The organism is Micromonospora sp. C95, assembly GCF_018070465.1.
Classification (GTDB): Bacteria; Actinomycetota; Actinomycetes; order Mycobacteriales; family Micromonosporaceae; genus Micromonospora.
This window is the reverse complement of the sequence record NZ_JAGPXT010000013.1, coordinates 1-115343: the sequence shown is the minus strand read 5'-3', so window position 1 is coordinate 115343 and position 115343 is coordinate 1. Positions and strand designations below refer to the sequence as shown.

The following is a 115343-nucleotide window of genomic DNA, read 5'->3' as shown; positions in this document are numbered from 1 at the left end:
GCAATGCATGTCGACCACGATGTAGTCCGTTCCAAGTTGGGCAGAGAGCACCGCACGAACCGACTCGGGCAGCCTCATCGCCGTGGCGACGACGGTCACGTCGTCGCGGCCGGTCGGCGGCTGTTCGGAGTCCTCTGGAGGCCGGTGGGGAACGACGATGGTCCCGCCGATCGCGCCGCAGACGGATGCAATCGGCACGCCAGCTCGCGTGATGATCAATTCCTCGCCCGGCCGGAGCGTGTCGACGAGTGCCGCGACATCACTGGGAAGGCGTGCCACATCGATCTGCCTGGTCGTACCGCTCATGATGCGAGCATACGTACGTGACCCGGCACGTCGACGCTCATTGATGAGCGGTACCGGACCCGGCAGATCGGAGCGGTTGTTCTCGTGGGCGAACTCGTCGATGCCCTCCTCCTCGACGAAGAGGAAGACGCCGTCGCGATCCCGGGTCAGGGCGTCCAGCGCCTTGGTCGTGATGATGGCCAGGCTTGCCGGCGGGTGGTAGACGTCGCCCTTCGTGCCCTTGCTGGCCGCCGACGGATCTTCCGCAGGTTTGTCCGGTTACGCGCCGTGGTCACTAGCCTAAGCGCATCATGACGGAACGTCGATCTCCGATCTCTTGACACCCCCCTTGGACGCATGTAGCATTCATTCACGACAAATTCTTATCTAATATTCAAATTAAGCATTTTGCATTCTTGCCATGAATAGCCTCTACTTTCCGAGTAAGCAGCTCGTGGCATTCGTTGTTGACGGGGGCAACTTCCTTGAGGTCGAAATTTCTTGACGTCCTGAGCTCGCGGGCCATGACCCGCTCGGCTTGAGCCGAGCATTGGCGACGTGGCAATCCCAATGTGGATGAGCGGTCAAGAACCAGATGCCGTCAAACGACGCCTGGGCGAAGTCGTGCGTGCCCTGGCCGACGCCAGCCGGGCTTCGCGTGACGCGCTCAACCTGGTGCCCAGTGAGAACCGGCTGTCGCCGATGGCGTCCAGCGTACTGGGAACGGATTTCTATCACCGCTATTTCTTCAACGATGGCCTGGATCCGGGCTTCTGGCAGTTCCGGGGCGGGCAGTCGGTGGGCTTCCTCGAAACTGAGCTGACCAAGTCGAGTCTCGGCCGCCTGGCCGGCGCCGAACTGGTGAACGTGCGGCCGATCTCCGGCATGAGTGCGATGGTCCTCGCCCTGAGCGGCCTCGGCGGGCCGCCCGGCGGACACGTCCTGTGCATCCATCCGGACCACGGCGGCCACTACGCCACCGGTTCGGTGGCGCGGCGGCTCGGCTTCGGCGTCTCCCTGTTGCCGGTGCGTATGGGCGCGGTGGACGACACCGAACTGCGAACGGCGTTGCGCACGCACCGGCCCAAGCTGGTCTACCTCGATCTGCAGAACAGCCGTCAGATCCTGGACGTGACGGCGGTCGTCGAGGCGGTGCGGGCCGAGTCGCCGTCCACCCTCGTCCACGTCGACTGCAGTCACTCGCTCGGCCTGATACTCGGCGGCGCGCACCCGAACCCGCTGGACGACGGTGCGGACACCATCGGCGGATCCACTCACAAGACGTTCCCGGGACCGCACAAGGGCGTCCTCATGACCCGCCGATCCGAGCTTGCTCGGGCCATCACCGAGGCACAGTTCACCCTCCTGTCATCGCACCATTTCGCCGAGACGCTGGCGCTCGGTGTGGCGGCCACTGAATTCACCGTCTTCGGGGGCGCCTACGCCGCCCAGACCGTCGCGAACGCTCGCCGCTTCGAGACGGGCCTCGCCGAGGCCGGGTTCGACGTCGTCCTGGAAGGCGGTCGGGCGACGAAGAACCATCAGGTGTGGGTACGGATCGGGGACGCGGCGGCGACGGACGCAATCGCCGGCGCCCTCTACGAAGGTCAGATTCGGGTCAATGTTCAGGTGGATCTGCCCGGTGTACCCGGACCGGCTCTGCGTCTCGGCGTCAATGAGTTGACGTTCACCGGTGCCCGCGAGGAGTCGATGGAGTTGCTCGTACAGGCCTTCATGGTCGCGCGGGACGGCGACGCCGGGAAGGTCGCCCGGCTGGCGCAGGACATCCGGGAAGCCGCGGGCCGGCCGTTCTGGTTCGAGCCCGATGACGGTAACGGGCTCGATCTCGCCGTCGCGGCGCTCGCGAACGACCATCCGTGGGAGGGCGGCCCAACCGTCGCCGGCGACTGAGTCCGGCTTGCTCACGGCATGACGATACCGACGGCCGGGGACGACTCGACTCCCCGGCGGCGCGGAGGGGGTAGCGTGCGGACCGGCGGATGGGCGCGGTATGTAGCGGAGCTCTCCGCTTTGCGAGAAGCCACGGGCTCCGCGGGTACAACGACGGCGGCCGGTGCCGCACCGTTCGACCCCCCGGAGTCCGGCCTGCCGGCGCGAATCCTCCGAGCCGCGGCGCAGGTGAAGTCGACACCCCGCATCCTTTGGGATGTCCCGGGCTTGACGGCCCACGTCCGATCTCTCGGGCAGTTGATGGCACGACACAACCTGGGCCTACACGTCGCGCTGAAGGCCTGTGCGAGCGCGCCGATCGTGACGCTTCTCCGCGAGACCGCCCGGGCCGCGGACGTGGCGACCATCGAGGAGTACCGGCTCGCCCGGACGCTCGGGTTCGACCGGATCTCCGCCACCGGTCCCGCGTTCGGGCCGGTGCACATCCGTGAACTGCTGGCCGATGGAGTACTCTTCGACGCCCAGTCGCCCGTGCAGCTCACGCAGCTGCTGAACCAGCAGGCACACGCGGGAGCCGGCGGCGCGGCCGGATGGGGGCTGCGGGTCCGGGTGCCCTTGCCGGACTCCTTGCGCTCCTCCACCAGCCGGGGCCAGGAGAGCCGTTTCGGGCTGGTTCTGAACGAGGAACTGACCGGACGCATCCGCTCGGCGCCGCAGTCGGTGCAGCGGATACGTGTCCACACCGGAGAGGTGACGCCGGATCTGCTGGCCTTCCGTGCCAGGTACGCCTTGCTCGTCGCCCGCCTGCTCGGCACGGTCACCCAGATCAACCTCGGCGGGGGCCTGCTACGCCTGTCGCGGCGCCCGGACGTGCTGGAGGCGGTGCTGCAGACGGTGGCGGCCGAGCTGCGAGCGCATGAAGGCCCGGAGCTGAACGTCTGGATGGAGCCCGGGGCCGCGCTCACCCTCGACCATGCCTACCTGGTGACCGAGGTACTCGACGCCGATTGCGCGTCCGTTCATGGGCAGGGAGTGGTGGTTGACGCGTCGGCGTGGAACCTTGCACCCTGGGCCTATCCGTCCTTTCATCCGGTCGACGACCCGTCACAGGTCTTCACCGGCGACGTGTTCGGTCCGTCGCTGTACGAGAAGGACCACTTCCGGCGTACCGCGAGGACTCCGTCGGCGACCCGCCTCGCCGCCGGTGACCGTCTCCTGGCCACCTCGTTCGGTGCTTACACGCTCGTGCACGCACGACACTTCGGGCAACTACCCGCCCCTGATCAGTATCTGGTCGACGACCAAGGGATGGAGCGCGTCGATGAGTAACCGCAACGTAATGCCGGAACCAGAGTGGATCGCCCGAGGAGCGACCGGTGCGCCCCTCGTCGGGCGGTTCACGCTCGGCATCGATGCCGAACGGCTACGCACCGAGATCCGCGACCTGCTGGAGAAGCACCCGCTCATCTTCGAGTCCACCCGGCAGCTGGCCGTCCAGATCCGTCCGGGCTCGACCAACCCCTGGTACGAGTCCTGCTACCAGGAGGAGGACATCGCCCCGGAACAGGAGTACGACACGCTGAACCCGGAGCTCGAGGGCACGTACCTCGCCGAGGTGCTGGCCCGCTTCCCGTTCCCCGTCTTCCGGTCGCGTCTACTTGGCCTCGATCCGAGGCGCTGCTACTCGGTGCACCGTGACGCCACGCCACGGGTGCACGTCGCCATCGAGACCACCGAGCACGCGGCCTTCGTCTTCGTCGACGAGAACCAGGTGTTCCGGATTCCGGCCGACGGCGACGCGTACTTCGTCGACACCCGGCAAACCCACACCGCCCTCAACGGCGCTCGCGACCTGCGTCTGCATCTCGTCGTCGGTGCGGCTGCGTGATACCGGCTCTCGGAACCGGACCGGACCTGCTTCCACCGGTCACCGGGTCCTACCCGCCCCTCGCCGAACCGGACGGCACCGGTTCACCGGCGTTGCCGGACGTGGAGTGCGTGACGTACTACCGCCGGATCCGCTCCCGCACCACCGCAGCCGCCCGCCAGCTGGGATACGGGATCAACCGCCGGATGCCGGCCACCGGGGTACGGCAATGGCTGAGCCGGATGTACGACGACATGTTCGACGGGCGGATCGCCGACTACACCGGATCTGGCGACCTGGCCGACCGGCACCTGATCGCCGAGCTCGCCGGCCGGTATCTGGGTACCCGGCTCCGACCGGAGCACGTGGTGCTGTTCAACGGAAGTACCGAGGCGATCAGCGTCCTGCTGGGCTTCGCGGCGGCCCAGGGCATGCCGGTGGCCGTCCCGTTGCCCCTGTACTGCAGCTTCGAGCAGTCCGCGGCCCGGCACCGGGTGCGCGTGTGTGCCTACTACACCGCGGATGGGCGGATGCTGCGGGTGTCGGACGAGCAGGGCCCGGGGCCGCTGTTCGTTGACGTCGCGCCGAACGGTGTGACCGGAGCGTGGGCACGGACGGAGCCGGTACGGCAAGCGCTCATGCCGTCGTTCGACCTCGTGGACCACGTCTTCGCTCTGCCGACGTTCCAGCCGGCCGAGAAGTTCCTCGGCCGGCTGCGGGCCCGGGTCACCTCGCTCGACCGCACCGCGGTACTGATGAGCCCGTCGAAGGATCTCTCGGTGCCTGGGCTCCGATGCGGGGTCATGCTGACCCGTAATCCTGAGCTGCTTGCGTACAGCCGGGCGGACCGGTTCGAGCGTGGCTACTCGGTTGCGGTGGGACTCGGCCGCGTCGCTGCGGTGCACCTGGCCCTCCTGCTCGCGGTGTTCGACCCCACCGGCGCCGGACGGGCCACCGTGCTGGCCGACGACTTCCGCGCGGCCGGGCTACCGTGGTGCGGTGAGTCCACGCTGGCCGGGTTCCGAACCGTGATGGAGTCCCGCCGCGGTGAATTCCTGCAAGCCCTGTCCATGGCCGACCACAGTGGCCTACTCATGCCGGTGGACCGCCTGCCGGATCCGGTCGCCGGCTTTTCCGCGTTCCGCCGGATACCGGATCTGCCGACCGGAGAGGCGCTGACCGCATGGGCGACGGAAGCGGGCCGGGTCGGACTCAAGGTCAATCCGATGTACCTGTTCGGTGCCGACGAGCAGGTGTGGAACCGGCTGTATCCCGGCACCCAGGCCATCCGCCTCAACATCTCGGTACCGCCGGACGCGCTCCGTAACGATCTCGACGCGCTCCGTGCCGTGATGACTGTTCCTGCCCTGATGAAAGGTGACGCCAATTGACTGCACTCGTCAGCCGAGATGCGCCGGCGTGCTCCGTGTTGGCCCAGCAGCTGGGAGATCCCCTGACGGCCACCGCGCTCGAGGTGACCGCCTGGCTGTTGCTGGAACACCCGGGTCCCTGGGGTAAGAACGCCCTGACCGAGAGCGGTCTCGACCCGGCCGTGACTCACCAGCTGGATCAGGTGGAGCGCCGGATCGGCGTACGAACCCAGCTCATCAGCCCGCCCGGCGACGAGCGACCCCGGTGGTGTTATGCCGCGGTGCGCGCGCCCGGCGCGACACCCGGATGGGGCCGGAAGGCGGTCGATGACATCACCGACCTACTGTCCCTCGACTTCTCGATTCTGGCGGCCGGGCAACTTCCTCCCGGCTTCGAGCCGCTCGCCGAACCGCTGTACGCGGTCTGCGCGAACGAGGCCGGTGATCCGTGCTGCGGGCGGAGCGGCTCCGCGGTCCACGCCGCCCTGCGGGCACAGGTCGGTGATCGGGGCCGCCGGACCGCGCACGTCGGCGGACACAAGTTCGCGGCCAACGTGGTCGTCTTCCCGCACGGGCACTACTACGGCCGGGTGGACCCGCCGGCGGCTGCGGCGATCACCTCGGCGACCGAGGCCGGCCGGATCGACCTGGAGCATTTCCGTGGCCGCTCGACCTACACGATCCCAGAACAGGCAGCCGACGACGTACTGCGCCGGCAGGGCTATCTGGGCGTGGACGAGGTGACCCTGACCGAGCGGGCGATCGAGGTCGGCGACCGAACCTACCGGAATCACTTCACCACGGCCGACGGTCGCCGGCACACGGTGACGGTCCGTTCCGAGGACCAGTCGCCGGCCCGGCTGCAGTCCTGCACCGACGCCGGGCCGTCCGTACCCATCCGATGGACGTGCGTCGGCTTGGATTCGACCGAGCCGATCGGACACCACCCGTGACCATCACCGAACGATCGCCATGGACGGCGTCGGTGGCCGCGGTCCGGGGCTTGATCATCGATACGGTCGAACACGCCGGCAACGGCCACGTGGGGGCCGCGCTGGCCCTCGCACCACTCGGGTGCGCGATTTACGGTGACGTCCTCCGGCACGACCCCGCCCGGCCGGACTGGCCGGACCGGGACCGTCTCGTGCTGAGTGCCGGGCACGCCTCCGCCTGGCAGTACGTCCTGCTCCACCTCGCCGGCTACGACGTGACCCTGGACGATCTGCGGTCGTTCCGGCGTCTGGGTTCGAGAACTCCCGGTCATCCCGAGTACGGCGTGACACCCGGAGTGGAGACGACCACCGGTCCTCTCGGTCAGGGACTGGCCACAGCCGTCGGCCTGGCGGTGGCCGAGCGCCTGCTGGCCGCTCGGTTCAACCGGCCGGGATTCGAGATCGTCGACCACGCCACATTCGTGGTGGCGTCGGACGGCGACCTGATGGAGGGCGTCAGCCAGGAGGCCATCTCGCTGGCCGGGCAGTGGGGCTTGGACAAGCTCGTGGTGTGCTACGACAGCAACGGCATCACCATCGACGGCCCCACCTCATTGTCCTTCGGTGTCGAGGACCAGGTCGCCCGGTTTCGGGCCAGCGGCTGGGTGGTCGAGCAGGTCGCCGCGGTGGAGGATGTCGAGGTCCTTGCGGACGCGCTGCGGCGCGTGCGGAATCGGCGCGACGGACGGCCAACTCTCCTGATTCTGCCGACCGAGATCGGTTACCCGGCCGAAGCGGTGCGCGGGACCACCAAGGCGCACGGCTCCCCGCTCGGCGCCGTCGAGGCCGCCCGGACCAAGGCCGCCCTCGGCTTGGATCCGGCGGTCACCTTCGGCGTACCGGACGTCGGCCCCCAGATGCTGGACGCACGTCCCCGCGGCAGCCGGGAGAGGTCGCTGTGGGAGAAGACCTTCGCCGAGTGGAGCCGGGAGTTCCCGGAGCTGCGCACCGCGTGGGACGCGGCGCACGGACCGATCCCGCGGGATGTGCTCGCCGGGTTCGCCGTCCCCACTCACGAACCGGTGTCCCCCCGCAACGTCTCCCGGCTTGTGCTGGACGAGCTCGGCAACCGGTTGCCGACGATGACAGGGGGCGCGGCCGACCTGGTGGACTCGACCAAGACCGCGCTGGCCGCAGCGGGCGTCTTCACCGCCGCCGCTCCGGATCGCAACCTGGCGTTCGGGGTTCGCGAGCACGGCATGGCGGCGGTCGTCAACGGGCTCGCGTTGCACGGTGGCATCTCCAAACCGTTCGGGTCCACGTTCCTCACCTTCGGTGACTACATGCGCCCGGCGGTCCGCCTGTCCGCGGTGATGGGATTACCCGTGGTATGGATCTGGACGCACGACTCGATCGCCATCGGGGCAGACGGACGTACTCATCAGCCGATCGAGCATCTGGCCTCGTTGCGAGCAATGCCGGGCATCTGGGTCATGCGCCCGGCCGACGCGCACGAGACCACGTACGCCTGGCGGGCGGTCCTGGCCCGGACCGAAGGCCCGGTGGCACTGGTTCTCGCGCGTCAGCTGCTGCCGGTGCTGGCCGAGGCCGCGACCGACGCCGCGGCGGAAGGCGTGGCCAGAGGTGGATACGTTCTCGCCGGCGAAACCGGCGATCCCGACATCGTTCTGCTGGCGAGCGGCAGCGAGGTTCATCTGGTCCTCGCCGCGGCACGTGAGCTCGCCGACGCCGGTACGGCCGTCCGCGTCGTCTCGATGCCCTGCTGGGAGTTGTTCGAGGCGCAGGATGCCGCCTATCGCGACGCCGTTCTGCCGCCGGCGGTCCGGACACGGCTGGCGGTGGAGGCCGGGTCATCGATGGGCTGGCATCGATGGGTGGGGTTGGACGGCGACGTGGTGTCGGTAGACGATTTCGGCGCCTCCGATCACGGTGACGTACTGCTCCGGCACTTCGGGATGACGGTCGCCAACGTGGTCGCTGCGGCTCACCGCCTGCTGGGTCTGGCGGATACGACGAACCGAGGAGAGGAAGCATGAACGAAACCGCCGACTGGGATCCCGACGGTCTGGCCCGGGTGCAGCGGATCCTCGACGCGTCGCTCGACCGGGCCGGTCAGGTACAGAGGTCGTTTTTCGGCAAGCCCGGACGGGTGCTGCCGGCACGGGACTTCCTGGAGACCTGGAACTCCATCTACATGTGCGCGGTCGCGACTTACGGCAGCTCCCGCTGGCCCCACCTCGCGGCGGTCAAGCTGCAATTCGACAGGTCGGCGTCCTTGAACATGTTCCTCTATCTCGACACGGTTCGGGAGCGCGACCTGCAGACCAGCCCCCGCCTGGCATTGCAGAAGCAGCGTGACGACGGGACGGTCCTCACCTGCTACGCCCGAGCCGGAGCGCGGGCAACCGCACCGATCACCGACGCCCGTGGCCGCAGCCACGTCGTGTTACCCCTGGAACCGGTGCGGATGTACGGCATCGGCCCGTACGTCAGCGGCCCGCTGGCCGCGGCGTCGTCATGATGTCTCCTCCCGCCCGGCCGTCTCTCCCCGGCAGACCGTCGCCGAGCTGACCGGCCTCCTGGCCAGGGCCTGCGCCGGTACGGCCCGCGGACGGCCTACCGGCCGTCCGCGGGTGCCCGGCTCAGTCGACGGTTGACGGTTCCTGACCGGCTACGTAGCTCGTCAGCCAGGCGAGCAGATCGTCACGCAGATCGTCACGCCGGCCGGCGAACTGGATCGCCGTGGTCAGCAGCCCCAGCCGGGTGGCGACGTCGTACCGGGCACCGGAGTACGGGACGGCGTGAATTGGCACGCCGGCCCGTGCGAGCTCGACCATCGCGTCCGGCAGCTGCACCTCTCCACCGTGGTCGGGGGAAGTTCGGCCGAGTACCGGGAGGATCTCCGGAGGTAGGACGTAGCGGCCGATCAGGGCAAGCCGAGAGGGAGCGTCCTCAAGGCACGGCCGCTTGACAACGTCGGTCACGGTGAGCAATTCGTCCGAGCTGGACTCACCGACCGCAACCATGTCGCTCAGCGGCACCAGCTCATCCGGTACCGAGCTCACTGCCAGCACGATGCCGCCATGGGCCGCCTGCACGTCGATCATCCGGGTCAGCAGGCCGGCCTCCCGGTCGAGCAGCTCGTCGCCGGTGACGACCGCAAAGGGCTCGTCACCGATGTGCTGCCGGGCGCGGTACACGGCAAGTCCCATGCCGGTCGCACCGCCCTGACGCACGCTGTGAACGGTGACCCGGTCGATCAACCTGAGCGTCCCGGACAGGAGTTGCTCGTATCGGGGCCCGAGATGCGAGAGCAACACGGGGTCGGTGTCGAAATGATCGTTGATCGCTTCCTTCCCGCGCACCGTGATCACCAGGGCGTCGCTGATGCCGGCATCGCCGACTTCCTCCAGCAGGTGCTCAAGAATCGGCGTGTCGACGATCGGCAGCAATTCCTTGGGCACCGACTTGGTGGCCGGAAGCAGGCGGGTGGCTAATCCGCCGGATGGCAGAATAGCCTTCGTTGCGACCCGACCAGGACGGCCTTCGGAGGACTGTTGAAGGGTGTATTCATTCACGCGGAAAGAATAGCCCAGATTCGCCCCAAAATGCTCAGCAACGGACAACAGCCCACGCATCACGGCGGGTCCGGGCGGACCGAGTCGACCCGGCCGGCCGGTCTTCTACGGACACGGGATCGGCTCCGTAGCGGGTTCCCGCTCGTGCAGGGTCCGGAACATGCACCGCGGCTGTTGCGGATCGTCGGTATAGGCGGTCCGGCCGTGCGAGAGTCGAGCATTGGCCAAGACCAGCACCTGAGCCGGTTCCAACCGGAATTCGCGGTAGACCGCGGAGTCCTCGGCACATCTCTCGAGGTACGCCACCGCCCGCCACAAATCGTCGGCGGAAATTCCGGACGGCACTTCCCACCGGTCGGTGTCGGTCAGTGAGTAACGAGTCACCAACTGCCCGTCGACGACGGCGAAGGCGGGACCGGCATTGAAGTCGTCGCTGCCGTTGACGGTGGCTCGGCGTACCAGGCTCCCGGGTGTGGCCAGCGCCAGGGCCGCCGGCAGATCGGCTGTCAGTAGCTCCGCGTAGGCCGCGGTGGCGTTGAAGAGGCGGGTGTCGCCGCCGGTCCGCCCGACGGACTGGCACAGCAGCAGCGTGGTCCGGATCTGACCGATGTCCTGAAGGGTGCCGTCGGTGTGCAGGCGTTGCCCGCTGCTCCGCCCGAACGAGGGGTGGGTGGCGTCCTGGGTGGAGGCGTTGAGCCCGGCGGAGATTCGGGAGACCGCGGACGGCGTATTGCCGTTCAGACGGTAGAGCGGCGGCACGAACGGATTTCCCAGCCGCAGGGCTTCGGCCAGCGAGGAGAGGGATTGCTCGTCGGCTGTCCCGGGCTGCAGCTGAACGATGCAGAACCCGTGCCGCCGGTAGCGGCGGACGATTTCTCGGACGGCCGCCAGGTCCACGGATGCGCCACTGCCGGCAGGGTGCCAGGCGACCGGCGAGTCCCACGGAACGGCGTCGAAGGTGGGTACGTCCTTCGCTGTCTTGAGCAGGTTCAACGAGTCGATTGTCATCTCACTTCACTTCACCTATCGGGCGGTCCGCCGAACATGCCGGGACAGGCCACCGTTGTGCGACTGCACGCAGTTGCGTTGCGTCGTCAATTGACATTCACGACATCGAGGACGGGGTTGATCTCCTCGGGCGGCTGCCGGCCGACCCGGAACGCTGCGCGGACCGCCTTCTCGGCCTCATCGGGCCGGCCGTCGTTCCAGACGAGACGGGCCAGTGGCTCGCCCGCGGCAACCCGTTCTCCGACCTGCCGGTCGAGCAGCACGGCCGCGCCGTGATCCAGGGGGGCTTCGTGCTGGAAACGACCGGCTCCCAGCCAGAGCGCGGCCTTGCCGATCTCGGTCGGCCCGATCCCGGTCACCCAGCCGTCTTCGGTGGCCCGGACGACGGCCTCGTGGCGGCCGCTCGGCAACAGGTCCGGGTCGTCGATCTGTGCGATGTCGCCGCCCTGGTACTCCACCCAGCGACGGAGGATGCGCAGCGCCGCACCGGAAGCAACGGCATGCTCGACGAGCTCCTCGCACGCGCCGGTACTCAGATTCGGGCGGCCCAGGCTTACCATGAGAACGGCCACCTGCCGGCAAACCTCGTGATAGCCCGGCACGATGTCGCCCTGAAGAGCGGAGATCGCTTCGCGCACCTCGGCGGCGTTGCCCACGGCACGTCCGAGCGGCCGGTTCATGTCGGTGAGCACGGCCTGACACTCCACGCCCGCGGCCCGGCCGATATCGATCATCAGCCGTGCCAGCGTCCGGGCCGCGTCCAGATCGGGGACCAGAGCGCCCTCACCACATTTGACGTCGAGAACGACCGCGTCTGCGCCGGTGGCGATTTTTTTGCTCATCACGCTGGCCGCGATCAGCGGCATGCTGTCAACGGTCCCGGTCACGTCCCGCAGGGCATACGTGGCTCGGTCACCGGGAACCACTTCATCGCTCTGCCCGGTGATGACCATGCCAACGGCCTTCAGCGCGTCCGCCACCTCGCCAGCCGAGAGGTCGAGGCGCAGCCCGGCCAGCGACTCGAGCTTGTCCACCGTGCCGCCCATGAACCCCAGGCCGCGGCCGGACACCTTGACCACCGGGACACCGCAGGCAGCCACCACCGGCACCACGAAGAGGCTGACCTTGTCACCGACCCCACCGGTGCTGTGCTTGTCCACCACCCGGCCGACCCCGGGGTGGGTGAGCCGTCGCCCGCTGTCGACGTAGGCCATCGCGAGGGCTGCGGTCTCGTCCGGCCGGAGGCCGGTACAGGCCACCGTGGCCAGCCAGGCCGACATCTGATAGTCGGTGACCCGGCCGGCCAGATAGTCGTCGACGACGCCGCGGATGGTGGGCCCGTCGAGCGGCCGTCCGGCGCGCAGGTCCGCGATCGCGTCGATGATTCGGCGTACGGCTGACGGCGAGTTGGCGTCGTTATTCAAGATCGGCTCCCGGTCAGCACGTTGGTCAGCGCGCCGGCCACCGATCCGGCGATCTCACGGATGCCCGCCTCGTCGATCGTCAGCGGAGGTACCGCCATGACGGTTCGGCCCTGCTGGCGCAGCAGCACGTGACGGGCTGTCGCGGCCAGCACCAGTTGCGTCGCGAGGTCCGCGTCGGCCATCTCGACCGACACGATTAGGCCCTGCCCCCGTACATCGGTCACCAGGGGACCGGTGGCGGCGGCCCTGAGCGCGTCAAGCAGGTCGGCGCCGTGCCGGGCCGACCGCGTGACCAGGTCGTCCTTCTCGATGACGTCGAGCGCGGCCAGGGCGGCGGCGCAGGCGATCGCGTGGCCGGACGTGGTGTGTCCGTACCGCAGGCCGCCGATCACCGGTTCGGCGGCGAACTCCTCGGCGAGGTGTCCCGCCGCGACCACCGCCCCGATGGGTGCGTAGCCGCCGTTCAGGCCCTTGCTCAGCGCGATCAGGTCCGGCCGGGCGCCGTCGTGCTGATGGGCGAACCAGGCGCCGGTACGGCCGAAGCCGGTGAAGACCTCGTCCAGGACGAGCAGGGTGCCGGTGCGGTCGCAGATCTGGCGCAGCCGGGCCAGAAGTCCCGGCGGGAGGACGATGCCGCCGCCGACGTTGAGAAGCGGCTCGAGCAGCACGGCGGCTGGCGGCCCGGCATCGTGCGGTCCCACGATGGCCCGCTCGAGTGCCTCGACGGTGCGTTCGAGCCCCTCCGTGGTGCGCAGCGCCGCACCCTCCCGGGGCAACGTCACGCGGGTGACCACGACCGGGTCACGATACCGGTTGGCCAGGTGCGGCAGACCCGACAGCGACTGGCACAGTGCCGTCGATCCGTGATAGCCGCGTTCGAGCGTCACCACCCGGATTCGCGTCTCGCCGCGCAGCGGCCACAGGTCCACCGCGATGCGGACGGCCGCCTCCACCGCCTCCGAGCCGCTGTTGACGAGAACCGTCCGGGTGAGTGGGCCGCCGAGAAGGCTGGCCAGCCGCTCCGCCAGCGCCGATGCCGGCTGGTGCGCGAACCGCGACAGCTCGAAGTGCTGCAACCGGGCGGCCTGCGCCTGGGCGGCCGCCTGGATCCGGGGCTCGCCGTACCCGCAGACCGCGTTCAGGGCCGACGAGGTCGCGTCCAGATAGCGCCGGCCGGCGTCGTCCCAGACGTGCCAGCCGGCTCCGCGGACGATGGTCGGCCGGTCCCGCTGGCGCACCGGCGACCAACCGTGCCAGACGCCGGCCGTCGCCGGGTCAGAGCCGGGCCCTCCGCCGGGCGATGGCGTCGACGAGCCAGTCGAGAAACCGGGCGGCGCTGCGGGTGTAGTCGAACCCCCCGATCGGTCCGTGAGTGTCATGAGCTTCGCTCCCTGCAGTGAGGGTCATGATCTTGGCGGCGAGTGCGGCCCGGTCGCGCGGGTCGACCGCGGTGCCGAGTCCGTCGGCCGCCGCTTCTACGGCTGTCGGCCCGAAGTTGTCGCACAACAGCGGACGCCCGTACAGCCGGCTGTCGCGAATACGCAGGCGCACGCAGGTGTCGTTCTCGATGCCTGGCTTCGCGATACTGACCAGTGCCTTCGATCCCTTGAGGACACCATCCCGCGACAGGTGCGAGATCGGCTCCGTCCGCAGTTCCACCCAATCTTCGAGGTGATGGGTGCGGATCGCCGTCAGGAGGTCGTCCACCACCATTTTGTTGTCGGGCTGCGCCCGGCCATAGAGAAAACCCAGGCTGACCGGGTGCCCGGCGTCGTGACAGAGCTTCACAGCCTCCACCACGGCTACCGGGTCGAAGTATGCCCACAGCCCACCGGTCCACAATAGATCCGGACCCGGCTGCGGAGCGGCTCGGGCGGCACGCTCCGCGCTCGACGCGCTGAAGCCGATCGGCACCAGGGAGACCAGGTGTTCGAGCGTCCGGGACCGGTCCAGCGCCGCTGCGCTGAGCCGGCCGGTGAGGCACAGGTTCGCCAGCAGGGTGACGCGCTCGACGGCGGACCGGCAGAGGAAGTGGTCGGCCGCCCGGAGCTGGGCCGCGTAATCCTCGACCAGACGTCGATGGACGGCGCCCGGGTCGGCCGCCGACCGTAGCGACGGGTACTCCAACTGCTCGATCGGCGGTGCATTCTCGACGATGATCAAGCATTGGCGGGTCTGCGCCTCGTGGAGCCGCTGGGAGGAACCACCGTCGAAGAACATCACCGCGTCCGCGTGGCCGACGAGCTCCCGCCAGGAACGGGAGGATGCCAGCCGGGCCCGGCCGACCGGCACCGCCCCGGCCACACTTTCCGCCATGACGGTGGTCGGCACGAATTCGGCGAGCGTCTCCGCCAGTTCACATATCCGCAATCCGATGCCGCCGATGTGGGCACCGTCTATGGGATAGCTGCCGGCATCGAGGACCACGTGCCCCGTGCCCGTCGTCATGATGAGCTGTTCTCGTTCGCGCTGCTCGGGACATGAAGGTGGCGGTAACCGCCGGCGAACACCACGGGGGCGCCGACTAGCGGACTGCCGGCCGTACGCCGGAACACGTCGGGCAGCCGGTCCCACGCGGAGCGGCGCAGCCCGACGACCACCCAAGCGGCGTCGAACCCGGTCGGGTCCTGCGGTTTCTCGGCGGCTGCGGTCACCCTCGGTCCGTGCGGGCCGGCCTGCACGGCCAGCGCTCCGTCCTCGGTCAGCGGACGGCTACCGGGCTTTGCGGCGATCACGCTGAATTCGTCGGCCTGAAGTGCCCGGACACAATCCAGCAACGGGTTCGCTCCCGGCTCCCAGGAGAAATACTGATCGGGAAGTACGATCAGGACGCGCTCGGAAACGAGATCGTGGGCCGCCCGTAGTGCCCCCATGATCTGCGGCCCATGGCGTTCATTTTGAAAGGTGATACAAAGATCGAGATGCTCGCCGTACGGATACAACCGCTCGACTGTTGATTCACGGCCTGGGCCGACCACCGCGACCAGACGTACCGGATAGTTCCGGGACAGATCCACCACCGGGGCGAGAGCCGCGTCCAGCGCGGTGACTCCACGGGCTATGCAATGCAGTTCTTTGGGGTAGGGCGCCTTGAAGCGCGATCCCGCACCGGCGCACGGCAAGAGGACCGTCAGCGGGTCGGTAGTGTTGTCCTGGACCGCCATCATGGTTGGCGAGGCCGTGCTTGAGGGGGCCCCCTCGGCGATGTTCACCATGTGTCGCCCCTCCGATTCACCTCGGCATTCAACAGCGGTAAACTCTGTGAAGACGCCAGGCGCCAAGACGCCAGTGAATCGTCAAGCATGTGCTCGGAACAACCCCCGTCATCCATCATCCGGATCTAAGCATAGATCGCAGCAGCTACGCAATGGGCGCGTCCGGGCGGTCTCAGTGCCAATGCCACTTAACGTAAGTTGATCGTGGTGGTGGGCCGGGTTTCCGTGGTCGTGCTGGTGTCGTGGTGGTAGGTCCGGGGTGTGGGCGTCAGGGTCTGCGGGTGATCGCGGAAGCGCAGGTCGTGGGTGGACGGTTGCCGGAGTGGATCTCGATGGGAGTCCTCGCCGGGTCGGTGCCGCGTGAGGTCGTCGATGGGGCGGTCGAGGTCGCCGGCAGGCAGGCGCCGCGGTCGGATGCGAAGTTGCCGCCGCATGGGATGGTGTACTTCGCGTTGGCGTCGGCGTCGTACGCCGACGCCGGGCGGAATCACTCCGGCGCGTAAGCGGTTGGGTGCGGAGCCGCTGGTTGGGGTGTTCGACCGGGTGGTGCCGCCCCACCTACGAAACCCAGCCCACCACCATGATGGAATTACGTTGGGTGACATTGGCTTCTGCATGACCGCCACGCGAATCGCTACTATAAGTAATTAGTTGCATCCCTGGAGTGACCGGCACTGGATGGGTGGGTTTCGGGTGAACTCCTTGCACCGGCCGTAATGGTCTATTATATTGACCGCCGTGGCCTTTCCGGAGAAAGAACCACGGTTCTTTCGCGAAAAGACCACAGTCTTTTCGCGAAAATAAGCCAAAGAAGGACTGGCGTACGGCAATCGTGCCGCGGAGGGAGTGCATGTTGGTCGGCGTGCCGGATCCTGTTTCAGGCATCCGTTGCGGTACCGCCGCGACGCACATGATGCCCACGGCGGACCGTCACGTCGCCGGGATCGCCTACCGATCGGCTCAGCAAGCGACAGTTCTCCCCGACCGGTGCCGGGGCGATGTGCCGGTCGCAGCGAGGTCGAAACGTCTGCCGCTGCAGGATGAACTGTTCGCCGGCGACGTTACGCTCCGGACGGCGGACGCGATGATCGACCGGGTCGCGCGGCGACCGACCGACCCTTCCCGGTCCGCCGGTGCCCAGGGGCGATCCTTTCCGGTGGCCGATGCCTGAACCGCGACCTGGCCAGGTCTCAGACCGGCGGCTCGTCCTACGTCTGTGGGCGGGCACCGGAACGCCGTTGCGGCTGCTCTCGATCGTCATACTCACCGGCCGGTCCCTGGTGCCGGCCGCTGTGGCGCTGGCTGCCGGAGCGCTCGTCCGGGAACTCGTGGAGGCGTCCGGCTCCCAGGAGTGGGCGACGTCCGCACTCGGCGCTCTGCTGCCGCTGGCGGTGCTGCTCATCATCGCGCAGGTGGTGGAGTTCGCGGTCGAGCCCTTGCGTCTCGCGCTCACCCGGCGGGTGGATGGCACCCACAGGCGAGCCGTCGAGGCCGCGGTGTCCGAGACGGCCAGCATGCCGATGCTGGAGGATCCCGGCTATCAGGATCTCATCGCGAGGGCGGCCGGCGAGCCGACCAACCGTACGGGTCGTACCTCCGGATCCGCGGTCTGGGGACTCCTGTGCCTGTGGTCGCGGCTGCTCGCCAACGTCCTCGCGGTGCTGGTCATCGCCCGTGACTCGCCGGTGGCCGCGGGGCTGTTGCTGCTGATCGTCCTGGTCGTCCGCCATCTCCAGGCAGCCGATGCGCTGCTGCTGGCCACGGCCTGGACCAACGGGGTACCGCACCGGCGGCTGGCCGGCTACTGGGACGCACTGCTCACGGGCGCGGAGGTCGCCAAGGAACTGCGGATCTTCGGCCTGGCGAGCTGGATGCAGGCCCGGTACCGGTCCGCTACCGAGGCGCACCTGAACCCGCACCGGGCAGCCCGCCGCCGGATGCTGCGGCGGCAGTGGCTGCGTGCGCTGATCCTGGCCGGCGGAACCGGCGTGGTGATAGCGATCCTGGCGTTGTCCGCGGCACGCGGGCAGCTGGACCTCTCCCGGCTGGCGACCGACCTGGCCGCGGTGTGGGCGGTCGCCGGTGGAGCGTTCGCCGCGCAGGAGGTACTCGACTATGTCGAAGGCCTGCCGGCCGCCCGCGCGCTGGAGGAGCTGCGGCACCAATCGCCCGCGGCGACGCCGGGAGGCGACGGCGCACCTTTCCCGGCCGGCGGGGGAAGCCTCCTGCGCCTCTCCGGGATTCGGTTCGGCTATACCGGCCGCGACGTCCTGCAGGGCCTGGACCTGGAGATCCCCAGCGGAAAGCTGACCGCGCTCGTCGGGTTGAACGGTGCCGGCAAGACCACCGTGACGAAGTTGGTCGCGGGGCTGTACCTGCCCCGCACCGGCCGGATCACCCTGGACGGCGTTTCGCTGGTCAACCACCCCGATCGGCATCGGCTCGTGTGCGTCGCGGCACAGGACCCCATCCGCTATGCCCTCTCCTTCCGGGACAACGTACGGCTGGCCGCACCCGGGCACTCGTCGACCAGTGATCTTGAGGCGGCCGTACAGGATGCGGGTCTCGGGGATCTCGTCGCCCGTCTCCCCGCGGGTTGGGACACGCCGCTGTCGCCGAACCGAACTGGCGGGGTGGATATCTCCGGCGGGCAGTGGGCACGGGTGGGCCTGGCCCGCGCGTTGTTCGCCGTCCGGGCCGGGGCCCGTATCGTGCTGTTCGACGAGCCCACCGCCCACCTTGACGTCCAGGCCGAGACCGAGGTCATCGCCCGGATCCAGGATCTCGCCCGGCAGGCCTGCGTACTGCTGATCTCGCACCGCCTGGCCACCGTACGGAAAGCCGATACGATCGTGATCCTGTCCGGCGGAGTCGCAGCCGAGACCGGTAGCCACCATGAGCTGATGGCCCTCGGCGGGATCTACAGCCGGTTGTACCGGTTGCAGGCCGACCGGTTCGCCGCACCGGCGACCGTCACCGGACCGGAGGTACCCGCGCCATGACGTGGTGGCTGGTGCTGCGTCGCTCGTGGGCCGTGGATCGGTTCCGCACCTTCCTGGTCCTGGCTCTGGTGATCGTCCAGAACGCGCTATTCGTGCTGACCGCGGTCGGCATCCGTGCCGTCGTCGACAACGCGGCGGATCGACGGCCCGGTGCCGCGCTGGTCGGGGCCGTGGTCACCGCGATCGCGTTCGCGCTCACCGCGGTCGGTGACGTCGTCCAGTTCCAGACTCGGCTCGACATCGCCGAGAGGGTGGGGCGACTGGAGTTCGATCCGCAGATCCAGCGGATGTCCGCCTCACTGCCCGGCCTGGAACACCTGGAACGGGCCGAATACGCCGACCGGTTGGGCCTCGTGCAGGGCCGGGGCATGCTGCTGGCCGAGGGCGGCTGGGCCGCCGTCGATGTGGTTTCCTCGGCTATCCGCGTACTCGCCACCATGGTCCTGCTCGCAGTGGTGCACCCGGCGCTGCTGCTCATGCTGCTGCTGATGCTCCCCGCGGGTGCGCTCAACGCTGTCGCGTACGGCCGGATCGGCCGGGCAGCGCTGCGCGCCTCGGAGGACGAACGGCTGGAACGGCACCTTCACGAGGTGGTCACCCAGCCGGAGGCGGTCCGCCAGGTCCGGGCCGCGTCCGCGCACGGCGAGGTCATGCGGCTGGCGGACGCGGCCTGGCGCCGAGCGTCCGGAATCCAGGTCGCCGCCTCGATACGCTCGGCCGCGCTGTCCGGCGTCGGCGGGGCGATCGTGGTCCTCGGTTACGTGGTGGCGCTCGGGTTCGTGGTCCGCCTCGTTGCCGGCGGGCAGCGCACCATCGGTGATCTGATCATGGTGGTGACGCTTGTCGGTCAGCTACGCAGTCTGATCGAACGTCTGCTGTATGTGATCAGCCGCATGCTGGCCGCGGCCGCAGTGACCGGCCCGTACCACTGGCTCAAGTCCTACGCGCGGCAGGCGTGGCGGGGCGGCGATCTACCGTTGCCCGACCGACTGACCACGGGCATCTCGCTGCGCGACGTCGCGTTCACCTATCCCGACGCCGCAGGCCCCAGTATCGAGCACGTCACGCTGGATATCCCGGCCGGCTCGGTGGTCGCCGTGGTCGGCGAGCACGGCTCGGGTAAGTCGACGCTGGTGAAGCTGCTGGCCGGCTTCTACCCGCCGACGTCGGGCCGGCTGCTGATCGACGGCATAGCGACCGAGGATCTCCACCCCCGGTGGCGGGACGCGGTCACCGCCGCCTTCCAGGATTTCGGCCGCTATCAGGTTCTCCTCCGGGAAGCGGTCGGCCTCGGGGACGTGTCCCGAATCGATGACGTGGACCGGGTGCGGGCCGCGCTCCGCCGATCGGCCGCCATCGACCTGGAAAGCCACCTTCCGACGGGACTGGCGACACCGATCGGACCGCTTCTGCCGGGCGGCGCCGACCTTTCTCGCGGGCAGTGGCAGAAGGTCGCCCTGGCCCGCGGAAACATGCGCGAGGCTCCGATTCTCATGCTGTTCGACGAGCCGACGGCAGCGCTCGACGCGCCCAGTGAGGACGCCATATTCACCCGTCAGGCGCGCCTGTCCAGAATGCTGGCCGAGCGATTCGGAACCATCACTGTCGTGGTCTCGCACCGATTCTCCACGGTCCGTTCGGCTGACTTGATCGTCGTGCTGCATCGAGGGCGGCCGACCGAGCTCGGCACACATGAGGAGCTGATGGAGATCGGCGGCCGCTACGCCCGGATGTACGAGATGCATTGCGCCGCATACCATGGCGACGCCCACGCGAACGGCGAAGTAGGCGTCGTAGCCTCACCAGAGGGAGAGAGCCGCACGTGATAATTTGGATCAACGGGCCCTTCGGGGTGGGTAAGACGACAACAGTCGCGAAGCTGCACGCGAGCCTGCCGGACGCGACGACATACGACCCCGAGGTGTACGGCGGGGTTCTGCAGCGGACGCTCGGCATTCTCCGGCCCGGCGATTTCCAGGACTTCTCGATGTGGCGTACCGGAACCATTCGAGGCGCGGCCCGCCGGGCCCGGCGGAATGCGACGGTGCTGATGGCGATGTCGGTTCTCAATCTCGATTATCAGCTGGAGATCCTGGACGGTCTGCGCCGGCGCAGGCTGGACGTGCTGCACGTGACCCTGCACGCCTCGTCCGATGTGCTCCGTCGACGCATCGAGGCGGACACGGTGGACGTCGGTGCCCGGCCATGGCGGCTGGAACAGCTCGATCGGTACGAGAAGGCCTTCCACGGGCTCGCCGAGCGGGGGTCGGTGGTCGAGACCGACGGTCTGGGACCGGATGAGGTGGCCGCAAAGATTCTCGCCCTCGCCGGTGAGCGGAGCTGACCGGCAGTCGCACACGGCGGCGGGACGAGTCCGGCCCGCAGTTCGTCGCCCCCGCCCCGGACGGGCCGGTCTCGCGTCATGTTGCGGACGTGGCGGGCACCTCCGGCCGGATATCGATCAGGCAGTGCGCCAACCGCCCCAGCTCCGGGTCGTAGTCGGCCAGTAGCAGTCGGCGTCCGGTGGTCCGCCACTGGGGCAGCCGGGTGAGGAAGGTCTGCCAGATCCCGGTGCACGGAACTCCGGGTGCCGGAGCCGCGGTCTCGGCCGGCGGTGATGCCGGAAGAGTGTCCAGCAGTCCCAGCCCGCACACGGCGGTGATCGCGAGGTCGCTGCTGTCGCGCGCTTGCCCTACGAGTCGCGTCCACAAGCCCGCCACGTCCGATCTGTCGACTCGCCGCGAGTGGACCGCACTCACTGCCGCGCCGCCGGTGTCGCTCGCGTCGAGGGCCAGGGCCACACCCGCGTTGCCCTCCACCCGCATCCGGTCGGGTACCTGGCCGTCGTGCAAGAGAGCCGCCTGGTCGAGCATGACCAGCAGGACCCGGCGGGCGCCGCCCGTACGGACCCGCTGGACAGCCAGGTGCAGAGCCGTGAACGGCGCCACGACACCCTGATCGGCCACCGCGAAGGCCAGGCCGGTATCCGGCAGGACGTGGCGTAGATAGCACATCGGCCAGCCAAGTTCGGAGTCCGACGTGACGCTGGTCATCAGCGCCAGGTCGAACGGGGACAGCTGTGCCCCGAGGTCGGACAGCAGCGCCGCGACCAGCTCGGTGAACGTGACCCGGCCGGCGGCGGCAAAGTGGTCCGGCGCCGGCAGGCCGTAGCTCGCCAGCAGATTGGTGAAGTAGATCCGGTCGTGTTCAGGATAGGGAGCCACGGGCTCAAGTACGCACTGAACACCGGACACGATCCGCAAGGTCCCCGCCGCACCGGCCGGGTCCGGTTGCCTTCCCAGGTACATCCGGGCTTCCTTCCTCGCACCGCCTGCGGTGCACGGTCATCCCGCTCAATGCTGCAACACCATGGCCGCGAACGTGGCACCCAGACCGACGGCCGTCATCAGGTACCGGTCCCCGGGGCGGATGCGGCCGGCGTCGCAGGCCGATCGGTAGTTCAGGAAGGAGTCCGCTCCGAAGCTGTGCCCGTAGGCGGCGAAGTTGTCGGCGAAAAGCCGCTCCGAACCGGTGATGCCCAGGCTGCGCAGGACTCGCGACCACGACATCCAGCCGACGTTGTGCGGCAGGATCAGATCGATGTCCGCCAAGTCGAGGCTGGCGTTCTCGACAGCGGCCAGTATCACGGCGGCCAGGTGGTCCGGGTACTGCTCGTTGAACTGCGCGATCTGCTGTGGCGACATCGAGCCCGCGGCGTGGTACTGGCCGTGGGTCCGGCTGGCGTAACCGAGTACCCGGTCCCGCTCGCCGTCGGCCCGGACGAGGATCGCCGCCGCCCCCTCACCCATCACCCCCGTGGTGTTCACCAGCCGGGGAGTCGAGGTGAACGTCTTCTCTCCCACCACCACGAGAGCGAGCGCGTCCTGCTCGCCGTCCCCAGCCAGCAGGTGACCTGCCACATCGATCGCCAGTAGGCCAGATGCGCAGGCGTGCTGCGTCAGACAGAAGGCGGTGGCATGCTCCAGCTCCAGTCGCCGGCACGCCTCATGCAGCGGATTCACGGGGTACGGCGCGACGACCGGCATGGTCCTCGCCTGGATGACGTAGCGAATCAGCGGCCGCCGTTCCTCGAACGCCGGCAGTGTCATGACCGTGTGCACCAGCAGATCGACCAAGCCCGCATCCGGATCCAGGGGAACCTCGCCGAAGCCGAAGAACCGCTCGTACATCCTGACCCGGTTCGGTTTCATCCCGTGCCGACCCAGCAGCTCACCGATCCGGACCCGGGTCGGCGGCAGATAGCCGCCCACAGCCTCGATCACGGTCACAGCCCGACAGCCCTCCTTCCGGTATTGCGAACGAGCGTACGTCTAGCGCATCGGATCGATGTCCGTAACGGCTGCGAGTAGGCCCCGGTCGATCTCGACGGTGACTGCGGATGCCAGCTCCGCAACCTGGTCCACTGTGGTGGCGGCGGGAATGACGGCAGTGACATCGCGCTGGTCCAGCAACCAGCGCAGCGCCACCTGGGCCGGCGGCAGCGCCGCTTCGGCGCAGAGGTCCAGAAAACGGGCCAGGGCGCGGCGGGTTTGCGGCGTCTGCCACCGCGCATTCTTCCGGGCTGGCCGGGCGCTCAGCCGCCCGAGCGCCGGCTCTGCCCTCTCGTACTTGCCGGTCAGCAGTCCTTCGGCCAGCGGCGCATAGCAGACGAAGTCGAGTTCGGCCCGGCGGCAGGCCGGCAGCGTCTCCATCTCCACGTCCCGCCGGAGCAGGCTGTACTCGTCCTGCACCACCGTGAAGGCCGAGGAACGCCCGGCCGCACGCAGCAGCGCCTCCGCGTGATGATTCGCGGCGCCGATCGCCCGGACGAGGCCGGCGTCGACCAGTTCCGCCAGCGTGTCGACGGCGTCATCCAGTGCAGTCGCCGGGTCAGGCACGTGCAGGAGGTAGGCGTCCAGGTAGTCGGTGCGCAGCCGGCGTAGAGACGCCTCGATGCCGGCGCGGATCCGATCCGGGCTGAGGGACGGCGGCTGGCCCGCGAACTCCGTGCCCACCTTGCTGGTGATGAAGACCCGGTCACGCACTCCGTGAAGCGCCCGGCCCAGGATCTGCTCGGCCCGACCGCTGCGGCCGGGGCCGTAGCTGTCGGCGGTGTCGAAGTGGGCGATGCCGAAATCGAGCGCAGCGCGGACCACCGCCTCCGCCGTCCGCTCGTCGCACTCCTTGCCGAAAGGGCTGGTCCCCAGCCCCACTGCGGGGATGTTGCGGCCGCCGCGTTCACGCTCCGCCATCACGACACCGACAGGACCAGTGACGAACATGCCCATGCCACCCAGCGTCGCCGCCCGATTGGTGCGGGGATCCGGCGGGAGGCGTCGATATCACGGGTCATTGCCGAATACCGCCAGTCGTCGTTCCGGCGAGCGCCGCGCGAGTGATCATGGAAAAGGTTCCGGTCAGCGCCTCGGTGACGCGTTGCGGATCGAAGGTTCCGGTGTGCATACGTACGTCGAGCGCCAGCTCGGTACCCTCGCCGGCGAGTTCGACGTACAGCCGGTCGGGGCCGGCCGCGGCGAAGGCGTTCACATCAGGCCGGTCGAGCCCGTCATCCGGTCGCTTCGCGGGCCGGGGCTGCGTCACCAGGTAGAGGTCCGCTCCGGCGGCGGGGGTGACACCCGCCTCGCGGGCCCAGTCGGAGGCCGCCGTGCCGAGCGGTACTGCGACGCGGTTCATCGCGTTCAGCCGTTCTCGGACGGTCGGCACAGCCAGGTTGAGGTCGACCGCCTCCGACCGCTCCAATGGCAACCGCAGTCCGTGCGAGAAGAGGCCCACCACGTCGGCGGTGCCGGGCGCGGTCCGGCCGTGGAAGTCGGTGCTCACCGCGACCGAAGGCGCCGCCGACAGCCGAGCCTGGGCGCACAGGATCGCCGCGGCCATCACGACGAATCGGGAGGTCCGGTGCTGCCGGGCGAGGGCGGCGAGGGCTGCCCGGGCCGAGCCGGGCAACGTAATCCGAGCCCGGGCGGTGCTGGTACCGGTGCCGGGCACCGAACGGGCGAACGGGGTCGGGTGCCGACCGGGGCCCCACCGTTCGAAATGCTCTCGCCAGTAGGCTCGCACCAACTTGCCCCAGGGGCCGGCGAGGGCCCGGCGCTGGCGGTCGGCGAACCGGCCGTACGGTCCGGGGCTTTCCGGTGGTTGCGACGCGACGGTCGTGCCCGGACGCAGCAGCTCGCCGAGCCGGTGCACGATCACGTGCTGCGAGGCCAGGTCGGCGCAGAGGTGGTCGATGCCGAGAACGAGCAGGCTCTGCCGCTGGGCGACGCGGAGCAGGCCGGCCCGGATGCGCGTCGCGGCATCGAGGTCGAACGGCCGGGTCGCGAACTCGCGCATCGTCTCCACCGGATCTCCGCGATGGTCGAGTGAGACCACCGTCGGTGCGTGATCCACGGTGTGGACGAACGCGCGGCCTGGATCGTCACCGAAGCTGGTCCGCAACGCGGGATGCTCAGCCAGCAGTACGGCGAGGGCATCGCTCAGCTTCTCGGCGGTCAGCAGCCGGGGCACCGATACCACGCACGGCATGCTTCGCAACCGGCCGCCTCGCGACAACGACCTGATCCAGTCCTCCTGCTGCAACGTGGTGGCTACGATGAGGCTCATCCGCGACGTTCCATCCGGGTGGTCGGCTTCGCTACGGGTGTGGCCGGGCATCCCCCGGACCCGGACGCCGCGCTCGTCGACTGGTTGCCCGCCGCCAATTCGACCAGGGCCGGGTAATCGACCTTGCCGGTCGCGGTCATCGGTACGGTGTCCAGCGGGCACACCGACACGTACGAGAGCGGAATGCTGAGCCGGGCGCACACGTCGTTCAACAGCGTGGCGGGTACCGGACTGGCGGCCCGATGGAATACATGCAGCCGCCGCTCGGCCTCGACGACCCAGCCGCCGATGGCACTTTCCATCTCGTCCAGGCTGATCCGGGCTCCGGTCAGTTTCGTGATCCGTCGGCGCCGGCCAGTGATGTAGAGCAAATCGCCGTCGAGGCGGCCGAGGTCACCGGTGTGCAGCCGACCGTGCAGTTCATCACTGCGGACCAGATCGGCGCGGTTGGCGGCGTACCCGTGCATCACATTGGGCCCGTGGTAGACGACCTCACCGTCGCCTCGGTGGTCGCTCGGTGCGATCTGGAACCGGCCGCCGGCGATGGCGCGGCCGACCGAGCCGATGCCGGCCGGTTCGGCGGTCGCGTCCAGAACGGCCATCCGGGCGGTCGCCTCGGTCTGGCCGTACATGACGAAGAATGTGGCGTCGTGCCGGCGGGCGACGTCGGCGATCCGGGCCACGAGCGCCGGCCGTAGCGCCCCGCCCGCCTGAGTGGCGGCCCGCAGCCCCGGTGGCCACTCGCGTTCCAGCCGCCGGGCCAACGCCTCGTACGTGAGCGGGACACCGGCGAACACGGTGACCCCGCATCCGATCGCTTCCCGCCAGAACTGGGGAGTTGTCGGAGGCTCGGCGGTCACCGAGACCGACCCCCCGGCGAAGAGGTGGCTGTGCAGCACCGACAGGCCATAGCTATGGTGCAGCGCAAGCGAGGTGACACCACGGGCAGCGGGGGTGAGGCCCAACGCGGTGGTGATGCTCGCAGCGTTGGCTGCCACTGCGGTGGCCGGCAGCCGCACTCCGCGAGGCGGCCCGACGCTGCCGGAGGTGAGCAGCACCACGGACAGGTCCGGATTCGGCGGCGGCGTGCTGGCGGGTTCGACCGTCATCCACGCGGTGGCGGGCTCCGGTGCCGGCACAACCCGATAGCCGACGGGTGGATCTTGCCGGGCACCGGCTGGAAAGACGACCAGATCTGGCTCGAACGCACGCATTTGCCGCGTCACGTCCTGAGGGAGCACCGGCATCACCACATGGCCGGATTCGATGACGGCGAGGTGGCACAAAACACCGGCGGCCGAGGGTTTCGCGGACAGCAGCACCACACCCCGGTCCGGCAGACGATCCAGGAGCCGTCGCCATGGGCCGAGCGCTGCCGGCAACTGTCCGTGGGTCAGCGCGAGCTGACCGCCGAAGAACAGGGCAGCGTCCCGCCGGTCGCCGCGCCCCAGCAAGATGGTGATCACCTGCTCCGGGCGGCTTCAATCAGCCGGGAGATAGCGCGCGGGGTGGAGGCCTCGAAGATTTCCTCGAGTGCCAGAGTCACACCGTAGCGCTCATGGATACGGGCGCTCAATTGGACGGTGTCGATCGAGGTGCCGCCGAGATCGATGAAGTCGTCCAGTGGGCTCACCCAGACAGCGCCGGTGATCGTGCCGATCAGCTCGCAGACGACGGCCTCGGCCTCGGTCTCCGGTGGCAGGTACTCCGAAAGCTGACTCGGGTCGAGACCGGCGACCAGTTCCGGCAGCATGTCGGGGTGAACCTCGCCGGCTTCGTCCCGGGGCAGTGCGCCGAGCAGCCCGATGACCTGCGGTGGTTCGGTGCCTGGGTCGTTGGCCCGCAGGAAGTTGCGGATCTCGACCGCGCTGGCGAAGGATTTCGGCACGACCGCGATGGCGGGTATCCAGCCGCGGTCACGCGAGATCCAGAACGGCTCGGCCTCCGCCACGGTGTCATGCGACAGAGCGAGTCGGCGTAGGGTCTCGCGCCGATCCGGGTCGATCGCCGGACTGGACTGCTCGGTGGTCACGCCCGTTCCTCCCGCCTGCCTACCGCCGTCCGACCGGGCGCCGCCGTCAACTGAGACCGCAGCAGCTTACCGTTATCGCGGCGGGGTAACTCGCCGATCAACTCGACGGTCCTGGGAACCTTGTGTTTCGCGAGCCTTCGCCGGCAATGGCTGCGCACCGTGCCGGGAGCGAGCCCCGATCCAGTGATGGGCACCACCAGCGCATGCGGCACCGAGCCGAGGCCTGCGTGCTGCCGGGCCACCACGGCGACGTCGGCCACCTCGGGCAGTTCCCCGATGCACAGCTCGATCTCGGCGGGATACACGTTGACACCGCCGACGGTCATCATGTCGTCCTGACGCCCGACGAGGAAGAGGTATCCCTCGGCGTCCGTCCAGCCCACATCACCGACGCTGAGGAAGCCGCCCGGCGTGTGACTGATCCCGGGCCGATCCCGGCGCTGATTTCCCGGGCGCCGCAGGTAGACGGTGCCGATCTCGCCGGGCGGCACCGGTCGGCCATCCCGCATGATGCGTATCTGTGTCATGAAGCCCTTGCCGACCGTCCCCGGGCGGGCCAGCCACTGTGTGCCGTCGGTCAGCGTCATCCCGATCTGCTCGGTCGCGCCGTAGGTCTCGAAAATCCGGTCCGGACCGAGCAGCAAGATCCAGCCGCGCTTGGTCGCCACGTCACAGGGCGCGGCGGTGTGCAACACGCCGCGCAGGCTTGCCAGGCGGCCCCGGGACACATCGGCATCGTGCAGCACCGCTCTCAGATGCGCCGGCGTGACCTGCATCCAGTCGACGCTCGTGTGTTCGATCGCGCCGAGGGTCTTCGCCGGGGAGAAGGCGCCGGTGACCACTATGGTGTGGCCGTCGCAGAGGCCGCCGAGAAAGCAGGTGAAGGGGGCTGCGTGATACAACGGCCCGACGATCAGCTGCCGCTGACCGGGCCTCCAGCCGGTGCGGCGCAGCAGCAGGTGGAAGCCGCCGAGGACCCCCAGGGAGTCGGCCGGAAGCACGCTCGCGGTCACCTTCGCCAGGCCCGACGTCCCGCCGCCGGCCAGGAGGTAGTCCACGTCGCCGGGCGACTCCGACGCGTCCGGCACGGCGGCGTGCAGGACCGGGCCGGCCGTCGGTCCCGCCAGCGTGTGAACGGTGCCGAAGCGGGCGGCCACCGCGTCGAGCAGCACCCGGCGCTCCGGCCGTGGTAGTTGCCGGTCGATCGGCAGCACAGCAGCGCCGGAGCGTAACGCCGCCACGAGTGCGATGACGCCGTCAAGGGTGTTGAGCACATCGACGGCGAGCACGCCGGGACCGCCGATGGCGGCGGTGATCCGATCGGCGACCGCACGGCTGGCCTCGTCGAGTTCGAGCCAGGTCAGGCTGCGAACGTTGGCCGGGCGAGCCTCCACAACCGACGGCTTGTGGGGTGAGTGGCGAACTTGGGCGGCAATCGCTGCGTCGACCACGTCACGCGCGGTCGTGCGATTCGCCATACCGACCCCCGTTCCGCTTACCGGTGATCGACAAGATAGCGGAGCAAACCAGTACGGTCAATGACGATTGTGGCGGGCGGTACGCAGAAACCATTCTCGACGACATCAAGTAGCATCACTCGCATGCAGGAGCAGGCGCGGTTTGATGTCAGTCTCCAGGCCGTGCCTGACCTGGTCGCCAAGCTCCGCCGAATCCCTGCTTCCGCCCGCCGGTTCTCGATTGGCCGGCAAGATGCACAGCGCCGATACCGGATCCCGGAGCCGCTACTGGTCGCGCTCCTCGACGCCGGGCTGCCGTCACGCCGGGTCGATGGCGAGGTGCACTTCGACCGGCATGACGTGGTCAACGTCTGCATTCATCTGGGCGTCGGCCCGATGTCCCGCGCGGCGCGGCGGTCCTGGCCGGCCGCCCTGACGGCAGCGCACGAAGCACCGATCCGGTACCGGTTGAGGTACCAGGCTGACTGCCCGGAACCGAGGCACGACGGACCGTGCCGTTTCGACGTGACACTGCCGGGACCCACGGCGCGACAGGTCGTCACGACCCCGGCGGCGGGACTACGCCTGGACGTCGACGTGCCGCTTCAGGACGGGTGGCCGGCCGTGCCGGACGAGCTCGCCGCGCGACTCGGCACGCTGGACGAGTTCGAATTCATGCGCCTGCCGCCGTCGTTGCAGCGTGACCTGACGTTCATCCAGGACAGCGGCCTGGTGGACTGCGTCGGAGTCAGCGAGTTGGTGGCACAGCGGGCGGCGGGGGTGGGGGCTGTCGCCCGGCGTTCATTCGGTGTAATCGCCGCGCCACCCTACGCGAATCTGCATTACTGGGCCGAATTGCTGGTGGACGACCGATGGGTGCCGGTCGATCCGGTGCTGGTCGGCGCGATGACCTGCTGGGGAGTGCTCGACGCCGCGACCTGGCCGCCTTACCGCTCGATCGGACCGCTCGTGGTGCGAGTGGCCGACGACCAGGTGCTGCTGGCCACGCACAACGGCGGCGACGTTCAGGTCGCCCTGCCGAGCCGCTGGATATCCGGTCGCCCGGCGAGCTAGACATCCACCGCCCGGAATGCCAGAGGTGACCGAAAGAGGGGCATTACGATGCGGGCGGGAAGCTGGTAGCATCCTCAGGCAGCATTCAGGCCGACGAATTGTTTTAATCAAACTGGTGCGGAGGACATCGGCATGGCCGACGGACTTGCGGCGATGGACGTCGACGCGTCCGTGGTTACCCGGTTCACCTGGGACTACGAGTCCAAAGACGCTAAGCTGCGGGAGCTGTACGAAAAAGCAAAATCGGCGCAATGGGACGCGCAACGCGACATCGACTGGGGACGGCAGATAACGTACGGGGCCCCGTTGGCCGAGCCGACCGCAGTGACCGCCGAACTTCTGCACACTCTGGATGATTCACCGGTCCCACCGGAGCTACGGGACGCATTCCGGTGGGAATACCACGCCTGGATGACGAGCCAGTTCCTCCATGGTGAGCAGGGCGCGCTGATGGCCACCGCCCGGCTGGTGGAGACGGTGCCGGATGTCGACGCCAAGCTGTACGCAGCGAGTCAGGTCGCCGACGAGGCGCGCCACGTCGAGGCCTTCGCCCGGTACCAGAAGCAACTCGGCGTCTCCTACCCGGTCAATCCAGCCTTGAGCGACATGCTCGCCAGCGTGATCGGTGACAGCCGCTGGGACGTCATCTATCTCGGCAACCAGATCATTGTGGAGGGCCTTGCCCTGGCCGCCTTCCGGCTTCGTCAGGCCAGCTCATTCGACCCGACCATCAAGCAGATCATCGATCTCGTGGCCCGAGACGAATCCCGGCACGTCGCCTTCGGTGTCCTCGCGCTGCGTGGCCTGTACGACGACATGACGTCCCGGGAGCTGCACGAGCGCGAGGAGTTCGTGATGGAGTCCTCGTTGCTGATGGCGCGCCGGTTCCAGCTCACCGAGATCTGGGACCGGATGGACCTGGACGTCGAGGCCGGTATCGCGTACACGCAGCAGGACGAGGTCATGCTGAGCTTCCGCCGCCTGATGTTTACCAAGATCATTGCCAATCTCGACAAGCTCAGCCTTCTGACGCCCCGCGTACGACGTCACCTCCAGCAACTATCCCTCATGCGCTGAGGCCCTAGACAGCGATTGGAGTACCCGATGAGTGAAGGGGAACTGACCCCCTCGCCCATTGTCGCCGAGGCGATCACCCGAGCGGTGGGCGCGCTGGCGCCCGACCCACGTACCGAGGTGGGCCTCGACGAACAGCTGGTCACCGACCTCGGTTTCGACTCGCTGCGTATGGTGGAGTTGTCACTGGTCCTGGAGGAACTGTTCGCACTGGATCCCAACGCGATGGACGAGGTTCCGCCGGTCGGGAGCGTCGGCGATCTCGTGGCCTACTCGATCAGGATGGTCGACGAGGGCAAGGCCACGTTGCCGGAGAAGAGCACGATCGACTCAGTCCTCGATCGAATCTGACGGCAACCACAGGATGGTCTACGCGGCACTGACGGAAACTGTCGGGCAACCACCGCGGCTCACCGAGATCGACCTCGTCGAGCCCGGGCCGGGACAGATCCGCATCCGGCTCACCGCCACCGGTGTCTGCCATACCGACTTCTCGTTGTCCGCCGGCACCGTACCGCACTTGATGCCAGCGGTCCTCGGACACGAGGCCGCCGGTGTCGTCACCGCCGTCGGGGCGAACGTCACCGACCGCGACGCCGGTGATCCGGTCCTGCTCATCTGGGCACCGGCCTGTGGCACCTGCCGGTACTGCACGTACCGCCAGCCGTATCTCTGTCGGCGTTCGGCCGCCGCGGCGTCGGTACCGCATGCCGCGCTGCGCGACGGAACCCCGGTGTATCCGGGGATGGGCATCGGCGCCTTCGCGGAGGAGACCGTCGTACCGGCCCGTGCCACAGTGCCGCTGCCGGCCGGGATACCTCCGGCTGAAGCCGCAGTGCTCGGTTGCGCAGCGCTGACCGGCTTCGGTGCCGTACGCCGGACCGCCGGGGTCGCGGCCGGCGACAGTGTGGTCGTCATCGGCGCAGGGGCGGTGGGACTGTGCGCCGTGCGGGCGGCCGCACTCGCCGGGGCCGGACCGGTGATCGTGGTCGATGCGAACCAGGACAAGAGCGAACGCGCGCTGGCCCAGGGTGCCACCCACTTCCTGCCGGCCGGTCCGGCCGGAGCCCGCGACGTGCTGCGGCTCACCAGCGGACTGGGCGCCGACCACGTGGTGGAGTGCGTGGGTTCGGCGCGCACCATCCGGTTGGCCTGGGACCTGACACGACGCGGCGGCGTCACGACGATCGTGGGCATCGGCGCGTCCGCCGACCTGGTGCGGCTACCCGCCCAGGCGCTGGCTACGTCCGGGCGGACGCTACGCGGATGCGTCTACGGATCGAGCCGGCCGGCCGAGGACGTCCCGGAACTGGCGGCGCTGGTGCGGGACGGCCAGTTCCGGCCGGCGGATCTGATCACCCACACCATCGGTCTGGCGGACCTGCCTGCGGCCTTCGCCCGCCTGGACAGTCGATCCGGCGGCCGGTCGCTCATCGTGTTCTGAGGAAGGCGGGGTTCATGCGGGGGAATGCTCAACCCGGTGCGGTCTTCGGCTGGATGCAACGGCACATGTCACGGCGTACGGCGGTGCTGAGCCGACTCGTCGGCGGCAACGCGGTCGAACTGTCCGCCTCCGGCGCCTGGGTCGAGCTGTCCGACGGCCGTCGAATGCTCGACTTCGGCTCCTACGCCGTAACCCTGCTCGGGCACCGGCCGGAGGCGGTGACGAACGCCGTCCGCGAGCAGCTCGACACACAGACGACCGCCACCCGGCTGTTGGCCAACCCGGTGACCGCCCGCGCCGCGGCCGGCCTGGCAGCCCACTTCCCCGGGCTGCCGCGGGTCCTGTTCGGGCTCAACGGCTGCGACGTGGTGGAGGCGGCGGTCAAGCTGGCCCGCTTGGCGACGGGACGGCCGCGGATCCTGGCGGTCGAGGGCGCCTACCACGGCAAATCACTCGGCGCGCTGGCGTTGACGCACCATCCCGACTTCCGTCGCGGGCTCGTCGGTAGCACCCACGCCGTGACGCATCTGCCCGTCGACGACCCGCTGGCACTCGACCGGGAAACGGCCGACGACGACGTCGCCGCGCTGGTGTTCGAGCCGATCCAGGGTGAGAACGGGGTACGGGCGTTGGACCCGCATGTCCTTGCCACCTGGTGCGCCACAGCTCGCCAGCGCGGGGTCCTGATCATCGCCGACGAGATTCAGTCGGGACTGCGCCGGTGCGGTGAGTCCTCCCTGGCCCGGGCGCTCGAACTCGATGTCGACGCCGTCCTGCTCGGTAAGCCTCTCGGCGGCGGCGTGATGCCACTGTCCGCGCTGGTGTGCCGCGACCAACTCTTCGGGCCGATGGCCGACGACCCCGCCCTGCACACCGCCACCTTCGCCGGGCACCCGCTGGCGTGCGCGGCGGTGCCGCCCACCCTTGACATGCTCGACCGGCTGGCCGGGCGCGGCGCGGAGTTGAGCGCCGCTTTCGGCGCCGGCCTGCACGATTTGGCGGCCGAGGCACCCGAGACGATTCGCGCGGTTCGGGGCCGGGGCCTGCTGTGGGGACTGCAGTTCGACTCAGCGGCGACCGCCGACCGGGCGGTGGCGCAGCTGGCCCGCCGCGGACTGCTGGTCTCGCCCTGCCTGAGCGCCCGTGACACGGTGCGGCTCCTGCCTCCGATGGTCAGCAGCGACGACGATCTGGCCCACGCCTTGTCGGCGCTGCGGGTGACGGTGGGCACCAGCAGACCCGCGGTGGCGAGATGAGCATCGCCTACGGTCCGGTACGTCGCGCGAAGGACTGGGACGCGCTGCTCGGCGATCCGGACGACCCGGACGTGCTGTTCTCGTACCCGCGCTGCCTGCGGCTGGACGACACCGAGGCGTTTCCCGACGACATCTGCGCCCACCTCGACGAGTTGGGCCTGCCCGCGTATTACGTGCCGGTGGCGCACGGTGGGTTGCTGGGCAACTTCGACGACGCCGCCACGATGGTGCGACTGATCGCTCGGCGGGATCTCACTGTCGCCATCGCGCATTTCAAGACGTTTCTCGGCGCGGCACCGGTCTGGGTAGCCGGCACCACGACGCAGGCAGACGATCTCGCGGCCACCGTGCTCGCCGGCCACCCGATCGCGCTCGGGCTCACCGAGCGCGGCATCGGAAGTGACCTGCTGGCCACCCGGACCGTCGCCGAACCTGGCGATGAACCGGGCAGCCTCACCATCACCGGCGAGAAGTGGCTGATCAACAACGGTCGCCGGGCGACGGTGGTGACCACTCTGGTGCGTACCAGTCCTAATGCCGGCCCGCGTGCCCTCAGCCTCCTGCTGGTCGACCGCCGGCTCGCCGGCTCCGGCGGGATGACCGGGACCGCGAAGATTCCCACCCACGGCATCCGGGGCGCGGACATCAGCGGTGTACGGTACGCCGGCGCGGGCGTCGGCCCGGCGGGTGTCGTCGGCGGCATCGGCCGGGGTGTGGACACCCTCCTGCGAGCGTTGCAGGTCACCCGGATCGCTACCACCCCGCTGTCGCTCGGCGCCGCCGACCAGGCGTTACGCCTCGGGTACGATTTCTGCGCCGACCGGGAACTCTACGGCGGTCGCCTGGTCGACCTCCCCGTCGTGCGCCGTTCGCTGGGTCGAGCGGCAGCCGCGCTCTTCGTGGCCGAGGCCGCGGTGCTGCTCGGCTGCCGCGCCATCAACGCCCTGCCCGAGGAACTGAGCGTCGTGGCCGCGGTGGTCAAGGCCTTCGTGCCAAGCGTCGTCGACGACCTCATCCACGACGTCGGTGAGTTGCTGGGCGCCCGGGCCTTCCTGCTCGACGTGCTGCACGGTGGTCGTTTCCAGAAGGTCGAGCGTGATCACCGCATCGTCGGCATCTTCGACGGCAGCACCGCCGTCAACCAGAACTACCTGGCCGGCCAGTTCTCCCGGCTCGGCCGCCGCTACCGTCAGCGCCGGCTGAACCGTGACGGCGTCGCGGTAGCCGCCGACCTCGCACGACCGCTGCCGCCACTGGAATTGCACCGCCTGGACGTGCTGTCCCCGAACGGCTGCAGTGTCGTCCAGGCGCTGCCGGACCTCCTGGCTGATCCGGTGATCGTCCGCACGGTGCCGGCGGCCCTGCTCGCGGTCTTGGGCGACGCGGTCACCGAACTTCACGACGAACTGGCCGGCTGGCGGGTCACCGGAGGTGCACTACCGGCCATCGCCTTCGACCTCGCCCGCCGATACGAGTTGTGTTTCGCGTCCGCCTCGTGCCTACTGCTGTGGCGGTACAACTACGAACACGTCACCACCGAACTGTGGCACGAAGCCGAGTGGCTACTGTGCGCGCTCACCCTGCTGGCCGAATGGCTCGGAGCCGAGCCGGATGGTGCCGCTGACGACCTTTTCATCCGGCTCGGCGGACGGCGACCGGAGCCTGGGTGGGGACCGCCGATGTCGATTTTCCCGGCGACACTGGCGGACCTGCGATGAACCGTACGGAACCGGAACGGCTCGATGCGCTGCGGGTGGCGCTGGGCGACCCGGCTGAAGCGGACAACCCGGTTGGCAACGCCGCAGCGCTCGCCGTCGACGAACGCGGGGAGGCGTTCGTGGCCGGTGAGCGGCTGCTCGACGCGTTCGGTTTTCCGGCCGAGTTCGTCCCGGCACATCTCGGTGGACGGCTGACCCGGCTCGACCACATGATCCATATCGCCCGCACCGTGGGGCGGCGTGACCTGGCTCTGGCGTTCGGGTACAGCGGCAGCACCTTCATCGCCTCAACGAACGTGTGGACGGCCGGTTCACCGGCGCAGCAGCGCGCCGTCGCCGATCTGGTGCTGGGCGGTGGGCGGGTCGCCGCCGGGTATCACGAGTTGGCGCACGGCAACGACGTCGCGCGTGCCGAGCTGTCCGCGCGCCGGGCCGGGGACACTCTCGTCCTGGACGGCAGAAAAGAGGTGATCTCGAATCTGGCCCGTGCCGACCTGCTCGTGCTGTACGCGCGCACCGGTACGCCGCTGGGGCCGCGTAGTCACTCGCTTCTGCTGGTCGACCTGACCGCGGCGACTGGAGACACCGCGCTGCGTCTGCTGCCCCGCTTCCGTAGCGCCGGCATGCGCAGCGTCCAACTCGGAGGAATCGAGTTCGACGGGTACCGGCTGCCGGCCGGCCATGTGCTCGGTCGCTTCGGTGACGGCGTGCTGACGGCGACCCGAGCGTTCCAGGTAACCAGGACCGCCCTGCCGGCGATCGCCTGCGCTGGTCTGGACGGCGCCCTGCGCGAGGCGATGTCCCTGGCGACCTCCCGGCACCTCGGTCGCGGTGTGATCGCAGACCTGCCACAGGTTCGCAGACTGCTCGTCGACGCGTTCGTCGATCTGCTGGTCTGCGACGCCTTCACCACCGTGGGCGCGCGCGCCCTGCATCTGCTGCCACAACAGACCACGATCGTCTCCTCGGCGATAAAGTACCTGGTGCCGCACCTGTTGCTGCGGGCCGTCCGGAGCCTGTCGACGCTGCTCGGCAGCACGTTCTACGTTCGGAATGGCCGACACGGGATGTTCCAGAAACATCTGCGCGACCTGGCACCCGCGGGATTCGGTCACATGGCGCCGAAGGCGAGCTTGGCGATGCTGGTGCCACAGATGCAACAGCTGGTACGCCGGGGCTGGTCGACGCCCGAGCCCGCTGACCCGCTGCTGTTCCGGCTTTCGCACGACCTGCCCGACCTGCGTTACCACCAGTTGGCGATGAGCAGCAACGGCCGCGACGCGTTGGGCGGAACGTTGCTTGCCGAGTCCGACGCGATCCTGGCTGCGGCGGCCGGTGACGCAGAGCTGCGCCGGGTGATCGGTGCGCACCTCGCCGATTTCGCGGCGCTGCGCCGGACGGTGGCCGACCTGCCGGCCGGGCGGAACGGTCCCCTCCCGGCGTCGTCGTACGACCTCGCCGACCGGTACAGCCGGCTGCTCGCGGCCAGCGCCTGCATCGGCGTCTGGCGCGGCTCGGATGGGCGTTCCTTCCTCGGCAGCCCGCAGTGGCTCACCGCGGCGTTGAGCCGCCTGACCGTTCAGTACCGCCCGGGCAGGGACGTGGACCAGCGCACCGCCTCGCTCTGGCCGGAGCTGCATAGCCGGCACGTGGCCATGCGCACCTTCGATCTCGCGGAGCACGCGGCATGACAATGGCGCCGCGCCCGGCCCGATCGCCGCTGTCCGCGCCGGCCGAGACGGCATCTACCTTGAATGGAGGCAATGTGGCGAATCAGGCGTCGACGGCCGTGGTCAGGTCGGAGAACATCCTTGCGTGGTTGGAGGATCCGGCAACGGACACCGGCCTGCGATTCGCTGACGGTGACGGTTGGCAGCTGCACCCCTACGCCGAACTCTCAATGCGGGCTCGGCGCGCGGCAACTCTCTTGCAGGCCGCGGGGGTACGTCCGGGTAGCACCGTCCTGGTGGTGTGCCCCACTTCGCCGGACTTCGTGGCGATGTTCTTCGGCACGCTGTTGAGCGGAGCGACGCCGGCAACGGTCGGTATTCCTGCCTCATTCCAGAGCCGCACCGCCTACCTCGCCCACATCGATCGGCTTCGGCGCCTCGTCGGCCCGGCCGCGATCGCCACGACGCCGGAGCTGCGTTCCTCTCTCGGCGACGTGACCGAGATCCTCGGGACCCCCGTCGTCACCGACTCCGGCGAGTCCGACGTCGACCTGTCGGCACCGCTGCCGCTATCGGACATCGGAATCCTCCAATTCAGCTCTGGCTCGACCGCGGAACCGAAGGGGGTGCGGGTCTCCCTGGAAGCGATCAACGCCAACGTCACGTCGATCCGGGATTGGCTCGACTGGGGCCCGGACGACCGGCTGGTGAGCTGGCTGCCTCTCCACCACGACATGGGCCTGGTCGGCGGGCTGCTGGCCGCGATGTCCAGGAGCAGCGACATCTGGCTGCTCCGCCCGGATCAGTTCATCCGGTCACCGCACCGCTGGCTTTCCGCCTTCTCCGAGATGAGCGCCACGACAAGCGCCAGCCCCACCTTCGGTCTCGCACACGTGTTGCGCCGGGTGCGGCCCGCCGACCTGGACGGACTGGACCTGTCGACCTGGCGGACCCTCATCGTCGGCGCCGAACGGGTGGAGCCAGCCGTTCTGCGCAGCTTCGCCGACCTGCTGGCGCCGTATGGCTTCCGCCGGGAGGTCCTACTGCCTGCGTACGGGCTGGCCGAGGTTACTCTGGCTGCCTCCGCGACCCGGCCGCGGACCGGTTGGCGATCGGTAACGGTGGACCCGGCGTCGCTGGCACTCGGACAGCCGGTCGGCGTCCGCACGACCGGTCAGGGTACGGAGATCACGTCCTGTGGCACCGCGCTGCCCGCGATGGGCCTGCGGATCCTGGATGAGGCCGGTGAGCCGCTCCCGGACGGCACGTTCGGCGAGATCGAGGTGAGCGGGCCGTCGCTGGCGCAGGGCTACGTCGGTGCCGACGACGCAGGGCATTTCGCCCGCGGGGCACTACCCACCGGTGACGCCGGTTTTCTTCTCCACGGTGAGTTGTACGTGGTGGGACGACTGGGCGACAGCCTCAAGCAGCTCGGCAAGTGGGTCTTCGCCGAGGAGATCGAGCGGGTCGCGGTGGATGTCTCGCCCCGCCCCAACCGCACCGTGGCCATGCTCGGCACCCTCGACGGCCGAGACACGGCAGTTGTGGTGGTGGAGGGCATCGACCCGATCGGCGCGGCCTTGGTGGGGAAGGCGTTGACGAAACACGCCCTGGGCCTGCGGGTTGAGGTCCGTCGGGGCCGGACCGGTTGGATCCAGCGCACTACGAGCGGCAAGCCGATGCGGCGGAAGATGTGGGAGCGCCTGGTCGATGATCCAGCGTTGACGGAGTTGCTGTGGCACGGAGACGAGAGGGAGTAACCGGGGGCATGTAGCGGCTCCGCGCCCTGGCCCACGGCCGGCTTTCCCCGCCGGCGTCCCGGTGCGCTGCGGGGCGACCGCTCATCGTGGCGTCGGCCGCTCGCCACGCGCTGATGGTGGCGCTGCCCGTGTCAGCGCCGTCTGCTCGGCGCGGTCGTGGCTGGCCTACCGCTTGCTACCCGTTGTATGTCGGATAGCGGAAAATTGCTGTGAGCGGCGTGCGTCAACAGCGATTCCATCGCCTGCACGAACCCTTCGATCTCAGGCTTCGGCATGCATGATTCGTCCGCCGCGACGTCCAGCGAGAGTACGCCCCGCGCGTCCGCGAGGCGGACGTAGAGGGTGATGTCCGGGTTGGTGGTGTGAAGCAGCTCCCAGGTGACTTCCGGGGCGTCGCGATCCGCTCCCGAATCGGTCGGGAGAGGCCGGCCTTGCGGTCGTTGGTATGTGGGTCTGAGGTCGTTGAAAAGGAGGGTCAGGTCCGGCTGCCCGGCCCGAGTTGAACTCAGCTCCTCCAGCATCCCGTACAGACCGTCACCATCGTATCGCGCACGGGATTGAGCGCGGAGCAGATTGCCGGCAACCGACCGCATCAGTTCATCGAAGGTGTCGCAGCGAACGTCGACCTTGACGAGAGCGTGCTGTTGCAGAGCACCCACATAGCCTTGCAGATCCCGGCTGACGCGATTGTTGGTCGGGACCCGGAACAGAAAACAACTACTTCCGGTCACGAGCCACAGCAACGACGCCGCCGCGCTGAGGAACAGCGAACTGGAGGAGAGACCGGTGCGTCCGATCACCGCCTGCTCGGCGGCCTCGACCGCCGTGGATCTCAACAACCCTCGCCACAGCGGAGAAGCGCCCTTCCGCGCGGCCGATGGAAACGGGCTCGCCGGGGCGCCAGCCAGTACCGACCGCCAATGGTCGAGCGCGCGCTGGGAAACCTTACGGCCCCCGGCCGCCGTCTCCCACCGCGCGAGGTCGGACGGCTGCCAGACCGGGTCGCCCGCCGAAGTGTCGCCAGCCTCCACATCCGCGGTCAGCGCCTCGCGCATCTCGGCAGCCAACAGCGCGCCGCTTTGTCCGTCCAGCACCATGTGGGAGCAGACGCAGACGAGGTGGTGCGGAGAGCCGTTCCAGGTAAGCACCACGATCTTCCACGGGAATTCCCGATCGACCGCGGGCTCCGACTCAAGGAACTCTTTCAGCGGTCCGGAAGCGGTGATTGCCGCCCGGTCCGGAGGAAGACTCGCCGACCAGGTAGGTATGACTCCTTCGCTGTGGACGATCTGCCGGAGCTCACCGTCGGGGTCTCGTCGCAGGGTCGTCCGTAGCGCTTCGTACTTGATGGCGAAACTGGCGAGAATCTGCTCGATACGATCCAGCCGACATCCCGGTGGGATCGGGACGGCCCAAGGAATCTGGTAATACCCGCTCGGTTGTTTCTTGTTGATCGTGTGCCAGAACTCGCGCTGGCTCCACGTCGCGGGGAAGGTGCCTCCCGTCGCCCCGCTGAAACGCACCCGACCCGTCTTCTCCACCCGAGTTCCTTTCGGTCGCCCCGCCGGACCGCTCACCTGGCATGCTGCTCAGGTGGCTCTGATCAGTAGATCGGCGTGCGGGATCGCCGCCCCGGCGCCGCCTTTGTCAACCTGCCGCCAGCCGGCGACACCACCCCCAATGCATCCGCCCGGTGTGATGGCGGCCGCGCAACCCGTCCGCATCGGGGCCCCGTCGACGATCCCGTGAGGACTGCACGGCGCAGGATACGTGCGACCGCCGCTTCATCGTCAACAATTGTCGACGGCTTGCCGTACCGGGCGCCCACGACGTGCATTGTGGGCCGGTACACAGGGGACTCGAGGTCCGCGTGCGGCACCTCCCCCGTCCCCACCGCCGATTCGCCTTGGAAGCGATGGGGACAACACCGCGCCAACCGACTCCACGCCGACCGGCTGCAAGACCAATCGAAGACCATCCAAGCGAGCCCCATGATGATACCTGCGGGAACAGCGGCCGCAAGAGATTGACAACCTTGCCGCCATGAGACATAGGGCGGCTGGCCATCACGGACGAAGTGCTCGGGCCGCCGTCGGTCGGCGGCGGGCAGAGGGGTGCCGGGTCACGTCGGGGCGAGCCGCTACGCGCGATGGAGAAAGCCACTCCGACACCACACAGCGCCAGTTGTCCGGGCAACGCGAGGTGCGCGCGGCACCGAGCGGCCGGACCTGAGGCCAGGCGCACGAGGTTGACCGGCTGCGCCAGATACCCGAGTGTCGTATCATCTCAGCGCCATGCCCAACGCATCGATGTACATGGCGCTGTGCCGATATTCTCCAGCAGGGAGCGACGTGCATGCTCGTATCCGATCGTCTGCGAAGGGTGTTCATCGCAGCCCTCGAACTGGAGGAGGACGTCGAGGTACTCGAGCTACGGCACGGTGGTCATCCGCGTTGGGACTCGCTCGGTCATCTCGCGCTCCTGGTGGCCATCGAAGATGAATTCGAAGTCGAAATCGACAGCGAGCAGCTGATCAGCATAGACAGCTTCCCCATGGCACTCAAGATTCTGGCGGACCTGGGCATTGCCGACCATGCGGGCTCTTCGAAGTCGAGCGGGGTTGAGTCCCCCCCGCTTTGATGGAGCGGTGGTTACCTGGTCCCGGCTGGTGCCGGGATGGCGACAGGTGGTTCGGCTGGCTGCGTCCGGCGGCTGTGCAACGACGAACTCACCGTCCGCTCCGAAGCCACCCTGACCATCGCGGCCGTCAAGCCGACGCGATGAACGCGGCGGAGGTTGCGGCCTGGTTCAGCGCCGCGTCAACCAGTTCGAGACCGGCGGCCAGTTCGGCGTCAGTGGCGACGAGCGGGGGCAGTAGCCGCAGCACCTCAGGGCGGCTCATGCAGGGCGAGACGATCAAACCGGTTTTGACCAGGGTAGTGAGGATCTCGTTGGTCAGCTTGGCCGAGGCAAGTTGGAGTCCCCAGAGAAGTCCTTGCCCACGTACGTCGACCACCAGGTCGCCGTACTGTCGCTGAAGCTCAGCGAGACCGAAAGCCATGGTCGCCGCGATCTCGCGGCCGCGCTCGGTCAGGCGATCGATGGCGTCCAACGCTGCCGATGCGGCAGCGCATGCCAAAGGGTTACCGGCGAAGGTCGCGGTGTGGATCATCGGATCGGCCAGCAGCGGGGCGTACAGTTCGTCGTCACAGACCAGCGCTGACACCGGCATGACTCCGCCACCGAGTGCCTTGCCGACAAGGACGGCATTGACCGGCAGGCCGGCGGCGATCGCGAGCGCGGGCTCACCGGCGCGGGACAGGCCGGTTTGGATTTCGTCGGCAATGACGAACACACCGTTGCGGCGTGCGTCGCCCGCCCACTTGGCGAGGATATCCCCACTCAGCGGCCAAACCCCGTTTTCACCTTGTATCGGCTCGAAGACGACGGCTGCCACGTCTCCGGTGGCGATCTCACGAGCCACCGCGTCCGGGTCGTCCGGCGCGATGTGCGTCACCGCGGGCAGCAGTGGCATGAGACCGGCCTTGTACCGGGCGTTGTGAGTCAGGGCCAGAGCGCCCATCGTCTTGCCGTGGAAGCCACCGACTACCGCGAGCACCCGGTTCCGGTTACTGGCCAGCCGCGCGAGTTTGACCGCGGCCTCGACCACGTCGGAACCGTTGAGGCCGAAGTAGGTCCGGGGCAGTGCACCACCGAGGTACTCGACCAGCGCGGCCGCCGCCGCGGCGGTCGCCGGGTTGGCCAGTACCCGGCTGGACACCGTCATGCGGTCGAGCTGATCGCGGACCGCGGCGACCACAGCCGCATGACGGTGGCCGAGCAGGGTCACGGCATAGGAACCGAAGTCCAGCAGGGACTGCCCGTCGGACAGGGTGATCCGGGCACCGTTCGCCGACGACTCGACCGCACCGCCGCCCGAGATCCTCGCCGCCAGCGCCAAGCCCGGCTGCATGTGTTTCCTGAGCTGCTGGAAGACCTCGCGGGCAGAACGCTGGCCGGGGTCGGTCAGAACCGGATCAGTCATGCCGGGTTCCCTGAGAATGTAAGGCGGTCCGGGTGGACCAGGTGTGGCTGATGACGGGCTGGCGTTGATGGTTCGGGAGGAATTGCCGCCCGGTCCTCCAGGGCGCCCCGGTCACGCAGGCAGCTCGACTTGATCACTGAGTTTCCTCCCTGGTGCCACAGTGGAGCTGCCTTCGGGCCACGGCTGGACAAGATTAGCGAATCAGCGTGGTGGCCAGGGTGCGGCTCCGGCCAGATCTTGTCGAGCCGGACGGCGGCTCGGGCGCGGGCGCTCCGGCATCAGGGTCACGGTACGAGGGTCGTCAGGCGGGTGAACTCACGCGGTAGGTCGTAGCCGTCCCAGATCGCGCTGAAGGTCAAGGCCGAGCCGAACGGCACGATCCGGTCCACGCCGCGACCGCCAAGCGCGGTGGCGAATGCCTGCAGCTCGGCCGGGGTGAAGCCGAAGTGGCTGAAGGTCTGATCCTGGCGGGTGATCGCGGGCACGAGGTCGAGCAGTGAGCCGACCTGGGCAAACGGGAAGGAGCCGGTGCCCAGCCATCGACGAGGTACGTCCTGCAGGGTTCTCACCGACATCGCGGTGACCGCGTTGGCCGGGAAGGCGATCGTGGTGAACGCTCCGGTGGCGGCCAGTCCGTACGCGTTCACCCGTTTCTCCACCGCCATGGCCGCGTCGACCTGCCAGCCACGTTCGTTCACCACGTCCAGCAGCAGGGTGAGGAACTCGTCGCCGACGCCGTCGACGCTCTCGCCCACCAGGAAGACGGTGAGCGGCGAGGAGCAGGCGGCCTGGTCGAACCAGTACGTGTCGTTGGCCAAGCCGGCCACGGCCCGGCGCCGGGCAGCCGGGTCGGCAGTTCGCCAGCCGGCCGCCGACAGCGCCGCCCAGGAAGTACGGCCCGGGAAGGTCAGATCTCGTGCCGACGGGCGCAGCGGATGCTCACGGATGGTGTTGACGGCGACGTCGCCACCCCAGATCACCCGTAGGTCGCACCACGTGCTCAGCGCAGCGGTGAGTCTGTCGTCGCGACCGTAGGTGATCATGTGTTGGGTGCGGCTGATGATCGGATCGGCGTCGGTGAGGGTAGCCGTCAGAGCATCCAGGACGGCGTCGGCCGCAGTAGTGGAGCGTTCCGAGATGCGGACCACGTTGTGATTGCCGGCCAGCGCGGACAGCGCCCACGAGTACACGAAAATGGTGTCCACGTTGGCCGGAGACACGTGGAAGACGTTGCCGCGGGGAAAGACCAGAGCATCCGGGCGTTGCATCGCGGCCACCGCACGCTTGATCTCGGCGGGCCGCAGGAAAAACCCGAGTGAGCCCAGCTCGGGGTGCCGGCGGGCGACCGCGGGGGCGAGCAGCCGGCGGGCGAAGCGGGTCAGGAAATCGATCACCCGGGGATCGCCGACGTTGAGCCTGTCGTTGCTGGGCGCGGTCAGGTCCGCATCGGCGCCGAATCTGATCCTCATGCTGCTTCCTGGTAGGTATCGCTGCAACCGCGGGCCTCGGCGCGCGGCAACCGACCCAGGACCGAGAACCGCTTGCCCGGCCAAGCGCCGTCGTCGATGCCGTGTACCACGCCCAGGTCCTCGGTCAGCAGCACGTGACCCGGGTAGGAGGTGGGCAGCGTGCTGACCACCTCCAGCAGCCCGGGCTCACCCGGTGGCAGCTCGGCCCAGGTCTGCGGATCGCGGACCACCACGTCGGCGAAGTCCGGGCAGTACAGCGAGCCACCGGAAGGCCCCTCCAGGAAGATGGTGCCGATCTGCTCGACCATGCCGTAGAAGTTGAAGGTGCGCGCCAGCCCGACCTCGGCCAGCGCGGCCCGGAACTGCGCCGGCGAAACGGCTTGGTCGACAAGCTTCTTCCAGCCGCCGGAGTGGATGAGCAACCCGTTGCTCAGGTTCAGCCCATGCTCCCGCGCGACGCGGTAGAGATGTAGCCACACCAGGTAGGTGAAACCGAAGATGAGAAACGGCTCGTCGCCGTGCGCGGCCAGGAACCCGCAGATCACGTCGAGAGCGACGTTGCCGTCATCGTCGAGGGCCCACGCGTGATCACGGCCGAAGGTGGCCATGCCCAGCACTCCCGCACCACGAGCGCTGAATGTGCGGCGATCCCTGAGCAGTGCCTTCGAATCGACCAGTAGCATCGGCAACCGCCGAGGGCCCAGCACCGACTGTACGGTCGCGGCAAGATGCCGGGTCTGCGCGGCAGCAGCGCCCTTGTCCAGGTAGATCCGGCTAACCCCCCCTGTCGTACCGCTGGAGGTCAGTGTTTTGAACACCTCGTCGTCCGGCACGCTCTTGAGAGTCAGGTTCTTGAACAACCGCACCGGCAACCACGGCAACTCGGCCACCGAGCCGGCGCCGGCGTACCCCAGGGCTGTCAGGATCCGGGCGTAAGGCTCGCACCGCGTACGGTGGTGCTCGACGAGAGCGGACAGCTCGGCGAGGAGCACCTTTTCCTTCGCAGCCTGGTCGAGGGTGAAAACGCTCACAGCATCGCCTCCAGGGCGCGATAGTCGACCTTCCCGTTGGGCAACAGCGGCAGCGCCTCGACGCCGCGCAGGACCACCCCGGTAGGGTGCGTGCCGAGCCAGTCGGCGATCTCATATCGCAGCGCGGAGTCCGCACTCTCGGCGAAAACCACCAGCTTGTCGTCGCCCGCCATCGCGGTGACGGGGAAGTTCCGCTCGACGTCCTCGAGGTTGATCCGGACGCCGAACACCTTCGCCATCCGCTTGAGCCGGCCGGTCAGGAACAGGTAGCCCTCGTCGTCGAGCCAGCCCAGGTCGCCGGTGTGCAGCACGCCGCGTAGTTCGTCGCCCCGGGCCAGGTCCGCGGCGCTCTCGGCGTACCCCATCATGACGTTGGGCCCGCGGTAGACCACCTCGCCGTCGGCGACCGTGAACTCGCCGCCCGCCAAGGCCCGCCCGACCGAGCCGGGCTTGTCGGCGATCCGATGCGGCGGCAGGGTGGCCATCCGGGGGCCGGCCTCGGTCTGGCCGTACATCACGTGGAGCGCGCCGTCGACCGTCGCCATCCGGTCGGCGAAGTCGGTCACCAGATCGGGCCGTAGGCGGCCGCCGGCCTGGTAGAGCGTCCGCAGCGCCGGATAGCCGGATGGGTCGAAGCGCAGCCGTCTCAGCATCTCGTACTGCGAAGGGACCAACGCCAGCGACGTGACGCGGTGCTCGACCACCGCGTTCCAGAACGTGCGCTGCATTAGCCCGCTGCGTTCCAGCACCACCGTGGCGCCGCTGATCAGATGCGAGTGCAGCACCGACAGCCCGTACGAATAGAACAGCGGCAGCGTGGTAATCGCGACGGCGTCCTCGCCGATGTCCAACGCCCCGGCGATCTGCTCGGCGTTGGCCAGACACGCTGACCGGGAGAGCCGGACGAGCTTGGGATTGCCGGTCGAGCCGCTGGTGGCCAGCAGCAGCGCCAACTCGGGATGTACGTCGTCGGTACGGAACCGCGGAGCGAACTCGTTGTGACTGCCGGCCGGATCAAGCAGGAGCACCGGCTTGCCCAGCCGCAGCCCGGCCAGATAACGGGCGACCGATGCGATGGTCGGTTCCACCGGCAAGATCAGGACGCTCTCACCGATCAGGGCGTCCGCCGCCGCTGAGATCAGATCCTCGGTCAGGGACTCGCCGGTCACCGCGTCGATCACCCGCGCGCAAGGGTGCATCAGATCCAGCACGGCCTTCCCCCTCCACTTCGATGACCTAGCCCCGTGACGAAGTGGTTCTGCTCGCGAGGAAGAAAGCGGTCACATCGGCCCTGCGAGCCGCCGAAGCCGCTACAACGATCGCGTGCCGCAATAGTAATTGAGGGCCGGTCGGCACGCGACCCGTCCGGTGCGGCGTCGCCACCGGTTGTTTCCCGAAGGAAGACGGCTGGTTCGCAACCCGGCCGGCCGGGCCCACAGTGGTCACTCGACCTCTCCGCCCGGGTGTTACTGGTGGCCGCCTACAGGCGCACGAACCTGACGATGCGGCAGAGCGGCCCGTTGTCCGGGGTGTAGCACTCCGCCGCGCAGCGGGTCATCGACGCCCCTCGGCCCGCCGCTAGCGTTGGCCCCGGTGCGCCGGCGTCGGGTCGACCAGACCACCATCGTCGACGCCGCATCCTGCATCGCCCACCTTGCTCGAGATCAATTCATGTGATTGCATCATGCGGGTCTGCGCCATGGTTCAACGGGGGAGGCATTCGGTGTCGCAGGATCGGCGGCCCCTTTTCCGTCTACCCATCCGACGGGTTGGCCGTGATCCGGTCACCTGCCAGTATCGCTGCGGCAGTGCCTGCGCTCACCCCGCTCCGAACACCTCGACCAATCCATACTTCGGGGATCTGCTCCGGCAGAACATCTCCCGGCGAAACGCACTGATGGCCGGCGCACTGGTGCTCCAGTCTGGCCTGGTCGGCCTGACCCTGTCCGCCTCGGCCGACTCCAGCTCTGGTCCCGCCCCCGAGGCACCCGGTCGTCTGACGTTCGAACCGGTACCAACCAACACTCGGGATGCCGTCGTCGTCCCGCCCGGGTACCAGCACGCTGTCGTGATCGCCTGGGGCGATCCCGTCCTACCCGACGCGCCGGCGTGGGATCCACACCGGCAGACCCGCGACGCTCAGGAACGGCAGTTCGGCTACAACAACGACTTCCTGGCCCTGCTGCCACTAGGCGACGACGGCCGCCGTGCGCTGCTGGTCGGCAACCACGAGTACCCGAATCCCGAGCTGATGTTCCCCGGCCTGACGGCGATGCCGACCGCGGAACAGGTGCTGGTTATGCTCGCCGCGGTCGGCATGTTCGTGGTCGAGGTCGAACGGGTCGGATCGAGTGGCCAGTGGCAGTTGGTCCGCGTCGGCCCACGCACGTACAACCGGCGGATCACGGCGATGAACACCCGGTTCCGGTTGACCGGACCCGCCGCCGGGTCGGACCTGCTACGCACCGCGGCCGACCCCGCCGGCCGACACGTCCAGGGCACGATGGCCAACTGCGCCGGCGGCGTGACGCCGTGGGACACTGTGCTCTCCGGAGAGGAAAACTTCAACGGCGCGTTCGTGGGCGCCAACGCCGCCCCGGAGGCGATGAGGACGGCGCTTCGCCGGTACGGGTTCGACGTCGAGAACCGTGGCTGGCCGAGCGCTGAGATCGCCGACGAAAGGTTCGATCTCGCCAAGCATCCCAACGAGGCCAACCGGTTCGGTTGGATCGTGGAGGTGGATCCGTACGACCCGCGCTCCACTCCGCGCAAGCACACCGCCCTCGGCCGGTTCAAGCACGAGGGAGCCGCCACGGCCGTCAGCCGGCACGGGCATGCGGTCGTCTACAGCGGCGACGACGAACGCTTCGAATACATCTACAAGTTCGTCTCCAGCGGGCGGGTCGACCGCAGGGGCAACGCCGCTGCCCGGCGACAGAACCTCACGCTGCTGGAGTCCGGCACCCTCTATGTCGCGGCGTTCGCTCCTCCGACCGCTGCCGGGCTCGACCAGGGCGGTGCGGCCACCGGCGCCGCGCCCCGGGCCCGTGGCCGGTGGATCCCGCTCGCCCGCAACGGCAGGTCCCTCGTTGCCGGCATGACGGTCACAGAGGTGCTGGTGAACACCCGGCTGGCAGCAGATCGGGTCGGCGCCACCAAGATGGACCGGCCTGAGGACATCGAGCCTGACGCCGCCACCGGGCGGGTCTACTGCGCCCTGACAAACAACTCCTACCGGGGCGCGGCCGACAATCCGCTGCCGGACGCGGCGAATCCGCGTGCCGTGAACCGCCATGGTCACATCCTCGAAATCGTCGAAGACGGGCGGGACCTCGCGGCCACCGCCTTCTCCTGGTCGCTGCCGATCATCTGTGGTGATCCAGCCGATCCGAGCACCTACTACGGCGGGTACGACAAGACCGCCGTGTCTCCCATGTCATCCCCGGACAACCTTGCGCTCGACGCTGCCGGGAATCTGTGGCTTGCTACTGATAGCGAGTACGCGCTGGGCGGCAACGACGGGCTGTTCGTCACCCCGGTCTCGGGCGCCGAAGCAGGCTACGTGCGGCAGTTCCTGAGCGCGCCCATCGGAGCCGAAGTGTGCGGGCCGGTCATCACCGAAGACCGCCGCACGGTCATCGTCGCGGTCCAGCACCCCGGCGAGATGAGCGGCTCCACCGCAGACAGCCCGGCATCCCGGTGGCCCGCCGGTGACCTGCCCAAACCCGGAGTCGTGGCGGTATGGCGGCCGGACGGCCAGCCGATCGGGACGTAGCAAAACGGCAGGCTGGGCCGGTGTTCGGACGTCCCCCGGCGACGCCCAGCGGGTCGAGGTTCCATCGGATCGCACGTCAAAGGCACGGACGAGCAGGCTTCACCCTGCTCCGCCACCGCATCCTCCTCGGGTAGCAGCATCCCTCCGTCACCACCGAATGTGAACAGGGCCGCTCGTTTGACAGACCCAATCCCGCCACGACGCGCTGTCGTCGCCTAGCGGCTGGATCTAATGTGATCATTGACACCCCGACTGCCGGTTGCGTACTCTCGGCGCAGTCCATTGACGCACATGATCTCATTGTCGACGACCGCGGGGCACGTTTAGTGGTGAGCGTGGTGGGCGCTTTCCGTGCTGCCGGATTCCAATGATCACCGTCTGACGCTATTCCCATCGGATGCCCAACATCAGTTCATTCGAGTGCGGGGGGCTCTATGGCCGTGTCCGTCAGCGATACCCTGAAGGCGGTCCTGGTGGTTCCGCCGCTCATTCACGCCGGCGTCGCATTCACCTCTGTCGCCGGACCGGAGCACATCGGTGTCGCGTATCTCGCCGCGTCGTTGCGTCGTGCCGGATTCGACGCGAAGATTCTGAACTTCGATCTGGAGACCTACCTGCGGGTGATGAGGCAGGAAGGCTTCCTGGAGATCCAGCCGGACCCGGAGGATATGGCCCGGCAGATCCTCGCCGAGGACGCGGACTTCTGCGGGATCACCGTGACCGGGCCGACCCTGGAGACGTCGCTGCGGCTCGCCGCGATCCTCAAGGAACGCCGCCCCGATCTGCATGTCTGCTTTGGTGGGCACCAGGCGACAGCGGCAGCCGAGGCACTGCTGAAGGAGGAGCCGTACATCGACTCGATCGGTGTTGGCGACTGCGATTTCACCCTGCCAGCGTTTCTCCAGCGGATGCACGCGGGCGAAAGCCTGGAGGACTGCGACGGGTTCTTCGTCCGGCGCGCGGACGGTTCACTCAGTGGCGGGTGGAGAATCGGCGCGCGTAAGGGTGACTTGCTGCGGATCAGTCTGCCGGGCGTGTCCGCGCCCTCGCCGCCACCCCAGGTCGCCGACCGGTACGCCCTCTGGGATCTGCCGCATCCTGCCCGCGACGACCTGGCCAAGATCCGCGCGCAGACCGGCGCGAACGAGGCGCGGCTGAGCACCAGCCGCGGCTGCATGGACTTCTGCACGTTCTGCGCCACGTCCGACCGGGCGGGCTTCCGCCGCCACACGCTGCGGCCGCCGGACGACGTCGTGCGCGAGATCGAAGACCTGCACGAGCGGTTCGGGATCAACCACTTCTGGCTGGTCGACGACAACTTCGTCAGCCGCTCGCCCCAGTCTCAGGAACGGGCCAGCGGCATCTGCAACGCGCTGCTGCAGAGCCCGCTCAAAATCACGATGCGAGCGTACTTCCGGGCCGACGCGTTCGACGGGCGAAACGACCTCATCCCGTTGATGTTCCGCGCAGGTGTGACGATGGGTCTTATCGGCGTCGAATCCGCCGCCCCGCGCCGGCTCAAGTACTTCGGCAAGCAGTGCACCACCGACCAGGTGCGCACCACCATCAGCGCGATCCGCAGCGTCGGCATGGGACTACAGATCGGATACATCTTCTACGACCCGCTCACCTCCTTCCCAGACATGCGGGAGGACACCGACTTCCTGCTGGAGATCGGTGAGGCGTACAACCTCTTCAACTTCGCGCAGAGCATGGACGTCTACCCCGGGACCCCGTACCGGCGGATGATCCAGAAGAAGGGTCTGGGCCACTTCGAGCACCCGTACCGGGGTGGCTTCCGCCGGTACGAGTACGAGGACCCGCGCATCGCGCCACTGGCGGTGGCCATGGACACGCTCTACAGCGCGCCCCTGATGGCGATCGACCGTTCTCTGATGCGACTGCGGGCGTTCAACCTGCCCCGCCTGCTCTGGCTCGACCAGGGCAACCACCTCAGCGATGCGGTCTCTTCGGTGTACCGGTCCATCAACGAGGAGGCCGAGGAGTTGTTCGACCTGATGGCGATGGTGCACCACAAGACCATCCATGCCGCGATCGACAATGCCGAGGACTCCTTCGACATGGAGGTGCTCGAGAGCTGCTTTCGATCCATGCGGGCCGAGCGCCGGCCCTATCTGCAGCGACTCGAGAGACTCGCGAAAGAGGCCGACCAGATGGCGAGCGCCAACCACGCCCGCATCAACGGCCTTCCCCCCTCCGGAACGATGGAACGGGAGGATGCCGAGTGGCCAATCTGATCATTCTCAACGAGTTCGAGCCTGATCCGGCGCAGACTGCGGAGTCGCGTGTGCAGCACGTCCGACTGCGGAACTCGCCGCGGTTCACGCTCGTCCTGCCCCGCACCGAGTCGCTGCGTTCCAGCGCCGTCTCCATGGCCGGGGCGGAGCATCTCGGGCTCGGATCAATCGCAGCCTACCTGCGCTCCCAGGGATTTCCGGCGACACAGCTCAACTACCAGTTGTCGACCTTCTTCAACGCCTGGGACGGCTTGGAGGACCCCCGGGACAGCTACTCGGCCGAAGACATCGCGAAGGAGATTCTGGCCACCCACCCTGACGTCGTGGGCCTCTGTGTCACTTCCATGACGTTGCTGCAGAGCCTGCGCGTCTGCGAGATCATCCGGGCGGAGCGACCGCACTGCGTACTCGGACTCGGCGGCCCGCACGCGATTCTGTGCCACCGCGAACTCATGGACAAGTTCCCGGTCCTGGACTTCATCGGGATGAAGGACGGCGAGCGCGCGATGGTGCTGCTCGGGCACGCCCTCACCCGGGGCGTCTTTCCCTGTTCGATCCCTGAGATGGTGACCCGGTCTCGCACGCTCGACCGGGGGATCATGGACATGTATCGGGCGATGCCCAAGGGCGTGCACGACCTGCCCGTACCGGCCCGCGACGACCTCATGTGGATGTTGCTGCGCGCGCCGATCACCGAATGCCGGATAACAACGAGCCGGGGATGCAACTACGACTGCACGTTCTGCATCGACGCCATGCGCTACGACCGGATGTGGTACGCGCGCACGGCCAAGCAGACCGTCGACGAGATGGAGATGCTGAACCGTCGGCTGGGCATCGATCACTTCTGGATGTCGGACGACAACTTCGTGACCGGCGCCCCGTCCTCCCAACGTCGCGCCCGCGAGATCGCCGACGACCTGCTCGCCCGCGGTCTCGACCTCACCTACCGGGTGCGGTTCCGCTCCGACACCTTCCTGCGCGACCCGTCACTGCTGCCCCGCCTGGCGGAGAGTGGCCTGGTGTCGGCGTTCGTCGGGCTCGAGGCGGGCAGCGAGGAGCAGCTCGACAGGTTCAAGAAGCGCACCACGGTCCACCAGCACAAGCAGATCGTGGACGAGATGCGTGCGCTCGGGATCGCGCTGCAGTGCGGCTTCATCATGTACGAGCCGTACTGCAGCTTCGCGGATCTGGAGGCGTCGGCGACGTTCCTGCACGAGATCCAGGAGATGTATCTGGAGAGCAACTTCACGCACGCCCTGGACGTCTTCCCCGGTACCGAGATCGCCGACGAGATGAAGCGCGACGGACTGCTCCACGAGGGCTTCGACGCCACCTCCCCGTACGACGCGTACGACTTCGCCGACCGCGACCTGGGCCGGCTTTCGAAGCTCATCGAACAGTCGCACGACAGCGAGACCGTCACCCGCGACAAGTGGCTGTACCGGTACCGGACAAACCTGCTACCCCGGCTCTACCGCAAGCTGCGCGGCCACGTCGACCTGGCGGGCTGGCAGCGCCGTGAGGAGGCGGTCATCCGGGACCTCAACGAGGCGAACATGACGTTCTTCATGGCCGCCATCGACGAAGCCCGCCGGCACCGGTGCGGGGAGCGCTTCTTCGAGCTGCGCGACAACGCTTGGACCGCCCAGCGGGTCGGCGTCGCCCAACTGGCTGACTTGCACAGGGAGGTGGCCACGGCGGCGGTCGACCTGCCGGGTCGGCGGCGCCGCACCGAAGGGCCACGGCCTGCCGCGCCGGTGCGCGACTCGATGTCGGAGCTGGTCCGGCAGGCATTGATGGCGCTGCCATCCGACGACTACTCGGTGCGTGAGCTCAGTGGCGGGATGCTCAACACCGTCGTGCACCTGACGGGATCCAAGGCCGCGTATGTGATGCGCGTCCGCAAGGAGAACGACCGGCGTGCGACCGTCAACTACCTGCGCCTGCTCTACGAGCACGCTCACATGTCCGAACTGGGGGGCAGGTTCCGGTTGCGTACGCTGGACGAGGAGGCCGCGTTCATCGCGCGGCTTCGGGCCGCAGGTGTGCGCACGCCCGCGGTCGCCGCACAGGGCGAGGAGTGGCTGGCGCTGGAGTACGTCCCCGGCCGACCGCTCGCGGAGGAGCTGCGCGACGTGGGCAACCCGGCCACCGTGCTGCGACTGCTCCACCAACTCATGAGCGCCCATCGGCAGGGCATCATCCTTGGCGACCGGTGGGGTTACAACGAGATCGTCGACCCTAACGGGCACCTGCACTTCATCGACTTCGATGTCGAGTGGACCGCGGCGGGTGACCCCGCACCGCTGTACGCCATGGAGATGGGGGTGGCGCTGTTCGGGGTGCTGCTCAACGCGGCCCGGCCAGATCAGCTCCTGGAAACGCTGCGCGAGTACGGCGTTCCGCTTCTCCACGAGTGGGGCTATCCGCTGACGGGGATTGCGGACGTGGTCCGCGGCTACCGGTCGTTCTACCTCGATCCGGACAAGCCGACGCTCGCGGTGTCGCTTGACGTGTCGGAGTACCGGCGCCTGGAGGAGCCCCTCGACCAGCTTCTCTCGTTGCTGACGAACGAGACTCCGGGTACGACGGCGGTCGGCCATGTCGATTGAGCACGGATGTTGACGACGCGGCCGCGGCTGCGTCGGTTCGGCTCGACGGGTCTGACGTTCCCTGAGGTCGGGCTTGCCGGAGATCCCGCCGAGTCGGACCTCTGGACCGCGGCGTACGACCGAGGTGTGCGCTTCTTCCGCGTCGTCCGGCCGGGGCCGGTGTGGCCCAGCGCGCCCACGGTGCCCGAGTCGTTCGCCGCCCGACCCATTGCTGCCGCGGCCATGATCGGGAGGTCGCCGCTTGACGACCCGCCGGACCTGGTCCTGCTCGAATTCACCGGCACGGACACCGGCGCCGACACCGACGGACTCCACCAGCTCGTCGAGCTGAAACACCGCCACCGGTTGCGGACGGTCGGTGCCGCGGTGCGGACGGCAGCGGAGCTGAGCACCGCGATCGAGGTGGCCGGGCTGGACGCTGTGGAGCTGCCCTTCAGCGCGGTCCGGCAGGAAGTGCTCCTCGAGTGCCTTGGACGGCTGCGCGGGTGGGGCGGCGCGGTGATCGTACGTAACCCGCTGGAGGAGGGTCTGCTGGCCGCCGGAGGACCACCCGGGCAGAATCTCCCCGCGACCGGGACACCCGCGGTCGACGCGCGCGCCGCCGCGGCCCGCGAGCTTGTCGGACGGTGGTCAACGGCTGGTCGGGCCGTCGCCGAGACCGCGTTGAGGTTCGCGTTGCTTCCCGAGGTCGTCTCGGTGGCGGTGCTCGGCCGCCACGAGCTGGCCGGCTTCGTCGGCGCGTCGCCATCGGCCCGCAATCCGACGACCGCGGAGCTGTCCGAGGCGGACGCGGTGCTGCGCGCGCATGGGCTGGTATCCGGGCTCGTCGACGAGCTGCGCCCCCGCCCGCTGCTGACCGTGGTCGACCGGCCCGGTGCCGGGCACGCTGCGGCCGCGGTCCTCGGGCGGCCGTTGGCTATGGGATCGCTGCGCCTGGCAAACCGGATCGTCCGGTCCGCGACCACGGAGCGCGCGGTCGATGCGGACGGCCTGCCGACCCGCGACATGCGGCGCATCCATGAAGAGCTGGCCGCCGGTGGCGCGGGAATGGTGGTCACCGGCTATCTCGCGGTCGACACCTCGGTACGGGCCAGCATGAGCCACGGTGTGCTGCGACCCGGACCGGCCGTGCCGGCCTGGGCGGAGATCATCACCGCCTGCCGGGACGCCGGCCCCGCACGGATGTGTGCCCAGCTCGGCCACGGTGGCGCGCTGGCACTCGGCGGGTACGACGAGGCCGGCATCGTGCGAGCATTCCGGGACGCGGCCTGCGCCGCCGCCGAGGCGGGTTTCGACGCCGTGCAGGTGCACGCCGCACACGGCTACCTGCTGGGACAGTTGGTCGCCAAGGCGCCACCACTGCGGCGGCGTCCGGTACGACACGACGGGCTCGAAACGACGCTGCGGGTCCTCGATGAGACATGCGCCGCAGTACAACCGGACCTGGCGGTGCTGGTGAAGGCGAACGTCTCCGACTTCGTCCCGGGCGGTTACGACGTGCCCGACGCCGACGTCTTCGCTGACGCGCTGGCGCGGACCCGGGTGTCCGCGGTGGAGTGGAGCGCCTGGACACCCGCGGCGAGGCCCTGGCTGTCGCCGTCGCGGCTGGGCGAGGCGGACGTCAGATCCGAGGGCTACTTCGTGCCGTTCGCCGGCCGGGTGAAGGCGCGTCACCCACACCTGGTCGTGGGTTCCTGTGGCGGTTTCCGGACCGCCGCAGGCATGGCTCGCGCGGTCACCGAGGGGGGCACCGACTTCGTCGCGCTCTCCCGTGCGCTGGTGGTCGAGCCCAATCTGCCGGCGAAGATCCTCGCCGGCGTCCGCCAGGGCGCCTGCGACGGCTGCAACGAGTGTCTCGGCAAGAGGATCCGGCCGGTGCACTGCCCACGCCAGGGGTAGCCAGCGCTGGCGGCGATGGGGAACGAGTTCGCAACCGAGGGAGGTAGGTCCAGATGAAAAGGGTGACGCTCGTCCTGCCGTCGAGTGATGAGAAGCGCTCCTCCGCTGTGTCGCAGGCCGGTGCCGAGCACCTCGGCATTGGCTACATAGCGGCGTACCTGCGCCAACGAGACGTACCGGTCAAGATTCTGAACTTCCAGGTCGACAGCTACATCTCCTACTGGGAACTGGCCGAGAAGGCGCCGGTCAAGGACGCCAACGACTGCGCGGAGCAGATCCTGGCGACCGAGCCGGAGATCGTCGGCATGTCGATCACCGGCATCACGATTCGCGAGGCGTTGGACATCTCGTACCGGCTCAAGGAGCTGCGGCCGGAATTGCTCATCGTCTGGGGCGGACACCAGGCGTTCTACAGCGCTCGCGACCTGCTGCACCGCGAGCCGTGTGTCGATGCCGTCGTGGCCAGCGACGGGGAGATCACCATGGGTCGACTGGTGGACGCGATGGCCACCGGAGCCGAGCTGCGGTCGATCACCGGCCTGTACCTACGCGGCGAGAAGGGCCTCATGGTCTACACGGGCCCACCGCCCGAGCCGGCCCTCGACGACCTGCCCGAACCCGCCCGCGACACGCTCGAAGAGATGATCTCGCGCGGCATGAACATCACGGACGCGCGGATCTCGACGAGCCGCGGTTGTCCATTCAAGTGCACGTTCTGCGTGGATCCGTCACTGGGCTACCGCATCAAGTGGCGGGCGCGCAGCGCCGAACTGGTCGTGCAGGAGATGAAGAACCTGGTCGAGCGGTACGGAATCAAGTTTTTCTGGTTCAGCGAGGACAACTTCATCCCGCCTTCGAAGCGGGGTCGGCAGCGGGCCTCCGAGATCGCCGACCTGCTGATCGAGTCGGGGCTCAAGGTGGGATACCGGGCGCTGCTGCGTGCCGACGCCATTAACGGCGAGCGGGAGCTGATCGCCAAGCTGATGCGCAGTGGCCTCAGCTGTGTGTACATCGGCGTCGAATCGGGATCTCCGCGGCGCCTCGAGTACTTCAAGAAGCACGAGTCGCCCGAGGAGTACTACGCCGTACTGCAGCAGCTCCGGGAGGCTCGGGTGGGCCTGCAGATCGGGTTCATCATGTTCGATCCGTTCACTTCCTGGCAGGATCTGAAGATCGACGGCCACTTCCTCCACTCGGTCGGCCAGATGTACCTGTACTCCAACTACTGCCAGACGCTGGACGTCTTCCCCGGTACGGAAATCTCCACGATGCTGATCAAGCGTGGGATGCTCGCGGTGGACTTCAGCTACGACTCTCCGTACGACGTGTACGACTGGGAGGTCGCGGAGATCGGCCACCTCGGGAAGGCGTTCATGCGCGGCTACACTGCCGACTTCATCGAGATCGACAAGTTCTTCCAACGCTTCGCCGTGGTCGATGTGCCGGCGTTCTGGCGGAGGGCGCACAACGGCGACCTCGGCGAGGACATGGTGCGACGAATCCAAACGATCGCGGACAAGCACCTCGGTACGCTCAACGACACGGGACTGCAGTTCTTCGAGTCGGCGCTCGACATCGCGATGACGGACTGGAGCGAGGAGGCGTTCGACCGGCAGCGAATCGCGCATCTGCATCGGTCGGCGGAGATCCGCGAGAACCTTATCCGGGATCTGGCCACCCTGCCGCCCGACATCACCTCCAAGATCACCTGCCTGACCGGGACCGCCGTGAGTACCGTCGCCGAGCCCTGCTGACTGGCTGGACATGGATGCTGGAAGACTGACCACGACGGATGTGGCCGGCGCGTTCCGCGACGGCGACCCCACCGCGGTGTTGGTGACAGGTGCGTGCGAACAGCACGGCCCCCATCTGCCGCTGGACACCGACCGGTTCCTCGCCGAGCGGGTCGCGGTGGCGGCCTGCTCGTCTTCCGGCGATCACGTGCTGCCGGCGTTGCCCTTCGGCTACAACGAGAAGGAACTGTCGTTCCCGGGTACCGTCTCCGTGCCGGCCACCACCTACCTGGACCTGCTGGTGGGGGTCGGGCGGTCGGTGCGCAGATCCGGGTGGAGCCGGCTGGTGATCGTCAACGGCCACGGGTGGAACAACGACCTCGTCCGGGCCGCGACGCATGTTCTGAACGAGGACCCCACGTTCCGGGTCGCGTGCTGCTCGTACTGGAACCTCTGCCTATCCGAGGTGCGCGAGCTGCGCGAGTCACCCACGCCCGGCGGCATGGCGCACGGCTGCGAGTTCGAGACCTCGTTGATGCTTCATCTGCGGCCGGAGAGCGTCCGGACGGAGCTAATCGAGGACGAGATCAGTTACCGACGCCTGCCGGGTCTGCACCACGATCTGGTCGAGAAGTCCCCGATGTTCATGCCGGAGGTGTTCGACCAGCTGTCGATGAGCGGTGTCATCGGGTCGCCATCCCTGGCCACGGCGGAGAAGGGCCGGGTGTGGTTCGACGCCGCCGCCGAGCGGCTCTCCTCGTTCCTTCTCGGCTTCCGCGCCGCCTTCCCTCGAAAGGACGCACTGTGACGTGGGTCATCACCCGGCTATGCCAAGACTGTGTCGACATGTCGTGTGCGGAGGTCTGCCCGGTGAGCTGCATCGTCAAGCCGGTTCCCGATGCCGCCGCCGACCTGCCGAACCAGTTGTTCATCGATCCTGACGGGTGCATCGACTGCGGGGCGTGTGAGCCGGAGTGCCCGTGGGAAGCCATCTTCGAGGATGAACATGTGCCACCCGAGCTGCTCGACGACATCGCACTCAACGCGCGCGTAGTGAAGCAGCGCGCACTGTTCGCGGTGCCGGACGAGGACGCGGCGGGTAGCCGCCCGACGCCCGAGCAGGTGAGTGAGAACAGGCGTCGATGGGGGGTGGTCATCTGACGGGTCGGCATAGCTAGCCTCCGATCAGTATGCTCGGCGAATAGGTACCGGGTCGGCCAGTGATCAGGGGGAGATCATGGGGTTGCCGAAGTTCGTTTCCTTCGCGGGCATCGATGGGAGCGGCAAGAGCACGCAGGTTGCGGCGGTCGCCGCGGCGCTGGCGGGGCGCGGGATCGAGGTGGTCACCTCGAAGACCAGCCTGTCGGCGACCTACAGCATCTTCCATCTGGCCGAGGAGATGTTCGGCGACCCACATTCCTACCATCCAGCGATACCGCCGACACTTCGCGAGTTCGTCATCGCCTGCGACGTCGTCCAACATTCGCGGCTGAACATCGAGCCCCGGCTCGCCGCCGGCCAGACGGTGATCTGGGACCGTGGCCCGCTCTGTTACGAGGCGTACGCCCGGGCCTACGGCGTCGATCCGTTGTGGATCATGCGGATGCTGCGACTGGTCCGCCCGCCGGAGGTGACGTTCCTGCTCGACGTGGACCCGGCGCTGGCCTGGAAGCGGATCGTGACGCGCACGGAGAAGCCGGCCCAGACCAACGAGCACGTGCGCTTTCTGCGTACGTTCCGTGACGAGTACCTGCGCCTGGCGCAGCAGTGCCCCGCGGTGGTGGTGTTGGACGCGGAGCGCCCCGCCGAGGAACTCACGGCGGACATCCTGGAGCGACTCGTCCCCTGTTCGGTGAGCGAACGCTGAGCGTGCGTGTTTTGTTGCGGCAGCAGCTTGGTATGCGCAAGAATGAGCAGATGGTTTCCGGTAACGCGCACCCTACGAGCACCAACGGGATCGGCGTCGGCATGGCCACCGACATCAGCGAGCAGCCCGAGGCGTTCGCCCGGCTCGTCGCGCCGGGCTCGGCCGCCCGGATCGCCGAGGTGGCGGCAGTCGTCGCCGCGCGCCGACCGCGCCACGTGATGCTCACCGCCCGCGGCACCTCGGATCACGCCGCGCTCTACGGTGCCTATCTGGCCGAGATCCGGCTGGCGCTGCCCGCCGGCCTGGGCTCTCCCAGCACCGTGACGTTGTTCGGCACCCAGGCCGACTACTCCAAGGCGCTCGTCATCGGGGTTTCGCAGAGCGGCCGATCGCCGGACCTGTGCGAGCTCGTGAAGGCGGCGCGTAAGTCCGGGGCGACCACAGTGGCCATTACCAACGAACCGGACTCATTGTTGGCGCAGAACGCCGAGCTGGTGATTCACCTCGACGCCGGCGTGGAGCGAGCCCTGCCCGCCACGAAGACCTACACGACCGAACTGCTCGCGCTGCTGATGCTGATCGAGGGCGTGCGGGCCGGCGACGGGCGGCTACCGGAGCCGGAGGCGTCATTCCTCGCGACCCTCCCCGAACTCGCCGCGCGGCTCCTCGAGGACGACGGCGCCGAGCCGATCGCCTCGCGCCTGCGTTTCGTCGACAGCCTTGTCATCACCGGCCGGGGCTACGGATATCCGACCGCCCGGGAGGCGGCACACAAGATCATGGAGACGTCGTACCTGCCGGCCCTCGCATACTCCGGCGCGGATCTGTTGCACGGTCCGCTCGCCGTCACGGCCCCGCGCGTCCCGGTGCTCGCCGTCGTCGGGCAGGGCCCCGGCGGTGTCGCGATGAGCGAGGTCGTCGCCCGGCTCGCGGCCCGGCAATCCGAGGTCACCGTGGTCTCGTCGACCGACGTGGCGGGGGCCCACGACCGGCTCCACGTTCCCGGCGTGGATGAGCGCTACAGTCCGCTGCTCGACATCCTGCCGCTGCAGCGGCTGACGCTCGCTCTGGCGGTGACCCGGGGCAACAACCCGGACGCCCCCGAAGGCATCACCAAGGTGACTCCGACGCGATGAGCGGCACCGCCACCCGGCCGTGCGGTCGCGGGTGGCGAATCCGCACGCGGAAACGGGAGGCGTGACCGACAGCCGCGTTCGGCGATGCTCCCCCGCGGCTGGTCGAGCCTTGTCCACCATCGACGCATCCGGAAAAATGCACGTCGTAGAGGCGGGCCCGGCGGGGGGTGCGAACGGTGCGGTACGAGCAGGTATCCCTTCCCTCGTTCGGACCGGGAGTGTCGCCCGCCGCCATCGTCGACGCGGTGTCGCGGTGGAGCACCTCGCCACCGCTGCGGGACCTCGTCGAGGCCTTCGGCGCCAGGTTTCCCCGTGGCGACACCGGCGTCATCCTGTCGTTCCTTGACGATTTCACGGCCGAGAACTGGGATTATCGTCGGGGCCGGGAACGCCTCGACGCGGACGAGCCGACGTTGAGCGCAGACATGGTGCGGTTGGTTGAGGTGGCGACCAGAGCGTTGGGGTTGCGTGACGTGCGCCCACCGCGCCGGACCACGTACACCCATCTGCTCCTGCTGGGGGCCGTCGCACCCGCGTGCCTGCAGCGGGTGTTCTACGCTGGGCACCTGGTCTCCGCCGGCACGGTCGCTCCGGGCACCGTCACCGGGCTCGGCAGTTTCCGGCGCCTCCGCGACGTGGAGCTGGCGCCCCTTATCGAGTTGGGCCTGGACGGCTGCGCGTACGAGATCGACGTGCTGGCCGCCGCCGCGCAGATGGCGTTCGGACTGGACCAGCCGGACAAGGTCGTCGAAAGTCTGCACACCGGCCCGGAGCTGAACCGGTCGTGGTCGAGCCGACGGTGGTCCGGCCCTGGTCCGGAGGTTTGCTTGCTGGCTTCCCCATCCAGCGCACCGGACACCCGTCGTGCCTCTACACAGGACACTCTGCGGCACTGGGTGCGTGAGGTGGCACTCGGTCCGGTCGACCGGGTACTGATCATCACCTCCCCCATCTATGTGCCGTACCAGCACTGCGATGCCATTCGCATCCTCGCCCTGCCGCAGGGCTGTGAGGTGGAGACGGTGGGGGTCGACCCCGCGACCATTCGCCAAGCCCTGCCCGTTGTGCGGTATTCTCCCGGCAACTATCTACAGGAGACCCGGTCAGCCGTCCGGTCAATGCGCCTGCTGTACGAGGCGTCCGCGTGACCGGCCGTGCCAGGATTCCGCCGACGGAGCGGCGCAATCCCCGTACGCACTATCTCGACCGGATGCCGACCGTCGAGCTGGTCTGCGCCATCCACAGCGAGGACGCCACCGTGCCCGGTGCGGTTGCCGCCGCCCTGCCGCAGATCGTGGCGGCGGTCGATCTAGGGGTGGACGCCCTCTCGGCGGGTGGTCGTCTGCACTATGTCGGAGCAGGCACGTCCGGGCGTCTCGCCGTCCTCGACGCCGCCGAGTTGCCGCCCACCTACGGCGCCGCCGGCCATCGGGTTGTGGCGCACCTGGCGGGCGGCCCGGCTGCCCTCCTGTCCGCCGACCCGTCAGCCGAGGACGACCCGGAGGCCGCCGCGGAGCGGATGGCCGACGCTGTCCGACCCGGCGACGTCGTGGTGGGTGTCACGGCCAGCGGGCGTACCCCGTTCGTCGGCGCCGCTCTGCGCACCGCCCGCGCCCGCGGCGCCTGGACCGTCCTTGTCTCCAACGACCCGCAGGCGGCGCTGGCCGGGTCGGCCGACGTGCACGTGGCGGTGGACACCGGCCCGGAGGTTGTCACCGGCTCCACCCGGATGAAGGCCGCCACGGCGGCGAAACTCGTCCTGCACACGCTCTCCACCGCGGTGATGGTGCGGCTGGGCCACACCTACTCGAACCTGATGGTCGACGTGGCGGGCCGCAACGACAAGCTCGACCGTCGGCGGGTAGCCGTGGTCGCCGAGGCGACCGGTGCTGCCCCGGAGGCGTGTGCCGAGGCATTGCGTCAGTCCGGGTGGAACGTGCGGGCCGCCGTCGTCGCGATCCTGTCGGGGCCGCAAGAATCAGTCCGGGACGCGGTGGACGGCCGGGTAGGGGTACCGGCCGACGTCGTGGCCGAGCTGGGGCGCGGGACGACCGCACCGGACCGCGCGGCACCCCGCGCTGGCCCCGGTGACCGGGAGCCACTGGTAGTGGGCCTCGACTGCGGTGGCAGCGGTACCCGGTGCGTGGTGGCGACGGTTGGCGGCAGGATCATCGGCCGGGGCGAGGCCGGCGGGGCGAACCCGTGGTCGGCCGCCGCGCCCCACGCCGCGATCGCCGCCGCGCTGCGGACCGCGCTCGCCGACACCGATCCGCGTCGCGTGGTCCGCGCCGTGGCGGGCATGGCGGGCGCCGGCCCGGCCGGCCGCCCGGCCGCCACTGCGGCGCTGTGGTCGGCCTGGCGCGACGTCGGGCTCACCTGCCCGGTGGACCTGCGCACGGACCTCGAGCTGGCCTTCGTGTCGGCCACCGCGCACACCGGTGGCCTGGTCCTCGTCGCCGGCACGGGTGCCGCCGCGGCGGCAGTGCGACAGCTCCGGCTGGTCCGGCGATGCGACGGGCACGGCTGGTTCCTCGGCGACGATGGGTCGGCCGTGTGGTTGGGGCGGGCGGCTGTGCGGGCCGTGCTGGCCGCGCTGGACGGCCGTGCGCCCGAGACGGCGCTGACCGCCGCGGTGTCCGGCGCCCTCGGTATCACCTCCGGCGACGGCGCTGACCTGCGCCAGACGCTGGTCGCGCGGATCAGCCCCTCGCCTTCGGCGGTCCTGGCGAGCCTGGCCCCGGTGGTCGCGACCGCCGCCACCAGCGGCGACGAGGTGGCCGCCGGCATCGCCGCGGACGCGGCCGACCGACTCCTGCAGGCGTTGGCGACGGTGGCCCCGGACGGCCCCGCGAGGGCGCCGACGGTCGTGCTGGCCGGGTCGGTGCTGCTCGCCCCGGGCCCGGTGGGCACGGCGGTGCAGCGCGGCGTCCGGGAGCGCTACGGCGTCGGCCCGACGACGGCCGACGACCCGGCCCTGGGTGCGGCCCGGCTTGCCGCCGCCCAGGTCGCCACCGGCGGTTGACGAGTGGCTCGGCGCACCGTCGGGCTCAGTTCATCCCGGTCAGGAGCCGGACCACCTCATCCACGGAGCCCAGGAGAACCGCCTCGACCGGTACGTGCGCGAGGCTCGCAATGGCGAACGGCGTGTCGGCCTCGGTGACCGCGGCCCTGATCTCCGCCAGGCGCGTGCCGGTCAGTTCGAGTACCTCGGCCAGGTGGGCCGGCTCGGCCCGGTCAACCAGCGTCACGTGCGCGAGCGTGAGCGAGTGCACGCGCGCGCCGGTCTGCTCCGGGACCATGAGGACCAACCGACCGTCGCGCACGCCGCGGACGAGCCGCACCATGCGCGAGGCCACGGCGAGCTGCTTCGAGCCGCTCAGCTCGGCACCGTCGTCCGCGCGACTGGCCAGATCCCGCGCGACGCCGGTCTTGCGCAGAACGCGCAGGGTGGCACGGCCGGAGGACTGACCCAACTGGTATCGGATCGTGCCGTCGACATGGCCGACCACCCGGGCGAAGGCGCGGAGTGCGAGCAGCACTGGATAGCTCAGGACGGACAGATCGCCGCCGGCCTCGACAACGGCCACGGCAAGCGCGTTGTCCAGCAGGTCGGAGTCGCCGCGCGAGGTGCCGACGGTCACCGTCTTCGCCTGGTGTTTGACCGAGTCGATCGAGCGCGTCAGCTCGTCGGTGGTGGCCGTGAGCTGGGTACGCACAAAGTCGACCGGATCGGCGACGGCGACCGGCAGTTCCGGCAGAACCGCCGCGCCATGCCGCAGCAGCGACGCGGCCTGATGCAGGCGTAGGGCGACGTCGCTGGGAAGAACGCCGCGGACACTGCCCTGGGCCGCCTCGGCGAGGAACTGGTGGATGCCGCCGCATGCGGCGTCCATCTCGTCCAACGCGACGCGGCCGGCATCGACCGAAGCCTCCAGCGCGGCGAGGGCCTCGCGCAGCGGTTCCGCGGTGGCGTCGATCGCCCGAGCGGCGTGGTAGGCGAAGAGGTGCCCGGCGGCGGTGCTGAGGATCCAGGCGTACGCCGGGTGCGCCGCCGGCACGCGGATCACCCAGTCGGTCGCCCACGGCAGCTCGATGCCCTCATCGACGACGACGACCGGTTGGTTGCGGTGGGCGGCGAAGATGTCGACCTCTTTGGTCAGGTCTCGCAGCTGCCCCGGTGGTGTGCCGGCCGCACAGACCAGGACGAATGCCTCCGCTGACAGGTCGACGTGCTTCTTGTCCTCGACGGCGTCGGTGGAGACGGTCTTGTAGCACAGTTCGGAGAGCTTGATGCGGGTCTCATCGGCGGCGACGCGGTTCGGGCCGGAGCCAACCACCGCCCAGTGCGGGTGCCGGATCGCCACCTGCGCGATCTCGGCCATCCTCGGTCCGAGGCCGCCCAGCGTCTGCAGCTGTTGCGGCATTTCCTGCAGCGCGTGCAGCATCAGGTCTTCCAGCTCCGGCGAGAGCAGCTGACACAGCCTGGCGATCTGCAGGGCGAGCAGCGTACCGGTGGCCGCCTGCGAGTAGAACGCCTTCGTCGAGGCGACCGCCATCTCCACGTCGCGACCGTCCGACGTGTACAACACGCCGTCGGCCTTGTGGCTCAGATCGCTGTCTCGGCGGTTGACCACGGCGAGCACGGCGGCACCGCGGGCGCGTGCCATGTCGATGGCGCGGTTGGTGTCGGTGGTCGAGCCGGACTGGCTGACCGCGACGACGCAGACCGACGACATGTCCGCTCGCAGCTTCCAGGCGGACAGTTCGGTGGCCGGCATCGCGGCGACGGTGAGGTGCGGGTGCAGCAGATCGTTCGCCACGTTTGCGATGCCCTCGCAGGCGACCGCGGCCGTCCCCTGACCGACGAAGAGAATCTCGCGGATCTCCCCGTCGGCGAGGCGTTTCCGGATGGTCTGCGGCAGCGCGGATTCGCCTAGTGCGACGGAGAGCCGCTGGCCGTCGTCGGCGATTCGGCCACGTAGGCTCTTGCGGAACGAGGACGGCGCCTCGGTGATCTCCTTGACCAGGTAGTGGTCGAACTCACCGCGCGCGACGTCCCGCGTGGTGATCTCCGCGGTGGTGAGGTCCGACTCGGCGACCGGCAGGGCGCGGCCGAGCATCGTCGCACGGTGTAGTCCGGCGAGGGTGCCGGCACGCGCCCGGTCGAGCACGACCACCGTACCGGCCTCGCCCTCGTCGGAGAACCTACCATCCATCCGTAGGTACCGATCGGTCCAGCCGACCAGGCCATACACCTCGCTGGCCACCAGGAAACAGCCGGGGGCGAAACCGACGTACAGGCCCTGGCCGCTGCCCTTGACGACGAGCATCAGGCGGTCGGCGGCGAGGTCGCCCTGTGCCGCGATCGCGAACGAGCCGTGGTAGTTCCGAACGCACGCGGCGATCGCCTGTTCGGGCGGGTGGCCGGCCTCCATCCGCTCTGCGAGCATCACCGGGATCAACTTGGCGTCGGTACTGATTCCGGTGGACGAGGCCGGCAGGTTCAGCTGGCCGCGCAGCGTGACGTGGTTATCGATGTCACCGTTGAGAGCGGCGGTCGCGAAGCAGGACCCGTCGCCGGCCGGCGTGGTGCTGTCCAACGGGTGGGCGTTGGCCTCGCTGATCCGGCCGACGCTGGCCCACCGGGTGTGCGCGACGACCGTGACCCGGGCGCTGGGCAGATCGAGCACGGCGTGCAGGTCGTCGTCGCCGGCCATGGCGGCGCGCAGGTACGCGACGTTGTCACCGAGCCGACCGATGACCGAGGCGCGCTTGTACACGAGTGACACGCCGCCGCGGAAGTGCGCCGCCGCGCGATGGCGGAAGTCGCCGTCGACCCGGTCCCGTAGCGCGGCCGGCACCCGCGCGAGGTCGGCATCATCGAGAGTGACCCACACCTGGACGCCCGCCGAGTCCCTGCCGCGCACCTCCAGCCGGTCGACGGCGTCCAGGACCGCGTCGACGGCGAGGTAGCTGCGGGCCTGGTTCAGGGAGATCATCCGGTGCCGCGCGAGCTCGGCGATCCGCAGCGCGGCGCCGATCCTGTCCTGCTCTATCGACCAGAGGAGGTCCCGAGCGGCTACCGCGTGCTGCTGGACCTGCTCCAGCAGGTCAGCGTCCCATCCGGCGCCGGTGTCGTCGAGGGTCCGCTCGGCCACGGCGAGCCAGCGGTTCAGTGTCGACGTCCGCGCCGCGACAGCCTCGCGCAGCTTTCCTTCGCAGGCTAGCCGGTGCACCGCGGTGGGTGCCGTGTACAGGTCCAACGCGGCCGCGAGCTCCTTGACCAGACCGTCGAGCGCGGTGTGCAGATCCATCCCGCTGGGCCGGTCGGCCGCGGGGTCGACGTGCGGCAGTTCCGGCAGCACGTCCAGCAGTTGCCTGTCGGAGACCGCTGGCAGATCGCCGTCGTAGTCCGGTAGCGCCGCAGCGATCCCGCACATGCATACCCCTCATGTCGGCTGGCCGTCTCGTCGGACGGCGTCGGTCGGTCAGAAAGCCCGACGATATCTCATCGCGCAAGGGGCCTGCGCATTACAAGCCTTTTCGAGCATCATAGTGTTTGCCCGCATACGCAGGAGACCGATTTGATCGCTTTTCGTCACCAGATTTTCGATGGGCGTTACCTCAGCGTGGCTCGATGAGCGCCCATGGCTGCGGTTCACGCGCCGCCAGCCGCGGCTTGGCGTCCGCCCAGTACCGCACCGACGAGACCAGGACGTCGAGCGGATCCTCGACCGGCCGCGTCGGCGTGAACGGTCGCCGCATGCTGGTGTAGCTCTCGAACATGCCGAGCAGGTCGACCGCGCTGCGCTGGATCGGCGACAGGTACTGGTCGGCGAGCGGAAGGAAGAACCGGTGCCAGCGGTGCCGCGAGATCAGCGGTGGCTGCGCTATCGGCGCCGCACCGTGCCTGGCCCGCCAAGCGTTCAGCTCCCGACAGGTGACCTCGACCAACGTGGCGAGGCGCATGCTGTGTTCGCCGCCGGCCACCACCTCGACGACCGGGTGGGCCGGAGCCGTGCCCAGCGCAGCCTCGACGATGACATCCGCGACCTGGTCCACCGGCGCGATCTCGGCGTAGCCCTCGGGATCGCCGACGACCACCGCGGCCAGCCCGGAGACGAGCGACTGCAACAGGGTGTACGGGCCGCTGAACCGCCGTATCGCGCCGTCGCCACGGCGACCGAGAATGAGCGGTGGGCGCAGTACGGTGACCGGGCCGGCGTGCCGGTCGACCACGAGCGCCTCACCGGCCGCCTTCGACCACTCGTACCCGTTGCGATAGCCGTCGAACTGCTCGGTGCTGTCGTCCTCGCCGCGCTCGCCGCCCACGTACGCGGTCGAGACGTGCACGAGGTGGGTGTCCCCGGTAGCCAGTTCGAGCACGGAACGCACCGGCGCGACGTTCGCCGCCTCCGCCTCCGCCCGGGACAGCGTCCAGCGGGTCGACGCCGCCGCGTGGATGATCACGTCCCAGCCACCCCGCAGTTCCGCCGGGGCCGGCTCCGTCCCGATCCGCCAAGCGACCACCAAGCCGTCCGCCGCGGGCCGCCGGGCCACCCGGACCAGCCGCACGTTGGGGATGGAGCCCAGCCGGTGGGCCACCTCCGAGCCGACGACGCCGGTCGCGCCGGTCAACAACACGCGCACGTCACGGCTCCGGTACGAGGACCAGCGTGGCGTTGTGCCCGCCGAATCCGAACGAGTTGGTGAGCACCGGCGCCACCGGAATCCGGCGTGGCTCGTCGCGGACCAGGTCCAGCGGACAATCCGGATCAGGCACGGCCAGATTCGCTATCGGCGGCACCACGCCGCGCCGGGCCGCGAGCAGGGCGACGGCGGCCTCGAACGCGCCGGCCCCGCCGATCAGGTGCCCGGTCACGCCCTTCGGCGCGGTCACCGGCGGAGGTCGACCGCCGAAGCAACGGACGAGCGCGGCGGCCTCGGCCCGGTCGTTCAACGGCGTCGCCGTGCCGTGTGCGTTGACGTGTCCGATGTCGGCCGGTTTGAGGCCCGCGTCCACCAGCGCCGCGTCCATACAGGCGGCGGCGACCGTACCATCGGCGATCGGGGCGACGATGTGGAACGCGTCGGTGTTGCTGCCGTACCCGGCGACCTCGCCGTAGATCCGGGCCCCTCGCGCCCGCGCCCGCTCCCAGCGCTCCAGCACCAGGAACGAGCTGCCCTCGCCCATCACGAAGCCGTCGCGGGTCGCCTCGAACGGGCGCGAAGCGCCGGCCGGGTCGTCGTTGTGCAGCGACAGTGCGCCGATCCGCGCGAACGCGGCGACTATGATCGCGCCGATCGGCGTGTCCACGCCGCCGGCGATCGCCATGTCCACCTCGCCGGCACGCAGCTTCAGCGTCGCTTCCCCGATCGCGGTCGCGCCGCTGGCGCACGCCGTGGCGTACGTCAGGCACGGCCCCCGGAAGCCGAAGCGCAACGCGATCCAGGCCGCCGGCGCCGTGGGCATCACCCGCGCGACGCTGTCCACCGGCATGCCTGACGGGTCCGTGTCCCAGCCGAGCGCGATCATGGTGCTGGGCAGGATGCCGCCGAGTCCGGTGCCAAGGAACACGCCCGTGCGGTCCGGTGCGGCCGCACCCTCGGCCCCCGCGTCGGCGATCGCGTCGGCGGCGGCCGCGACCGAGAGCTGCGCACCCCGGTCCAGGCGGCGGATCTCGCGCTGGTTGAAGTAGGCCGCCGGGTCGAAATTTGGCACCGGGCAGGCGAACTGCACGGCGAGGTCTCGGGCGACCAGTTCCGGCACGTGTACCGCCCGGGACCGGGCGTCCAGCAGGCAGTCGAACGCGGCGTCAACGCTCGTACCGGCCGGGGTCTTCACACCCAACCCGGTCACGGCGACCCGGGGCCGGCTCACGGCTGCGCCTCCAGCCGCCGGGTCAGCAGGTCGGTCGCCTGCCCCACCGTCTCGACCCCGATCAGCTCACGCAGATCGAGGCGGATGCCGAGCGCTGCCTCCAGCCGAGCGCCGATCTCCATCAGCTCGAGGCTATCGATCTGGTATCCCACCTCGAGGTTCGTCGACTCGTCGATCTCCTCCACCGGCGTGCCGAGCACCTCCGCGACCTTGGTCCGCACCAGCGTCGAGAGTTCCGCCCGGGACGGCATCGTCATCATTCCCCTTCCCCTGTTCGCGCGAGTTCCTCCGTGAGGCGCGGCGCGTTCTCGTCGAGATCCAGGTGCGCCGGCAGGCCGAGCGCGCTACGACCCAGGTACTGCAACGTGGGCAGGCGGGTCGGCGGATGAAAGCGGACGGCCTGGGCGTCACGCCAGAGCCGTTCGAGGGGCGCCAACCGGGAGTACGCCACGCCGCCACACGCCTCGGCCAGCGCGCCGACCGCGGCCGGCACCACATCCATCGTCTGTTGCTTCACCGCCAGGCAGGCGGGCAGCACCGCCTGCGGCGCCACCCCGGCGTCGAGCTGCCCTGCCAGCTGGGCACACGCCGCCTCCAACGTCAGTAGCGACGCCACCTGCGCGCCCACCACGCCCTGATAGCTCGGCACCCGGGCGCGCTCGACACCCAAATGGTGGAGGACACCGCGGGCGAGTAGCTGTCGCGCCGCCGACACCGCGGCTCGGGCGACGCCGAGGTAGCAGGCGGACGCGGTGAGGCTGAACCAGACGACCCCGGCGGCCAGCACGTCGTCGTCCTCGTCGCCGGCGGGTGCCCGGTAGAACACCAACTCCTCAGGAACGTGGCAGTCGGTGAAGACGAGCGTGTCCGAGCCGGAACCGCGCATCCCGAGGGCGTCCCAGGACCGCTGCACGGTCAACCCCGGCGCGTTGGTCGGCAGCAGCGCGACCATGACGTCACGGCCCCTGCCGGTGTCCATCTCGACCTGGAACGAGACCAGATCCGCCTCGGCAGCCAGCGAGCACGGCCGCTTCGTACCCGACACCAGGTAACCGTCCGGGGCCGGCCGGGCCAGCAATGTGGACCTGCTGACCGAGCCGCCCAGATTCGGCTCGGCGAAGGCGGAGGCGAGCAGTCGCCGCTGTGCGGCGATGGCCTCCAACAGCAGCCATGACACGTCGGTGCGGCGGCGCCAGTGCTCGACCATCAACCCAACCGAGAACAGGTGCATGTTGACCGCGATAGCGAGCGCCGGATCGGCCGTCGCCAGTCGGAGTTGGCCTGCACAGCACTCCTGCAACGTCGCACCGCGACCTTGGAATTCGCTGGGTACCGGCAAGCCGGGCCAGTCCGCGGTGCGGAGCAGTTCCAGACTCTTCGCGGCCGGGCGCCCGTCCAGGTCGGCGGTCGGCGCGTCGACGGCGATCTCGGCGAGCAGCTCGTCAGGTAGGAACCGCGCGACGTCGGGCCAGATGGCGGCGCCGGTCCCGTACGGATGCAGGTCCACGAGTCTCCCTAACGGTTGCGGATCAGGCGTCCGGCGTCGCGGATAGAGCGGCTCAGGAGGTCCATCGCCCGCTCGACGTGCTCCGGCTCGGCGACCAGCGGCGGCAGCAGACGCAGCGACGACGGCCGGCTCAGGCACGGCGACACGATCAGACCGTTCTGGAGCAGGCTGAGCATGATCTCGCCGGCCAACTCCGGGTTGGCGAAGTCCAAACCCCACAGCAGGCCCTTGCCGCGGACCGCGACGACAAGATCCGGGTACGTGTCCCGAAGCTCCGACAGCGCCGCCGACAGCAGCGCCGCCAACCGGTCCCCGCGCGGCTGGCAGGAGGCCATGACCGCCAACGTCGCGGGCACCGCCGCGGTGCACAGCGGATGCCCGCCGAAGGTCGCCGTGTGCAGGAACGGGTCGGTCGCCATCGGCCGGTACAGGTCGTCGGTGCAGAGCATCGCCGACACCGGTACGACCCCACCGCCCAGTGGCTTGCCGAGGAGCACCGCGTCGATTTCCAGCCCCCACTCCCGCGCGACGCTTCGTCCGCCGCACCGGTGCAGCCCGGTCTGGATCTCGTCCGCGATCGCGTACCCGCCGGCTCGGTGTACGTCGTCGCACCAGCGGCGTAGGACCGCCGGGTCGAGCGGCCGCACCCCGTTCTCGCCCTGAATCGGCTCGAACACCACGGCCGCGACGTCGCCGCGATGGAGCTCCCGGGCGACCCCCTCCGGGTCGTCCGCGGGCACGAACGTGGTGGGCGGCAGTGCGTCGGGCAGGCCGGCTCGAAACGCGGCGTGGTGGGTGAGCGCCAGCGCGCCGAGCGACTTGCCGTGGAAGCTGCCGGTCACCGCGAGGACCCGCGGCCGTCCGGTACGAACGCGGGCCAGCTTGACGGCGACCTCGACGGCGTCCGCGCCGTTGAGACCGAAGTGAACCCGCGGGAACGCGCCAGCGAAGTAGTCGACCAGCGCGGTGGCCGCTGTGGCGTGCGTCGGGTTGCCCATCGAGCGAGTAGCCGTCGGCATCACCTGGAGCTGCTCGCATACCGCGGCGACGACGGCGGGGTGCCGGTGACCGAGCAACGTGACCGCGTACGAACCGAAGTCCAGCAGCCGCCGGCCGTCGGACATGGAGACCCACACGTCCGCGGCGGCGACCTCGACCGCGCCCCGTCCGGCGAGCTTCGTCGCCAGCGCGAGCGGCGGCGACAGATGGTCCTGAACGGCCCGGAACACCCGGGCGGCGATCGACGGCCCGGTGCTGGTGGTCATGGCCCCGCCGGCCGGACCACGGCCGCCCGTTCCCCGAGCTGTTCGAGGATGCGCCGGGAGTTGTCCTCCAGCGCGCGCGCCGCGACCGGGTTGAGCATCTCGGCCATCAGCGGGATGCCGATGTCGAACTCCACGTGCAGTTCGACCGTGCAGCCGTCGTCCCGCTCGGTGATCTGCCAGTGGCCGAAGAAGTACGCCAGATCGCCCTCGGTCTGGCGGAACTCGATGCGCCGGCGGTCCTCAATGATCAGCTCTACTTCCTGCCACTCCAGTTCCGAGCCTTTCAGCAGCACCTTCCATGCGCTGATCCGGCGGGCGCCGTCGTGTTCCAAGATGCGGATTTCGTTTACCTCGTCCATGTACGAGGCGAATGACTCCACGTCCAGCAACGCCGCCCAGACGCGGTCGGCTCGCTGCTCGGTGTCATGGCTGGTGTTGACGATCGGCATCGTGCGCTCCTCCGGTTCCGCAGAGCTTCAGAATTCCCACTGGTTCCAGTCCAGGGGCGGTAGGCCGTGCGCGGCCCGCAGCCGCTCTATGTCCCGGCCGATGCGCACCGTCGGGAAGTACCCGGCGGCGCTGCGCATCACGGGCACCTCGAAGGGCAGCCGGGACCGTAGGTCGGCCACCGGCCCGGTGACCAGCCGGCGCGCCGTATCGGCGTCGGCACGGGTGGCACCGACCGGCACCGGCAGCGACCGCAGGGCCTCGATCGCGCCGCCGGTGCCGAACGCGATCTCCAGAGAACGTTCGACCTCGGTCGGCGGGCCGACGTACCCGTGCGCCACCTGTCCGCAGTACACGACCGCGCGCAGCGCCGCCGCGCACGACTCGACGCAGACCGCCCAGTCACCGTCGTCGTACGCGGCGTCGACGTCCTCCAGCCCGCTCTGCACAGCCATGGCGAACTGCCACGTCGCTCCCGTGCCGTGGGTGAGTACCCAGGTCAGGTCGTCGCCAGCGGGATTCTTCATCGCAGCACCTCCGCACACGCCGGGGGGTCGACCCGCATCGTCAGCTGGCCGGTACGTAGTCCGTGGAGCAGCTGTGCGGCGCCGACGTCCGCGACAGCCGCCGCGACCTGGCCCGCCACCGAGGTCCACTGCGGGAACAGCCGGCCGTGTCGGGTGATCAGGCACCGGGTACGCCCGACCGCGACCTCGCGGGCCTGCGGGCACGGTTGTACCCACGTCATCGCGAGTGGATCACCGAGCGGCACTCGCAACGCCGCGAGCAGCTCACGTAGCGCCGGTTCGGTGCCGGCCCGGTACCCGGACTCGACCAGAGTGCGACTGCTGAGCGTGCGAACCGCCCGGCGCGGCAGCCACTTGTCGCCGGTCGCCACGTCGCCGGCGACCCGGCAGGCCACCTCCAGCGCCTGCCGAGCAGCCCGCTGCCACAGGTACGCCGCAGCGGGTTGCTCGGCCAGCGTGGCCAGGGCGGCGAACTGCACCAGGTGCTCGTACGCGACGCGCGCCAGAAGCGCCACGACGGTGGCGCGGTCGCCCTCGGCGATCAGCGGTGGGCTCGACTCGTACAGCGGCAACGCGGTCAACCAGCGGGTCAACCGGTCCGCCACCGTGCGGTCCGGCGGTGGCGCCAGGGCGATCCGGCCGTCGGCGACGGTGGCCAGTGGTGTGCCGGTGTACCGGCTGACCGTGCTCGCCGGCATCTCCGCCGGGTAGTACTCCACGTCGACCGTGACTCCGTCGACGAACATCAGATAGGGCGGTGCCGGCTCCGCGATGCCGGGCCGAAAATGGTGAATGTCGATGTCGCTGCCCCGGTTTCCCAGGCCTACCGCCAGCGATCCGACCAGGTAGGGATGGCCGTCGGCGAGGACGCTGCCGGCCATGGCGAGCAGGGAATCGAGGTCGACGCCGACCACGCCCAGTGCCCTGCCTACGGTGTGATCGGTCACCATGGCTCCTTGGGTCGGTCCGGGCGCAACAGCACGGCTGCGATGACCGACAACGCCAGGGTCATCGCGCCAAGCACGCCCAGCGGCGTCGAGATTCCGGTCAGGCCGGCGCCGTCCACGATGACTGAGTGGAACCCGCGCATCGCCCAGTAGGAAGGGGTGAGCGGCGCGATCGGCTCCAGCCAGTCGGGGAGCAGTTCCACCGGCACGAGGGCGCCGCCGAGCCCGGTGATGACCAGTGTGGCGACGTTCGTCGCGGCCGCGAGCTGCACAACGGTCTGGCACAACGCCACTGCCAGCACGCTCAGCGCCAGCACGCACGCGGCGAACTCGGTCAGCAACACCGCCAGCGCCAGCGGGGAGCCGTGGACCCGCAGCTCGAACAGCGCGACGCCGACGGCGAGCACCGCGGTGAGTTGGACGAGCACGAGCAGGAACGGCACGACCAGCTTCGCGAGGACCAGCGTCAGGCCGGAGATCGGCAGCGTGCGCACCCGCAGCCAGGTGCGCCAGGCATGGTCGCGGAAGAACGTCATGCCCGCGTGCGCGGCCAGGAACAGCGCGAACATGACGGCGAAGCCGGGCACCGCGTGTTCGGCGCCGTTACCGGTCAGTGCGCCGGTCTGCGCCAGCGCGTTCTCGTACGTGGGCAGGAGGACCGCAATGAGCACCACCGGCATGACCGTGAGCATCGCGACCGGCGCGAGCTCTCGCCGCTGCACCCGCCACTCGTGCCGGACCATCGCGGAGAACGCCATCATCGGTCTACCAATCCCGCCCGGGGCGTGCGGTCCGCCGCGGACGCCGCAGCCGGATCCAGGTCGCCACCGGTCACCTGGACGAACACGTCCTCCAGGCTCGGCCGGCGGATCGCGACCCCGACCAGATCCCGCCGCCGATCGTCGAACCGCAGTAGCACGGCCGGCAGCTCGTCGACCGGGTCCGCTGCCGGAACCCGGATCACCTCGTCGGCCCCGGGGGACCGGAATGTCAGCTCGACGGCCGACTCGCTGAACCGACTGACCAGGCTGGCCACGCTGCCGTTGGCCAGCACCGAGCCCTGGTGCAGGATCACCACGTCGGCGCCGAGCTGCTCGATCTCGGCGAGGTAGTGGGTGGAATAGAGCACCGCGGAGCCCTCGTCGGCGAGTGCTTCGACGTGACCGAGAATCGCGCGCCGCGTGGCGGGGTCGACGCCGACTGTCGGCTCGTCGAGCAGCAGCAGTGGCGGCTTGCCGACGATCGCCATCGCACAGTGAACCCGGCGCTGCTCGCCGCCGGACAGTCGATGCACCCGCCGGTCGCGCAGGTGTCCGAGCTGCATCACCTCGATCGCCTCGACCACCGCGCGCTGACACCTACTGCCGCGGAGCCCGGACAGCTCCGCCCAGCTGCGGAGGTTCTCCAGAACGGTCAGCGACGGAAATACGGCGAGGTCCTGCGGCGCGATCCCGATCAGACGGCGCGCGGCGCGCTGGTCACGTGCGACATCGATACCACCGACCCCGATGAAGCCGCCGGAGAGCTGGACCAATCCGGTGATCGCGTGCATCAGCGTGCTCTTGCCGGCGCCGTTCTGTCCGAGTAGGCCGACGACCTTTCCCTGCAGGACGTCCAGGGACACGCCGCGCAGCGCGAGGTGGCTGCCGTAACTGACGACGACGTCGGTGACGGTCAGGAAGGGGAGCGGCGGCCCGGTCATCGATCGACCGCCATCCGACGCCGGTGCGCCAGTAACAGGGCGGGGATCGTGACCACCGCCGTCAATAGCACGATGAAGGCGGCGGCGGTCATGATGCGCGGGTCGAAGCTGAACCGTAGGCCCTGGAACGACTTCTGTGGCAACGTCGCCGCCGCGTCGTTGACCAGGAAAATGGCCAGCACCGGCTCCGCCAACGACAGCGACGCCGCCATCGCGGCCGACACCGCCGCGTATGGCACCAGCGGCGGCACGACCACCCGCAGGAGGGTCGTGTGCCACCGGGCGCCGAGCAGGCGTGCCGCCTCGACCTGTTCCGGGCGCAGAGCGTGCAGGCCGATCCGCATGACCAGGAACGCCAGTGGCGTCGCGAGCACGCTCTGGCCGATGACGACGAGTTCGATCGCGCTGAGCGGGATCCGGGCGGCCAGCAGGACCAGCCCCAGCGCGTAGAGGACGGTCGGGACGACCGCAGGCAGGATCATCAGCCCGGCAGTGAGAATCGACAGGCGACCCGTCTGCCGGACGTTGACATACGCGGCCAGCGAGCCCGCCGCGACGGCGAGCGCTGCCACGATGACGGCCATCACCAGGCTGCGCCGCGCTGCGTCCGCCCACGCCGGATCGGCGAGGAACGCCTCGATCGACCGAAGCGTGAGCCCACCGGCCCGCAGGGAGATCGTCGGGGCATCGCTCAGCCCGATCCATACCACCAGCGCGAGCGGGCAGGCCAGGAACGTGAGACAGAGGGCAAGTGCGGCTGTGGAGAGCTGGTGCCGCCAGGTATCGGGCCGACTCATCGCTGCCGCACACCGCGATCCATCGCCAGTGCCCCGCAGACCGGTAGCACCGCCATGACGAAGAGCATCGTCGCCTGTACCGCGGCCGAACCCAGGTCGAAGCTCTTGATCACGTTTTCCTGCACCAGGAAGCCGAGCGTGGTCAGGTGCGGTCCGGTCAGGTACTCCGGTACCAGGTACAGGTTCAGACAGAGGACATAGCCCATCACGTACGCCGTGACGAGGGCGGGCGCGACGAAGCCGAGTTCGACCAGGACAAACCGGGTCAGTGGTCGGGCGCCCAGCAGCCGGGCCGCCTCTCGCATGCGCGGGTCGATCCGCCGGAAGCTGTCCAGCAGGATCAGCGCCATCACGGGCATCACCACGTACGCCATCGCGAGCACGGCGGCGGACCGGGTGTAAAGGATCTGCGGCGGGTCACCGGGCAGAGCCATTGTCGTCCACAAGGTGTTGACCAGGCCCTCGCGCTCCAGCACCACCATCCAGGCGAGGATCACGACGAGGAGGTTCAGGACGAGCGGCAGGACGCACAGCGCCACCCCGACCACCCGGACCGCGTGCCGGGCGCGGGTCAGCGAACGGGCGACCGTGATGGCCGGCGGCAACGCGATCGCCGCGACGACGACAGCGAGCAGTACTGAACGGCCGGCCGCGGCTGCGCTCTCGCCAACGACCTGGCCGAGCCGTTCGGGCTCGGCGGCCAACTCCGCCAGGACAAGGCCGAGGGGCAGCACCAGTCCACCGACCATGAACACCGTCAACACCGCGGCCGGAGCCACGCGCCCGCCGGTCCTTGATCCGGTCATGGCGCCACGGCATGCGTTTGCACCGGTGGCCACCGCACCGTGACCTTCTCGCCGGTACTCCGGGTCAGGTCGGCCGGTCCCGCATTGGTTCGCAGGGAAGCGCCCGTCCCGGTGGTCAGCAACAGATCCGCGCTGCGGCCGGCGAAGCCCACACCGGCGACCTCGCACGTCAGGCCACCAGGCTCGCCCGCGTTCCCCACGGCAAGGTGTTCTGGACGGATCACCAGCCGGCACCGCGCGCCAACCGCCATGTCGGTCGCGACGCTTGCCCGGACGCTGCGGCCCTCCAACGCCGGCACTTCGCAGAGCACGGAGCCCGCCCCGGTCGCCTCGATGACTACCGCGTCGACCACGTTGGCCTCGCCCAGGAACGTCGCCACGAAGGCGGTACGCGGCCGCGCGTACAACTCCGTGGGCGACCCGACCTGCTCGACGGCACCGTCGACGAGTATCGCCAACCGGTCGGCCCACCGCATGACGAGGCGCACATCGTGGGTGACGAGAACCATGCAGACCTCGGCGCGTGAACGCAGATCCTCCAGCCACTCCGCGAACCGTCCGACCAGGTGCGGGTCGAGCGAGGCGAACGGCTCGTCGAGCAGCACGATCGACGGCTCACTGAGCAGCGTCCGGACGATCGCTACGCGCTGGCGTTCGCCACCGCTGAGCGATCCGGGAAATCGGTCCGCGAAGTCGCCGATCCCGGCCTGTACGAGGGCTTCCGTGGCACGCCGGCGTCGCGCGTCGCGTGGCACGCTCCGGGCGAGCAGAGGAAACGCCACGTTGCTGCGGACCCGCATGTGTGGGAAGAGGCCCAGATCCTGGAAGAGCAGGCCGACGCGAATGCCGTCGGCGCTGCGTTCGCCCGGCACGACCGCCGGTTGCACGACGCCGCTGGCTGGGCGTTCCAGCCCGGCGAGCAGGCGCAGCAGCGTCGTCTTACCGGCACCGCTGGGTCCGATCAGGCCGAGTCGTTCGCCCGGCCGTAGGTCCAGGGTGACCTCGCGCAGCACCTCGCGGCTGCCTCGCCGGAACGAGACCCGATCCAGGCGCAGGACGTGCTGCGGGGCGACGTCGGCGGCCATCAGCCACGCAACCACGTTGTCCACCGCTGGAGCTGCGCGTCGTCGTTCTCTCCCCACCACTCGTAGTCGTAGCTGAGCTGGCTGGACTTCTGCGGCTCGACGCTTGTCAGTTTGGCCTGGACGGCCGGGTCGAGCTGGGCGACCGCCTCTGGCGCCACCGGACCGTAGCCGGTGCGGTCGGCGAGCTCCGCCTGTCGCTGCGGCTGCAGCGCGAACTTCAGCAACTGAAGCGCCTGCTCCTTGTGCGGAGCGTTCGCCGGAATCAGCCAGTAGTCGCGGGTGTAGAGGCCCTGGTTCCAGACGACCGTCGGCGCTGCGCCGTCGACCTTCAAGGAGAAGGCGTCGCCGCCGTAGAACATGCCGATGTCCACCTGGCCCTCCTCGAAGAGCCGCCCACCCTGGGCGCCACCCTCGAACCAGGCCACCTTGTCCTTGATCTCGTCGAGTTTCGCGTACGCCCTATCGATCTTCTCGCCGGTCAGCGGATAGACCCCGTCGGGTCGTGTGCCGTCCGCCATGAGCGCGGCTTCGATGACGTAATTCGGGCGGGCACTCCACATCGCGACGCGCTTCGGGTGCTGCTTCGCGTAGTCCCAGACATCCGCCCAGGTCGTCGGCGCCTCGGTGAACTTCGCCGGGTTGTAGACGATGTTGAACGACCAGTACAGGACACCGACGCCATAGTCGTCTCGGGCGTCGTCGTAGATGTTCACAGCCGACAGCTCGGAATAGTCGATCTTTGCCCAGAGGTTGTCCTGGCGGCCGCGCATCAACCAGGAGGCGTCGCCGTGCACCATATCGATTTCGCCGATGTCCTGGCCGGCCTGCGACTTCACCTTCGCGTAGATGTTCTCCCCGTCGCTGAGCTGGACGACCTTGATCTTCGACTCGGTTTCGAAGGGGGCGAAGATAACCTCTGACTGCGCCTTCTGGAAGTCGCCGCCCCAGGAGTTGAAAACGATCTCGTTCCGTTCTGCGGCCCCGCCCTCGTCGCCACACGCGGAGAGGCTCGCCGCTGATGTGATCGCTATCGTTACGCCACAAAGGAATCGCCGCAGGCGGCGGCCTGTCATCGAGAACCCCCGTTCTCCGCCACGTGATCGCGTGACAGTCTCAGCTAGGCACTGGCCACGGTATCAGTCAGTCTCACCTATGGACATAGGTTGAAGTGTCTTCCGACAGTGGAGAGTGGGACATATCCGAACGATCCGGGCTTGTCGGTACATCCGCTTTGGGTGAAGACGTCCGTAGCAATCCATTCAGGACCGACGCTTTAGCCGTGCCGGGTTTCGAGCACCTCGACAGGCGCGGCGCCGGTCAGTCTCCCTGCGGATCCACAGTAGCTTCCCGTGCGAAACATTTCGGACCCTGCAGCAGCTGACGCCCATCCCAGACCCAACCGGACAGTCCGTAGCCGCCGAATGGTGCCAAATGGTCGGTGATGCGCGTGAATGGCGCTCGGTTCGCCGTCACCACGCCGAACTGTCCACCCCGCAGTTCCGGTACGCGGTGAGCGTACGGACGCCCGCGGAGGCGCCGGGCCAGCGCGGCGGCGTCCGTACCGTAGATGCTGCAGCACAGCCCGAATCGCGTGGTACGGGCCAGGGCCGCCGCCTCGTCCGGGTCGTCGAACGGCGCTACGCCGAGAATCGGTGCGAACGTCTCCTCCTGCCACAGCGCCATTCCGGGCCGTACGTCAGCGACCAAGGTGGGCTGGACGAGATGCCCGGCGACGGCTCCGCCGACCACGACCCGGGCGCCGGCCTGCTGTGCCTGCCGGATCTGCCGCCGGGCCCGTTCGGCGACCGCCTGACTGGCCACCGGCCCGACGTCCGTGGCGGGATCGGTCGGGTCACCGACGCGCGCCGCGACGAAGTGCCGGGCCAGTGCGTCGATCACCGACTCGTAGTGGGCCCGCTGCACCAACAGCGTCTCTGGTCCGACGCACTGCTGTCCCGCGTAGGCGAACTTGGCCGCACACACCTGCCGCACCACGTCGGCGGTGTCCGCTCCCGGCAGCACGATCGCCGGATCCTTGCCCGGGCCCTCGAAGACGACCTTCTTCGACCCGCGGTAGCCGGCCAGGCCGGCGCCGAGCTCCATACCCCCGTAGGCGAACAGGGCCGCCGCCGGCGAGCCCGCCGTTAGCGCCTCGGCCAGGAACACGTCCCGTGCCCGCTGGTCCACCATCACTCTTCCGGGCCAGGCTGCCGCAGCAAAGTCTGCGACCAGTTCCGCGAGGCGGACGGCCCGTCGCGAGAAGCGCACCCGCACGGCGTTGCCCGTGCCGACCAGCCGGACGATGTCCCAGACCGCGGCTACCGTGACGTTGTACGGCAGAAGGAGGTAGATCGCCTCCTCACCGGTGCACAGGGCCGGTCGATGGGCCGTTCGCCGGCCGAGGCCACCCAGCCGGCGCAACTGCTCGTCCAGCGAGTGCAATTCGGCCTCGACGTCGCGGTGCGGCAGTGCCAGCTCGGCCACAGCCGCAGCGACCAGAGGCCGCCCGTACCGGGCGAGGACGGCGCGGGCCTCCTCGCCGGCGAGGGCGAGACGCGGGTCACGAACGGCCATGGCGCGTGTCCTGGATCGTCCCGAGCACATCTGCCACGAAGGTCCCGTTCTGTCCGACGACGATCGGATTACACTCGAGTTCGGCCAGCCACGGCAGTCGGTGCCGGAATACGGTGACCACCCCGGCGAGGAGATTGAGCATGGCAGGCTCGCGGCCGAACCGCTCGCCGAACCTGGTGCGACGCAGCATCCCGTGCAGCTCGTCGACGTTGGCCGTCGCCCGGCCGGTCACCGTGTCGGCGGCGAGCTCGACACTGGTGCCGCCGGTGCCCAGGGTGAGCCCGGTCCAGGCTTCATCGGTCCGCCAGACGGTGAGCACAACCTCCGCCTGTACGTCGACCTGGCGGCTGAGCCAGACGTCGGGCGCGATGCCGTTTACGAGCGCGACGTCGTACAGGCGACGGTGGGCGGCGGGCACCTCGGCCGCCGCGACGCCGAGCTCGATGCCGCCCAGGCGGGACTTGTGGGCCAGCCCGGGGAGCTTGAGCACCCAGGTGCCCTCCGTGGGCGCGGGCGCGGTGGCGAGGCGGCGGCCGAGCAGGTGATCGACGCCGGCCGAGGTGAACGCGTCCATGACCAACGCGTGGACGGCGGTGAGGTCGGCACGCACCGCCGACGCGGTGGGGGACACGTCACCGGGTGCACCGCGGCCGGGCGTGCTGAGCAGCGCCGCAGCCTCCTCCGCCCATTCCACCCAACGCAGCGGCGAGTCACGCAGAATCTGCGCTGCGTCGCCGTCATCAGTGACGAACGAGGACTGAACGATGATGGGAATCGGCGTCCGCCGGGCGAGCCGCGCCAGGTCCACGGCGACGGCACGCTCCGTAGCCGCCAGGTGGGCGCCGTTGAGCCGGGCGTATCCGCCCAGGTACCCGGCGATGACCACAGCGTCAAACTCGCCGCTGCCGACGACAGCGTCGACCAGGCGACGGTAGACGGTGAGGTCGCGCTCGGCGAGGCCGTCCAGCTCCAGCGGGTTGCCGGTCGCGCCGGGCCGGCCACCGGTTAGCTCGCTGACCACCCGACCAGTCCCGGTCGACGGCTCCGTGAGCTGGAGCCCGGCGCGAACCAGCGCGTCTGCCATGGTCACCGCGGCGCCACCACCGTCGGCGAGCAGAAACACCCGTCGCGGCGGCGATCCCGGGCCCGCGTCGTACGGATGCGTCGGCTCCGGCATCGGAGCAGGCGGCGCCGGGCTCGGCAGCGGCACCGGAACCGGTCGCGTACCGCAGAGGGCGGCGGCCGCCGCGATCGCCTGGGGCAAGGTCTCCACCACGAGGGCACCCGCGTCGGTGAGCAGCGCCGCGGCGCGCATCCCCGGCGGCAGCATCGCCCCGGTGTGGGAGATGGTGGCCTGCCGGCCGTGCCCGGTGCTGCCACCGAGCAGCGCCACCACCGGCTTGGCGCGCGCCGCTGCCGCGATCGACGTGAGTAGTCCGTCGCCGCCGGCCAGTGACTCCAGGTACAGCAGCACGACCCCGGTGGTCGGTCGCGCGGCAGCGTGGTCGACGGCCTCCCGCGCGCCGAGGTCGTAGGCGGCGCCGATGTTGAGGTACACGTCGTATCCGCAGCGCAGGCGGGCCAACCGCCGGCCGACGTGGTACGCCATGCCACCCGACTGCGCGATGAAGTAGACGCCGCCGTCCGGGCGGGCGGGCAGGTCGGGCAACGTCGTCAGGTTGACCCGGGCGGCGGGCGAATACACCCCGATCGACGCCGGTCCGAGCAACCGTACGCCGGTCTCGGCCAGCGCGGTCCGCACCTCGTCGGCCAGCGGGCTGTCGCGCCGCTCGAACCCGCTGGCGCACGAGACCACCAGGCCGATGCTGAGCTCCTCGCAGCGGCGCAGCACGCCCGGCAGCCGGGTCCCTGGTACGGCCGCCATCGCCACGTCGCAGCCGTACGCTGCGGCGTCCGGGACCAGCGGGCGGCCGAGAGCTTCACCACCACGTGGGTTGACGAGCACCACCCGGCCGGCGTACCCGCCGCGCAAGAGTCCGTCGGCGATCTGGTGACCCAGCTTCGTCCGATCTCTGGAGACCCCGAACAGGGCGATGGACGTCGGCGCGACCAGCCGGTCAAGCACCGCTGTGCGATCTACCGTGGGCATCGGTGGTCAGACCGCTTCGCGGCGCAGCGGGTACGCGTCCATCATCCAACTCCTGCGCTCGTGGGATCACCCGCGGACTCGGTACCGTTCGAAACTCGTTGCTGGCCCGTGAAGGTGCGGTTTCTGTGGCGTCGGATTCAAGCCGACCTGGACTGGGGTTCCTGTCCGTCCATGCCAAGAAGATCCTCGCTTGCGGCTCCTGGGCCGTCAACGGTTGCGGAGTGCGAGCGCTGCCGACACCGCCTGCTCCAGAATGCCGAGGCCCTCGGCCAGTTCTTCCTCCGTCAAGGTCAGGGGTGGCATGAGCTTCAGCACTTCGTCGGTGGACCCAGACCTCTCCATCAGCAGCCCACGGGGCAACGCCTCCCGGGCGACCCGTCGGGCCAGGTGCGGCTCCCGGAAAGCCAGACCACACCAGGCCCCGACCGCGTGACGCCACTATGTGCGCCCTGTGCCGATCGACGAGTTCCGTCAGCCTGTCCTCGAGCAGGATGTCGCGTTCCGCTGTCGAGGGGCACGATTGCTTGATCCAGGCGGGATGCGAGGCTGTCCGAGTGACTTTCCCGCTCGCGCGCCGCGTCTATGACACCTGCCATTTGACCGGACGGTTCCGTCTGCGATCCGGGCAGATCAGCGGGGAGTACTTCGACAAGTACCTGTTCGAGGGGCAGCCGGATCTGTTGCGTGAGGTCGCCGAAGCGATGGTCGCCTTGCTGCCCGAGTGCGACGTGCTGGCGGGGATGGAGATGGGCGGCATCCCCCTTGCCACGGTGATGTCCCAGCTGACCGGACTGCCCACCGTGTTCGTGCGAAAACACGTCAAGGAGTACGGCACCAACAAGGTCGCCGAGGGCGGTCCCGTGAAGGGCCGCAGTGTCGTACTGATCGAGGACGTCGTGACCACGGGCGGCGCCCTACTGGCATCGTGCGGGCAACTGCGCTCCATCGGCGCCCAGGTGGAGACGGTGGTCTGCGCCGTCGACCGCGAGCAGGGCGGCCGTCAGAATCTGGCGACCGAGGCGCTGCAGCTCCGTGCCGCGCTTACCCGCCGCGACCTGGAAACCTCCGTGATGGGGTGACAGCTTCAGGGGCCGCACGACCGGCGCCAGATGTGCGACCCCAGCCAAACTGCACTGTGCTCGGGTGGAAGCTCAGTCTGTTGTAGCTGGGACGCATTGCGAGCGTTGTTGTTGCCGGCATTGGTACGGAAACTTCCCGCATCCACGCCGTCTTAATTGCCCAGGTAGCAAGATCGGCCGCCCGATCCGGCTGAATCACAAGTGGCTGCGGCTGCGGGCCGAGTCGACCAGGTCTGACACCGTGGGTCGCACCCGCTGCTCAAGCTGACTCATCCACCCGTTGTTTGCAGCCCTGACAGACCTCTCGCGCAACCAACGTCAGGACAGAACCTTGCCGTTCAGTCACTACAGTCGGATCCTCGGTGAAAGCATCGACAGCAGTTCACCGAAAGCCGGCATGGTGTACGTAGCGGGTGGCATTCGGAGTCTCCAGATGCCGGTGCATCCACCGAGGCCAGATGTGCTCTTTACTGAGCGATCCGGTGAGGCCACAAAATGCACACGCCCGACCTCGGCGTGGCTGGCTCCGCTGTCCACTCGACACAATATCCCTCCCCCGCCACCCGGACCGCCTGGCTCTCTATCAACTAATCACCATCTGGCGTCAGAAAAGTAGCTCCCGCCGCACAAGCGCATCGCCATACTCGCACCCGACGCCGCCCAAAGAAGCCCTGCGGCCGGGCCGAGGAGGGCCAGCTACGGCCTCGGGCCATCGAGAACCGAAGGTCACCACTCTGTAGCGGGCTGGGCGTCGTGCCATCCCGTCCACCCCATGATCCACCCAGGGCAGACGATGTGGCAGCCGTCACATGATTGCTTCTGCCGGGTCGTGGGTCCCTGTCCGGGGTCGAATGGGGGTCAAATGATCAAGGGCTCGCCCACCATTGTTTGGTGAACAAGCCCTTGACCTGCTACTTAAGGGTGGAGCCGAGGGGACTCGAACCCCTGACCCCCACACTGCCAGTGTGGTGCGCTACCAGCTGCGCCACGGCCCCTTGTCGTCGCACCCGGTCGCCCAGGCACTGGAAGAACTATACACACGCCCGTCGGCATGGTCATCTCGCGGGGGTGCCCGCCGACGCCGGTCAGTTCAGCGCCACGTCCGGTGGGAAGTGCGCGACCGCGGCCATCATGCCGCCCTGGCGGCGCAGCACCATCGGCCACAGGTCGTCGGGCCGGTCGACGAAAGCGTCACCGGGCAGCGCGTCGAGCACGAACCAGGAGCCGTCCTCGATCTCCTGCTCCAGCTGGCCGGTGCCCCAGCCCGCGTACCCGGCGAAGACCCGGATGCTCTGCACGTTCTCCCGTAGCCGCTGCGGGTCGACCGACAGGTCGAGCGTGCCCACCGCGCCGGAGACCTGGTGGAAGCCTTTGAGGCGGCGCACCGGCGACCGCATCCGGGCCAGGCAGATCGCGGAGTCGGGCTGCACGGGACCCCCCTCGAACAGCACCGCCGGGTGGCGGGCCAGGTCGCCCCAGTCGCGCAGCACGTCCGCCACCGGCACCTCGGTGGCCCGGTTGAGCACCACACCGAGCGCTCCGCCGGGCTCGTGCGCGACCAGCAGCACGACGGTACGGTCGAAGTTCGGGTCCTTCAGCCCCGGCGTCGCCACCAGCAGCTTCCCGGTCATCGACTCCGTCGCCTGCCCGCCGATCGCCTGCCCCTCTCCCTGCATCACGCGTACCCGTCAGTCGTGCACGGGGAGGCGGAACCGGTGACACTCATCGAGGGTGGGCCCAACCGGTGACATCCGCGCTGTCATCGCCATGCCTGGCACCATAGCTTGCGCTCCCGATCCAGGCGAAGGTCTGACGGTCGGGTGATCGACAGACGGTCGACTGGGCCGGGCATCGCGTCACCACCTGAGGCGACGGTGGTCGGTGCGGTAGCAAGCTCATGCCGGAGCCATGGCGAAATGCCCTTTACTCCCGAGTCACCCCGATACATTCAGAAGCGATGGCAACGGTCCGCGACACCACCTACGACCTGCTCCGGGCCCTGGGCATGACCACCGTCTTCGGCAACCCCGGCTCCACCGAGGAGCCGTTTCTACACGCCTTCCCCGACGACTTCCACTACGTGCTCGCCCTGCACGAGGCGTCGGCGGTAGGCATGGCCGACGGCTACGCGCAGGTCACCAGGGCACCGGCACACGTCAACCTGCACACGGCACCGGGCACCGGCAACGCCATGGGCAACATCGTCACCGCCTGGCACAACCGGACCCCGCTGATCGTCACCGCCGGACAGCAGACCCGGGAGATGCTGCTGCTCGAACCCCGGCTCACCGCCCGCCATCCCACCGAACTGCCCCAGCCCTACGTCAAGTGGGCCCACGAGCCGGTCCGGGCCCAGGACGTCCCCGCCGCGCTCATGCGGGCGTACGCGACTGCGATCCAACCACCGACCGGGCCCGTCTTCCTCTCCCTGCCGCTCGACGACTGGGCCCAGCCTGCCGACCCGCCGCCGCAGATCCGCACGGTGGCCACCCGGTTCGCGCCCGATCCCGAGCGGCTACGTCAGTTCGCCGCGGCACTGGCGACGAGTCGGTCACCGGCCCTGGTGTTCGGGGCCGCCGTGGACCGGGCCGGTGCCTGGGAGGCCGGTATCGCCCTCGCAGAGCGGCTGATCGCCCCGGTCTGGTCGGCGCCCGCACCGGAGCGGACCGCCTTCCCGGAGAATCATCCGCACTTCCGGGGCGTGCTGCCCTTCGCGATCGGCCCGTTGGCCGAGCAGCTACGGGGGCACGACACCGTGCTGGTGGTCGGTGCCCCGGTGTTCCGGTACTACCCGCACGTGCCCGGTGAGACGCTGCCGGACGGCGCCCGACTGCTGCACGTCACCGACGATCCCGAGGAGGCGGCCCGGGCCCCGGTCGGCGACAGCCTCCTCGGTGACGCCGGCCTCACCCTCGCCGCGCTGGCCGACCTGATGCCACCGGCCGACCGGCCACCACCACCCGCCCGGCCCGTACCGGCGCCGGTGGAGGATTCGTCTCCGCTCAGCGCCGACGGACTCTTCGCCGCGTTGGCTCGGCACTGGCCCACCGATGGGGTGCTGGTGCAGGAGTCTCCGTCGAACCTGTCGGCGCTGCGTCGCCGACTGCGGTTCGACACTCCCGGGTCTTACTTCACGATGGCCAGCGGTGGTCTCGGCTACGGCCTACCGGCGGCCGTCGGCATCGCGCTGGCGCAGCGGGACACCGGCCGACACCGGCCGGTGATCGCGGTGATCGGCGACGGTTCGTTCCACTACTCGGTCCAGGCGCTCTGGACCGCCAGCCAGTTGCGGTTGCCGTTGGTCGTCGTCGTGCCGGTCAACCAGCAGTACGCGATCCTCAAGGCGTTCGCGGAACTCAAGCAGACGCCGGGCGTACCCGGGCTGGACCTGCCCGGCATCGACGTCACGGCGATCGCCCGCGGCTACGGGTGCGCCACCACCGTCGTCGACGATCCTGACCAGCTCGGCGAGGCGCTGGCCACGGCGCTGCGGGCCGACGGGCCGACGGTGCTGCCGGTGCCGATCCGCACCGACGTGCCGCCGATCCTCTGAGTGTCAGCCAGCTGTGAAGCGCAGCGGCGTCGCGCTGACCACGTCGAGGACCGGTCGGTCTGCCAACGGGGCCCGCAGCGTCACCGTCACCGGCTCCAGCCTGAGCATGTCGTCGCAGACGCCGGTGCCCCGCACCACCGTGCCACCGACCACGACGAGATGGTCGTGCTCCTGCACCAGTGGGGTGATCCCGGTGTCGCAACTACCGACACCGAGCCGGAAGTTCACCGTCGTGCCCTCCGCGGACTCGACGTCCTGCGCGCTGACCAGGTTCTGCGGCGGGGGTGCGGACGGCGCGACCGGCTCGGGCGGCGCACCGACGGCTTCGGGGGCGACCGCGAGCCGGGCCACCACGGCATTGATCTCCTCGACGGTGAACAGCCACGCCGGCACCCGCGCCTCGCCCCGGCTGGTGCGCACCGGCGCAGCACCCAGCTCGACGCCGGTGACGGTGAGCGGGATACAGGCGGCCTGTGGGCCGCTGCTCACCGGGGCGTCCGGCCCGTCCGGCGGGTTGGCCGGCGGCGGCGTGCCCGGGTCCTTCGGCCGCCCGGGACAGGGCGGCGGATCCCCCTGGTCGATCTGCCGGTACGCCTCCGCCGCGCTGATCAGTTGTACGCGCAGCTCCCCGTCCGGGAACCGGATGGCGCCCTGGTCCGGCCGCCCGGCCGGCAACGGCACCTGCTGCCGGTACCAGCCGGCGTGGAAGGCGAGCTTTGTCTCCTCGGTGAACGCGGGCTCACCGACGAGCACCGTGGGCTCCTGGAGTGGCACGTAGCCGGTGTCCCACGCCGTACCCGGGCGCCACGCCTGCGCGACCGCCGTCGCGCGCTGCTCGAACGCCTCGTGCCGGTCGCTCGGGATGCCCGGACCTGTCGGTTCGCTGCCCGCCGGGGCGCAACCGGCGGCCGCCATCAGCAGTGGCAGGCCCACAAGGGCGAGTGTGCGGCGCATACCGGTCTGACGGCGCGGCACTGCGGCTGGTTCCCGGCACTGGACAACCTGGCCGGCGCGGGTGGGCAGACGGTGCCACCCCGGTCCGACGCCCCCTGAGCCGTCAGGACCGGCAGGCGGGAACGACTGCGCGCCCCGGTCGGGTGACCGGGGCGCGCAGTCGACTGGTGGAGGTGCCGGGAATCGAACCCGGGTCCTTCGCCGCCTTGTCAGGGCTTCTCCGAGCGCAGCTCGCTGTGCCTCTACTCGGCCCCTCCGATCACGCGAGCGAGTCGGTGTGACGGGCCCAGTCGCTGATTGATCTCGCCGCACGGACCCCGCGACCGGGTCCGGTTGGCCAGCCTTCTAGCTGATGCCGGCTAACTGGGTCGAAGGCGCTCCCAGGCCGACAGACTTGCTACTCGCCTCAGGCGGCGAGAGCGAAGTCAGCGCGATTGCTCTTGGCGCTTATTGGTTTCCGACGAACGATTCTCGAGACGACGTCGGCTTCCTCGGCTCGCTTCCCCTGCCGCAACGTACGAAGTCGAAACCAGTCACCCCCTCGACAGGCCGCCGATCTCCGGCGGCTCCGACAAGCGTAACGCCTGCCGCAACCGGATTCATCCCGAGCCCGGAGCGACGCACCGGGCGGAACGAACCGGACAAATCAGTCAGTCATGCCCTTGCCGCGCCGGCCCACCGCCCGCTGGATCTCCCGGTCGGCGTCCCGCTTGGCAAGATCCTGGCGCTTGTCGTACGCCTTCTTGCCCTTGGCCAGGCCGATCTCCACCTTGGCCCAGCCGTCGGAGAAGTAGACCTGGAGCGGCACCAGGGTCAGCCCGCTCTCCCGCAGCTTGCCGATCAGCCGGTCGATCTCCAGCCGCTTGAGCAGCAGTTTCCGGGTGCGCCGGGGCTCGTGGTTGGTCCAGGTGCCCTGCACGTACTCGGGGATGTGCATGCTGTGCAGGTAGAGCTCGCCGTCGCGTTCCTGAGCGAACGCGTCGACAAGTGAGGCTCGTCCGGCCCGCAACGACTTGACTTCGGTGCCGGTCAACGCCATGCCCGCCTCGTACGTGTCGAGGATGGCGTAGTCGTGACGCGCCTTCTTGTTGGAGGCGACGACCTTGCGCCCCTTCTCCCGTGGCATCGCCGCGCCACCTCCCTTTCGTTGCCGCCCGTGGCCGACCTGGCCGGCCGCCGAGCGGAGATCATGCTACCCGAACGACAAGGGCCCTCCCGCGCCGTTTATTCCGGCGTGGGAGGGCCCTCGGGCGACAACTAGACCCGCAGGTAGAAGCGGAGCGTGACCCAGGCGGTGACCGCGCTGATCAGACCACCGACGCCGGCCATCACCGGGAAGGTCAGGAACACCTCGCCCCAACTCACCGGCGCGAAAAGACCTTGGAGAGCGCTGAGCGCACCGTCGAAGAGGAATATCTTGAGGGCGATCAGGGCACCGAGGCCCAGGACCGAGCCGATCAGACCGGCGACCACCGCCTCCAGCACGAACGGCGCCTGGATGAACCAGTTCGACGCGCCGACCAGCTTCATGACCGCGACCTCACGCCGCTTGCTGTACGCGGCGACCTGGATGGTGTTGGCGACCAGCAGCAGCGCGGCGACCGCCATCGCGATCGCGGCGACGAGCGCGATGTTCTGCCCGGCGGTGAAGAGGTTGAAGATCTTGTCGAGCACCTGACTCTGGTCGACCACCTGGTCGACCCCCTCGACCGCGGTGTACTGGTCGGAGATGGTCTTGTACTCCTCCGGGTTGACCAGCTTGAGCCGGTACGACTCCGGAAGCTGGTCGGCCTTGACCGCGCTGAGCAGGTCCGGCGAGTCCCGGAACATCTCCTGGAAGCGCTGGAAGGCCTCGTCCTTGTTGACGTAGGTGACCTGTGAGATCAGCGGGTCGGAGTCCAACTGCGTAGCGATCGCGCTGCGCTGCTCCTCCGTCACCTCGGCGTCCAGGAAGATCGAGACCTCGATGTTCTCGAAGTACAGCTGCTTCATGTCGGCGACCTTGGTGTAGATCAGGCCGCTGGCGCCGAGCATGGTCAGCGAGACCGCCATCGTGATGATCATCGCAATGGTCATGGTCACGTTGCGCCACAGTCCGACCAGTACCTCGGACATGACGTATTTCATCCGCATCGGGATTCCTCCGGCTCTCCGGCGTGAGGTGTTCGTCGTCAGATCGGGGTGTGGTGGGTAGGTGCCGTCACCCGTAGACGCCGCGGGCCTGGTCGCGAACGATGCGGCCGCTCTCGATCTCGATGACGCGGCGGCGCATCTGGTTCACGATGTTGGAGTCGTGCGTGACCATCACGACGGTGGTGCCGGTGCGGTTGATCCGGTCCAGCAGGCGCATGATCTCGATGGAGGTGTCCGGGTCCAGGTTTCCGGTCGGCTCGTCCGCCAGCAGGATCAGCGGACGGTTCACGAACGCCCGGGCCACCGCCACACGCTGCTGCTCACCACCGGAGAGCTCGTGCGGGTAGCGGTGCTCCTTGCCGCCGAGGCCGACCAGTTCCAGCACCTCCGGCACGACCCGGCGGGCCACCGCCTTGGTCTTGCCGATCACCTCCAGCGCGAACGCCACGTTCTCGTACGCGGTGCGGTTGGGCAGCAGCCGGAAGTCCTGGAAGACGCAGCCGATCGAGCGGCGGAAGTGCGGGCGCTTCCAGGACCGCATCGACGTGACGTCCTTGCCGTTGACGACGACGCGCCCCTTGTTGGGGACCACCTCGTGCAGCAGCATCTTGACGATGGTGGACTTGCCGGAGCCGGATGGGCCGATGAAGAAGACGAACTCGCCCTTGTCGATCGACACGGACACGTTGTCGAGCGAAGGCCGCGACGCCTTCGGGTACGTCTTCGTCACTTGCTCAAGCTGAATCACGGGTGGTGAGTCTACGCCGTGTAACTGCGGTGCCAAGTCCCACGCCCCGCCGTTGCGGGGCAAGTCATCAAATCAGCACGTCAGGTGGAGATCGACGGCGCGCTCCGCCCACGATCGATCACGCACGGTCGCCGGCCAGTTGCTGCTGCTTGCGCCACCGGATACCCGCCTCGATGAAGGAGTCCAGGTCGCCGTCGAAGACCGAACCGGGGTTGCCGGTCTCCTGCTCGGTCCGCAGATCCTTCACCATCTGATAGGGATGCAGCACGTACGAGCGCATCTGGTCGCCCCACGACCCGGCGGCGTCGGTCTTGAGCCCCTGGAGCTTGGCCTGTTCCTCCTGGCGCTTGCGCTCCAGCAGCCGGGCCTGGAGCACCCGCAGCGCGGAGGCCTTGTTTTGCAGCTGGGACTTTTCATTCTGGCAGGTCACCACGATGCCGGTGGGAACGTGGGTGATCCGTACCGCCGAGTCGGTGGTGTTGACGCTCTGCCCGCCGGGGCCCGAGGAGCGGTAGACGTCGATCCGCATCTCGTTCTCGGGGATGTCGATGTGGTCGGTCTGCTCGACCACCGGCAGCACCTCGACCCCGGCGAAGCTGGTCTGCCGCCGCCCCTGGTTGTCGAACGGGCTGATCCGCACCAGCCGGTGGGTGCCGGACTCCACGCTGAGCGTGCCGTACGCGTACGGGACCTTGACCGTGAAGGTGGCCGATTTCAGGCCGGCCTCCTCGGCGTACGAGGTTTCGTAGACCTCGGTCGGGTAGCCGTGCCGCTCGGCCCAGCGGAGGTACATCCGCAGCAGCATCTCGGCGAAGTCGGCCGCGTCCACGCCGCCGGCACCGGCCCGGATGGCCACCAGCGCCTCCCGGGAGTCGTACTCGCCGGACAGCAGCGTGCGGACCTCCATCTCCTGGATGGCCTTGGTCAGCCCGGTGATCTCGGACTCGACCTCGGTGAGCACGCCCGAGTCGGACTCCGCCTCGGCGAGTTCCAGCAGGACGTGCGCGTCGTCCAGCCGCGACCGCAGGCTGCCGAGCTTGTCGATCTCGCCGTTGACGTACGACAGCTGCGAGGTCACCTGCTGGGCGCGGGCCTGGTCGTCCCAGAGATCCGGGGCGGACGCCTCCTGCTCCAGGCGGGCCTTGTCCGCGCGGAGACGGTCGAGGTCGAGCACCGCCTCGATGTTGCGCAGGGTGGCGTCGAGTTCCTTGAGCTGTTCGGCGAAGTCGGCAGCAGTCACGACAGACAAGGGTACTGCTCGGACGAGGAGTGAGCTTGCGAGCCCCGCAGTCCGAGCCAAAACAGACCTGCTCGGACGAGGAGTGAGCTTGCGAGCCCCACAGTCCGAGCCAACCAGCGCAGCCCGGACGAGCAGGCGAGCCGGCGTCGGGTTCAGCTGGCGGCGGCGCTCTTGAGCCAGGACAGGGCGGCGCGGTGGTACGCCACGGCGAACTCCAGCGCGCTGGCGTCGTACGTGTCGCCTTCCTTCTTGGCATTCTTGACCTGCTCGCGGACCCGGGCCAGGGCGTCGGTGTGGTACTCGTTGGCTGCGGCCTGGAGGTTCTTGAGCTGGCTCGGGGAGTGCAGGTTCCCGAAGGCGATGCGCAGGGCGATCGGATTGCGGATGGTGTCCCGCCCCGGATCCTCGGCCAGCCATCGGGAAAATGTCCGTTTTCCGGCTGCGGTGATCGCGTACGGCTGACTCATCCGCGGTCCGGGTTTACCCAATCGGACGAAACCTCGCTCGGCCAGCACCGGCAACTCGCGGTAGACCTGGCTGCGGGTCATCGACCAGTACGGCGCCAGCCGGCGCTCGGCGGCGGCCATCAGTTGGCCACCTGTCATGGGGCCCTCATGGAGCAGCCCGAGAAGGGCCGCCGCCGTGGGGTTCACTCCGGATTCCGCCATGCCCCTTACGCTGCCACTTTGCCGGGCCAGCGTCCAGGATTTCCCCTTTTCGCCACCGATTGGGGTTTCCTATGTGCACTGTCGGCGCGCGACCGTCCACCGGAGCCGGCCACCTGCCGCCTCCGGTCGTCCTCGACCGGCGATCCGCCCAGCGTGCGGAAGGGCCCTCTCCACACACGAGGCGTCGGTTGAGGGCCCTTCGTTACATCGTCAGCCCATGTGAGGGTAGGTGTGGTCGGTCGGGGGGACGAAAGTTTCCTTGATCGTCCGGGGGGACATCCAGCGGACCAGGTTGTGCCAGGATCCGGCCTTGTCGTTGGTGCCGCTGGCCCGGGCACCGCCGAACGGCTGCTGCCCGACCACGGCACCGGTCGGCTTGTCGTTGATGTAGAAGTTGCCGGCCGCGTACCGCATCTTCTCGGCCACCGCGTCGACCACCCGCCGGTCGGTGGCGAAGATCGACCCGGTGAGTGCGTACGGTGCGATGGCCTCGGCCTGCGTGACCACCTCGTCGAAGCGGGCGTCGTCGAAGACGTGCACGCCGAGGATCGGGCCGAAGTACTCGGTGGTGAAGGTCTCGTGTGCCGAATCTGCGCATTCGAAGATCGTCGGTCGGACGAACCAGCCGACCGAATCGTCGGCGGTGCCACCGGCGATGATCCGGCAGCTGGCGTCGGAGGTGATCAGCTCCAGTGCGGCGGTGTGCCGGGAGTACGCCTTGTCGTCGATCACCGCGCCGCCGAAGTTGCGGAAGTCGGTCGGGTCGCCGTAGGCCAGTCCGTCGGCGGTCGCGGCCAGCCGGTCCCGCAGGCCACCCTCCCAAAGCGAGCGCGGGACGTACGCGCGGGAGGCCGCCGAGCACTTCTGCCCCTGGTACTCGAAGGCACCCCGGATCAGCGCCGTGTGCAGCGCGTCGACGTCGGCGCTGGCGTGCGCGACCACGAAGTCCTTGCCCCCGGTCTCGCCGACCAGCCTGGGGTAGCCCCGGTAGCCGGCGATGTTCTCTCCGACGGTGCGCCACAGGTGCTGGAAGACCTTGGTGGACCCGGTGAAGTGGATGCCGGCGAGGTCGGGATCGGCCAGCACCACATCGGAGACCTCCTCACCTCGACCGGTCACCATGTTGATCACACCGGGCGGCAGGCCGGCCGCCTCGAACAGGCGCATGGTGAAGTGTGCGGCGAACTGCTGGGTCGGGCCCGGCTTCCATACCACCGTGTTGCCGAGCAGGGCCGGGGCCGAGGGCAGGTTGCCGGCGATGGCGGTGAAGTTGAACGGGGTGACCGCGTAGACGAATCCCTCAAGCGGCCGGTGGTCGAAGCGGTTCCACACCCCGGGCGACGACATCGGCTGCTCGGCCAGCAGCTTGCGGGCGAAGTGCACGTTGAACCGCAGGAAGTCGATGAACTCGCAGGCCGAGTCGATCTCGGCCTGGATGGCCGTCTTCGACTGGCCGAGCATGGTGGCCGCGTTGAGGGTGTCCCGCCATGGTCCGGCGAGCAGCTCGGCGGCGCGCAGGAAGATCGCGGCGCGCTCCTCGAAGGGCAGCGCGCGCCAACCCGGTGCGGCGTCCTTGGCGGCCTTGACCGCCGCTCGCGCGTCGTCATGGGTGGCGTGGCCGGTGACTCCGAGCACGTGCGCGTGCCGGTGCGGCTGCACCACCTGGATCGGCTCGCCGCCGGCCATCCGCTGTTCGCCCGCGATGGTCATCGGCAGGTCGATGCGCTCCGCGGCCAGCTCGGTGAGCCGCCGCTGGAGCCGTTCTCGGTCGGTGCTGCCCGGCTGGTAGCTGCGCACCGGCTCGTTACGCGGCTCGGGTACGGAGAACACGGCGTCCATCTGGGCTCCTGGCGATCTCGGCGGCGATGGCGAAACCGGCCCCGCGCTGGCGGGACCCGGGCCAATCCTCCCACGTCCAGCATCGGTCGATGACACCCCGGGCGCGCGTGGACCATTGATCACGAGGTGTTTCACCTTCACCGGAACCGATTCGTGCCTCGATGCGACACCTGACCGAAGAATTGCAGGCTGCGTGGGCTTCGGTCTCACCTGCGTCCCGGCCGCGTACGCTGGGTTGCCGGTGACGGTTGCGGCCCGGTCGGGCCCGGCGGCGGAGGGAAGACGATTGAGCAACGAGCCCGGTGGCCCGACCGCCGCTGCGCCCGACCAGTCCCACCCCGCCGACCCGGACCCGAGCGACCGGTCCGAGGCCCCCGACCCGGACGCCGGCGAGCGCTCCGACGCCCCCGACCCGCGCGCTGGTGACCACATCGACGCCGGACGCCCGGCCCCCGCACCGGCAACGACCGCGCTGGCCTTGCTGGCGACCGGATGGCTGGCCGCGATGCTCTGGTCGACCCGAGAGGCGATCAGTTCGGCGACCGCCGGGGTCACTGCAGTCAGTCTCTCCGCCTTCGCGCTGCCCGGAGTGATCTCGGCCGCGCTGGTGGCCGGCGCCGCCGTCGGGCTGGCCGCCGGCGAGCCGGTGGCCCGCCGGACCGAGCGGGTGACCCTGCGCTTCGCGGTGGCGATCGGCGCCGGGCTGCTGGTCGGGCTGCTCGCCGCGCTCGCGATCGATCTCACCTACGCCGGTGACGTCACCACCCGCACGATCGCCGGCACCACGGCCGCCGCGGGCGTCATCGGTGGCGCGCTCGCCGGGGCCCGTAACGGTGCCGTGGTGGGTGCCGTGGCCGCCGCCGCGCTGGGCACCCTGGTCTTCGTGGTGGCCTTCAGCGTGACCCGGGATCCGCTGTTCAACCTCTTCGGTGCCGGCGACAGTCAGCAGTCGCTCGTCAACGCGGCCAGCTGGGTCTCCCGGACAGAGTCCCTGTTGGCCGGGCTCATCGCCGGGGCGTTGGCCTTCGGCTACCTCGGCTGGGCCCGGCGACGAGCCGTACGTGACGGTGGCGCGGCTGGACCGCGCTGGCCGGCGTACCTGGTGGCGGGCGCGGGACCGGGGCTCCTGCTCCTGCTCACCGAGGTGATCATCCGGATCGGTGGGCGTTCGCTTATCGACCTGGCCGCCGCGCTCAGCGAGGCGGATGCGGTGGCGCAGACCTCACTCGGTACCTCGCGGGTGGACAACGCCATCTGGGTGCTGTTCGTCGGAGCGCTGACCGCCGTGGTCAGTTTCGGCCGCACGCTCGGCGCCCCGGCCGACGACGAGGCGTAGTCGACGACCGGTGACCCGGACGGCGGTCAGCCTTCCGTGGCGGTGGCGCGCAGCAGCGACTCCAGTTCGCTGGGGTCGTACCACTCCAGTTCATGGTCCTCGGCACCGTCGACGGTGAACTGGGCGTCCGGGTCGCCGGCCAACGCCTCCAAGACCACCTCGACGGCGGCGGCCACGTCGGTGGCGGCGTCCACCCCGTCCACGTGCACGGCCGCGACGGCCGTGACCGGCACCGGGGCCTGCAACTCCACCACGCTTGAGCCGAGTTCACCGTCACCCCGACCGATCGCCGTCGCGGGCAGGTCCGCCGAAACCACCACCCGTCGGCGCGGCGCGGCCGGGTCGTGCCGGATCAGTTGCAGCGCGTCCTGGGCGGCGCGGGTGAAGGCGACGTATTCCAGCTCCTCCTCGTCGCCTTCCGCGTACCACTCGCGCAGCGTCGGGGTCACCGCGTGCGCCTGCGGCGCGGCTAGGCCGTGCTCCGGCAGCCTGGTCAGCATCGGCACTGTCGCCGGCACGTAGACCCGGACAAGCTCCTCGGTCACCGTTTTCTCCCCCGCTCTGCTCCGTCCGGCGGCGAGACCGCCGGTTCGGCGTACGGCCCTGCCGTTCGCCCTGACCGTCATACACCTCCCATCGCCCTCGTGGAAGTTCCGGCGATGGGCCGGTGTGTCCCGCCGGGCGGGCGACGGATTGGTCGGCGGTCGACCGTCGGTGGCAAACTGAGGCGAACGACGTCAACCAGGGGAGTTTCGGTGGAACCGAGGTTCCTGCTGCTGTCCGACGTGGCCACCGAGCTGAACGTGTCGGATTCGCAGGTCTACCACATGGTACGCAGCGGCGAGCTGCCCGCGATCAAGATCGGCGGTCGGGGGCAGTGGCGGGTGGAACGGGCCCGCCTGGAGGAGTACATCCAGCGCAAGTACGACGAGACCGCCGAGTGGGTACGCGGCAACCCGTTGGCGGAACGCGATCCCGAGGAGCGGTAGGACCTGTCACGGCATTGACCGTCGACTCTACCGTGCCCGACAATCGAAGCTGTCGGAAGCAAACGAAGGCAAACGCAAGCTTTGATGGTTGGGGGCAACGCCATGACCGACCTTCGGCGACCTGTGCCGGCGCGGCCGCCCGTGCGGCTGCGACCGGCGCCCGCCTTCGAGCCGCCCTCCGTCGACGAGGACTTCGCCGGTTGGCCCCGCCCGGCCGACGGCCAGCTAGCCCTCGACCTCTTCGCCACCGGCCGCCAAGGGCCTGGCGGCCGTGGCCCGGACCGGCCGCCGATGCTGTGGGGGGCCTCGCGCTCCGGCAGCCGACCGGTCGCCCCGGGCGTGCCGTGGTCGGGTGCGGCCGGGCGGCCCGGCGGATCAGGTGCGACGTGGTCCGGCCGCGAGCCGGCCCGGCGGCTACCGCCCGAGGCGCTGACCACGGCCACGCCCGGGGCAACCCGGGTTGCCCACCGCTTCGTCGCCACCTGCCTGGAGGTGTTCAACGGGTTCCGACCGCCGGTGCAGCTCCGGCGTCAACTCGACCCGGCTCGGGTCGCGGTGCTGCTGCCCGAGCTGGCCCGCGCCACCGCTCGCGGGGCACCGGTTCGGCGGCGCTCGGCGCGCGCTGGGGTGCGGCTGCGCCGGCTGCGCGTCTGTGAGCCTCGGCCCACCGCCATCGAGGCCGCCGCCGTGCTCACCGGTGCCGGCGGTCTCAGCTGGGCGATGGCGCTGCGCCTGGAGCAACGGTGCGGCAACTGGTTCTGCACCGACCTGCGGGTGCTCTGACGCTGCGGCCCTTGACGGGCACTCCCTGGCGACGCGGCTGCACCGCGACGGGCACCCGGACGAGAACGCGCCCGATTCCCGGGCGAGCGGCCACCTTCGCGGTTCACGGCCACTCGCCCGTGGATCGGGCGCGATATGTCCGGCGCTGGATACCGCACTAGCCGGCCGAGGTGCCGCCGGGCGCACCGTGGCAGCGCTTGTACTTGCGACCCGAGCCGCAGGGGCACGGCGCGTTGCGCGACGGGCCGTTGCTGGCGGTCGCCTGCCCCGGTGCGGGCTGGCGGGAGTTGCCGACCGGGACCGCCGGACCACGCAGGCCACCCGCTGGACGCTGCGGCGCGGTAGGTGCCGTCCGCCCCGGTGCCGCCGGTGCGGCCTGGTCCGGACGGCCGATGCCGAGCGCGGGAGCCCGCTGCTCCTCACGCTGCACCGCGATGGCACCGGCACCGGCCTCACCGTCGATGGTCGGCGCGGAGTACTGCAGCCCCTGCTGCTGCGGCGCACGACCCAGGCCCTTGGCCCGGATCTCCACCGGCTTGTCCAGCAGCTGGACCTCCTCGGCCTCCGGCTCCGGCTCGTTGACCTGCACCTCGAGGTTGTAGAGGAAACCGACAGTCTCCTCCTTGATGCCGTCCATCATGGTGGCGAACATGTCGAAGCCCTCACGCTGGTACTCCACCACCGGGTCGCGCTGGGCGTACGCCCGCAGCGTGATGCCCTCCTGGAGGTAGTCCATCTCGTAGAGGTGCTCACGCCACTTGCGGTCGATGACCTGGAGCAGCACCATCCGCTCCAACTGTCGGGTGCCCTCGGCGCCGAGTTGCTCCTCCCGCCGGTCGTACGCGGCGTTCGCGTCCTCCTTGAGCCGGGCGAGCAGGAAGTCGGCGTCGATGCTGGCCCGCGACCCACCGGCCTCCTCCTCCAGCTCCTCGATGGTGATACCCACCGGGTAGAGCTGCTTGAGGCTCGACCACAACTGCTCAAGATCCCAGTCCTCGGCGTAGCCGTCCGAGGTGGCCCCCCGCACGTACGCCTCGATGGTGTCGTCGATCATGTTGCGCACCTGGTCGGAGAGATCCTCGCCGTTGAGTACGCGCAGTCGCTCGGCGTAGACCACCTGGCGCTGCTTGTTCATGACCTCGTCGTACTTGAGGACGTTCTTGCGGATCTCGGCGTTCTGCCCCTCGATCTGGGCCTGGGCGCTCTTGATCTGGCGGGTGACCATCTTCGACTCGATGGGCACGTCCTCCGGGATGTTGAAGCGGTCCATGACCGCCTCCACCGCACCGGAACGGAACCGCTTCATCAGCTCGTCCTGCAGGGACAGGTAGAACCGCGACTCGCCCGGGTCACCCTGCCGGCCCGACCGGCCACGCAGCTGGTTGTCGATCCGCCGGGACTCGTGCCGCTCCGTGCCGAGCACGTAGAGCCCACCGGCAGCGGCGACCTCCTCGGCCTCCGCGTCGCAGGCCTGCTTCCACTTCGGCAGCACCTCTTCGAGGGCCTTGTCGTACTCCTCGGCGTTCTCCAGCGGGTCCAGCCCACGCTGGCGCAGCTCGTTGGCGGCGAGGAACTCGGGGTTGCCGCCGAGCAGGATGTCGGTGCCCCGGCCGGCCATGTTGGTGGCCACCGTGACGGCACCCTTGCGGCCGGCCTGAGCGACGATCTCCGCCTCCCGGGCGTGGAACTTCGCGTTCAGCACCGAGTGCGGGATGCCCCGGCGGGTCAGCAGCCGGGCCAGGATCTCGGAATTCTCCACCGAGACCGTGCCGACAAGCACCGGCTGACCTGCCTGGTGCCGCTCGGCGATGTCCTCGATCACCGCGTTGAACTTGGCCTGCTCGGTCTTGTAGATGACGTCGGCCCGGTCCTCGCGGATCATCGGCCGGTGGGTCGGGATGGTCACCACGCCGACCTTGTAGACCTTGTTGAACTCGCCCGCCTCGGTCTGCGCCGTACCGGTCATGCCGGCGAGCTTGTCGTAGAGGCGGAAGTAGTTCTGCAGGGTGATGGTGGCCAGGGTCTGGTTCTCCTGCTTGATCTCCACCCCCTCCTTGGCCTCGATCGCCTGGTGCATGCCCTCGTTGTAGCGGCGACCGTGCAGGATACGGCCGGTGAACTCGTCGACGATCAGGACCTCGCCGTCGCTGACGATGTAGTCCTTGTCGCGCTTGTACAGCTCCTTGGCCTTGATCGCGTTGTTCAGGTAGCCGACCAGCGGAGTGTTCACCGACTCGTAGAGGTTGTCGATGCCGAGCCGGTCCTCGACCTTCGCCACGCCCCGCTCGGTGACCGCGATGGTGCGCTTGGAGTAGTCGACCTCGTAGTCACCCGCGCCGTCCTTGCCCGACTGGAGACGGGCCACCACCGCGGCGAACTCGCCGTACCAGCGGGCGGAGTGCTCGGCCGGGCCGGAGATGATCAGCGGGGTACGGGCCTCGTCGATCAGGATCGAGTCGACCTCGTCGACCACGGCGAAGTTGTGGCCGCGCTGGACCAGCTCGTCCTTCGACCAGGCCATGTTGTCGCGCAGGTAGTCGAAACCGAACTCGTTGTTCGTGCCGTAGGTGATGTCGCACTCGTACGCCACCCGGTGCTCGGCGGCCGGCCGGTTGGGCAGCACCACACCCACCCTCAGGCCGAGGAACTCGTGCACCCGGCCCATCCAGGCGGCGTCGCGCTGGGCCAGGTAGTCGTTCACCGTGACCACGTGCACGCCCTTGCCGGACAGCGCGTTGAGATAGACCGGCATCACCGAGGTCAGGGTCTTGCCCTCACCGGTCTTCATCTCGGCGATGTTGCCGAAGTGCAACGCCGCGCCACCCATCACCTGCACGTCGTACGGCCGCTGACCGAGCACCCGGGCCGCCGCTTCCCGGCAGACCGCGAACGCCTCGGGCAGCAGGTCGTCCAGGGTCTCGCCGTCGGCGAGGCGTTCCCTGAACTGCTCGGTCATGTCGCGCAGCTCATCATCGGTGAGGTTGACGTAGTCGTCCTCGATCGAGTTGACGGCGGCGGCGATCGCCTTGAGGCGGCGCACCATGCGCCCCTCGCCCGCACGGAGGACCTTTTCCAGAATCGACACGGATCAACGCTCCCCTAGACAGTCTCGAACCATCGTAGGCGTTCCATCGGGCAGATGGTCACTGGTGGCGGTGGTCGGCCGCCGCGAAACCGACATAACACTCTCCGCATTCGTTCGCGTCCCGGTTATCCGGTTACGCCGTGCGCGAACGATCCGGCACGATGACCCGGTGGAGCCCGTGGAGATCACCGAGGACGGTCTGCTGCTGCGACCATGGCGGGAGACCGACGTCGACGACGTGCATCGCGCCTGCCAGGATCCGGACATCCAGCGCTGGACCACCGTACCTCGCCCGTACCGGCACGAACACGCGCAGCGCTTCGTCGCGGACCGGGCCCGCCAGTGGGAACTCGGCAGCGCGGCGGCCTTCGCGGTCTGCGACGCCGCCAGCGGCGAGGTGCTCGGTGCCTGCGGGCTCATCACCATCGACCGCAACCACGAACTCAGCGAGATCGGGTACTGGACCGCGCCGTGGGCGCGTGGCCGGCGGGTCGCCGTCCGCGCCGTCCGGGCCGTCGCCCGGTGGTCCTTCGACGAGCTGAAGCTGCGCCGGCTGCTCTGGGGTGCCCAGGTGGGCAACCACGCCTCCCGGCTGGTCGCGCTCCGGTCCGGTTTCCGGATCGAGGGCCGGCTGCGGTCCGCCGACCCGGCGGGCGGCGCCCACGAGTGGTTCGGCTCGCTGCTGCCCGGTGACGTACCGGCGCCCGGCGAGGTCGGTCCGGCCGGTCCGGGCACCCTGGAGGCCCGGCGTGCGGCCGTCTTCGGCAACCCACAACCGACCCTGTTCGCCACCGCCGGTAGGCACGAGTTGAGCCTGCGCCCGATGGAGGAACGCGACCTCGACGCGATCGTCACCACCTGCCGGGACCCGGACACGCTGCGCTGGACGACCGTGCCGGAGGGCTACACCCGAGCGGACGCCGAGGATTTCCTGCGGTTCGTCCAGGGCACCTGGGCCGCTGGTACCAGCGCCACCTTCGTCTTCACCGACGCCGCCGACCGGTACGCCGGCTCGATCGACCTGCGGCTGTCGCCGACCGATCCGCTGCTTGCCGACGTCGGCTTCATGACCGCACCACAGGCCCGGGGGCGGGGTTACCAGCCGGCGGCGCTGGCGGCCCTCTGCGCCTGGGGTTTCACCACTCTCGGGCTGGCCCGGATCGAATGGCGGGCCAACGTCGGCAACCTCGCCTCCCGACGGGCCGCCGAGAAGGCCGGTTTCGCGATGGAGGGCACCGCCCGAGGAGCCCTTCACCACCGCGGCAACCGGGTCGACGCCTGGGTCGGTGCCCTGCTCGCGGAGGACCTGTCATGAGCGCAGCGCAGCGAAGGGCCGGCATGGGCGAGCAGCCGCGAGCGAATCATCAGTACAGCGAGCAGCGGATCGAGGCGTACGGGGTGCGGCTACGGCCGTTCCGCCTCGACGATGCCGAGGATGTCGCGGCCGGCTGCGCCGATCCGCTCACCCAGCGGTTTCTCGACGGCCTGCCCGACCCGTACACCGAGGCCGACGCACGCTGGTGGATCACGCAGGGTGCGCCGGCCGCCTTCGCCGGCGGTGGCGCCGCGTACGCCGTGACCGACCCGGCGACCGACCGGCTGCTCGGCACCGTGGGCCTGAACAATCCGGTGCCGCAGCGGGGCCAGGCGGAGATCGGCTACTGGGTGGCACCGTGGGCGCGCGGCCGGGGGGTGGCCACCACCGCCACCCGCGCCCTGTCCGAGCACGCCTTCGCCGGCGGCACCGCCCGCCTGGAACTGCTCACCCGCGCGGAGAACGCCATCAGCCAGCGGGTCGCGCTGGCCGCCGGTTTCCGCCCCGAAGGGGTACGCCGTTGCGCGACACCAGTTCGGGGCGGCGGTCGGCGGGACCTGACGGTGTGGGTACGGCTCGCCGACGACCCGCCTGGCCCGTCGCCACGCCCGCTGCCGGACCTGCCCGACGGCAGACTGACCGACGGGGTGATCGTGCTGCGCCGGCTCGGACCGGACGACACCGAGCAGACCTACCGCCTGCACAGCGATCCGGAGGTGGCGGCCAGTCGGGTTCCCCCGGGAGCGCCCGCCCGGGAGGAGATCGAACGGCGGTGCGCCAGCGCGGAGGGGCAGTGGCTGGTCGGGACCGCCGCCGCGATGACCGTCCTCGACGGTGGGTCCGGTGATTTCGTCGGCAACTGCACACTCAACTACGACCAGCCCGCCAGCGGGCAGGCGATGATCGGATACAGCCTGCTGCCGCAGTGGCGGGGACGCGGCTACGCCACCCGCGCCGTCCGGCTGCTCGTCCGGTGGGGGTTCGACCACGTCGGTCTGTCCCGGTTGTGGGCCGGCACCCTGCCGGAGAACGCCGCGTCCCAGCGGGTGCTGGAGAAGGTCGGCTTCCAGCGGGAGGGGCTGTTGCGCGGCCGGCTGCCGGGGGCGGCCGGTCACCGGGCCGACTCGACCGTCTACGGCCTGCTACCGACCGATCCGACGGGTTGACCGGCGGCCCCGCCGATCGAGGGTTGGCGGCCCGGCCGGCAGGTGCCGAGCCGGGCCGCCGTGACGGTCAGATGTCCAGCGAGATGATGCCGTAGTCGTAGGCGTGCCGCCGGTAGACCACGCTCGGGCGGCCGGATTCCTTGTCCTGGAAGAGATAGAAGTCGTGGCCCACCAGTTCCATCTGGAACAGGGCGTCGTCGATGGTCATCGGCTCGGCGGGGTGCACCTTCTCCCGGGCGATGTGCCACGGCTGGTCGTCGGCGTACTCCTCCTCGGGCCGCTCGGCCAGCGCGGTGGCGGTGCTGGTCTCCGTGGCGGCGCTGCTGGTCTCCGCGGGGGCGGACAGCGCGGGCAGGTCGGTCACCGGCAGGCCGGCGGTCGCGGCGGCGACCGACAGCGGCGCGTGCCGGCCTCGGTGCACCCGACGCCGGTCGGCCGCGCGACGCAGCCGGGAGTCGAGCTTGGCGATCGCCGAGTCCAGAGCGCTGTAGAAGTCGCTGGTGCAGGCCTCGGCCCGGATCACCGGGCCACGCGAATAGCAGGTGATCTCCACCCGCTGGCAGTGATCGGCCTGGCGCGGATTGCGCTCGTGGAACAGTTCGACATCGACACGAATGAGCTTGTGGTCGTAGCGTTCGATCTTCGCAAGCTTGTCTGCTACGTGCACCCGGTAATGGTCCGGCACTTCGACGTTACGGCCCTTGACCACGATGTCCACGTGACCTCCCTCGTTCGGACGGTCTTCGATCCGGAAAGCCGGTCGCGCCCGGGGGACGGCCCCATTCGGCGTCGACCGGTCAATGCGGCTACGCCTCCTCTCACCGCCGGGGGTGGGTGGGATGGCCTTCCTACCCCCGACAGCCAAACGCTAACTCCTGTTAGCCCGACAGTCACCCCCGGTCGCCAAGACCGGCCGGAGAATTTCCACACCTCATACACGAAGGGGTGAAACGGAAACACGATCGGTCACTGTTGGTGCCTTTTCCGTGTCGCGGCCAGCACCGCCGCCCCGTACGGCGACAGCCCGCGCCCGGTCAGTACCCGGCTGACCGCCGCGAGGGTCGCTCCGGTGGTGACGATGTCGTCCAGCAGGACCACCCTCGACCCGGCGACCAGCGGATCGCGGCCCGACCGGGCCCGGAAGGCGGAAGTGGCCGCCGCCGCCCGCCCGGCGCTGTCCAGCGTCACCGAGTCCGGTCGGGGTGCGGCGCGTACCGCGTGGTGCACCCGCACCGGCCAGCCCGCCGCCCGCAGCCGTCGGGCGCAGTGCCGGGTCAACCGGTCCAGGTGATCTCCGTAGCGGGCCCGGGCCGCCGTCGGGGTGTCCGGCACCGGCACCAGTAGCACCGGACCGACCGCACCGAGCGCCGCAGCGACCACCTCGGCGAGCAGCTCACCGAGTGGTCGGGCCAGACCGTGCCGGCCGTGATCCTTGTACGCCAGCAGCGTCTCCCGCAGCGGCCCGCCGTACTCGCCGAGGGCGTGACAGGGCGGCAGATCCGGTGGGGCCGGGACCGGGCGCACCGGAACCGGGCGCAGCGCCCGCAGCGCGGTGACGCAGTCCGGGCAGACGCCGTGCCGCAGCCCGGGGCGGCGTTGCCGGCAGCCGGCGCACTCCGTGGGCAGCACCAGGTCGGCCAGGTCCGCCCAGAGCCCCCCGGTCACGGCACTCAGTAGAGGAAGACGGGTGCGGTGGGGTTGCCCGGACGCACGCCCGCCGGCGGCGGTGTCACACCCTGGACCTGGTCCCGGTTGATCCGGTCGAACGGGTTGCTGCGGTACGCCACCCCGTTCGCCTCGTACATGAACGAGCCGGCCAACGGGGAGCGCTCAGCGACGGCAGGGTACGCGGCGAGGTGGTCGACGTGGCTGCCGGTGTCCTCCCGCAGCGGGGTCTCCAGGGCACCGTCCACGCTCACGTCGTAGATCGCCGGACGCCCGGCCGAGCCGGCCACCAGCAGAAGGTTCGCCGCCGACCAGTCCACCGCGGTGGCGTCGCTCAGCGAGCTGACCAATCGCCGGGCCGGGCCCACGGTGGGCACCCCACCCTCCCAGTTGATCGCGGCGACGTGCAGCCTGCCGTCGACGATCAGCGCGAGCCGGTGCCCGTCCAGGGCGGCCGCCACCCCGGTGACCCGGCCCGGCAGGCCGAGCTGGACCTGCCGCGTCGTCGCCTGGCTGTCGAAGCGGTAGAGCCGGCCGTCGGCCACCACCAGGCCGGCCGGCCGGGCACCGTCACTGCGGACCCAGACCGGGCGGCTCATCGCGGCGTACCTGCTGGTGCCGGCGGTGAGCGTTTCCACCACGCCATCACCACGGCCGACGGCCAACCGCTGCCGCCCGTCCTCACCGGCCACCACGGCGGCGACCAGGACGTCGTTGTCGATGCGACGCAGTCCGGCGGAGACGATGTCGTGGTTCACCTCGGGGGCCAGCGGCACCGAGCCGGCGGCCTCGCCGGCCACCGTCAGCGAGTGGATCGCCCCCTCGTAGACGCAGTATCGCCGTGCGTTGACCTCGCTCAGGTCCAGCGGATTCAGCCGGCGCTGCTCCGCGAGGTCGATCACCTTGCGGGACTGGTTGAGGATCTTCACCTCGACGGTGCCGTGCAGCTCCCGCAGCGACCATGCCAACTGGGTGCCGAACTGCTCGAGCCGCCGCTCGTCGGCGCCCGGCATGTCGAGGTTGACCTCCCAGCGGCCATCCGAGCCGGTGGCATTGTTGATCATCTCTGTCCGGTCGGGGAGACCGGAGACGCCGATCCGCAGCCACTCCGAGGGACCGGCGGTCAACCACCGGATGACCTCGCTCACCTGGCGCTCCGCCGGCACGGCCGAGGAGAGGTACCGCTGGTCAGGCACGAGTTGGGTGCGGTCGGAGTTCCAGAAGTAGATCGCCTCCGCCTGGTAGTACCGGCGCAGCGCGTCGTCGCTGAGCAGCAGCACGTTCGGCGGGTCACTGACGTAGTACCCGGCGTCGTCCTCTCCGGTCGGGCCGGCACTGATCAGCCGGAACTCGTACGTCGACTCGGTGGCCACCGGCGGCACCAGTATCCCGTTGGCCCGCAGCAGGCCGACCTGCTGCACGGTGATGGTCACCTTCATGCTGTCGACGTCCGGTTCGATCACCGGGTCGTCGGTGAGCCGCACCACCGACAGCGCCACCTCGCTGCCCTGCTTCTCCGACAATCCGTTGCGGTCGGCGGTCGCGATGAACCGCTTGACCCGCTCGTACGCCCGGTCCGGCTCACCGGCCGCCGCGGCGAGGAAGTTGCGGACGAACGCCTCGGCGTCGCTGCCGCTGGCCTCCCGCGTCGGCGGTTCCAGGCCGCGTCCCAGCGACCCGTTCGTCTCCGCAGCCGGTCCACGCTGCTCGATCTGCACCTCGCTGCGGTCGGGGATTCCGCAGCCCGCGGCGACACCCAGCATCAGCACGCCGCCGAGAACCCCGGTCAGCAACCGTCGCCTCACGAGCCCACCTCCGCGCGCCGCTGCTCAGCCGGCGGCGCCAGGTCCGGAGCCGGGCCGACGGCGAGCGTGCCGGCCGGGCCGGACCCGATGGCCAGCAGCCCACCGGCGGGCGCGCCGCCGAACGGCAGCGTGGCGTCGGCCGGCACCAGCCGCAGCGGCGAGGTGGTCAGCCGATCACCGGCCCGCGCCGGCAGGGTGAGCCGGAACTGCGCGCCCTGGCCCGGCGCACCCCACGCCTCCAGCCAGCCGCCGTGCAGCCGGGCGTCCTCCAGGCTGATCGACAGGCCCAGGCCGGTCCCGCCGGTCTGCCGCGCCCGCGACGGGTCCGCCCGCCAGAACCGGTTGAAGACCAGCTTCTCCTCGCCCGGCTTGAGCCCGACACCGTGGTCGCGCACGGTAAGCGCGACGGCGGTCTCGTCCATGCCCAGCGTGATCCGCACCGGCCGGCCCTCGCCGTGCTCGACCGCGTTGCCGACCAGGTTGCGCAACACCCGTTCGACCCGTCGTGGGTCGATCTCGGCGATCACCGGAGCGGTCGGGACGTCCAGCTCGATGGCCACCCCCACCCGCTCGGCCAGCCCGGTCAGTCGGTCGGCCACCCGGTGGACCACCGGCACCAGGTCGGTCGGCTCGGCGTCGAGCACCGCGAAGCCCGCGTCGAACCGGCTGATCTCCAGCAGGTCGGTGAGCAGTTCCTCGAAGCGGTCCAGCTCGGCCTGGAGCAGTTCGGCGCTGCGCGCCACCGCCGGATCGAACTCGTCACGTTCGGCGAAGATCAGGTCAGCGGCCATCCGTACCGTGGTCAGCGGGGTCCGCAGCTCGTGCGAGACGTCCGAGGTGAATCGACGTTGCAGCCGGGACATCTCCTCCAGCCGCAGGATCTGCCGTTGCAGGTTGGTGGCCATCTGGTTGAACGAGGCCGCGAGCAGCGCCAGATCGTCCTCGCCGTTGACGGCCATCCGCTGGTCGAGCAGACCGGCCGAGAGTCGCTGGGCGGTCCGGGCGGCCACCCGTACCGGGAGCACCACCAGCCGGGTCACCAGCGCCGCGAGCAGGCCGAGCAGCAGCACCAGGGCGACTCCGGTGGCCACCACGGTGGCCCGTGCCTGTGCCGCCGTGGTGTCCTGCAGCGTCAGCGGCACGAAGTAGTAGAGCTCCACCTGACCGAAGCCGGTGGGCACCGGCGAGCCGTAGACGAGGTACTTCGTCTCGGCGTCGCCGGTGAGCTGGCCGGTGCGGATCTGGTTGGCCACGTTGCCGTCGGCCACCGCGGCCCGCAGCTCGGGGCTGATCAGCGGCCGGACGTCCGCCGACGGTGAGGTACGCGCCTCGATCACGCCGGGCCAGTTGTCCGCCGTGAGGGCCACCACCACGCCGCTGTTCTGCTGGGGATCGCCGCCGGCGAGGTAGGTGACCGTGCCGTCGATCGTCTCCTGGAGCTGGGCCTCCTGGGGCTGGCTGTAGAGGCTGAACTGCTTGGCCGCGTACTCCGCGCCGTTGAGCAGCCGCAGCTGGACGTCGGTCTTGGCATTGTCCAGCAGAATGCTCGTGATCTTGTCGGCGATCAGGTAGGCGAAGCCACCGACCAGCAGGCTGGACGTCACCAACGTGATGGTCACCACCCGTACCTGCAACGAGCGGCGCCAGGTCTGGTGCAGCCTCGCCAGTGATCGGGCCAGTCGGCTGCTCACCCCACGCCACAACTCCCACCCGGCGCCCTGCCGGCGGGAGGTCGGGTCGAGATCGGGAAGCGGGGAGGTGGCCACAGTGCGACCAAGGCTATCCGGTGCCCGCCTTGTAGCCCACGCCACGAACGGTGAGGATGATTTCGGGTCGCTCCGGATCCGGCTCGATCTTGGCACGTAGTCGCTGCACGTGCACGTTGACCAGCCGGGTGTCCGCCGCGTGCCGGTAGCCCCAGACCTGCTCCAGCAACACCTCCCGGGTGAAGACCTGACGCGGTTTGCGGGCGAGCGCGACCAGCAGGTCGAACTCCAGCGGCGTCAGCTTCACCTCCTCGCCGTTGCGGCTGACGGTGTGCGCCGGCACGTCGATGGCGATCTGGTTGCCGGGCGGGCCGATGGTGAGCAACTCCGGCGCGGCGTCCTCGCCCCGGCGCAGCCGCGCCCGCATCCGGGCCACCAGTTCCTTCGGCTTGAACGGCTTGACCACGTAGTCGTCGGCGCCGGACTCCAGACCGAGGACGACGTCGACCGTGTCGCTCTTGGCGGTCAGCATCACAATCGGCACTCCGGACTCACCCCGGATCGCCCGCGCCACGTCGATACCACTCATTCCGGGCAGCATCAGGTCAAGCAGCACGATATCGGGCCGATTGTCGCGGAACGCGGCCAAGGCCCGTTCCCCGTCCGCCACGAACGAGGGCATGAAACCCTCGCTACGCAGCACGATGCCGAGCATCTCGGCGAGCGCGGGGTCGTCGTCGACCACCAGTACCCGGGCTCTCATGGGGTTAATGGTTCCATCCCGTCAGTTCGGTGGGCTCGGCGTCACCCGCACGCTACTGCCGTCAGGTGGGCCGTGCCCAGCACCGCTCGGTTCTACCGCCCGCACGTGCCACCCCGGGGGGCGGGTCTGCACCCCGGGGGACCGCGCGTGTCAACATGATCCCCGGGTGCGCCGCAGCGCGCCACCATCACCGCCTTCCAGGAGTGCGCGTGCCCGACACCGGCCCGACCGTCGTACTCCCCGGCCGCCCACTGACCACCGGCGAACTGCTCGACTCCGCGGTGTTGCTGCTGCGCGGCCAGGCGTCGGTCCTGCTCCCCCTCGCCGCCGTGCTGGCCGCCGCCGAACAACTCGTGCTGCTGCCCGTGCGGATTGCCGCGGGTGCCACCGCGCCGCTGTGGTTGGTGCCCGACACGAACGAGCTCTACATCTTCTGGTTCCTGCTCGCCCTGGGTGCGGCCACCGAAGCGATGATCATTGTGCTGCTCGGCAATCCGGCCGCTCGCGCCGCCGCCAAGGCACTGGTCGGCCACCGGTCCACCGCCGCTGACGCGTGGGGCTCCGGTGGCCGCTGGGGCGCCACCGCCCTGCTCTGCCCCGCGGTCGGCGCGGTCATGCTGCTGCTCGCCGCCGTGCTCGGCCCCGCCTGGTTCGCCGGATTCGCCCTGCTGGGCGCGGTGGCACCGGCACTCGTGGTCGACCGGGTCGCGCCGGTACGAGCGATCAACCGCTCCGCCGCGCTCGCGCTGCGACTGTGCGGGCGGGCCGCCGCGCTCCGGGTACTTGGCTATCTCATCTGGTGGATCATCCGGGTCGGGCTCGGCTGGGGAACGTTCACCGGACTGACCGCGCTGGGCCTGGTCACCGAGGGTTGGACCGGTGCCCTGGGGATGCTGGTCTGGGCGGCCGTGAACGCGGTCGCCTACGCCGCGCTGGCTTGCCTGGACGCGGTCCTGCACCTGGAGACCCGGATCCGCACCGAGGGCCTGGACATCCGGCTCTCCCGCGCGCCCGGCGCACCGCGTACCGCCGAACTGCTGGCGGTCGGCGGATGAGCTTCAGCCGGTGGTGGACCGAGACCACCGCCGCCCTCGGCGACCACCTGCCGCTGCCGCTGGCCGCGCTGCTGCTGGTGCTGCTCACGGCGCTCACCGCGACGGCCTGGTACACCTTCCCCGGCTGGCTGCCCCGCCGTCTCCCCCGGCCGCGCCGACGCCGCCGCACCGGTACCGGCAACGGGAAGCTGGAGCCCACGCCGCCGGTGACCGTCGCCGCACCACCGCCCGCCGGTCCGGTCGGTACCGTCCTGGTGGCCGACCGGCTGGCCGCCGAGGGCCGCTACGCCGAGGCGGTCCGCGAGCGGCTGCGGGTCATGCTCCACCAGCTCACCGACCGGCACGTGGTACAGGTCCGGCCCGGCATGACCGTCGCCGAGGTGGTCAGCGATGCCGCCGCCAACCATCCACCGGCCGGGCCGCCGTTGACCGCCGCCGCCGCCATCTTCTCGGAGGTGTGGTACGCCCAACGCCCGGCCACCGCCGAACACGATCACCGGATGCGTGACCAGGCCGGTCGGCTCGGAGAGCTGCTCGCCACGGCCCCGTCCAGAACGGACGACGGCCGGTGAGCACCCGGGGTCGCCGCCGCCGGATCATTCTTCCGGTGCTGGTGGGGGTACTGCTGATGGCCGTCACACTTGTCACCCGGGAGATCGACCAGCCGGACCAGACCGACCAGGGCTTCCTCTCCCCGGTGGCGACCGGTGACCACGGTGGCAGCCGGCTCGCCGCGAGCCTGGGCGAGCGCGGGGTGCTGGTGCAGCGGGAGACCGACACGCTCCGGGCGTTACTGGCCACCCGGCCCGGCCCGGCCACCCTGTTCGTCCCGGCACCCGAGCTGCTGCACCCGCGTACCGTCAACTATCTGGGCCTGCTGCCCGGCGGCACCCGGCTGGTGCTGGTCGACCCGCCCCGCCGGGTGCTGGCCGCCGCCGGCCTGCCGCTGCGACCGACCGGCCGGCGGTGGGCGACCCGGGCGGTGTCACCGCACGACATCGACCGGCCCTGCCCACTGGCCGAGGTCGCGCCCGCCGCCGTCGCCGCCGTCGCCCGCCAGCGGTACACGCCGACCGGCGCTCCGGACAGCGTCGATCTCTGCTACGGCAGCGGCCTGGCCCGCCTGCCCGGAGCCGCCGAGAGCGTGGTGGTGGGTGCCAGCGACCCGTTCCGCAACGGCCGGATCGACGAATGGGACAACCTCGCCTTCGCGACCGGACTGCTCGCCACCTCCGGCCGGGTGGTCTGGCTCGACCTGGACGGTCCGGCACCGCCGCCACCCGAGCCCAGCTCCGCACCGACCCGGCCACTGCCGGACCGCGACGCTGACCTCGACGAATCCGGTGACCAGGAGAACCTGGACCGCGGCGGTGACGGCGAGACGGCACCGGGCGGCCGTCCGGACAGTGAGGCGTCCGGTCCCGGTGGACGGGGCTCCGCCGGGGCGCCCAACCCGCTCTGGTCGGCCTTTCCTTCGTGGTTCTGGGCGCTGCTGCTGCAACTCGGGCTGGCGGCCCTGCTCGTCGCCATCGGTCGAGCCCGCCGCCTCGGCCCGCCCACACCGGAGCCGCTGCCGGTCGCCGTGCCCGCCGCCGAGACGGTTCTCGGCCGAGGCCGGCTCTACCAGCGGGCACAGGCCCGGGAGAGCACCGCCCGGCTGCTCCGGACCGCGACGCTCGCCCGGCTGGCACGACGCGTGCACCTGCCCGCCGAAGCACCGCCCACCACGCTCGCCGCCACGGTCGCCGCCGGCACCGGCGACCGACCCGACGTCATCCACGAGTTGCTCTACGGCGACGCGCCGCGAACCGACCGGGATCTGCTGGAGCTGGCCGGTGACCTGGACCGCGTGGCGCGTGCCGGCGGGTCGAGCCCCGCGCAACCCGTCGCCGACCCGCCGGCCCCCCGGCTGCCGAAGCCCCGATCCGAAGGAGACCCCCGGTGACCCGACCCGCGACGACCGTGGACCCGCTCGCCGCCGACCCCACCCGGGCCGCGTTGCACCGGCTCCGCGCCGAGGTGGCCAAGGCGGTCGTCGGGCAGGAGGGTGTGGTCACCGGGCTGATCGTCGCGCTGCTCTGCCGTGGTCACGTGCTGCTCGAAGGGGTGCCGGGGGTCGCCAAGACGCTGCTGGTGCGTACCGTGGCCGCGGCGCTGGACCTGACGTCGAGGCGGGTGCAGTTCACCCCCGACCTGATGCCCGGCGACGTCACCGGGTCGATGGTCTTCGACGCGCGGACCGCGGCGTTCACCTTCCGCCAGGGGCCGGTCTTCACGAACCTGCTGCTCGCCGACGAGATCAACCGCACCCCGCCGAAGACCCAGTCCGCGCTGCTGGAGGTGATGGAGGAGCGGCAGGTCACCGTCGAGGGCGAGCAGCGCGTGCTGCCCGATCCGTTCATCGTCGCCGCCACCCAGAACCCGGTGGAGTACGAAGGCACCTACCCGCTGCCGGAGGCCCAGCTCGACCGGTTCCTGCTCAAGCTCACCGTGCCGCTGCCCAGCCGGGACGAGGAACTCGGTGTGCTCCGGGCCCACCACGCCGGTTTCGATCCCCGGGATCTGACCGCAGCCGGCGTACGCCCGGTCGCGGACGCGGCCGACCTCGCCGCCGCGCGGGCGGCGGTGGGCCGCGTGCACGTCGCCGAACCGCTGCTCGGCTACGTCGTCGACCTGTGCCGGGCCACCCGGGCCACCCCGGCGCTGGAGCTGGGCGCCTCGCCGCGCGGTGCGACGGCCCTGCTCGGCACCGCGAAGGCGTGGGCGTGGCTGAACGGACGCGATCACGTGGTGCCCGACGACGTCAAGGCGATGGCGCGACCGACCCTGCGGCACCGGCTACGCCTGCGTCCGGAGGCCGAGCTTGAGGGCGTCGGGGTGGACCCGGTCCTGGACACGGTGCTGGCCACCGTGCCGACTCCGCGATGACCTGGCGGGTGGCGGCACTGCTGGCTGCGGGCGCGCTGACCCTGCCGTGGTGGCCGGCACCCTTCGTCGGGGTGGCGGTGATGGTCGGCGTGGTGCTGCTGCTGGTCGGGCTCGACCTCGCGCTCGCCGCACCGCTGGCGACACTGACCGCCGAACGGACCGGTGAGCGGGCCGTACGGCTCGGTGGCACCGCCACGGTCACCCTCTACCTACGCAACGGCTCCGGCCGACCGCTGCGGGCCCGGGTCCGTGACGCCTGGGTGCCCTCGGCCGGGGCTCGACCGGAGGTACCGCCGACCCGGGTGGTGTGGGCCGCGCCCGGTGCGGTGCTCGCGCTGCCCACCCAACTCACCCCCACCCGCCGAGGCGACCGACCCGCCGTGGCCCTGACCGTCCGCTCGCTCGGGCCGTTCGGGCTGGCGTTCCGGCAATGGGGTGGTCGGCCCGGCACGCCACCGTGGACCGTACGGGTGCTGCCCCGCTTCGACTCGCGCCGACACCTGCCGGAGCGGCTGTCGCGGCTGCGCGTCATCGACGGCACACAGGTCGGTCGGGGGCGCGGGCCGGGCACCGAGTTCGACGCGTTGCGGGAGTACGTGTCCGGCGACGACGTACGGTCCATCGACTGGCGCGCCAGCGCCCGGCGGGCCGAGGTGCTGGTGCGCACCTGGCGGCCGGAACGGGACCGGCGGCTGATCTGCGTGCTGGACACCGGGCGCACCTCGGCACTACGGGTGGGCGACGAGCCACGGCTGGACGCCTCGATCGAGGCGGCGTTGCTGCTCACCGCGTTGGCAGCGCGGGCCGGCGACCGGGTGGACGTGCTCGCGGCGGATGCCGTGCCCCGCGCCTCGGTGGGTGGCGTCGAACGCCCCGGGCAGTGGAGCCGGCTGGCGCACGCGTTGGCCCCGCTGCAACCCGCGCTTGTGGAGACCGACTTCCGGCTGATCGCGGGCGAGTTGCTCCGGCGGCACCGCCCGCGCAGCCTGGTGGTGCTGCTCACCGCCCTGGAGCCCGGTGCGCTCGGCGAGAGCCTGCTGCCGGTGCTGCCCCGGCTGGCCGCCCGGCACCGGGTGTTGGTGGCCGCCGCCCAGGACCCGGTGCTGGCCCAGCTGACCGCCGCACCCCCGCGACGTCCGGCGGACGCCTACGCCGCAGCCGCCGCCTTGCGCACCCTCGCCGAACGCGACCGCCTCACCCAGGCCCTCACCCGCCACAACGTCACAGTGGTCGACGCCCCCGCCCCCCACCTCGCCCCCGCCCTCTCCGACACCTACCTAACCCTGAAATCCCAAGCCCAACTCTGACCCCCTCCCACCCCCCCCCCCCCCCCCC

General features: G+C 69.7%; 95 protein-coding genes, 1 tRNA gene, 1 other RNA gene and 1 pseudogene (1 of these 98 running past the window's edge). 45 read left to right on the top strand and 53 right to left on the bottom strand.

The annotated features are described in order from the left end of the window. Positions 1-306: the 5' portion of a hypothetical protein gene (locus KBX00_RS17115; RefSeq protein ID WP_210828145.1), read on the bottom strand. The gene continues 303 nt to the left of window position 1, outside the view; only the first 306 of its 609 coding nucleotides appear in the window; it begins with the start codon at positions 304-306; the stop codon falls past the left edge of the window. A 537-nt stretch (positions 307-843) separates the two neighbouring features. Here KBX00_RS17115 and KBX00_RS17110 point away from each other — a divergent pair. The 7 genes from KBX00_RS17110 to KBX00_RS17080 all read left to right on the top strand — a co-directional run bounded on the left by KBX00_RS17110 (position 844) and on the right by KBX00_RS17080 (position 8907). Continuing rightward, positions 844-2196 (top strand): hypothetical protein, encoded by a 1353-nt coding sequence (locus KBX00_RS17110; protein WP_210828143.1) that lies wholly within the window; start codon positions 844-846, stop codon positions 2194-2196. A 300-nt stretch (positions 2197-2496) separates the two neighbouring features. Continuing rightward, positions 2497-3525 (top strand): hypothetical protein, encoded by a 1029-nt coding sequence (locus KBX00_RS17105; protein ID WP_210828141.1) that lies wholly within the window; start codon positions 2497-2499, stop codon positions 3523-3525. Then, positions 3518-4084 carry a hypothetical protein gene (locus tag KBX00_RS17100; protein ID WP_210828140.1) on the top strand — a complete coding sequence of 189 codons (567 nt, stop codon included), beginning with the start codon at positions 3518-3520 and terminating at the stop codon, positions 4082-4084. Before KBX00_RS17105 ends, KBX00_RS17100 begins: the two co-directional genes overlap by 8 nt. Then, on the top strand, positions 4081-5454 hold the full coding sequence (locus tag KBX00_RS17095; protein WP_210828139.1) for an aminotransferase class I/II-fold pyridoxal phosphate-dependent enzyme: 1374 nt from the start codon (positions 4081-4083) through the stop codon (positions 5452-5454). The genes KBX00_RS17100 and KBX00_RS17095 overlap by 4 nt, the downstream gene beginning before the upstream one ends. A 38-nt stretch (positions 5455-5492) precedes the next feature. Continuing rightward, positions 5493-6386: a sucrase ferredoxin gene (locus KBX00_RS17090; protein ID WP_210828138.1), complete on the top strand. Its 894-nt coding sequence runs from the start codon at positions 5493-5495 to the stop codon at positions 6384-6386. Then, positions 6383-8422 (top strand): transketolase, encoded by a 2040-nt coding sequence (gene tkt / locus KBX00_RS17085; protein ID WP_307868775.1) that lies wholly within the window; start codon positions 6383-6385, stop codon positions 8420-8422. The genes KBX00_RS17090 and tkt overlap by 4 nt, the downstream gene beginning before the upstream one ends. Continuing rightward, positions 8419-8907 carry a hypothetical protein gene (locus KBX00_RS17080; RefSeq protein WP_210828136.1) on the top strand — a complete coding sequence of 163 codons (489 nt, stop codon included), beginning with the start codon at positions 8419-8421 and terminating at the stop codon, positions 8905-8907. The genes tkt and KBX00_RS17080 overlap by 4 nt, the downstream gene beginning before the upstream one ends. A gap of 121 nt (positions 8908-9028) precedes the next feature. Here the strand turns inward: KBX00_RS17080 and KBX00_RS17075 are convergent, their stop codons facing one another. The 6 genes from KBX00_RS17075 to KBX00_RS17050 all read right to left on the bottom strand — a co-directional run bounded on the left by KBX00_RS17075 (position 9029) and on the right by KBX00_RS17050 (position 15611). Beyond that, entirely contained in the window at positions 9029-9964 is a 936-nt protein-coding gene (locus KBX00_RS17075; RefSeq protein ID WP_210828134.1) for a sugar phosphate nucleotidyltransferase, read from the bottom strand. A 105-nt stretch (positions 9965-10069) separates the two neighbouring features. After that, a complete protein-coding gene (locus KBX00_RS17070) occupies positions 10070-10972 on the bottom strand; it encodes a TauD/TfdA family dioxygenase (protein ID WP_210828133.1) in 903 nt (300 codons plus the stop codon). Positions 10973-11058: 86 nt separating this feature from the next. Then, positions 11059-12396 (bottom strand): thymidine phosphorylase, encoded by a 1338-nt coding sequence (locus tag KBX00_RS17065; RefSeq protein WP_210828131.1) that lies wholly within the window; start codon positions 12394-12396, stop codon positions 11059-11061. Continuing rightward, entirely contained in the window at positions 12393-13634 is a 1242-nt protein-coding gene (locus KBX00_RS17060; protein ID WP_210828129.1) for an aspartate aminotransferase family protein, read from the bottom strand. The genes KBX00_RS17065 and KBX00_RS17060 overlap by 4 nt, the downstream gene beginning before the upstream one ends. 37 nt (positions 13635-13671) lie before the next feature. Next, positions 13672-14844, bottom strand: a complete 1173-nt coding sequence (locus tag KBX00_RS17055) for a hypothetical protein (RefSeq protein WP_210828128.1) — start codon at positions 14842-14844, stop codon at positions 13672-13674. Then, complete coding sequence (locus tag KBX00_RS17050) at positions 14841-15611, bottom strand: hypothetical protein (RefSeq protein ID WP_210828126.1); 771 nt, start codon at positions 15609-15611, stop codon at positions 14841-14843. The genes KBX00_RS17055 and KBX00_RS17050 overlap by 4 nt, the downstream gene beginning before the upstream one ends. Before the next feature lie 281 nt (positions 15612-15892). Here KBX00_RS17050 and KBX00_RS17045 point away from each other — a divergent pair, with 281 nt between their 5' ends. The 5 genes from KBX00_RS17045 to KBX00_RS17025 all read left to right on the top strand — a co-directional run bounded on the left by KBX00_RS17045 (position 15893) and on the right by KBX00_RS17025 (position 20957). Next, entirely contained in the window at positions 15893-16114 is a 222-nt protein-coding gene (locus tag KBX00_RS17045; RefSeq protein WP_210828124.1) for a transposase domain-containing protein, read from the top strand. Positions 16115-16461: 347 nt separating this feature from the next. Beyond that, positions 16462-16782, top strand: a complete 321-nt coding sequence (locus tag KBX00_RS17040) for a hypothetical protein (RefSeq protein WP_210828122.1) — start codon at positions 16462-16464, stop codon at positions 16780-16782. Beyond that, on the top strand, positions 16775-18613 hold the full coding sequence (locus KBX00_RS17035) for an ATP-binding cassette domain-containing protein (RefSeq protein ID WP_210828120.1): 1839 nt from the start codon (positions 16775-16777) through the stop codon (positions 18611-18613). Before KBX00_RS17040 ends, KBX00_RS17035 begins: the two co-directional genes overlap by 8 nt. Then, the gene (locus KBX00_RS17030; protein WP_210828116.1) at positions 18610-20439 is read left to right on the top strand and encodes an ABC transporter ATP-binding protein; all 1830 of its coding nucleotides are present in this window, start codon (positions 18610-18612) and stop codon (positions 20437-20439) included. Before KBX00_RS17035 ends, KBX00_RS17030 begins: the two co-directional genes overlap by 4 nt. After that, positions 20436-20957 (top strand): ATP/GTP-binding protein, encoded by a 522-nt coding sequence (locus KBX00_RS17025; RefSeq protein ID WP_210828115.1) that lies wholly within the window; start codon positions 20436-20438, stop codon positions 20955-20957. The genes KBX00_RS17030 and KBX00_RS17025 overlap by 4 nt, the downstream gene beginning before the upstream one ends. 76 nt (positions 20958-21033) lie before the next feature. On the opposite strand, the gene KBX00_RS17020 is transcribed toward KBX00_RS17025, so the two are convergent. The 7 genes from KBX00_RS17020 to KBX00_RS16990 all read right to left on the bottom strand — a co-directional run bounded on the left by KBX00_RS17020 (position 21034) and on the right by KBX00_RS16990 (position 28747). After that, the gene (locus KBX00_RS17020; RefSeq protein WP_210828114.1) at positions 21034-21837 is read right to left on the bottom strand and encodes a hypothetical protein; all 804 of its coding nucleotides are present in this window, start codon (positions 21835-21837) and stop codon (positions 21034-21036) included. 129 nt (positions 21838-21966) lie between these two features. Further along, complete coding sequence (locus KBX00_RS17015) at positions 21967-22902, bottom strand: 3-oxoacyl-[acyl-carrier-protein] synthase III C-terminal domain-containing protein (RefSeq protein ID WP_210828112.1); 936 nt, start codon at positions 22900-22902, stop codon at positions 21967-21969. A gap of 42 nt (positions 22903-22944) precedes the next feature. Continuing rightward, on the bottom strand, positions 22945-23865 hold the full coding sequence (locus tag KBX00_RS17010; protein ID WP_210828106.1) for an aldo/keto reductase: 921 nt from the start codon (positions 23863-23865) through the stop codon (positions 22945-22947). A 97-nt stretch (positions 23866-23962) separates the two neighbouring features. Further along, positions 23963-25237, bottom strand: coding sequence for a condensation domain-containing protein (locus KBX00_RS17005; protein WP_210828105.1), 1275 nt, complete (start codon positions 25235-25237; stop codon positions 23963-23965). Continuing rightward, positions 25234-26703, bottom strand: a complete 1470-nt coding sequence (locus tag KBX00_RS17000) for an AMP-binding protein (RefSeq protein WP_210828104.1) — start codon at positions 26701-26703, stop codon at positions 25234-25236. The genes KBX00_RS17005 and KBX00_RS17000 overlap by 4 nt, the downstream gene beginning before the upstream one ends. Continuing rightward, on the bottom strand, positions 26700-27269 hold the full coding sequence (locus tag KBX00_RS29700) for an acyl carrier protein (RefSeq protein ID WP_210828103.1): 570 nt from the start codon (positions 27267-27269) through the stop codon (positions 26700-26702). Before KBX00_RS29700 ends, KBX00_RS17000 begins: the two co-directional genes overlap by 4 nt. Beyond that, on the bottom strand, positions 27266-28747 hold the full coding sequence (locus KBX00_RS16990) for a class I adenylate-forming enzyme family protein (protein WP_301548090.1): 1482 nt from the start codon (positions 28745-28747) through the stop codon (positions 27266-27268). Before KBX00_RS16990 ends, KBX00_RS29700 begins: the two co-directional genes overlap by 4 nt. A gap of 123 nt (positions 28748-28870) precedes the next feature. Here KBX00_RS16990 and KBX00_RS16985 point away from each other — a divergent pair, with 123 nt between their 5' ends. The 8 genes from KBX00_RS16985 to KBX00_RS16950 all read left to right on the top strand — a co-directional run bounded on the left by KBX00_RS16985 (position 28871) and on the right by KBX00_RS16950 (position 38722). Beyond that, a complete protein-coding gene (locus KBX00_RS16985) occupies positions 28871-29800 on the top strand; it encodes a hypothetical protein (protein WP_210828101.1) in 930 nt (309 codons plus the stop codon). A gap of 132 nt (positions 29801-29932) precedes the next feature. Then, positions 29933-30877: a ferritin-like domain-containing protein gene (locus KBX00_RS16980; RefSeq protein ID WP_301548089.1), complete on the top strand. Its 945-nt coding sequence runs from the start codon at positions 29933-29935 to the stop codon at positions 30875-30877. 27 nt (positions 30878-30904) lie between these two features. Then, entirely contained in the window at positions 30905-31225 is a 321-nt protein-coding gene (locus KBX00_RS16975; RefSeq protein WP_210828100.1) for an acyl carrier protein, read from the top strand. 13 nt (positions 31226-31238) lie between these two features. After that, positions 31239-32318 carry a zinc-binding dehydrogenase gene (locus KBX00_RS16970; RefSeq protein ID WP_210828098.1) on the top strand — a complete coding sequence of 360 codons (1080 nt, stop codon included), beginning with the start codon at positions 31239-31241 and terminating at the stop codon, positions 32316-32318. Between the two features lie 14 nt (positions 32319-32332). Next, on the top strand, positions 32333-33574 hold the full coding sequence (locus tag KBX00_RS16965) for an aspartate aminotransferase family protein (RefSeq protein WP_210828097.1): 1242 nt from the start codon (positions 32333-32335) through the stop codon (positions 33572-33574). Then, entirely contained in the window at positions 33571-35292 is a 1722-nt protein-coding gene (locus tag KBX00_RS16960) for an acyl-CoA dehydrogenase family protein (protein ID WP_210828095.1), read from the top strand. The genes KBX00_RS16965 and KBX00_RS16960 overlap by 4 nt, the downstream gene beginning before the upstream one ends. Next, positions 35289-36983, top strand: coding sequence for an acyl-CoA dehydrogenase family protein (locus KBX00_RS16955; protein ID WP_210828087.1), 1695 nt, complete (start codon positions 35289-35291; stop codon positions 36981-36983). Before KBX00_RS16960 ends, KBX00_RS16955 begins: the two co-directional genes overlap by 4 nt. Next, the gene (locus KBX00_RS16950; RefSeq protein ID WP_307868768.1) at positions 36980-38722 is read left to right on the top strand and encodes an AMP-binding protein; all 1743 of its coding nucleotides are present in this window, start codon (positions 36980-36982) and stop codon (positions 38720-38722) included. Before KBX00_RS16955 ends, KBX00_RS16950 begins: the two co-directional genes overlap by 4 nt. Before the next feature lie 131 nt (positions 38723-38853). Here KBX00_RS16950 and KBX00_RS16945 read toward each other — a convergent pair whose 3' ends face one another. After that, the gene (locus KBX00_RS16945; protein ID WP_210828083.1) at positions 38854-40263 is read right to left on the bottom strand and encodes a condensation domain-containing protein; all 1410 of its coding nucleotides are present in this window, start codon (positions 40261-40263) and stop codon (positions 38854-38856) included. Between the two features lie 814 nt (positions 40264-41077). Between KBX00_RS16945 and KBX00_RS16940 the strand changes: the two genes are divergently transcribed. Beyond that, on the top strand, positions 41078-41362 hold the full coding sequence (locus KBX00_RS16940) for an acyl carrier protein (RefSeq protein ID WP_210828080.1): 285 nt from the start codon (positions 41078-41080) through the stop codon (positions 41360-41362). A gap of 127 nt (positions 41363-41489) precedes the next feature. Here the strand turns inward: KBX00_RS16940 and KBX00_RS16935 are convergent, their stop codons facing one another. From KBX00_RS16935 to KBX00_RS16920, 4 genes are all read right to left on the bottom strand, one after another. Then, complete coding sequence (locus tag KBX00_RS16935; RefSeq protein WP_210828078.1) at positions 41490-42767, bottom strand: aspartate aminotransferase family protein; 1278 nt, start codon at positions 42765-42767, stop codon at positions 41490-41492. A 284-nt stretch (positions 42768-43051) separates the two neighbouring features. Beyond that, positions 43052-44236, bottom strand: a complete 1185-nt coding sequence (locus tag KBX00_RS16930; RefSeq protein WP_210828076.1) for an acyl-CoA reductase — start codon at positions 44234-44236, stop codon at positions 43052-43054. Further along, complete coding sequence (locus KBX00_RS16925; RefSeq protein WP_210828074.1) at positions 44233-45267, bottom strand: acyl-protein synthetase; 1035 nt, start codon at positions 45265-45267, stop codon at positions 44233-44235. The genes KBX00_RS16930 and KBX00_RS16925 overlap by 4 nt, the downstream gene beginning before the upstream one ends. Next, positions 45264-46478, bottom strand: coding sequence for an AMP-binding protein (locus tag KBX00_RS16920; RefSeq protein ID WP_307868766.1), 1215 nt, complete (start codon positions 46476-46478; stop codon positions 45264-45266). The genes KBX00_RS16925 and KBX00_RS16920 overlap by 4 nt, the downstream gene beginning before the upstream one ends. A 207-nt stretch (positions 46479-46685) precedes the next feature. Between KBX00_RS16920 and KBX00_RS16915 the strand changes: the two are divergent. The 12 genes and pseudogenes from KBX00_RS16915 to KBX00_RS29695 all read left to right on the top strand — a co-directional run. Beyond that, positions 46686-46899: pseudogene (locus tag KBX00_RS16915) on the top strand (IS5/IS1182 family transposase); the annotation flags it as partial. A 67-nt stretch (positions 46900-46966) separates the two neighbouring features. Continuing rightward, positions 46967-49042: a PhoX family phosphatase gene (locus KBX00_RS16910; RefSeq protein ID WP_210828072.1), complete on the top strand. Its 2076-nt coding sequence runs from the start codon at positions 46967-46969 to the stop codon at positions 49040-49042. A gap of 434 nt (positions 49043-49476) precedes the next feature. Then, positions 49477-51300 (top strand): B12-binding domain-containing radical SAM protein, encoded by a 1824-nt coding sequence (locus KBX00_RS16905; RefSeq protein WP_210828070.1) that lies wholly within the window; start codon positions 49477-49479, stop codon positions 51298-51300. Then, positions 51288-53915: a B12-binding domain-containing radical SAM protein gene (locus KBX00_RS16900; protein WP_210828069.1), complete on the top strand. Its 2628-nt coding sequence runs from the start codon at positions 51288-51290 to the stop codon at positions 53913-53915. The genes KBX00_RS16905 and KBX00_RS16900 overlap by 13 nt, the downstream gene beginning before the upstream one ends. Positions 53916-53921: 6 nt before the next feature. Next, positions 53922-55814 (top strand): hypothetical protein, encoded by a 1893-nt coding sequence (locus tag KBX00_RS16895; RefSeq protein WP_210828067.1) that lies wholly within the window; start codon positions 53922-53924, stop codon positions 55812-55814. A 53-nt stretch (positions 55815-55867) separates the two neighbouring features. Continuing rightward, positions 55868-57568 carry a B12-binding domain-containing radical SAM protein gene (locus KBX00_RS16890; protein ID WP_210828064.1) on the top strand — a complete coding sequence of 567 codons (1701 nt, stop codon included), beginning with the start codon at positions 55868-55870 and terminating at the stop codon, positions 57566-57568. A 10-nt stretch (positions 57569-57578) separates the two neighbouring features. After that, complete coding sequence (locus KBX00_RS16885) at positions 57579-58355, top strand: creatininase family protein (RefSeq protein ID WP_210828062.1); 777 nt, start codon at positions 57579-57581, stop codon at positions 58353-58355. A gap of 62 nt (positions 58356-58417) precedes the next feature. Further along, positions 58418-58708: a 4Fe-4S binding protein gene (locus KBX00_RS16880; RefSeq protein ID WP_307868760.1), complete on the top strand. Its 291-nt coding sequence runs from the start codon at positions 58418-58420 to the stop codon at positions 58706-58708. Positions 58709-58784: 76 nt separating this feature from the next. Beyond that, positions 58785-59414 (top strand): dTMP kinase, encoded by a 630-nt coding sequence (gene tmk / locus KBX00_RS16875; RefSeq protein WP_210828060.1) that lies wholly within the window; start codon positions 58785-58787, stop codon positions 59412-59414. A gap of 101 nt (positions 59415-59515) precedes the next feature. Continuing rightward, entirely contained in the window at positions 59516-60550 is a 1035-nt protein-coding gene (locus tag KBX00_RS16870; RefSeq protein ID WP_210828193.1) for an SIS domain-containing protein, read from the top strand. A gap of 176 nt (positions 60551-60726) precedes the next feature. After that, on the top strand, positions 60727-61698 hold the full coding sequence (locus KBX00_RS16865) for a hypothetical protein (RefSeq protein ID WP_210828059.1): 972 nt from the start codon (positions 60727-60729) through the stop codon (positions 61696-61698). Then, on the top strand, positions 61695-63572 hold the full coding sequence (locus tag KBX00_RS29695; RefSeq protein WP_210828057.1) for an N-acetylmuramic acid 6-phosphate etherase: 1878 nt from the start codon (positions 61695-61697) through the stop codon (positions 63570-63572). Before KBX00_RS16865 ends, KBX00_RS29695 begins: the two co-directional genes overlap by 4 nt. Before the next feature lie 25 nt (positions 63573-63597). Here the strand turns inward: KBX00_RS29695 and KBX00_RS16855 are convergent, their stop codons facing one another. From KBX00_RS16855 to KBX00_RS16775, 17 genes are all read right to left on the bottom strand, one after another. Beyond that, complete coding sequence (locus KBX00_RS16855; protein WP_210828055.1) at positions 63598-66990, bottom strand: SIS domain-containing protein; 3393 nt, start codon at positions 66988-66990, stop codon at positions 63598-63600. A 184-nt stretch (positions 66991-67174) separates the two neighbouring features. After that, positions 67175-68200: an SDR family oxidoreductase gene (locus KBX00_RS16850; protein ID WP_210828053.1), complete on the bottom strand. Its 1026-nt coding sequence runs from the start codon at positions 68198-68200 to the stop codon at positions 67175-67177. A 1-nt stretch (position 68201) separates the two neighbouring features. Beyond that, positions 68202-69431, bottom strand: a complete 1230-nt coding sequence (locus tag KBX00_RS16845; protein ID WP_210828051.1) for a beta-ketoacyl synthase — start codon at positions 69429-69431, stop codon at positions 68202-68204. Beyond that, on the bottom strand, positions 69428-69688 hold the full coding sequence (locus KBX00_RS16840) for an acyl carrier protein (RefSeq protein WP_210828046.1): 261 nt from the start codon (positions 69686-69688) through the stop codon (positions 69428-69430). Before KBX00_RS16840 ends, KBX00_RS16845 begins: the two co-directional genes overlap by 4 nt. Continuing rightward, positions 69688-70938 (bottom strand): acyl-CoA dehydrogenase family protein, encoded by a 1251-nt coding sequence (locus KBX00_RS16835; protein ID WP_210828045.1) that lies wholly within the window; start codon positions 70936-70938, stop codon positions 69688-69690. Before KBX00_RS16835 ends, KBX00_RS16840 begins: the two co-directional genes overlap by 1 nt. A gap of 8 nt (positions 70939-70946) precedes the next feature. Continuing rightward, positions 70947-72203: an aspartate aminotransferase family protein gene (locus KBX00_RS16830; RefSeq protein ID WP_210828044.1), complete on the bottom strand. Its 1257-nt coding sequence runs from the start codon at positions 72201-72203 to the stop codon at positions 70947-70949. Continuing rightward, positions 72200-72652, bottom strand: coding sequence for a type II toxin-antitoxin system RatA family toxin (locus KBX00_RS16825; protein ID WP_210828043.1), 453 nt, complete (start codon positions 72650-72652; stop codon positions 72200-72202). Before KBX00_RS16825 ends, KBX00_RS16830 begins: the two co-directional genes overlap by 4 nt. Positions 72653-72679: 27 nt before the next feature. Continuing rightward, positions 72680-73177, bottom strand: coding sequence for a hypothetical protein (locus KBX00_RS16820; protein WP_210828041.1), 498 nt, complete (start codon positions 73175-73177; stop codon positions 72680-72682). After that, the gene (locus tag KBX00_RS16815; RefSeq protein WP_210828039.1) at positions 73174-74124 is read right to left on the bottom strand and encodes a hypothetical protein; all 951 of its coding nucleotides are present in this window, start codon (positions 74122-74124) and stop codon (positions 73174-73176) included. The genes KBX00_RS16820 and KBX00_RS16815 overlap by 4 nt, the downstream gene beginning before the upstream one ends. Then, a complete protein-coding gene (locus KBX00_RS16810; RefSeq protein ID WP_210828037.1) occupies positions 74121-74882 on the bottom strand; it encodes an ABC transporter permease in 762 nt (253 codons plus the stop codon). The genes KBX00_RS16815 and KBX00_RS16810 overlap by 4 nt, the downstream gene beginning before the upstream one ends. Then, entirely contained in the window at positions 74882-75826 is a 945-nt protein-coding gene (locus KBX00_RS16805) for an ABC transporter ATP-binding protein (RefSeq protein ID WP_210828036.1), read from the bottom strand. The genes KBX00_RS16810 and KBX00_RS16805 overlap by 1 nt, the downstream gene beginning before the upstream one ends. Next, positions 75823-76623, bottom strand: a complete 801-nt coding sequence (locus KBX00_RS16800) for an ABC transporter permease (RefSeq protein ID WP_210828035.1) — start codon at positions 76621-76623, stop codon at positions 75823-75825. Before KBX00_RS16800 ends, KBX00_RS16805 begins: the two co-directional genes overlap by 4 nt. Continuing rightward, positions 76620-77402, bottom strand: a complete 783-nt coding sequence (locus KBX00_RS16795; RefSeq protein ID WP_210828034.1) for an ABC transporter permease — start codon at positions 77400-77402, stop codon at positions 76620-76622. The genes KBX00_RS16800 and KBX00_RS16795 overlap by 4 nt, the downstream gene beginning before the upstream one ends. A gap of 23 nt (positions 77403-77425) precedes the next feature. Further along, positions 77426-78529 (bottom strand): ABC transporter ATP-binding protein, encoded by a 1104-nt coding sequence (locus KBX00_RS16790; RefSeq protein WP_210828033.1) that lies wholly within the window; start codon positions 78527-78529, stop codon positions 77426-77428. Then, positions 78514-79587, bottom strand: a complete 1074-nt coding sequence (locus KBX00_RS16785) for an ABC transporter substrate-binding protein (RefSeq protein ID WP_210828031.1) — start codon at positions 79585-79587, stop codon at positions 78514-78516. The genes KBX00_RS16790 and KBX00_RS16785 overlap by 16 nt, the downstream gene beginning before the upstream one ends. Before the next feature lie 244 nt (positions 79588-79831). After that, positions 79832-81088 carry an aldehyde dehydrogenase family protein gene (locus KBX00_RS16780; RefSeq protein ID WP_210828029.1) on the bottom strand — a complete coding sequence of 419 codons (1257 nt, stop codon included), beginning with the start codon at positions 81086-81088 and terminating at the stop codon, positions 79832-79834. After that, positions 81075-83174, bottom strand: coding sequence for a CoA-binding protein (locus tag KBX00_RS16775; RefSeq protein ID WP_210828021.1), 2100 nt, complete (start codon positions 83172-83174; stop codon positions 81075-81077). Before KBX00_RS16775 ends, KBX00_RS16780 begins: the two co-directional genes overlap by 14 nt. Positions 83175-83752: 578 nt before the next feature. Here KBX00_RS16775 and pyrE point away from each other — a divergent pair. Further along, entirely contained in the window at positions 83753-84277 is a 525-nt protein-coding gene (gene pyrE / locus KBX00_RS16770; RefSeq protein ID WP_210828019.1) for an orotate phosphoribosyltransferase, read from the top strand. 922 nt (positions 84278-85199) lie between these two features. Here the strand turns inward: pyrE and KBX00_RS16765 are convergent. Then, positions 85200-85272 (bottom strand) — tRNA-Ala (locus KBX00_RS16765). Between the two features lie 90 nt (positions 85273-85362). Next, complete coding sequence (locus KBX00_RS16760) at positions 85363-85953, bottom strand: YqgE/AlgH family protein (protein WP_210828017.1); 591 nt, start codon at positions 85951-85953, stop codon at positions 85363-85365. A 281-nt stretch (positions 85954-86234) separates the two neighbouring features. Between KBX00_RS16760 and mdlC the strand changes: the two genes are divergently transcribed. Next, positions 86235-87830, top strand: coding sequence for a benzoylformate decarboxylase (gene mdlC, locus KBX00_RS16755; protein WP_210828015.1), 1596 nt, complete (start codon positions 86235-86237; stop codon positions 87828-87830). Between the two features lie 3 nt (positions 87831-87833). Here the strand turns inward: mdlC and KBX00_RS16750 are convergent, their stop codons facing one another. From KBX00_RS16750 to pruA, 8 genes are all read right to left on the bottom strand, one after another. Next, positions 87834-88784 carry a hypothetical protein gene (locus KBX00_RS16750; protein WP_210828192.1) on the bottom strand — a complete coding sequence of 317 codons (951 nt, stop codon included), beginning with the start codon at positions 88782-88784 and terminating at the stop codon, positions 87834-87836. A gap of 165 nt (positions 88785-88949) precedes the next feature. Continuing rightward, positions 88950-89325: a transfer-messenger RNA gene (gene ssrA / locus KBX00_RS16745) on the bottom strand. Positions 89326-89430: 105 nt separating this feature from the next. Beyond that, the gene (gene smpB / locus KBX00_RS16740) at positions 89431-89910 is read right to left on the bottom strand and encodes an SsrA-binding protein SmpB (protein ID WP_210828014.1); all 480 of its coding nucleotides are present in this window, start codon (positions 89908-89910) and stop codon (positions 89431-89433) included. A gap of 131 nt (positions 89911-90041) precedes the next feature. Then, complete coding sequence (gene ftsX / locus KBX00_RS16735) at positions 90042-90917, bottom strand: permease-like cell division protein FtsX (protein WP_210828012.1); 876 nt, start codon at positions 90915-90917, stop codon at positions 90042-90044. A 67-nt stretch (positions 90918-90984) separates the two neighbouring features. After that, entirely contained in the window at positions 90985-91665 is a 681-nt protein-coding gene (gene ftsE, locus KBX00_RS16730; protein ID WP_093406596.1) for a cell division ATP-binding protein FtsE, read from the bottom strand. A gap of 118 nt (positions 91666-91783) precedes the next feature. Continuing rightward, positions 91784-92905: a peptide chain release factor 2 gene (prfB, locus tag KBX00_RS16725; RefSeq protein ID WP_210828003.1), complete on the bottom strand. Its 1122-nt coding sequence runs from the start codon at positions 92903-92905 to the stop codon at positions 91784-91786. Positions 92906-93057: 152 nt separating this feature from the next. Beyond that, complete coding sequence (locus KBX00_RS16720) at positions 93058-93573, bottom strand: PadR family transcriptional regulator (protein WP_210828001.1); 516 nt, start codon at positions 93571-93573, stop codon at positions 93058-93060. A gap of 210 nt (positions 93574-93783) precedes the next feature. Then, positions 93784-95412, bottom strand: coding sequence for an L-glutamate gamma-semialdehyde dehydrogenase (pruA, locus tag KBX00_RS16715; RefSeq protein WP_210827993.1), 1629 nt, complete (start codon positions 95410-95412; stop codon positions 93784-93786). A gap of 286 nt (positions 95413-95698) precedes the next feature. On the opposite strand from pruA, the gene KBX00_RS16710 reads away from it, so the two are divergent. Next, positions 95699-96748, top strand: coding sequence for a hypothetical protein (locus KBX00_RS16710; RefSeq protein ID WP_210827991.1), 1050 nt, complete (start codon positions 95699-95701; stop codon positions 96746-96748). Positions 96749-96774: 26 nt separating this feature from the next. Here the strand turns inward: KBX00_RS16710 and KBX00_RS16705 are convergent, their stop codons facing one another. After that, positions 96775-97293, bottom strand: a complete 519-nt coding sequence (locus KBX00_RS16705) for a hypothetical protein (RefSeq protein ID WP_210827989.1) — start codon at positions 97291-97293, stop codon at positions 96775-96777. Between the two features lie 210 nt (positions 97294-97503). Here KBX00_RS16705 and KBX00_RS16700 point away from each other — a divergent pair, with 210 nt between their 5' ends. Further along, positions 97504-97737, top strand: a complete 234-nt coding sequence (locus tag KBX00_RS16700) for a helix-turn-helix domain-containing protein (RefSeq protein ID WP_210827988.1) — start codon at positions 97504-97506, stop codon at positions 97735-97737. Between the two features lie 102 nt (positions 97738-97839). After that, complete coding sequence (locus KBX00_RS16695) at positions 97840-98520, top strand: Rv3235 family protein (protein WP_210827986.1); 681 nt, start codon at positions 97840-97842, stop codon at positions 98518-98520. Positions 98521-98677: 157 nt separating this feature from the next. Here KBX00_RS16695 and secA read toward each other — a convergent pair whose 3' ends face one another. Continuing rightward, positions 98678-101605 carry a preprotein translocase subunit SecA gene (secA, locus tag KBX00_RS16690; protein ID WP_210827984.1) on the bottom strand — a complete coding sequence of 976 codons (2928 nt, stop codon included), beginning with the start codon at positions 101603-101605 and terminating at the stop codon, positions 98678-98680. 169 nt (positions 101606-101774) lie between these two features. Here secA and KBX00_RS16685 point away from each other — a divergent pair, with 169 nt between their 5' ends. Further along, positions 101775-102920, top strand: a complete 1146-nt coding sequence (locus tag KBX00_RS16685; RefSeq protein WP_210827977.1) for a GNAT family N-acetyltransferase — start codon at positions 101775-101777, stop codon at positions 102918-102920. A 23-nt stretch (positions 102921-102943) separates the two neighbouring features. Continuing rightward, a complete protein-coding gene (locus tag KBX00_RS16680) occupies positions 102944-104086 on the top strand; it encodes a GNAT family N-acetyltransferase (RefSeq protein ID WP_210828191.1) in 1143 nt (380 codons plus the stop codon). A 67-nt stretch (positions 104087-104153) separates the two neighbouring features. On the opposite strand, the gene hpf is transcribed toward KBX00_RS16680, so the two are convergent. The 5 genes from hpf to mtrA all read right to left on the bottom strand — a co-directional run bounded on the left by hpf (position 104154) and on the right by mtrA (position 110025). After that, on the bottom strand, positions 104154-104804 hold the full coding sequence (hpf, locus tag KBX00_RS16675; RefSeq protein WP_210827974.1) for a ribosome hibernation-promoting factor, HPF/YfiA family: 651 nt from the start codon (positions 104802-104804) through the stop codon (positions 104154-104156). A 248-nt stretch (positions 104805-105052) separates the two neighbouring features. Further along, positions 105053-105715, bottom strand: coding sequence for a ComF family protein (locus tag KBX00_RS16670; protein ID WP_210828190.1), 663 nt, complete (start codon positions 105713-105715; stop codon positions 105053-105055). 41 nt (positions 105716-105756) lie between these two features. Then, complete coding sequence (locus KBX00_RS16665; protein ID WP_210827972.1) at positions 105757-107556, bottom strand: LpqB family beta-propeller domain-containing protein; 1800 nt, start codon at positions 107554-107556, stop codon at positions 105757-105759. Then, positions 107553-109322, bottom strand: coding sequence for an MtrAB system histidine kinase MtrB (gene mtrB, locus KBX00_RS16660; RefSeq protein ID WP_210827971.1), 1770 nt, complete (start codon positions 109320-109322; stop codon positions 107553-107555). Before mtrB ends, KBX00_RS16665 begins: the two co-directional genes overlap by 4 nt. Positions 109323-109335: 13 nt before the next feature. Beyond that, the gene (mtrA, locus tag KBX00_RS16655; protein WP_093406568.1) at positions 109336-110025 is read right to left on the bottom strand and encodes an MtrAB system response regulator MtrA; all 690 of its coding nucleotides are present in this window, start codon (positions 110023-110025) and stop codon (positions 109336-109338) included. A 209-nt stretch (positions 110026-110234) separates the two neighbouring features. Here mtrA and KBX00_RS16650 point away from each other — a divergent pair, with 209 nt between their 5' ends. Genes KBX00_RS16650 through KBX00_RS16630 form a run of 5 tightly spaced genes read left to right on the top strand, consistent with a single transcriptional unit; the run spans position 110235 to position 115315 of the window. After that, positions 110235-111080 (top strand): hypothetical protein, encoded by an 846-nt coding sequence (locus KBX00_RS16650; protein WP_210827970.1) that lies wholly within the window; start codon positions 110235-110237, stop codon positions 111078-111080. Further along, on the top strand, positions 111077-111652 hold the full coding sequence (locus KBX00_RS16645) for a DUF4129 domain-containing protein (RefSeq protein WP_210827969.1): 576 nt from the start codon (positions 111077-111079) through the stop codon (positions 111650-111652). Before KBX00_RS16650 ends, KBX00_RS16645 begins: the two co-directional genes overlap by 4 nt. Next, on the top strand, positions 111649-113025 hold the full coding sequence (locus KBX00_RS16640) for a DUF4350 domain-containing protein (protein WP_210827968.1): 1377 nt from the start codon (positions 111649-111651) through the stop codon (positions 113023-113025). Before KBX00_RS16645 ends, KBX00_RS16640 begins: the two co-directional genes overlap by 4 nt. Next, positions 113022-114008, top strand: coding sequence for a MoxR family ATPase (locus tag KBX00_RS16635; protein ID WP_210827967.1), 987 nt, complete (start codon positions 113022-113024; stop codon positions 114006-114008). The genes KBX00_RS16640 and KBX00_RS16635 overlap by 4 nt, the downstream gene beginning before the upstream one ends. Continuing rightward, positions 114005-115315 (top strand): DUF58 domain-containing protein, encoded by a 1311-nt coding sequence (locus tag KBX00_RS16630; protein WP_210827963.1) that lies wholly within the window; start codon positions 114005-114007, stop codon positions 115313-115315. The genes KBX00_RS16635 and KBX00_RS16630 overlap by 4 nt, the downstream gene beginning before the upstream one ends. Positions 115316-115343: the final 28 nt, after the last annotated feature.

Excerpts from the sequence above, each read along its gene's own strand:
- KBX00_RS17105 (WP_210828141.1), top strand. The coding sequence starts at position 2,497 with ATGGCACGACACAACCTGGGCCTACACGTCGCGCTGAAGGCCTGTGCG.
- KBX00_RS17100 (WP_210828140.1), top strand. The coding sequence starts at position 3,518 with ATGAGTAACCGCAACGTAATGCCGGAACCAGAGTGGATCGCCCGAGGA.
- KBX00_RS17080 (WP_210828136.1), top strand. The coding sequence starts at position 8,419 with ATGAACGAAACCGCCGACTGGGATCCCGACGGTCTGGCCCGGGTGCAG.
- KBX00_RS17070 (WP_210828133.1), bottom strand. The coding sequence starts at position 10,972 with ATGACAATCGACTCGTTGAACCTGCTCAAGACAGCGAAGGACGTACCC.
- KBX00_RS17055 (WP_210828128.1), bottom strand. The coding sequence starts at position 14,844 with ATGACGACGGGCACGGGGCACGTGGTCCTCGATGCCGGCAGCTATCCC.
- KBX00_RS17050 (WP_210828126.1), bottom strand. The coding sequence starts at position 15,611 with ATGGTGAACATCGCCGAGGGGGCCCCCTCAAGCACGGCCTCGCCAACC.
- KBX00_RS17040 (WP_210828122.1), top strand. The coding sequence starts at position 16,462 with ATGTTGGTCGGCGTGCCGGATCCTGTTTCAGGCATCCGTTGCGGTACC.
- KBX00_RS17035 (WP_210828120.1), top strand. The coding sequence starts at position 16,775 with ATGCCTGAACCGCGACCTGGCCAGGTCTCAGACCGGCGGCTCGTCCTA.
- KBX00_RS17030 (WP_210828116.1), top strand. The coding sequence starts at position 18,610 with ATGACGTGGTGGCTGGTGCTGCGTCGCTCGTGGGCCGTGGATCGGTTC.
- KBX00_RS17010 (WP_210828106.1), bottom strand. The coding sequence starts at position 23,865 with ATGGCGGAGCGTGAACGCGGCGGCCGCAACATCCCCGCAGTGGGGCTG.
- KBX00_RS17005 (WP_210828105.1), bottom strand. The coding sequence starts at position 25,237 with ATGAGCCTCATCGTAGCCACCACGTTGCAGCAGGAGGACTGGATCAGG.
- KBX00_RS16990 (WP_301548090.1), bottom strand. The coding sequence starts at position 28,747 with ATGGCGAATCGCACGACCGCGCGTGACGTGGTCGACGCAGCGATTGCC.
- KBX00_RS16985 (WP_210828101.1), top strand. The coding sequence starts at position 28,871 with ATGCAGGAGCAGGCGCGGTTTGATGTCAGTCTCCAGGCCGTGCCTGAC.
- KBX00_RS16980 (WP_301548089.1), top strand. The coding sequence starts at position 29,933 with ATGGCCGACGGACTTGCGGCGATGGACGTCGACGCGTCCGTGGTTACC.
- KBX00_RS16975 (WP_210828100.1), top strand. The coding sequence starts at position 30,905 with ATGAGTGAAGGGGAACTGACCCCCTCGCCCATTGTCGCCGAGGCGATC.
- KBX00_RS16970 (WP_210828098.1), top strand. The coding sequence starts at position 31,239 with ATGGTCTACGCGGCACTGACGGAAACTGTCGGGCAACCACCGCGGCTC.
- KBX00_RS16965 (WP_210828097.1), top strand. The coding sequence starts at position 32,333 with ATGCGGGGGAATGCTCAACCCGGTGCGGTCTTCGGCTGGATGCAACGG.
- KBX00_RS16960 (WP_210828095.1), top strand. The coding sequence starts at position 33,571 with ATGAGCATCGCCTACGGTCCGGTACGTCGCGCGAAGGACTGGGACGCG.
- KBX00_RS16955 (WP_210828087.1), top strand. The coding sequence starts at position 35,289 with ATGAACCGTACGGAACCGGAACGGCTCGATGCGCTGCGGGTGGCGCTG.
- KBX00_RS16950 (WP_307868768.1), top strand. The coding sequence starts at position 36,980 with ATGACAATGGCGCCGCGCCCGGCCCGATCGCCGCTGTCCGCGCCGGCC.
- KBX00_RS16940 (WP_210828080.1), top strand. The coding sequence starts at position 41,078 with ATGCTCGTATCCGATCGTCTGCGAAGGGTGTTCATCGCAGCCCTCGAA.
- KBX00_RS16935 (WP_210828078.1), bottom strand. The coding sequence starts at position 42,767 with ATGACTGATCCGGTTCTGACCGACCCCGGCCAGCGTTCTGCCCGCGAG.
- KBX00_RS16930 (WP_210828076.1), bottom strand. The coding sequence starts at position 44,236 with ATGAGGATCAGATTCGGCGCCGATGCGGACCTGACCGCGCCCAGCAAC.
- KBX00_RS16910 (WP_210828072.1), top strand. The coding sequence starts at position 46,967 with ATGGTTCAACGGGGGAGGCATTCGGTGTCGCAGGATCGGCGGCCCCTT.
- KBX00_RS16905 (WP_210828070.1), top strand. The coding sequence starts at position 49,477 with ATGGCCGTGTCCGTCAGCGATACCCTGAAGGCGGTCCTGGTGGTTCCG.
- KBX00_RS16895 (WP_210828067.1), top strand. The coding sequence starts at position 53,922 with ATGTTGACGACGCGGCCGCGGCTGCGTCGGTTCGGCTCGACGGGTCTG.
- KBX00_RS16890 (WP_210828064.1), top strand. The coding sequence starts at position 55,868 with ATGAAAAGGGTGACGCTCGTCCTGCCGTCGAGTGATGAGAAGCGCTCC.
- KBX00_RS16885 (WP_210828062.1), top strand. The coding sequence starts at position 57,579 with ATGGATGCTGGAAGACTGACCACGACGGATGTGGCCGGCGCGTTCCGC.
- tmk (WP_210828060.1), top strand. The coding sequence starts at position 58,785 with ATGGGGTTGCCGAAGTTCGTTTCCTTCGCGGGCATCGATGGGAGCGGC.
- KBX00_RS16870 (WP_210828193.1), top strand. The coding sequence starts at position 59,516 with ATGGCCACCGACATCAGCGAGCAGCCCGAGGCGTTCGCCCGGCTCGTC.
- KBX00_RS16855 (WP_210828055.1), bottom strand. The coding sequence starts at position 66,990 with ATGTGCGGGATCGCTGCGGCGCTACCGGACTACGACGGCGATCTGCCA.
- KBX00_RS16840 (WP_210828046.1), bottom strand. The coding sequence starts at position 69,688 with ATGACGATGCCGTCCCGGGCGGAACTCTCGACGCTGGTGCGGACCAAG.
- KBX00_RS16830 (WP_210828044.1), bottom strand. The coding sequence starts at position 72,203 with ATGACCACCAGCACCGGGCCGTCGATCGCCGCCCGGGTGTTCCGGGCC.
- KBX00_RS16825 (WP_210828043.1), bottom strand. The coding sequence starts at position 72,652 with ATGCCGATCGTCAACACCAGCCATGACACCGAGCAGCGAGCCGACCGC.
- KBX00_RS16820 (WP_210828041.1), bottom strand. The coding sequence starts at position 73,177 with ATGAAGAATCCCGCTGGCGACGACCTGACCTGGGTACTCACCCACGGC.
- KBX00_RS16810 (WP_210828037.1), bottom strand. The coding sequence starts at position 74,882 with ATGGCGTTCTCCGCGATGGTCCGGCACGAGTGGCGGGTGCAGCGGCGA.
- KBX00_RS16805 (WP_210828036.1), bottom strand. The coding sequence starts at position 75,826 with ATGACCGGGCCGCCGCTCCCCTTCCTGACCGTCACCGACGTCGTCGTC.
- KBX00_RS16800 (WP_210828035.1), bottom strand. The coding sequence starts at position 76,623 with ATGAGTCGGCCCGATACCTGGCGGCACCAGCTCTCCACAGCCGCACTT.
- KBX00_RS16785 (WP_210828031.1), bottom strand. The coding sequence starts at position 79,587 with ATGACAGGCCGCCGCCTGCGGCGATTCCTTTGTGGCGTAACGATAGCG.
- KBX00_RS16780 (WP_210828029.1), bottom strand. The coding sequence starts at position 81,088 with ATGGCCGTTCGTGACCCGCGTCTCGCCCTCGCCGGCGAGGAGGCCCGC.
- KBX00_RS16760 (WP_210828017.1), bottom strand. The coding sequence starts at position 85,953 with ATGCAGGGAGAGGGGCAGGCGATCGGCGGGCAGGCGACGGAGTCGATG.
- mdlC (WP_210828015.1), top strand. The coding sequence starts at position 86,235 with ATGGCAACGGTCCGCGACACCACCTACGACCTGCTCCGGGCCCTGGGC.
- KBX00_RS16750 (WP_210828192.1), bottom strand. The coding sequence starts at position 88,784 with ATGCGCCGCACACTCGCCCTTGTGGGCCTGCCACTGCTGATGGCGGCC.
- smpB (WP_210828014.1), bottom strand. The coding sequence starts at position 89,910 with ATGCCACGGGAGAAGGGGCGCAAGGTCGTCGCCTCCAACAAGAAGGCG.
- ftsX (WP_210828012.1), bottom strand. The coding sequence starts at position 90,917 with ATGCGGATGAAATACGTCATGTCCGAGGTACTGGTCGGACTGTGGCGC.
- KBX00_RS16720 (WP_210828001.1), bottom strand. The coding sequence starts at position 93,573 with ATGGCGGAATCCGGAGTGAACCCCACGGCGGCGGCCCTTCTCGGGCTG.
- pruA (WP_210827993.1), bottom strand. The coding sequence starts at position 95,412 with ATGGACGCCGTGTTCTCCGTACCCGAGCCGCGTAACGAGCCGGTGCGC.
- KBX00_RS16695 (WP_210827986.1), top strand. The coding sequence starts at position 97,840 with ATGACCGACCTTCGGCGACCTGTGCCGGCGCGGCCGCCCGTGCGGCTG.
- KBX00_RS16680 (WP_210828191.1), top strand. The coding sequence starts at position 102,944 with ATGGGCGAGCAGCCGCGAGCGAATCATCAGTACAGCGAGCAGCGGATC.
- mtrA (WP_093406568.1), bottom strand. The coding sequence starts at position 110,025 with ATGAGAGCCCGGGTACTGGTGGTCGACGACGACCCCGCGCTCGCCGAG.
- KBX00_RS16645 (WP_210827969.1), top strand. The coding sequence starts at position 111,077 with ATGAGCTTCAGCCGGTGGTGGACCGAGACCACCGCCGCCCTCGGCGAC.
- KBX00_RS16630 (WP_210827963.1), top strand. The coding sequence starts at position 114,005 with ATGACCTGGCGGGTGGCGGCACTGCTGGCTGCGGGCGCGCTGACCCTG.